The organism is Rhodococcus ruber NBRC 15591 (genome assembly GCF_001894945.1).
In the GTDB taxonomy this organism is placed as follows: Bacteria; Actinomycetota; Actinomycetes; order Mycobacteriales; family Mycobacteriaceae; genus Rhodococcus; species Rhodococcus ruber.
The window spans coordinates 399,593-514,935 of record NZ_BCXE01000001.1 but is presented as its reverse complement, the minus strand read 5'-3'; the positions used below and the strand labels follow the sequence as shown (position 1 = coordinate 514,935).

Annotated in this window: 104 protein-coding genes and 2 pseudogenes (2 of these 106 running past the window's edge); 50 read left to right on the top strand and 56 right to left on the bottom strand. The window is 66.7% G+C overall.

The features are described 5' to 3' along the window. Positions 1-155: the beginning of a hypothetical protein gene (locus tag RR3_RS02285; protein ID WP_228287167.1), read on the bottom strand. 697 nt of this gene lie to the left of the window's left edge; the window shows 155 of its 852 coding nt (coding positions 1-155); it begins with the start codon at positions 153-155; the stop codon falls past the left edge of the window. A gap of 373 nt (positions 156-528) precedes the next feature. On the opposite strand from RR3_RS02285, the gene RR3_RS02280 reads away from it, so the two are divergent. Next, positions 529-825: a chorismate mutase gene (locus tag RR3_RS02280; protein ID WP_010595792.1), complete on the top strand. Its 297-nt coding sequence runs from the start codon at positions 529-531 to the stop codon at positions 823-825. Between the two features lie 74 nt (positions 826-899). Here RR3_RS02280 and RR3_RS02275 read toward each other — a convergent pair whose 3' ends face one another. The 3 genes from RR3_RS02275 to RR3_RS02265 all read right to left on the bottom strand — a co-directional run bounded on the left by RR3_RS02275 (position 900) and on the right by RR3_RS02265 (position 4,050). Beyond that, positions 900-1,358, bottom strand: a complete 459-nt coding sequence (locus RR3_RS02275) for a hypothetical protein (RefSeq protein ID WP_234420181.1) — start codon at positions 1,356-1,358, stop codon at positions 900-902. A 97-nt stretch (positions 1,359-1,455) separates the two neighbouring features. After that, positions 1,456-2,880: an aldehyde dehydrogenase family protein gene (locus tag RR3_RS02270; RefSeq protein ID WP_064066417.1), complete on the bottom strand. Its 1,425-nt coding sequence runs from the start codon at positions 2,878-2,880 to the stop codon at positions 1,456-1,458. A gap of 96 nt (positions 2,881-2,976) precedes the next feature. Continuing rightward, positions 2,977-4,050 carry an alpha/beta hydrolase gene (locus tag RR3_RS02265; protein ID WP_010595789.1) on the bottom strand — a complete coding sequence of 358 codons (1,074 nt, stop codon included), beginning with the start codon at positions 4,048-4,050 and terminating at the stop codon, positions 2,977-2,979. A 149-nt stretch (positions 4,051-4,199) separates the two neighbouring features. Between RR3_RS02265 and RR3_RS02260 the strand changes: the two genes are divergently transcribed. Beyond that, a complete protein-coding gene (locus RR3_RS02260; protein ID WP_072786316.1) occupies positions 4,200-6,287 on the top strand; it encodes an elongation factor G-like protein EF-G2 in 2,088 nt (695 codons plus the stop codon). 13 nt (positions 6,288-6,300) lie between these two features. On the opposite strand, the gene RR3_RS02255 is transcribed toward RR3_RS02260, so the two are convergent. The 3 genes from RR3_RS02255 to ppk2 all read right to left on the bottom strand — a co-directional run bounded on the left by RR3_RS02255 (position 6,301) and on the right by ppk2 (position 8,277). Further along, on the bottom strand, positions 6,301-6,990 hold the full coding sequence (locus RR3_RS02255; protein ID WP_064066508.1) for an alpha/beta fold hydrolase: 690 nt from the start codon (positions 6,988-6,990) through the stop codon (positions 6,301-6,303). Positions 6,991-7,023: 33 nt separating this feature from the next. Beyond that, the gene (locus tag RR3_RS24800; RefSeq protein WP_017680406.1) at positions 7,024-7,194 is read right to left on the bottom strand and encodes a hypothetical protein; all 171 of its coding nucleotides are present in this window, start codon (positions 7,192-7,194) and stop codon (positions 7,024-7,026) included. Between the two features lie 135 nt (positions 7,195-7,329). Further along, positions 7,330-8,277 (bottom strand): polyphosphate kinase 2, encoded by a 948-nt coding sequence (ppk2, locus tag RR3_RS02250; protein WP_010595786.1) that lies wholly within the window; start codon positions 8,275-8,277, stop codon positions 7,330-7,332. A 190-nt stretch (positions 8,278-8,467) separates the two neighbouring features. Between ppk2 and RR3_RS02245 the strand changes: the two genes are divergently transcribed. The 4 genes from RR3_RS02245 (at position 8,468) to RR3_RS02235 (ending at position 11,086) form a co-directional block, all read left to right on the top strand. Further along, positions 8,468-8,920 carry a DUF5994 family protein gene (locus RR3_RS02245; RefSeq protein WP_064066507.1) on the top strand — a complete coding sequence of 151 codons (453 nt, stop codon included), beginning with the start codon at positions 8,468-8,470 and terminating at the stop codon, positions 8,918-8,920. Beyond that, entirely contained in the window at positions 8,910-9,095 is a 186-nt protein-coding gene (locus RR3_RS24605; protein ID WP_124258589.1) for a hypothetical protein, read from the top strand. The genes RR3_RS02245 and RR3_RS24605 overlap by 11 nt, the downstream gene beginning before the upstream one ends. 105 nt (positions 9,096-9,200) lie before the next feature. Then, complete coding sequence (locus RR3_RS02240; RefSeq protein WP_017680408.1) at positions 9,201-10,349, top strand: serine hydrolase domain-containing protein; 1,149 nt, start codon at positions 9,201-9,203, stop codon at positions 10,347-10,349. A 56-nt stretch (positions 10,350-10,405) separates the two neighbouring features. Next, on the top strand, positions 10,406-11,086 hold the full coding sequence (locus RR3_RS02235; protein ID WP_040275827.1) for a DedA family protein: 681 nt from the start codon (positions 10,406-10,408) through the stop codon (positions 11,084-11,086). Positions 11,087-11,174: 88 nt separating this feature from the next. On the opposite strand, the gene RR3_RS02230 is transcribed toward RR3_RS02235, so the two are convergent. The 5 genes from RR3_RS02230 to RR3_RS25305 form a co-directional block, all read right to left on the bottom strand. Further along, complete coding sequence (locus RR3_RS02230) at positions 11,175-12,389, bottom strand: GNAT family N-acetyltransferase (protein WP_010595782.1); 1,215 nt, start codon at positions 12,387-12,389, stop codon at positions 11,175-11,177. A 66-nt stretch (positions 12,390-12,455) separates the two neighbouring features. Further along, a complete protein-coding gene (locus tag RR3_RS02225) occupies positions 12,456-12,740 on the bottom strand; it encodes a hypothetical protein (protein ID WP_048772943.1) in 285 nt (94 codons plus the stop codon). Continuing rightward, complete coding sequence (locus RR3_RS02220) at positions 12,740-13,051, bottom strand: hypothetical protein (RefSeq protein ID WP_048772945.1); 312 nt, start codon at positions 13,049-13,051, stop codon at positions 12,740-12,742. The genes RR3_RS02225 and RR3_RS02220 overlap by 1 nt, the downstream gene beginning before the upstream one ends. Beyond that, positions 13,048-14,427 carry a hypothetical protein gene (locus RR3_RS02215; RefSeq protein WP_234420180.1) on the bottom strand — a complete coding sequence of 460 codons (1,380 nt, stop codon included), beginning with the start codon at positions 14,425-14,427 and terminating at the stop codon, positions 13,048-13,050. Before RR3_RS02215 ends, RR3_RS02220 begins: the two co-directional genes overlap by 4 nt. Then, on the bottom strand, positions 14,424-14,720 hold the full coding sequence (locus RR3_RS25305) for a type VII secretion target (protein ID WP_072786313.1): 297 nt from the start codon (positions 14,718-14,720) through the stop codon (positions 14,424-14,426). The genes RR3_RS02215 and RR3_RS25305 overlap by 4 nt, the downstream gene beginning before the upstream one ends. A gap of 242 nt (positions 14,721-14,962) precedes the next feature. Between RR3_RS25305 and RR3_RS02205 the strand changes: the two genes are divergently transcribed. The 3 genes from RR3_RS02205 to RR3_RS02195 all read left to right on the top strand — a co-directional run bounded on the left by RR3_RS02205 (position 14,963) and on the right by RR3_RS02195 (position 16,468). Continuing rightward, positions 14,963-15,295, top strand: coding sequence for a hypothetical protein (locus RR3_RS02205; RefSeq protein WP_064066738.1), 333 nt, complete (start codon positions 14,963-14,965; stop codon positions 15,293-15,295). Continuing rightward, entirely contained in the window at positions 15,292-15,915 is a 624-nt protein-coding gene (locus RR3_RS02200) for a DUF3558 domain-containing protein (protein ID WP_064066739.1), read from the top strand. The genes RR3_RS02205 and RR3_RS02200 overlap by 4 nt, the downstream gene beginning before the upstream one ends. A 97-nt stretch (positions 15,916-16,012) precedes the next feature. Further along, the gene (locus RR3_RS02195; RefSeq protein ID WP_064066740.1) at positions 16,013-16,468 is read left to right on the top strand and encodes a hypothetical protein; all 456 of its coding nucleotides are present in this window, start codon (positions 16,013-16,015) and stop codon (positions 16,466-16,468) included. A 31-nt stretch (positions 16,469-16,499) separates the two neighbouring features. Here the strand turns inward: RR3_RS02195 and RR3_RS02190 are convergent, their stop codons facing one another. The 13 genes and pseudogenes from RR3_RS02190 to RR3_RS02130 form a co-directional block, all read right to left on the bottom strand. Beyond that, positions 16,500-16,679, bottom strand: coding sequence for a hypothetical protein (locus RR3_RS02190; protein ID WP_017680417.1), 180 nt, complete (start codon positions 16,677-16,679; stop codon positions 16,500-16,502). A gap of 218 nt (positions 16,680-16,897) precedes the next feature. Further along, complete coding sequence (locus RR3_RS02185; protein WP_064066741.1) at positions 16,898-18,109, bottom strand: bifunctional 3,4-dihydroxy-2-butanone-4-phosphate synthase/GTP cyclohydrolase II; 1,212 nt, start codon at positions 18,107-18,109, stop codon at positions 16,898-16,900. A 5-nt stretch (positions 18,110-18,114) separates the two neighbouring features. Then, on the bottom strand, positions 18,115-18,594 hold the full coding sequence (locus RR3_RS02180) for a flavin reductase family protein (RefSeq protein WP_064066742.1): 480 nt from the start codon (positions 18,592-18,594) through the stop codon (positions 18,115-18,117). Continuing rightward, on the bottom strand, positions 18,591-19,094 hold the full coding sequence (locus RR3_RS02175; protein WP_059175331.1) for an NADPH-dependent FMN reductase: 504 nt from the start codon (positions 19,092-19,094) through the stop codon (positions 18,591-18,593). Before RR3_RS02175 ends, RR3_RS02180 begins: the two co-directional genes overlap by 4 nt. 24 nt (positions 19,095-19,118) lie before the next feature. Next, entirely contained in the window at positions 19,119-20,150 is a 1,032-nt protein-coding gene (locus RR3_RS02170) for an ABC transporter permease (protein WP_064066743.1), read from the bottom strand. Further along, positions 20,150-21,688 (bottom strand): sugar ABC transporter ATP-binding protein, encoded by a 1,539-nt coding sequence (locus RR3_RS02165; protein ID WP_064066744.1) that lies wholly within the window; start codon positions 21,686-21,688, stop codon positions 20,150-20,152. The genes RR3_RS02170 and RR3_RS02165 overlap by 1 nt, the downstream gene beginning before the upstream one ends. Further along, positions 21,675-22,853, bottom strand: coding sequence for a sugar ABC transporter substrate-binding protein (locus RR3_RS02160; protein WP_064066745.1), 1,179 nt, complete (start codon positions 22,851-22,853; stop codon positions 21,675-21,677). The genes RR3_RS02165 and RR3_RS02160 overlap by 14 nt, the downstream gene beginning before the upstream one ends. 209 nt (positions 22,854-23,062) lie before the next feature. Then, a complete protein-coding gene (locus RR3_RS02155; RefSeq protein WP_064066746.1) occupies positions 23,063-23,701 on the bottom strand; it encodes an isochorismatase family protein in 639 nt (212 codons plus the stop codon). Then, a complete protein-coding gene (locus tag RR3_RS02150; protein ID WP_064066747.1) occupies positions 23,698-25,185 on the bottom strand; it encodes an MFS transporter in 1,488 nt (495 codons plus the stop codon). Before RR3_RS02150 ends, RR3_RS02155 begins: the two co-directional genes overlap by 4 nt. Then, positions 25,178-26,830 carry an amidase gene (locus RR3_RS02145; protein ID WP_072786311.1) on the bottom strand — a complete coding sequence of 551 codons (1,653 nt, stop codon included), beginning with the start codon at positions 26,828-26,830 and terminating at the stop codon, positions 25,178-25,180. The genes RR3_RS02150 and RR3_RS02145 overlap by 8 nt, the downstream gene beginning before the upstream one ends. Next, the gene (locus RR3_RS02140; RefSeq protein WP_072786309.1) at positions 26,827-27,795 is read right to left on the bottom strand and encodes a carbon-nitrogen hydrolase family protein; all 969 of its coding nucleotides are present in this window, start codon (positions 27,793-27,795) and stop codon (positions 26,827-26,829) included. Before RR3_RS02140 ends, RR3_RS02145 begins: the two co-directional genes overlap by 4 nt. A gap of 73 nt (positions 27,796-27,868) precedes the next feature. Then, entirely contained in the window at positions 27,869-28,954 is a 1,086-nt protein-coding gene (gene rutA / locus RR3_RS02135; RefSeq protein ID WP_064066783.1) for a pyrimidine utilization protein A, read from the bottom strand. A gap of 127 nt (positions 28,955-29,081) precedes the next feature. Next, a pseudogene (locus RR3_RS02130) lies at positions 29,082-30,134 on the bottom strand (LacI family DNA-binding transcriptional regulator). Positions 30,135-30,979: 845 nt separating this feature from the next. Between RR3_RS02130 and RR3_RS02125 the strand changes: the two are divergent. From RR3_RS02125 to RR3_RS24600, 5 genes are read left to right on the top strand one after another with little or no spacing between them, the layout of a single operon-like run. After that, positions 30,980-33,037, top strand: coding sequence for a sigma factor-like helix-turn-helix DNA-binding protein (locus RR3_RS02125; protein WP_072786308.1), 2,058 nt, complete (start codon positions 30,980-30,982; stop codon positions 33,035-33,037). Further along, the gene (locus tag RR3_RS02120) at positions 33,034-35,172 is read left to right on the top strand and encodes a DEAD/DEAH box helicase family protein (protein WP_064065949.1); all 2,139 of its coding nucleotides are present in this window, start codon (positions 33,034-33,036) and stop codon (positions 35,170-35,172) included. The genes RR3_RS02125 and RR3_RS02120 overlap by 4 nt, the downstream gene beginning before the upstream one ends. Positions 35,173-35,195: 23 nt before the next feature. Then, complete coding sequence (locus RR3_RS24795) at positions 35,196-35,360, top strand: hypothetical protein (RefSeq protein WP_156525154.1); 165 nt, start codon at positions 35,196-35,198, stop codon at positions 35,358-35,360. Then, positions 35,357-37,414 carry an AAA family ATPase gene (locus RR3_RS02115; RefSeq protein ID WP_064065950.1) on the top strand — a complete coding sequence of 686 codons (2,058 nt, stop codon included), beginning with the start codon at positions 35,357-35,359 and terminating at the stop codon, positions 37,412-37,414. The genes RR3_RS24795 and RR3_RS02115 overlap by 4 nt, the downstream gene beginning before the upstream one ends. Beyond that, entirely contained in the window at positions 37,411-37,878 is a 468-nt protein-coding gene (locus RR3_RS24600) for a DNA phosphorothioation-associated 4-like protein (protein WP_139278872.1), read from the top strand. Before RR3_RS02115 ends, RR3_RS24600 begins: the two co-directional genes overlap by 4 nt. Before the next feature lie 573 nt (positions 37,879-38,451). Here the strand turns inward: RR3_RS24600 and RR3_RS24595 are convergent. Next, positions 38,452-39,642 carry a hypothetical protein gene (locus RR3_RS24595; protein WP_139278871.1) on the bottom strand — a complete coding sequence of 397 codons (1,191 nt, stop codon included), beginning with the start codon at positions 39,640-39,642 and terminating at the stop codon, positions 38,452-38,454. A 96-nt stretch (positions 39,643-39,738) separates the two neighbouring features. Between RR3_RS24595 and RR3_RS02105 the strand changes: the two genes are divergently transcribed. The 5 genes from RR3_RS02105 to RR3_RS25300 all read left to right on the top strand — a co-directional run bounded on the left by RR3_RS02105 (position 39,739) and on the right by RR3_RS25300 (position 44,337). Continuing rightward, positions 39,739-40,380, top strand: a complete 642-nt coding sequence (locus tag RR3_RS02105) for a 3'-5' exonuclease family protein (RefSeq protein WP_159105349.1) — start codon at positions 39,739-39,741, stop codon at positions 40,378-40,380. 279 nt (positions 40,381-40,659) lie between these two features. Then, positions 40,660-40,842, top strand: a complete 183-nt coding sequence (locus RR3_RS24590; protein ID WP_139278870.1) for a hypothetical protein — start codon at positions 40,660-40,662, stop codon at positions 40,840-40,842. Between the two features lie 109 nt (positions 40,843-40,951). Then, complete coding sequence (locus RR3_RS02100) at positions 40,952-41,182, top strand: transposase family protein (RefSeq protein WP_072786302.1); 231 nt, start codon at positions 40,952-40,954, stop codon at positions 41,180-41,182. Positions 41,183-41,649: 467 nt separating this feature from the next. Then, on the top strand, positions 41,650-43,356 hold the full coding sequence (locus RR3_RS24585; protein WP_064065952.1) for a ParB N-terminal domain-containing protein: 1,707 nt from the start codon (positions 41,650-41,652) through the stop codon (positions 43,354-43,356). Between the two features lie 21 nt (positions 43,357-43,377). Beyond that, positions 43,378-44,337 (top strand): HNH endonuclease signature motif containing protein, encoded by a 960-nt coding sequence (locus RR3_RS25300; RefSeq protein ID WP_082900285.1) that lies wholly within the window; start codon positions 43,378-43,380, stop codon positions 44,335-44,337. 36 nt (positions 44,338-44,373) lie between these two features. Here RR3_RS25300 and RR3_RS02085 read toward each other — a convergent pair whose 3' ends face one another. From RR3_RS02085 to dndB, 5 genes are read right to left on the bottom strand one after another with little or no spacing between them, the layout of a single operon-like run. After that, positions 44,374-45,840 (bottom strand): DNA phosphorothioation-associated putative methyltransferase, encoded by a 1,467-nt coding sequence (locus RR3_RS02085; RefSeq protein ID WP_064065953.1) that lies wholly within the window; start codon positions 45,838-45,840, stop codon positions 44,374-44,376. Between the two features lie 3 nt (positions 45,841-45,843). After that, complete coding sequence (dndE, locus tag RR3_RS02080; RefSeq protein ID WP_064065954.1) at positions 45,844-46,224, bottom strand: DNA sulfur modification protein DndE; 381 nt, start codon at positions 46,222-46,224, stop codon at positions 45,844-45,846. Between the two features lie 5 nt (positions 46,225-46,229). Beyond that, positions 46,230-48,203 carry a DNA sulfur modification protein DndD gene (gene dndD / locus RR3_RS02075; RefSeq protein ID WP_064065955.1) on the bottom strand — a complete coding sequence of 658 codons (1,974 nt, stop codon included), beginning with the start codon at positions 48,201-48,203 and terminating at the stop codon, positions 46,230-46,232. Then, positions 48,200-49,729, bottom strand: coding sequence for a DNA phosphorothioation system sulfurtransferase DndC (dndC, locus tag RR3_RS02070; RefSeq protein WP_064065956.1), 1,530 nt, complete (start codon positions 49,727-49,729; stop codon positions 48,200-48,202). Before dndC ends, dndD begins: the two co-directional genes overlap by 4 nt. Next, on the bottom strand, positions 49,726-50,853 hold the full coding sequence (dndB, locus tag RR3_RS02065; protein WP_072786298.1) for a DNA sulfur modification protein DndB: 1,128 nt from the start codon (positions 50,851-50,853) through the stop codon (positions 49,726-49,728). The genes dndC and dndB overlap by 4 nt, the downstream gene beginning before the upstream one ends. 161 nt (positions 50,854-51,014) lie before the next feature. Between dndB and dndA the strand changes: the two genes are divergently transcribed. Further along, positions 51,015-52,163 (top strand): cysteine desulfurase DndA, encoded by a 1,149-nt coding sequence (gene dndA / locus RR3_RS02060; protein WP_064065957.1) that lies wholly within the window; start codon positions 51,015-51,017, stop codon positions 52,161-52,163. Positions 52,164-52,375: 212 nt separating this feature from the next. Here dndA and RR3_RS02055 read toward each other — a convergent pair whose 3' ends face one another. The 4 genes from RR3_RS02055 to RR3_RS02040 all read right to left on the bottom strand — a co-directional run bounded on the left by RR3_RS02055 (position 52,376) and on the right by RR3_RS02040 (position 61,720). Then, positions 52,376-53,302 (bottom strand): HNH endonuclease, encoded by a 927-nt coding sequence (locus tag RR3_RS02055; RefSeq protein ID WP_234420178.1) that lies wholly within the window; start codon positions 53,300-53,302, stop codon positions 52,376-52,378. A gap of 86 nt (positions 53,303-53,388) precedes the next feature. Continuing rightward, positions 53,389-54,600, bottom strand: coding sequence for a hypothetical protein (locus RR3_RS02050; protein ID WP_064065959.1), 1,212 nt, complete (start codon positions 54,598-54,600; stop codon positions 53,389-53,391). After that, positions 54,600-56,363: a DEAD/DEAH box helicase gene (locus RR3_RS02045; RefSeq protein ID WP_072786296.1), complete on the bottom strand. Its 1,764-nt coding sequence runs from the start codon at positions 56,361-56,363 to the stop codon at positions 54,600-54,602. The genes RR3_RS02050 and RR3_RS02045 overlap by 1 nt, the downstream gene beginning before the upstream one ends. Continuing rightward, positions 56,360-61,720 (bottom strand): PDDEXK-like endonuclease domain-containing protein, encoded by a 5,361-nt coding sequence (locus RR3_RS02040; protein ID WP_082900287.1) that lies wholly within the window; start codon positions 61,718-61,720, stop codon positions 56,360-56,362. The genes RR3_RS02045 and RR3_RS02040 overlap by 4 nt, the downstream gene beginning before the upstream one ends. A 615-nt stretch (positions 61,721-62,335) precedes the next feature. On the opposite strand from RR3_RS02040, the gene RR3_RS02035 reads away from it, so the two are divergent. The 4 genes and pseudogenes from RR3_RS02035 to RR3_RS25075 all read left to right on the top strand — a co-directional run bounded on the left by RR3_RS02035 (position 62,336) and on the right by RR3_RS25075 (position 65,438). Then, entirely contained in the window at positions 62,336-62,914 is a 579-nt protein-coding gene (locus RR3_RS02035) for a TerD family protein (RefSeq protein WP_050034960.1), read from the top strand. Between the two features lie 87 nt (positions 62,915-63,001). Continuing rightward, entirely contained in the window at positions 63,002-64,126 is a 1,125-nt protein-coding gene (locus RR3_RS02030; RefSeq protein WP_064065961.1) for a DUF475 domain-containing protein, read from the top strand. Positions 64,127-64,211: 85 nt separating this feature from the next. After that, positions 64,212-64,679: pseudogene (locus RR3_RS25080) on the top strand (TerD family protein); the annotation flags it as partial. 123 nt (positions 64,680-64,802) lie between these two features. After that, complete coding sequence (locus tag RR3_RS25075; RefSeq protein ID WP_064065962.1) at positions 64,803-65,438, top strand: TerD family protein; 636 nt, start codon at positions 64,803-64,805, stop codon at positions 65,436-65,438. A gap of 150 nt (positions 65,439-65,588) precedes the next feature. Here the strand turns inward: RR3_RS25075 and RR3_RS02020 are convergent, their stop codons facing one another. The 6 genes from RR3_RS02020 to RR3_RS01995 all read right to left on the bottom strand — a co-directional run bounded on the left by RR3_RS02020 (position 65,589) and on the right by RR3_RS01995 (position 71,597). Then, a complete protein-coding gene (locus RR3_RS02020; RefSeq protein ID WP_064065963.1) occupies positions 65,589-67,061 on the bottom strand; it encodes a hypothetical protein in 1,473 nt (490 codons plus the stop codon). Between the two features lie 45 nt (positions 67,062-67,106). After that, positions 67,107-67,703, bottom strand: a complete 597-nt coding sequence (locus RR3_RS02015) for a hypothetical protein (RefSeq protein WP_064065964.1) — start codon at positions 67,701-67,703, stop codon at positions 67,107-67,109. 12 nt (positions 67,704-67,715) lie between these two features. Further along, on the bottom strand, positions 67,716-69,248 hold the full coding sequence (locus RR3_RS02010; protein ID WP_064065965.1) for a DUF4407 domain-containing protein: 1,533 nt from the start codon (positions 69,246-69,248) through the stop codon (positions 67,716-67,718). Between the two features lie 81 nt (positions 69,249-69,329). Then, positions 69,330-69,989 carry a hypothetical protein gene (locus RR3_RS02005; RefSeq protein WP_139278869.1) on the bottom strand — a complete coding sequence of 220 codons (660 nt, stop codon included), beginning with the start codon at positions 69,987-69,989 and terminating at the stop codon, positions 69,330-69,332. Beyond that, the gene (locus RR3_RS02000) at positions 69,949-70,884 is read right to left on the bottom strand and encodes a protein phosphatase 2C domain-containing protein (RefSeq protein WP_139278868.1); all 936 of its coding nucleotides are present in this window, start codon (positions 70,882-70,884) and stop codon (positions 69,949-69,951) included. Before RR3_RS02000 ends, RR3_RS02005 begins: the two co-directional genes overlap by 41 nt. After that, on the bottom strand, positions 70,881-71,597 hold the full coding sequence (locus RR3_RS01995) for a vWA domain-containing protein (protein ID WP_234420199.1): 717 nt from the start codon (positions 71,595-71,597) through the stop codon (positions 70,881-70,883). The genes RR3_RS02000 and RR3_RS01995 overlap by 4 nt, the downstream gene beginning before the upstream one ends. A gap of 206 nt (positions 71,598-71,803) precedes the next feature. On the opposite strand from RR3_RS01995, the gene RR3_RS25070 reads away from it, so the two are divergent. From RR3_RS25070 to RR3_RS01980, 5 genes are all read left to right on the top strand, one after another. Then, positions 71,804-72,184, top strand: a complete 381-nt coding sequence (locus RR3_RS25070; RefSeq protein WP_234420177.1) for an alpha/beta-hydrolase N-terminal domain-containing protein — start codon at positions 71,804-71,806, stop codon at positions 72,182-72,184. After that, positions 72,121-72,438: a hypothetical protein gene (locus RR3_RS25065; protein WP_169833334.1), complete on the top strand. Its 318-nt coding sequence runs from the start codon at positions 72,121-72,123 to the stop codon at positions 72,436-72,438. Before RR3_RS25070 ends, RR3_RS25065 begins: the two co-directional genes overlap by 64 nt. A gap of 47 nt (positions 72,439-72,485) precedes the next feature. Continuing rightward, positions 72,486-73,391, top strand: a complete 906-nt coding sequence (locus tag RR3_RS01990; protein WP_064065997.1) for an SDR family oxidoreductase — start codon at positions 72,486-72,488, stop codon at positions 73,389-73,391. A gap of 221 nt (positions 73,392-73,612) precedes the next feature. Then, positions 73,613-74,416: a hypothetical protein gene (locus RR3_RS01985; protein WP_064065969.1), complete on the top strand. Its 804-nt coding sequence runs from the start codon at positions 73,613-73,615 to the stop codon at positions 74,414-74,416. A gap of 340 nt (positions 74,417-74,756) precedes the next feature. Further along, positions 74,757-76,274 (top strand): plasmid pRiA4b ORF-3 family protein, encoded by a 1,518-nt coding sequence (locus RR3_RS01980; RefSeq protein WP_248846404.1) that lies wholly within the window; start codon positions 74,757-74,759, stop codon positions 76,272-76,274. 410 nt (positions 76,275-76,684) lie between these two features. Here the strand turns inward: RR3_RS01980 and RR3_RS01975 are convergent, their stop codons facing one another. Then, complete coding sequence (locus tag RR3_RS01975) at positions 76,685-77,296, bottom strand: CBS domain-containing protein (RefSeq protein ID WP_064065970.1); 612 nt, start codon at positions 77,294-77,296, stop codon at positions 76,685-76,687. A 136-nt stretch (positions 77,297-77,432) separates the two neighbouring features. Next, entirely contained in the window at positions 77,433-77,732 is a 300-nt protein-coding gene (locus RR3_RS01970) for a helix-turn-helix transcriptional regulator (protein WP_026137682.1), read from the bottom strand. 240 nt (positions 77,733-77,972) lie between these two features. Between RR3_RS01970 and RR3_RS01965 the strand changes: the two genes are divergently transcribed. The 11 genes from RR3_RS01965 to RR3_RS01915 all read left to right on the top strand — a co-directional run bounded on the left by RR3_RS01965 (position 77,973) and on the right by RR3_RS01915 (position 91,645). Continuing rightward, entirely contained in the window at positions 77,973-78,305 is a 333-nt protein-coding gene (locus tag RR3_RS01965) for a hypothetical protein (protein ID WP_064065972.1), read from the top strand. Then, positions 78,302-78,934, top strand: a complete 633-nt coding sequence (locus tag RR3_RS01960) for a DUF3558 domain-containing protein (protein WP_064065973.1) — start codon at positions 78,302-78,304, stop codon at positions 78,932-78,934. The genes RR3_RS01965 and RR3_RS01960 overlap by 4 nt, the downstream gene beginning before the upstream one ends. A 95-nt stretch (positions 78,935-79,029) precedes the next feature. Beyond that, a complete protein-coding gene (locus tag RR3_RS01955) occupies positions 79,030-80,541 on the top strand; it encodes a DUF3375 domain-containing protein (protein ID WP_174557537.1) in 1,512 nt (503 codons plus the stop codon). After that, the gene (locus RR3_RS01950) at positions 80,538-81,143 is read left to right on the top strand and encodes a DUF4194 domain-containing protein (RefSeq protein ID WP_040275769.1); all 606 of its coding nucleotides are present in this window, start codon (positions 80,538-80,540) and stop codon (positions 81,141-81,143) included. Before RR3_RS01955 ends, RR3_RS01950 begins: the two co-directional genes overlap by 4 nt. Beyond that, entirely contained in the window at positions 81,140-84,439 is a 3,300-nt protein-coding gene (locus RR3_RS01945) for an ATP-binding protein (RefSeq protein ID WP_064065974.1), read from the top strand. The genes RR3_RS01950 and RR3_RS01945 overlap by 4 nt, the downstream gene beginning before the upstream one ends. Beyond that, positions 84,436-85,572 (top strand): Wadjet anti-phage system protein JetD domain-containing protein, encoded by a 1,137-nt coding sequence (locus RR3_RS01940; RefSeq protein ID WP_064065975.1) that lies wholly within the window; start codon positions 84,436-84,438, stop codon positions 85,570-85,572. Before RR3_RS01945 ends, RR3_RS01940 begins: the two co-directional genes overlap by 4 nt. Before the next feature lie 65 nt (positions 85,573-85,637). Continuing rightward, positions 85,638-85,985, top strand: a complete 348-nt coding sequence (locus RR3_RS01935; RefSeq protein ID WP_064065976.1) for a hypothetical protein — start codon at positions 85,638-85,640, stop codon at positions 85,983-85,985. Beyond that, entirely contained in the window at positions 85,982-88,255 is a 2,274-nt protein-coding gene (locus RR3_RS01930) for a TPR repeat domain-containing protein (RefSeq protein WP_064065977.1), read from the top strand. The genes RR3_RS01935 and RR3_RS01930 overlap by 4 nt, the downstream gene beginning before the upstream one ends. Further along, on the top strand, positions 88,248-89,030 hold the full coding sequence (locus tag RR3_RS01925; protein WP_040275759.1) for a hypothetical protein: 783 nt from the start codon (positions 88,248-88,250) through the stop codon (positions 89,028-89,030). Before RR3_RS01930 ends, RR3_RS01925 begins: the two co-directional genes overlap by 8 nt. 184 nt (positions 89,031-89,214) lie before the next feature. Beyond that, positions 89,215-89,868 (top strand): hypothetical protein, encoded by a 654-nt coding sequence (locus tag RR3_RS01920; RefSeq protein WP_234420175.1) that lies wholly within the window; start codon positions 89,215-89,217, stop codon positions 89,866-89,868. A 286-nt stretch (positions 89,869-90,154) separates the two neighbouring features. Continuing rightward, a complete protein-coding gene (locus RR3_RS01915) occupies positions 90,155-91,645 on the top strand; it encodes a stealth family protein (RefSeq protein ID WP_064065979.1) in 1,491 nt (496 codons plus the stop codon). Between the two features lie 71 nt (positions 91,646-91,716). On the opposite strand, the gene RR3_RS01910 is transcribed toward RR3_RS01915, so the two are convergent. Further along, positions 91,717-92,661, bottom strand: coding sequence for a DUF1214 domain-containing protein (locus tag RR3_RS01910; RefSeq protein ID WP_017680458.1), 945 nt, complete (start codon positions 92,659-92,661; stop codon positions 91,717-91,719). 117 nt (positions 92,662-92,778) lie between these two features. Beyond that, complete coding sequence (locus RR3_RS01905) at positions 92,779-93,561, bottom strand: IclR family transcriptional regulator (protein ID WP_064065980.1); 783 nt, start codon at positions 93,559-93,561, stop codon at positions 92,779-92,781. A 170-nt stretch (positions 93,562-93,731) separates the two neighbouring features. Between RR3_RS01905 and RR3_RS01900 the strand changes: the two genes are divergently transcribed. Genes RR3_RS01900 through dmpG form a run of 3 tightly spaced genes read left to right on the top strand, consistent with a single transcriptional unit; the run spans position 93,732 to position 96,549 of the window. After that, entirely contained in the window at positions 93,732-94,553 is an 822-nt protein-coding gene (locus RR3_RS01900) for a 2-keto-4-pentenoate hydratase (RefSeq protein WP_064065981.1), read from the top strand. Next, positions 94,550-95,527 (top strand): acetaldehyde dehydrogenase (acetylating), encoded by a 978-nt coding sequence (locus RR3_RS01895; protein ID WP_026137688.1) that lies wholly within the window; start codon positions 94,550-94,552, stop codon positions 95,525-95,527. The genes RR3_RS01900 and RR3_RS01895 overlap by 4 nt, the downstream gene beginning before the upstream one ends. After that, entirely contained in the window at positions 95,524-96,549 is a 1,026-nt protein-coding gene (gene dmpG / locus RR3_RS01890; protein WP_010592299.1) for a 4-hydroxy-2-oxovalerate aldolase, read from the top strand. Before RR3_RS01895 ends, dmpG begins: the two co-directional genes overlap by 4 nt. A gap of 76 nt (positions 96,550-96,625) precedes the next feature. On the opposite strand, the gene hcaB is transcribed toward dmpG, so the two are convergent. From hcaB to RR3_RS01855, 7 genes are all read right to left on the bottom strand, one after another. Further along, positions 96,626-97,423, bottom strand: a complete 798-nt coding sequence (hcaB, locus tag RR3_RS01885; RefSeq protein WP_040275749.1) for a 3-(cis-5,6-dihydroxycyclohexa-1,3-dien-1-yl)propanoate dehydrogenase — start codon at positions 97,421-97,423, stop codon at positions 96,626-96,628. Next, a complete protein-coding gene (locus tag RR3_RS01880) occupies positions 97,410-97,784 on the bottom strand; it encodes a bifunctional 3-phenylpropionate/cinnamic acid dioxygenase ferredoxin subunit (protein ID WP_010592301.1) in 375 nt (124 codons plus the stop codon). The genes hcaB and RR3_RS01880 overlap by 14 nt, the downstream gene beginning before the upstream one ends. Before the next feature lie 11 nt (positions 97,785-97,795). Beyond that, positions 97,796-98,356, bottom strand: a complete 561-nt coding sequence (locus RR3_RS01875; RefSeq protein WP_010592302.1) for an aromatic-ring-hydroxylating dioxygenase subunit beta — start codon at positions 98,354-98,356, stop codon at positions 97,796-97,798. Beyond that, positions 98,353-99,684 carry an aromatic ring-hydroxylating oxygenase subunit alpha gene (locus RR3_RS01870; protein ID WP_010592303.1) on the bottom strand — a complete coding sequence of 444 codons (1,332 nt, stop codon included), beginning with the start codon at positions 99,682-99,684 and terminating at the stop codon, positions 98,353-98,355. Before RR3_RS01870 ends, RR3_RS01875 begins: the two co-directional genes overlap by 4 nt. Beyond that, positions 99,677-100,579: a VOC family protein gene (locus RR3_RS01865; RefSeq protein ID WP_234420174.1), complete on the bottom strand. Its 903-nt coding sequence runs from the start codon at positions 100,577-100,579 to the stop codon at positions 99,677-99,679. Before RR3_RS01865 ends, RR3_RS01870 begins: the two co-directional genes overlap by 8 nt. 22 nt (positions 100,580-100,601) lie before the next feature. Beyond that, complete coding sequence (locus tag RR3_RS01860; protein WP_064065982.1) at positions 100,602-101,459, bottom strand: alpha/beta fold hydrolase; 858 nt, start codon at positions 101,457-101,459, stop codon at positions 100,602-100,604. A 115-nt stretch (positions 101,460-101,574) separates the two neighbouring features. After that, positions 101,575-102,831: an NAD(P)/FAD-dependent oxidoreductase gene (locus RR3_RS01855; protein ID WP_064065983.1), complete on the bottom strand. Its 1,257-nt coding sequence runs from the start codon at positions 102,829-102,831 to the stop codon at positions 101,575-101,577. A gap of 220 nt (positions 102,832-103,051) precedes the next feature. On the opposite strand from RR3_RS01855, the gene RR3_RS01850 reads away from it, so the two are divergent. Beyond that, entirely contained in the window at positions 103,052-104,695 is a 1,644-nt protein-coding gene (locus RR3_RS01850; RefSeq protein ID WP_064065984.1) for a helix-turn-helix domain-containing protein, read from the top strand. A 29-nt stretch (positions 104,696-104,724) separates the two neighbouring features. Here RR3_RS01850 and RR3_RS01845 read toward each other — a convergent pair whose 3' ends face one another. Both RR3_RS01845 and RR3_RS01840 read right to left on the bottom strand, forming a co-directional pair. Next, positions 104,725-105,348 (bottom strand): TetR/AcrR family transcriptional regulator, encoded by a 624-nt coding sequence (locus RR3_RS01845; RefSeq protein ID WP_064065985.1) that lies wholly within the window; start codon positions 105,346-105,348, stop codon positions 104,725-104,727. 26 nt (positions 105,349-105,374) lie between these two features. After that, positions 105,375-106,172, bottom strand: coding sequence for an IclR family transcriptional regulator (locus RR3_RS01840; RefSeq protein WP_225223460.1), 798 nt, complete (start codon positions 106,170-106,172; stop codon positions 105,375-105,377). A gap of 201 nt (positions 106,173-106,373) precedes the next feature. Here RR3_RS01840 and RR3_RS01835 point away from each other — a divergent pair, with 201 nt between their 5' ends. The 6 genes from RR3_RS01835 to RR3_RS01810 are packed head-to-tail and all read left to right on the top strand — an operon-like array spanning position 106,374 to position 113,543. After that, the gene (locus tag RR3_RS01835; protein ID WP_234420173.1) at positions 106,374-107,621 is read left to right on the top strand and encodes an FAD-dependent monooxygenase; all 1,248 of its coding nucleotides are present in this window, start codon (positions 106,374-106,376) and stop codon (positions 107,619-107,621) included. A 25-nt stretch (positions 107,622-107,646) separates the two neighbouring features. Beyond that, the gene (locus RR3_RS01830; protein ID WP_064065987.1) at positions 107,647-109,230 is read left to right on the top strand and encodes a class I adenylate-forming enzyme family protein; all 1,584 of its coding nucleotides are present in this window, start codon (positions 107,647-107,649) and stop codon (positions 109,228-109,230) included. Further along, positions 109,227-109,679: a MaoC family dehydratase gene (locus tag RR3_RS01825; protein WP_010592312.1), complete on the top strand. Its 453-nt coding sequence runs from the start codon at positions 109,227-109,229 to the stop codon at positions 109,677-109,679. Before RR3_RS01830 ends, RR3_RS01825 begins: the two co-directional genes overlap by 4 nt. A 34-nt stretch (positions 109,680-109,713) precedes the next feature. Then, complete coding sequence (locus RR3_RS01820) at positions 109,714-111,513, top strand: FAD-dependent oxidoreductase (RefSeq protein WP_064065988.1); 1,800 nt, start codon at positions 109,714-109,716, stop codon at positions 111,511-111,513. Positions 111,514-111,516: 3 nt separating this feature from the next. Then, a complete protein-coding gene (locus RR3_RS01815; RefSeq protein WP_064065989.1) occupies positions 111,517-112,605 on the top strand; it encodes a maleylacetate reductase in 1,089 nt (362 codons plus the stop codon). Continuing rightward, on the top strand, positions 112,602-113,543 hold the full coding sequence (locus RR3_RS01810) for a hydroxyquinol 1,2-dioxygenase (RefSeq protein WP_371851022.1): 942 nt from the start codon (positions 112,602-112,604) through the stop codon (positions 113,541-113,543). Before RR3_RS01815 ends, RR3_RS01810 begins: the two co-directional genes overlap by 4 nt. A gap of 26 nt (positions 113,544-113,569) precedes the next feature. Here the strand turns inward: RR3_RS01810 and RR3_RS01805 are convergent, their stop codons facing one another. After that, positions 113,570-114,490, bottom strand: coding sequence for a phosphodiesterase (locus RR3_RS01805; protein ID WP_064065990.1), 921 nt, complete (start codon positions 114,488-114,490; stop codon positions 113,570-113,572). A 132-nt stretch (positions 114,491-114,622) separates the two neighbouring features. Beyond that, positions 114,623-115,343, bottom strand: partial view of a hypothetical protein gene (locus RR3_RS01800; RefSeq protein ID WP_010592317.1) — the 3' portion only. It continues 71 nt past the right edge of the window; 721 of the gene's 792 nt are visible here — the last part of the coding sequence; its start codon lies off the right edge, out of view; its stop codon occupies positions 114,623-114,625.

Here is a 115,343-nt window from a genome sequence, read left to right as displayed (position 1 = left end):
TGACCGGCATCCCAAGCCCGCCAGAGGGAGACGAGGATCACGACACCCGCCAGGACTATCGCGGCGGCGACCCGGGTATTGACCTTGGGAGGCGGCCACTCCTCCGGGCGGATCATTCGCGCGGAGGCGGACTCGTCTTCATCGGTGCCGTGCACGAAACACCCGTCCCACTGCGTTCCCCTTCCGGAAGCGCCGGGGACCCCGCCGCCCCGACCGGTTGCCGGTAGGTGGGGAACGCTACCGCAGGGCTCACCGATCGTGGCGCACGACACGCACCGCGACCGCGGTCGCCCGCCGAAGGGACCTTCGACCCTACGCCCGGGGGCCGGATCCGGGCCCGCACGCGGCGATGTGACCATTGCCACATACGCCCCAGGGCGGACATAAAGCCCAGTTCAAGAGGTGTTCATCTCGTGGCCGTCGATCCCGGGCGGCGGGACACGAAAATCTTGTCTACGGATGAGTAACACTGGCGCCGACGGGAACGACACAATCATCGACGATCCAGACGAGACCGGAGGAATCTGCATGACTGTCCAGCTTGATTCGCCTGGCTTCGAGTCCGCCCGCGAGGTGGTTTCGACCCAGGAAGACCTCGGTCGACTGTTCGACGAGATCGGGGAGCTCGACGCGCAGATTCTCGAGGCGATCGAGCGCCGCAGCGAGCTGTCGCGCCGGGCGGGCATCGCTGCGAAGGAGTCCGGGACTGCTCGGCAGGCCCAGAACCTCGAGATGCGGGTCCTCGACCGATTCGCCGAACTCGGCGCCGACGGCAAGACCCTGGCGATGACGCTGCTCCGCCTCGGACGCACCCGCCTGTCCTAGACCTGACGACTTCCGCGGCCCCCGCACCGATCGGTGCGGGGGCCGCGTCGTCGGCACTGCCGGAACACGAACGTTCAGTGCCTCGCGTGCAGCAGACCCTCCCGCACCGAAGCGGGCCGAGATGCCTCGAGCTCGAACTCGGCGAGCGCGCGGCCCGCGACGGCGGCGATGCCCGACGGCGGCAGCTCCTCGAATTCGCCGAGCACGAGGGCGATCTGCTCGATCGGCGGCAACGTCGAGAACAGCACGGCGTCGTCACCGCAGCCCTCCGCACGCCGGGGTGCCCGGCCCTCCGCGTGCAACAGGTACACGAACCACGACACGGCGTACGCGCACAGTTCGGGACCGATCGGGCCGCGCCAGGTCGCGACCGCCCGTGCCAGCGCCCGGTCCAGGATCGGAGCCGCCCGCTCGGAGCCGACGGACAGCAGCCGAGCGCACGCGGCGAGGTCCGGGAGCCGGCCTTCGAGCACCTCGCGCAGACCACGACCACTCGGGTCGCCCGTGGACCCGCCACTGGGCTCTGGCGGCATGATGTACATCGTCCGCTCCCTCCGTGCATTCCGGCCCGGGGAAACCGATGCCGTCTCCCCGTCTATCGTTCGGCGGGGCCCGAACGTGACGGACCTCTCACCGCAGCAGTGCCTTGACCTCCAGGAATTCTTCGAGGCCGAAGACGCCTGCCTCGCGGCCGACACCGGAGTGCTTGTAGCCGCCGAACGGTGCGTCCGTGTTGAAGGCGCCGCCGTTGATGTAGACCTGCCCGGTGCGCAGCTGCCGAGCGACTCGCTCGGCCCGGGCGCGGTCGGCGGACCAGACGCCGCCGGAGAGCCCGTAGTCGCTGTCGTTGGCGATGCGCACGGCGTCGTCCTCGTCGCGGTATCCGATGATCGACAGCACCGGCCCGAAGATCTCCTCGCGCGCGATCGTCATGTCCTCGGTTACGTTCGCGAACACGGTCGGTCCGACGAAGTAGCCGGTGCCGAGGCCGGTTTCGCGGCCGTCGAGGACCAGCTCGGCGCCCTCCTCGATGCCCTTGTCGATGTAGGACCGCACCCGCTTGAACTGGTTGGCGTTGACCAGCGGGCCGAGGCGGGTGCCGGCCGCGGCGGGATCGCCGACGGTGTAGGCGCGCGCGACCTGTTCGGCGAGGGCCGCCACCTCGTTCATCCGCTCGGCGGGGACGAGCATGCGGGTCAGGGCCGAGCAGGTCTGCCCGGAGTTCAGGAAGCACTGGGCGACGCCGTCGGTGACGGCGCGGGTCAGGTCGGCGTCGTCGAGGATGACGTTGGCAGACTTGCCGCCGAGTTCGAGCGCGACCTTCTTCACCGTCTCCGCGGCGACGACGGCGACGCGCTTGCCCGCGCGGGTGGAGCCGGTGAACGACACCATGTCCACGTCGGGATGCGCGGCGATGGCCTCCCCCACGACGGGACCGTATCCGCTGACGAGGTTGAACACGCCGGGCGGCAGCCCGGCCTCGTCGCAGAGGTCGACGAGCGCGTAGGTGATCAGGGGCGCCACCTCGGTCGGCTTGAGCACGACGGTGCAGCCGCCCGCGAGGGCCGCGAAGACCTTCAGGACCACCTGGTGCAGTGGGTAGTTCCACGGGGTGATGGCACCGACGACGCCGATGGGTTCCCGGACGATGAGGGCGTTGCCCACCTCCCCGGCGTCGAAGTCGTAGGTCGCGGCGAGTTCGGCGTAGCGGGTGATGTTCTTCAGCGGCATGCCGATCTGGACCGGCTTGGCCAGCGCCACCGGCATGCCCATGTCGCGCGAGACCAGTTCGGCGAGCTCGTCGATGCGCTCGGCCATGAGGGCCGCGACCTTGCCGAGGTGGGCGCCCCGTTCGGCGCCGCTGAGCGCCGACCACGCCGGGAACGCCGCACGCGCGGCGCGGACGGCCCGGTCGACGTCCTGCGCGGTGCCTTCGGCGACGACGGCGATAACGTCCTCGGTGGCCGGGGCGATCACGTCGATCCGGCCGGTGCCGTCGGAGTCCACCCATTCGCCGCCGATGTAGATCTTCGTGCGATCGAGCACGTTGTTCATGTGTCGGTCCTTCTCCCCTGAGTGATGTGCTTCACAGGCAGCGTACGACGCGGGTCCGACGCGCAGCGGGAAGCCGGTCCGGCCCGCCGCGGCGGGTCAGGGCCGGGTCTCGAGGGCGCGCTGGAGCGTCGGCCACGCCTTGGGCAGCTGGTCGCGCCAGTAGCCCCACGCGTGCACCCCGACGGGTTCGTAGGTGACGGTGACGGGGATCTTCAGGGCCCCGAGGCGCTCCTCGAGCCGCTGGGTGCACATCCGCGAGCCGGCCTCGAGGATGCCGCCGAGGACGAGGGTGCGTGCGAGGTCCGGGGTGTCGGGTGTCTCGTGGGGTCCCGGCACGCCGGTCGCGGCGGACAGGTACAGCTCCTTGCCGGCGAGGTTCTCGGCGTGCGCGACGGTGTCGTGCTCGGCCCACTCCCGGCTGCCGGGCGGCCCCCACATGTTCACGGCGTCGCCGCCCTGCGACGAGGTGCTGGTCTGCACGACGGCGCTGCCGAGCAGGTCGACGGTCGAGTAGCAGCCGCTGAACGCGGCGACGCCCCGGTACAGCTCGGGGTGGCGGTGGGCGAGCATCATCGCCGCCTGCCCACCCATCGAGTTCCCGGCGATCGCGTTGACCCCGTTGCTGTTCAGCCGCGCGGCGAGCAGCGGCGGCAGTTCCTGGGTGAGGAAGGTCTCCCACTTGTTGAGCCCGAGCTTGGGGTCGGACTGCAGCCAGTCGCTGTAGAGGCTGCCGCGCCCACCGTTGGGCATGACGACGTTGACGTTCTTGTCGGCGAAGAAGGCGGGCGCGCCGCCGATGTTCATCCAGCCGCTCGTGTGGTTGCGGGCGCTGACCCCGTCGAGCAGGAACAGGGTGGGGCGCGGGACGGAGTTGTCGGCGGGGAGCAGGACCTCGACGCCCACGTCGCGGCGCAGGGCGGGGCTCGCGACCGTCAGCCGCACCGCGCGTTCGGCGATCGGGGTCTCCCCCACGATGGCCGCGGTCTCGATGTCGCGCAGCTCGGGCAGCGGGCCGGGATCCTCCTGGAAGGCGGCCGGCACCGAGGAGCCGGAGTTCGACCCGGTGCCGGGTGCCGCGACGGCGGCTCCCGCACCCAGCACGGTCACGGCGGCGAGGGCCGTACCGGTCGTGAGCAGGCGGACGAGTGCCGGACGCCGGGCAACCACCACGAGGACCTCCCTAAACCTCAAGTTCAGGTTGAGAGTAGCCGACGCGCGGGCTTCGTGGTGCCTTTCCGGATCGTCGGCGTGCCCGAAAGACGCCACGGCGACGGAGGCGCCTCCTACACTTTTGGCACAGGCCACGGGAGGAGTCGCCGATGCCCGACCGCTCTGCCGCACGCACCGAACGGGCGCCCGCCGTCGAGCGCCCCGCACAGCTCCGCAACGTCGTCCTCGTCGGCTGCAGCGGGGTCGGCAAGACCACCCTCGCCGAATCCCTCGCGCTGGCCGCCGGCGCCGTGGGCCGGGCCGGCCGGACCGCCGACGGCACCACCGTCTCCGACTACGAGGCGATCGAACAGCAGCACCGTCGCTCGGTGCAGCTGGCCGTGCTACCGCTCGCGTGGAACGGGGTGAAGATCAACATCATCGACACCCCCGGGCACCCGGACTTCGACGCCGAGGTCCGCGCGGGTCTGCACGCCGCCGACGCGGCCGTATTCGTGGTCTCCGCAACCGATCCCATCTCCGCCGCCACCCGCACCCTGTGGCGCGAGTGCGCCGAGACCGCGATCCCCCGCGCCATCGTCGTCTCCAAGCTCGACGTCGCCCGCACCGGCTTCGACGACATGCTCACCGCGTGCCACGACGCGTTCGACCTCGGCCCGGACACCCTGCGTCCGGTCTACGTGCCGGTCTTCGACGGCGGCCGTCCCTGCGGCTCGATCGATCTGCTCACCGGCCGCGGCTACGGCAATCCCGCCGCCGTGCCGGACACCGGCGCCGCACGCGAGAGCCTCGTCGAGGCGATCTCCGGCCAGGACGACACCCTCATGGAGCGCTACCTCGCGGGCGAAGCCCTCGACACCGAATCCCTCGACGAGGGGCTGCGGCACGAGATCGTCGACTGCGCACTGCATCCCGCGCTCGCCACCACCGACTACGGGGTGGGCGCCGCCGAGCTCCTCGACCTCGTCGCGATGGCCTTCCCCGACCCCACCCACCGTCGCCCGCCCGCCCCCGCCGCCGACCCCGAGGCACCGCTGGCGGCGCAGGTGATCCGCGTGGCCGGGGACGCCTACGTCGGACGCATCAGCCTCGTGCGGGTGTATTCCGGAACCCTGCGGCCCGACACGACGATCCGGCTGGCCGGAGCCGCCGGCGACGACACCACCGAACGCGTCGCGACCCTCACCAGCCCGTTCGGCCGGCAACAGCGCCCGGTGCCCGAGGCCGTCGCCGGCGACCTGGTCTGCATCGCCAAGCTGCTCACCGCCCAGCCCGGCGACACCCTCTCCGACACGGGGGCGTCGACCCTCCTGGACCGCTGGCCGCTACCCGAGCCGCTGCTGCCGGTGGCCGTCGAGGCCCACACCCGCAGCGACGACGACAAGCTCTCCCAGGCCCTCGCCCGGCTGACCGCCGAGGATCCGGCCCTGCGCCTCGAACAGAACCCCGACACCCACCAGCTGGTGCTGTGGTGCACGGGCGAGGCCCACGCCGAGGTCGTCCTCGACCGGCTCCGCACCCGCCACGGCGTCCACGTCGACGCCGTCCCCTACCGGGTGGCGCTGCGCGAGACGTTCGCAACCCCGGCCAAGGGCCACGGCCGGCTCGTCAAACAGTCCGGCGGCCACGGCCAGTACGCGGTGTGCGACGTCGAGGTCGAACCGTTGCCCCTGGGCGGCGGCATCGAATTCGCCGAACGCGTCGTCGGCGGCGCCGTGCCCAGGCAGTTCTTCCCGTCCGTGGAGAAGGGCGTGCGGGCGCAGGCCACCAAGGGGGTGGCCACCGGGAACCCGCTCATCGACGTCCGCGTCACCCTCGTCGACGGCAAGGCGCACTCGGTGGACTCCTCCGACGCCGCGTTCCAGACCGCGGCCGGGCTGGCGTTGCGGGACGCCGCCACGCACACCGAGGTCACGCTGCTCGAACCCGTCTCCGCGGTGCGGGTGATCCTGCCCGAGGAGTACCTCGGCGCCGTCCTCGGTGACCTGTCCGCCCGGCGTGGCCGGGTCCTGGGCACCGAGAGCGCCGAGCCGGGCCGCACTCTGCTGCGCGCGGAGGTCCCCGAACTCGAACTCGCCCGCTACCCGGTGGATCTGCGGTCGCTCACGCAGGGCACCGCGGAGTTCTCCCGAATGCACCTGCGCTACGAGCCCATGCCGGCCGCGGCGGCGGCACAGTTCACCGGCGGGCAGCGCGAGTCCACGTCGAACGGCAAGTCCCGCAACGGAAACCGGTAGCCTCCCGGGCAGATCATTCCCGCAGCAGCAGCGACGCCAGTTCGGCCGGGCGGGCGAGGGCCGGCAGGTGGCCGGTGTCGATCACTTCCGGCTCCACCCCCACGCGTTCGTGCGCGAGCCGCTCGATCAGCGGCAGCGGGAACAGCCGGTCGTGCCGGCCCGCGATCACCCGCACCGGCACGTCCGGCCACCGCTGCGCCCGCCACGCCGGCTCGAACGCCGACTCCGCCATGTCCGGCTGCTCGTGCGCGAATGCCTCGTCGACGACGTCGTCCGGCACGTCGTGGAAGAACAACGCGCGCGGATCCAGCGGCGCGTCCGGGTCACGTCCGTCGGCGACGTCCTGCGCGCGCTTCGCCTCGGCCTGCCCCACCGCCGACCACCACTGTCCCGGCGACTCGCCCGGCGCCGGGATCATCGGCGCCACCAGGACCAGCGCGTGGACCGGCATCCGCTCGGCGACGATCGCCGCGGTGAACGCGGACATCGACTGCGCCACCAGGGTCGGTGGGCGCGCGAGGTCACGGCAGGCCGCCACCACGACGTCCGCGTACGCGTACTGGTCGGCGCCGGGGTCGGTGTACGGGAGGTCGACCGGCACGACCTCGTGCCCGCGCAGCAACGGCGCCACCCGGTGCCAGTACCACGAGTCCGACCCCGCCCCCGGCAACAGGACGAAGCTGCGGGTCGTGGCACCGGGCATCGTCGGCGGCCGATCCGTCACGAGAGGGGCCGGTCAGTCCGGCGCCTCGTCGCCGGTCTCGATCGGACGCTGCTCCTCGCGGTCCGAAACGCTGCCCTCGACGCCCTCCTCCTCGCGTTCGCTCTCGACCCGTTTCTCCATGTCGTCCACCAGGTTCTCCAGGTCCTCCCCGGTGACCGGGGCGGGACGGTCGGTGGCCTCCACGGGCTCTTCTCGGTCATCGCGCTGTTCCGGACTTCCCACGGTGTGACGTCCTTTCGATGTCGGCCGACCTCGGTCGGTGCAGCCCTCCCGCATTACCCGGTCGCCCGCGCCCCGAAACCGCGCACCGGGCGCACATCACACCGTCGGGAAGGTCTCCGAGGGGCGCTCCCCCTCGTCGTAGACCGTCTCGGGTGAGCCGATGATCTGGGCATCCGGGGTGCCGACCACGCGCGGATTCTTGCCGGTGTAGTCGAAGCGATGCAGCACCCACTTCATCGCCTCGATCCGCGAACGCTTCTTGTCGTTCGCCTTGACGATGGTCCACGGGGCGTGCGGGGTGTCGGTGTAGAACAGCATCGCCTCCTTCGCCTCCGTGTACGCGTCCCACTTGTCGAGGCTCGCGAGGTCCGTCGGCGAGAGCTTCCACTGCTTGACGGGGTCCGTGCTGCGCGCGACGAACCGCGCGTGCTGCTCCTCGCGGCCCACCGAGAACCAGAACTTGACCAGGTGGATCCCGGACTGCACCAGCATCCGCTCGAATTCCGGTGCGGAGCGCGTGAATTCGCGGTACTCGTTGGGGGTGCAGTAGCCCATCACCCGTTCGACACCGGCCCGGTTGTACCAGGACCGGTCCATCAGCACGATCTCCCCGCCCGCCGGCAGGTGCTCGACGTAGCGCTGGAAATACCACTGCGTGCGTTCCCGCTCGGTCGGCTTCTCGAGCGCCATCACCCGCGCACCGCGGGGATTGAGATGTTCGGTGAACCGCTTGATCGCCCCGCCCTTGCCGGCCGCGTCGCGCCCTTCGAAGATGACGACGATCTTCTCGTTGTGCTCCTTGACCCAGGCCTGCAGCTTGAGCAGTTCGATCTGCAGCTTGCGTTTGCGGGCCTCGTACTGCCGCCGCGTCATCTTCGTGTCGTACGGATAGCCGTTCCGCCACGGTTCGTCGACGTCGGCGATCCGATTCTTGCGGCCGGACTTCCGCAGCAGCTCGCCGATCTCGTCGATCTCCGGGGTGACGTCGATCTGACCGTCCGACGCGAGTTCGAACGGTTCGCCCTTCTCGTTCAACTCGTCCACTCCGTGAGATTACCGCCGCCACCGGCCCGTCGCGGTCCGAACGCCGGTGCGACCCGCGGCGCATTCGCCCGTTTCCACCCCACCCTGTAGGCTTCGAGTCATCGATGGGCATTTCGCATCGGGCTTCCCGCCCGGTGGGCCCCGATTGGAACATCTTCCGGCTGATTCGCGGCCGACCAAGGAGCGTCCCGTGACGCACACACCGCGGCCCGGACAGCGCGGCACCGACCGGGGTGTGCCGGCGCAGCCGGGAACGCAACCGTTCCCCGAACCCACCCGCACCCCGCGGCTGCTGCTGCGACCTGCCGGGGCGCCTACGTCGTCCGTCGACGGCGCCTGGTTCCCCTGGACCCAGAACATCACCTCGGAGCTGCACGACCTGGTCTCGGCGCTCGCCCCGAGGCTCGGGCCCGTCGTGCGGATCGCGTTCGAATGGAATGCGGTCAGCTCCGCCCAGCGGCGCATCGACGACGTCGACGGCATCGAGATCACCGGTCCGATCCCCGGCCAGGCGTCGACTCTGATGTATCTGTTCGGCGAACACGGCACCCGGCTCGCGCTGACGATCGTCGCGCCCCACACCGACCCCGACCGCGCCTACGAGATCATGCGGACCGTCGCCGGTGTGCCCGATGAACACTGACCCGCTTCCCCCGACGATTACCACCACAGAACAGGACACCATGCAGCACCACGAGTACCCGATCTTCCTTCAGCCCGGCACCCCCGCCGACGCGGACACTCCCACCGAGGCCGAGACGGATCCCCGCCGGCACGGACCGCACGACTACTCCGGGCTCTTCTCGGCTCCGAACTGACCGGCATATCCCCGCTGCGGGGGGAACATGATCGAATCCGGCGCAGGACCCCGGCGCAGACGTCACACTGAAATCCGGAGAAATCCCCCGAACTCTGGAGACGCCATGCGCCGGCTGTCGATCCTTGCGATGACCACCTTCGTTCTGGCGGCCGCCGCCTGCGGCTCCGACAGCGGCACCGAGGACTCCGCGACGACGACCACCCGCGCGCCCGACTCGGCCCAGGCCGAGCAGTTCCAGGCCGCGCTCGACGACGTGCGCGACGACTTCAAGTTCCCCGGCGTCGTCGCGCGGGTGATCACGGCCGACTACGAGTGGACCGGCAGCTCCGGGACCGCCGGCCGGGACTCGACCGAGCCCCCGACCGCCTCCGACCACACGCGCATCGGCAGCATCACCAAGACGTTCACCGTCACCGCGATCCTCCAGCTGATGCAGGACGGCAAGCTCTCCCTCGACGATCCCATCGGCAAGTACGTGCCGGGTCTGCCCAACGGCGACACCGCCACCCTGCGCCAGCTCGCCGACATGACCAGCGGCATCCCCAGCTACACCTTCGACGAGAACTTCCAGAACCAGCTGTTCGGCGACCCCACCAAGCCCTGGACTCCCGAGCAGCTGCTCGACATCGTGCGTGGTGACCCGCCGAACTTCGCGCCCGGGGAGAAGTGGGAGTACTCGAACTCGAACCTCATCGCCCTCGGCCTGGTCGTCGAGCAGGTCAGCGGGCAGAGCCTGGGCGACTACATCACTGAGCGGATCACCGAGCCCATCGGCATGAGCGAGACGTCGTTCCCCGACGGCACCGACATCCCCTCCCCCCATCTCGACGGCGTCACCGAACAGGGACAGCCGGAGGGGCAGACCACCGACGCCACCAACTGGGATCCGTCGTGGGCGTGGGCGGCCGGGGCGATGATCTCCACCCTCGACGACCTGCAGATCTGGGCGAAGGCCATCGGCACCGGCGAGGGACTCTACGACCAGCAGACCCAGGACGTGCGGATGTCGTCGTTCCTGTACGGGCTGCCGCCGAACACCGCGACCGCGGCGTACGGGCTCGGGCTCGGCGACGCCGACGGCTGGCTCAGCCACACCGGCGAACTGCCCGGCTTCAACACCTACTTCGGCTACAACCAGGACACCCGCGACATCATCCTCGTCGCGGTCAACAGCGACATCCCGAACGCCCAGAACCAGAACCCGGCACCCACCGTGGTGCAGAAACTGCAGGCCGCGCTCGCCGGATCCTGACCGCACGACGGCCGTGGCGGCCCTCACGTCGGCCGGATCCGGCGTGATCGGTCGTTATGGTGGATCAGGTGACTGCCGCACTCCTCGCCGCCATACCCGCCGACGCCGGCGCCCCCACCGACGGCCTCGCCGGCTGGGCGCTGTCCCTCATGGACCGGCTCGGCGGCGTCGGAGCGGGGATCGCGATCGCGCTGGAGAACTTCTTCCCGCCGCTGCCCAGCGAGGTCATCCTGCCGCTCGCCGGGTTCGCCGCGAGCCTCGGCAGCTTCACTCTCTTCGGCGCCCTGTTCTGGACCACCCTCGGCTCGCTCGTCGGCGCCCTCGGTCTCTACGCGGCCGGACGCGGCATCGGCCCCGACCGGATCCGGCGGATCGTCGACCGGCTTCCCCTCGTCGACGTCGCAGACCTCGACCGCACCACCGCCTGGTTCGAACGACACGGCGGCAAGGCCGTGTTCTTCGGCCGCATGGTCCCGCTCTTCCGCAGCCTGATCTCCATCCCCGCGGGCGTCACCCGCATGCCCGCGTGGCGATTCGTCCTCTTCACGACCGCGGGCAGCCTCATCTGGAACAGCATCTTCGTCTTCGCCGGCTACGGCCTGGGCGCGAACTGGTCCCGCGTCGAGCCGTACGCGTCGGTGTTCCAGAACATCGTGATCGGTGGCGTCGTGCTCGTCGCCGGGTACGCCGTGGTCAAGCGGGTGCGCAAGCGCCGCGCGCAGACCGACGCGAACTAGCCGACCTTGCACCCGTTCCGGTCGGCTTGCACCCGTTCCGGCGCGACGAAACGGGTGCGAGCAAGCAGAAACGGGCGCAAGCTCGGGTTCAGAACATGACGCCCGCGAACGGCGCCGAGGCCGTCGCGAACAACTGCTCGACCACCGGCAGCGCGTCCGCGTCGTGCACCTGCACGAGCCCGGCGACCTCGAGCTGATGCCAGCGGGTCCCGCCGAGCAGCGTCGCGGCGAGCGCGGACGCGTCCACCTCCAGCTGCGCCGGCTCGTCCACGCGGTCCGCGCCCGACGCCGAGATCCGGTAGGTGCCGGAGTTCTCCGGCAGCCGGTCGTCGACCACCGCCAACCGCACCTCACCGGGGCCGGCGAACGTCCGCTCCCGCAACGCGGCGGGCACGTCCACGATCCGCAGCCACGTCTCGTCGCCGGCGCGGCGCAGCTGCACCGCGCGCGAGTCCGTCAGCAACCACGGCAACGGGTCGTCCTGCGGCATCGCGACGAACACGAACGTGTCGACCAGATCCAAGTTGAGCAGGAACCGCAGCAGACCGAGGTAGGCCGTGCGGGTCGGCGCGAAGAAGTCCTCGACGACGACCGTGCGCTCCCGGCTGCCGAACCAGGTGTCGGTGCCGATCGGGCGGTAGCGGGCGAAGCCCGTCTCCGCTCCCGGCTCGCCGTGCACCGCGACGTACCGGGGTTCGCGGTCCCCGACGATCCGGTGCTCCTGCGACCGCCACCAAGGCGGGATGCGGTCGATGCTCCCGGGCCGCGACGACGGATTGTCGTCGGCGATGCGCGAGAGCAGGTCCCACGCGTCGTGCGGGTCGACGAGCCGCACCGGCCCGCCCTCCCCCACCGACGGGCGCAACGCCGCCCGCCGCACGTCCAGTTCGACGGTGTGCGTCGTGGTCGCGATGCCGTACCCGAAACGGCCGTAGATCGTCGCCTCGGAGGCCCGCAGCGACGTCACCACCTCACCCCGCTCCTGGGCGTCACTCAGCTGGTGCCGCATCAACGCCGACAGCACGCCCCGACGCGTGTGCGTGGGCAGCACCCCGACGTGCGTGACGGCGGCATGCGGGACGCGGCGCCCGCCCGGCAGGATCATCCCGCTCGACGCCGACTCCACGGTGCCCACCAACTGCCCGTCGACGAACGCGCCGAGCGTGCGGCCCTGCTCACGCTGGGTCAGGATCTGCCCCGGCTGGAGCGGGTTCGGGGCGGGCATCCCGATCATCGCGGTACGGAACAGTTTCGCCGCCGACAGCAGCTCTGATTCGGTCTCGAGGACCCGGATCTCCGGCATTACCGCAGCATACGGGGATCGCGGCGACGGGACCGCCCGGACGTGCCCTCCGCCCTGGGCTGTCGTTCATCGAAGTGCCGCCGCCACCCCACCGAACAACAGAACACCGACCAGCAGCGACGGGACCGCGACGCTGGAGATGGCCAACCCTGTGCCGAATCGACGGACCGGCCCGCGGAACGCCGTCAGCACTCCACCACCGACGAGGGGACCGAGGTACGGCCACGCTGCGTCGCTGCCGGCAATGCCGAGAGGGACCGACGCCACGCACACCAGTCCGCACAGCGCCCCGGCGAAGCTCTCCGGGCCGAACCAGTCGATGCGATCGGTCCACCGCGACTCACGGCTCATCACGACAACGACCACACGACACAGAGAACTACCGCGGCCCCACCGACTCCGAGCGCAATGCCGCGGCGACGTTCGACGCGTGAGCGCGCCAGCACAGCAGCGATGGCAGCCATGACCGCGGCGACGACAACGAGAATCCACCCTTCCGGCGGGTTCGCCCGATAGTCGATCGTGCCGATCGCGGCAACGATCCCGAGGAACAACGACGCTCCGCCGCCTGCGGCGAGCGGCAGGGACCACGTGGCGGCCTCCCAGAAGCCGATCCGATCGAGCCGTTGCGAGATTCCCGACGGAAGGACCGGCCGAATCATCGGACGACCACCACGCGAAGCGGATCCTCCGTACCACCGAGCCTCGTGGGCTGGTGCGGATCCGCATCCGGACGTGTCCCCGCCTCGTAAGGCGGCAACTGAGCGTACGCAGACCTGAAACGCTCGAACGCTTCCGTTCCGACCCCGATCGAATGATGGAACGGAAGGTTGATGAGCGGTCCGTATTCGCTGCCGCTGTCGGCAGGGTCGATCGTGACAGTTTCCGTACCGCCCATGGGCGTATCCCGATAGACCTCGAGCGCCGGGTAGTCCGTGATCACACCGTCGACAGCAATTCCTTCCGGCCGCGGCGATATCACGATGTCACCGTTGACCGTATGCGTTGGTGTCGACACATCCGGAGCGAGAGGGTTTCTCGCGTGGTACTGGATCCGAACGGCACCGTCGGCCGCCTGCTGGACGTCTACGGTCGGCACACCGACCCGTACGTCACCGTCGACCGACACCGAAGGATTCTGACGGGCGATCACCATGCCGTTCTCGTAGTCGACGTAGATCGCGACTCGTGTGTCCTCGACGTCGAATCGGGGATCCTCGGACCGATGGTCACCCAGATCCTGCGGCAGGTTCACCACCGTTTCGGACGGGATGTAGAGCCCGATCCGCACTACGCCCTGACCCGGCACGGGTTCGATCCGACCCGCGACGACCTCCGGCCCGACGCCCGCGTACTTCTCGGCGAAGCTGTTCGCCACAAGGATGTACGCCGTCGCCCAGTCCACCGGGTCGAGCGGGAGCCGACCTGTAAGTCGTTCGAATGCATCGGCGGCATCCGCCCGCCGCTCGTCGCCGGAGTCTGCCCCCGGGGCAGGCGCGGGTCCTGCGAGCACCACGTCCGCCGGAAACCGAACCTCGTCCGATTGCATCGCGGAGAGCGACTCGAGCGCTCTCCGCATCGCCGTTGCAACCCGCGCGTCTTCGTCGCCCAGTACGGTCAACGCGCGGACAATTTCCGTCTCGTGTCGGCTCGCGACCTCTTTCGAGGCTCCGGCCACACCCACCGACGAGACACGCCCATCGTTCGCAACCCGAAACCCCTCACGTTCCGCCGACGCGATGACATGCAGTACGTACGATCGCGCGGCCTCGATGCTCGAGGCTCCGCGGTGAGCAACATCGACACAACGTTCGAGCGCTCCTGCCGCGCGATTCGCCGCATCCACGAATCGCTGCATCCTGGCGCGTTCTTGATCGCCGGCTGCTCCTCGCCAAAACCGGTGCGAGTCGTCGAAGTCGCGCTCCACGTCGCGCTTACGCCGGTCGATCTCGTCACAAAGTTCCTCCCATGCAGCTGCGATCACGACCAGCGAAGCGGTGTCCCAGCGTTGGGCCTGCTCTCTCGTCGCCGGACTCACACTCTGCCCCGCAGGTCGCGCAATGCGTCGGCCGACGCACGATCCACCTCCGAATACGAGTTCGCAGCAGCATCAGCCCTCATCGCCACGTCGCGCAGACGAGCGGCCAACTGGGACGTCGATGCGACCACGGCTGCCCACACCTCTTCACATGCCACCGCGGTGCACGATCCGGAAAGCAGCTCCCCGACCTCCGACCTGTCGGTGCATTTCTCCAGTGCGGCACCGGCGGCGGCAGCCCTTGCTGCAAGCAACCGGAGTTCTTCCGGCACGACGAAAACGCTCTCCCCCATGCAGTTGCCCCCTGTGTCCCCAACCTGCCCGATGCACCTTACACAGAAAGACCGCCCCTACTTGCGACTGTCGGATGACCCGATGCCGAAAACCTGACGGCTTCCGCGGCAACGCTCACCGAGTCGGCAGACTCCCGGTCGTCCCGCCCATCAGTCGCCAGTGCCTCGCGTTCGAGCGGTGGCGTTCCCATGCCGTCGGCGCGCTACAGTACCCGGGCCGATGGACATCATGGGGGGATTTCATGGCCGAAGGACTTCGTCTGGATCCGCAGACGATCGACGAGATCGTCGCGATCTGCGACACCATGCTCCGAACGCTGAAAGACGCGGCTGAGAAGGCTGGCAACCTGACCGATGCGCCCAGCTTCGGTGGCTTCGCATCGGCCGAGGCTCTCCGCGCCGGATTCGTGCGCAAGGCCCAGGGCACACCCGAATCGCTCTACGAACGGCTCGAACAGTTCTATGTAGTGCTCAAAGGCATGCGGGATCTGTTCGCCGCCGGTGGCGAGGGTTTTCCTGCCGCCGAGTACGACTGGGTGCAGCGTCTGCACGGCGCGAGTTCGGACGAGCAGTGACCAGCCGCCGCACCGCCGGGGCCCTGCTCGCTGTCGGGGTGCTCGCCGGCTGCGCGGTGCCTTCACACTCCGCCATCACTACGGGCGAGCCGCCGACCCCAGCGACCACCACGACGCGCGTGCCCCGACTGGTCGACGAATCCGACCGACCCCTCGTCGCCTTCGACCCCTGCCTCGACATTCCCGACGACGTGCTCACCGCCGCCGGCTACGACCCGAGAACCAAGGACAATGCGGACTTCGCCGCCACGCATTTCACGATGCTCGGCTGCTCCTACGACGGCATCGTGCACATCCCCGGAGTCCTGGCCAACTATGGTCTGTCCGTACTATCCGCCAACTTCGACTTCGAGGAGGAACGGCAGAAGGCCGCCAGCAACGGTGATGACATTCTGCTCACGGAACTCGCCGGCCGGAGAGCACTGTTGAAGACCAATACGTCCCTGCCGTACCGATGCGGATTGAGCGTCGAAACGTCATATGGGGTGCTCATATTCGGCCGAATCCACTTCCGCGACAGCAACGCTCCCCTGCCGGAATCACAGTGGTGCGTCGGCCTGGAGGACACCGTCGGTCGGATCGTCGCGGTTCTCGACGACTTCGAATCGACATCGCGCTGAACGACATCCGCAGGATTTCCGCAGAGAGCACCGCTTTTGTGTCGGCGTCCCGCGCTACGGTTGATCACACTGGAGGAAACCACAGAGGAGGCGGCCAGTGAACGACAGCACGGACGTCCCGGAGATCAACACCTGGGACGGAATGATCGACTGGCTCGTCGAATCGTTCACCGACAAGCCGACGGGTCTCGTCATCGACCTGGGACCGAGCGGCTACGTCGCTCCGCTCGACGAGGACGAGGACGAGGACGAGGACCTGGTGGTGTGCGCGCAGGTACACATGCTGGCAGACGGTGTGCTGATGGTGCGCCGCTCCCGGACCGTCCTCGGCCGGCTGCGGTTGGACACTCACGCTGTGGACGGGCTCGAACTCGACCGGTGGTTCTTCGACGGCCACTTCGACGACTGCACCGACGGCTACCTCTTCACCCGCGACGTCACCTTGGCTGCCGACGCATGTGTTTCGTGGTTCCGCGACAGCCCGGACGCGCCCCCGCTCGACGAACTGGGATGCGAGTACGAGTTCCCCGACACGCTTCCGATCGGCACGTAGCCCCCGGCGTGATCCCCGCGGCTCGTTCCGGTCAGCCGTGCCGCTGTCCGAGCAGACGCTCGAGGCCCGTCTGCCCGATGATCGAGATCCTCTGCCCGAGCCGCAGGCGCTCCCGCACCGCGTACAGCTTGCGTCCCTCGGACTCGTTCAGTCCGTTGCGGACGTCCCCTCGCACGAGCAGCGTGGTCGAGTCGCCGACGGCATCCTGCACGTGTCCGCCGGCGCGCCGGACGAGCTCCGCGGCCTCGTTCCGGGTCCATCTCTGGAGCTTGCCGGATCGAAGACACCGTCGCGCGTATCGTCGCCGCACTAGGCGAGTTCGAGTCACGCAGCCGCTGAGTGACATTCACAGCCGCTCCACCGTCAGTCATACGCTCCCACAATTGAACGTGCGGATGACTGCGCGACGCGCGGATACCGTTCTGCGCCTCAGCCTTCCGCAGCGGGCAGCAGATGCCCCATCCGCCGTCGTTTGGCCTCGAGGTACCGCACGTTCGCCGGGGCCCTGCCCACGTGCAGCGGTATCCGCCCCGACACGACGATGCCGTTGTCCTCGAGGCCGGCGATCTTGGCCGGGTTGTTGGTGAGCAGCCGCACCGAACTCACGCCGAGGTCGTGCAGGATCGCGGCGGCGCCGCCGTATTCGCGGCCGTCGGCGGGTTCGTCGAGTTCGAGGTTGGCCTGCACGGTGTCCAGGCCGCCGTCCTGCAGCCGGTAGGCGGCGAGCTTCTTGAGCAGGCCGATGCCGCGGCCCTCGTGCCCGCGCAGATACACCAGGATCCCGCCCTCGTGGGCGAGACGCTCGAGGGCGGCGTCGAGCTGGGGACCGCACTCGCAGCGCTGGGAGGCGAACGACTCCCCGGTCAGGCATTCCGAATGCACCCGCACCAGCGCACCGTCGCCCGGCTCGCCGGCGAGCAACACCATGTGCTCGGCTCCGGTGAGCCGATCCTGGTAGCCGACGGCGCGGAAGGTCCCGAACCGGGTCGGCATCACGGTCTCGTCGGCGCGGACGATCCGTCCCGTCGGCGCGACGGGTGCGGGCAGCGCGTGCGCGGCACGGTAGTTGATCAGCTCCGCGACGGTGAGGACGGGCAGGTCGTGCCGGGCGCCGAGGTCCTCGATGCCGGGCAGGCGCATCATGGATCCGTCGTCGGCGACGAGCTCGGCGATCACCCCGACCTGCGGCAGGCCGGCGAGCGCGCACAGGTCGACGGCGGCCTCGGTGTGGCCGGGGCGTTCGAGCACCCCGCCGGGCCGGGCGCGCAGCGGCAGGATGTGCCCGGGCCGGATCAGGTCGCGGGCGGTGGCGGTGGGGTCGGCGAGCACCCGCAGCGTGGTGGCGCGGTCGGCGGCGCTGATGCCGGTGCTCACCCCGCGCGCCGCGTCGACTGTGATCGTGTACGCGGTCTGCTTCGGGTCCTGGTTGTCGGTCACCATCGCCGGCAGCTCCAGGGCGTCGGCGCGGGCGCCGGTCATCGGCGCGCACAGCAGGCCCGAGGTGTGCCGCACGGTCCACGCGATCCACTCCGGACTCGCGTGGTGGGCGGCGAGGATCACGTCGCCCTCGTTCTCGCGGTCGGCGTCGTCGGCGACGAGGACGGGCCGCCCCGCGCGCAGTGCGTCGAGCGCCGCCTCCATCCGGCTCACGACGCCACCAGCCTGCGGAAGGCGCTGCGGTGGAACACGATCGGCTCGGTGCCGGAGTCGTCGAAGTGCAGTTCGTGGACCCGCAACACTACGATGGCGTGGTCGCCCGCGGGGACCTGCTGTTCGATCGACACGTCCATCCGGACGCTACAGCCGGCGACGAACAGCGCTCCACCGTCCCGGGTTTCGGTGTCGAGGCCGGCGAACCGGTCTCCCTCCTTGGCCGCGAGCCCCCGGGCGGCACCGTCGGAGTTCAGGACGCTGATACCCAGTCGCGGCCGTGCCGCGAGCCTCGGCCAGGTGGTGGAGGTGTTCTGCACGCAGAACGCCACCAGCGGCGGATCCAACGACACCGGCACGAACGTGCTCGCGGCCATGCCGAGGCGTTCGGAGCCGGTGTCGGCGCAGATCGCGACGACCCCGGACGGGACGTGGGCGAAAGCGCGGCGCAGCGCGGCGCCGTCAAAGGTGGTCATCGTGCCTCCGTCCGGAGAGTGGAACGCAGGACCGGCGCCCAGCGCTCGGCGTAGTCCGCGATCCGCGTGTCGGTGGTGTAGGTGGAGTCGAGCAGGTACAGCCCCGCCGCCGGGGTGGTGGCGCCGAGTTCGACGAGCACCGGCTTGAGCAGCAGGTCGGGGGCCATGGCGTGGGCCGGACCGGCGCCGAGCATGAGCGGCACGGCGGTGACGTCGCGCAGGCCGTCGCCGGTGGCGAACTGGTCGAGGAAGAGCTTGAGGATGCCGGTGTAGGTGGCCTTGAAGGTGGGGCTGGCGAAGACCACGAGATCGGACGAGGCAACGGTGTCCACCGCCGCCTTGACGGCATCGTCGCCCCAGCCGAGCAGGCCGGGCCCGAGGGTGATCACGTCGACGACGTGGTCGGGGGCGGAGCCGGTGAGTTCGGTGGCCAGGAGGGTGGCGGCGTCGAGGGTGCGGGAGCCGGGCTTGGGGTTGCCGGCGACGACGGTGGTCTTCATGACGGGTGTCCTTCGGTCGGGCGCTCAGCGCGCGGATCGGGAGGCGGTGCGGCGACGGACCGCACCGGAGAGGGCGACGGCGACGACGAGGGCGCCGCCGTAGAACAGTTGCTGGACGAAGCTGGCGACGCCGAGCATCTGCAGGCCGACGACCCCGGCGACGAGGAAGTACACCGCGACGAGGGTGCCGAAGGCGTTGAAGCGGCCGGGCACGATCGCGGTGGCGCCGAGGAACGCGGCGGCGAACGCCGGGAGCATGAACGACTGGCCGGACGACGGGTCGGCGCCGCCGAGCATGCCGGCGTAGACGATGCCGGCCAGGGCCGCGACGAGCGCGGAGGTGACGAGTGCGCCGCCGCGGATGCGGTCGACGTGCAGGCCGCTCAGCCGCGCGACCTGCGGTCCGCGCCCGACGAACAGCAGCCGCCGACCGATCGGGGTGTACTGGAAGATCACCGCGGTGAGCACGACGAGGGCGAGGGCGTAGTAGAACTGCAGCGACACCCCGAATAGGCGGGTGCCGATGGTCGCGTCGACGAGTCCGGCGTCGATGCCGGTGACCGAGGTGGAGTCGGAGATCCACTGCACCACGCCGAGGACGACGGTGCCGCTGCCGAGCGTCGCGATGAACGAGTCGATGTGCAGCCGCACGACGAGCACGGCGTTGACGACGCCGACGACCAGCGCGACGAGCACGGCGACGGCGATGGCCGGCAGCAGCGACCAGCCTTGCTGGACGTTGAGCACCGCGATGGTCATCGCGGCGAGGGACATGGTGGACACGGCCGAGAGGTCGAACTCGCCGGCGGTGAGCGGCACGATCAGCCCGAGGGCGAGGATCAGCAGCACGGCCTGCGAGCCGAGGATGTTCTGCAGGTTGTTCGCGGTCGGGTAGATCTCGGGGCGCAGCGCGCTGAACACGAGCACGACGGCGACGAGGGCCAGCACGAGCGCGTACTTCTCGACCAGCGGGCCGAGCGCGACGCGCGGACGGGTCGAATCTGCTACAGGGGCGGGTCTTTTCGTGGTGGTGGTCTTGTCGAGGGTGACGGACATCAGGCTTTCACTTCCTGTCGGGTCAGGCCGAGGACGCTGTCCGAGATGTGGTGCTTGGAAAGTCGGTCGCCGGTGAGTTCGGCGACGACGTGGCCGCGGGAGAAGACGAGGACGCGGTCGCACAGCACCGACAGCTGCTCGTAGTCGGAGCTGGCGACGACGATGCCCGCTCCCCCGCGCGCGGTCTCGCGGAGCATTTCGAAGATGCGGGCGCGGGCACCGATGTCCACGCCCTGGGTGGGTTCGGCGAGCAGCACCAGCGCCGGGTCGGTCTGGAGCCACTTGCCGAGCAGCGCCTTCTGCTGGTTGCCACCGGAGAGGGAACCGTAGACGGCCTGCGGGTCGCGGGGCCGCACGTCGCAGCGGTCGGCGAGGGACGCGGCGACGGCCCTGAGCGCGCCCGGTTTCACCCAGCCCGCGCCGAGGATCGGCAGCGTGACGTTCTCGGCGACGGTCAGCTCCGGCGCGCTGCCCTCCACCTTGCGGTCCGGCGGCACGTACACGACCTTGCGGGCGAGCGCGTCGATCGGGGTGATCGTCTGCAGCGCAACGATGTCGTGGCCGATCGTCAACCGTCCCCCGCGGGCCGGGCGGGCCCCGTACAGGGCGGGCAGCACGTCGTCGTAGCCGGAGCCGGCGATGCCGGTGAGCCCGACGATCTCGCCGGGGCGCACGTCGAAGCCGATCCCGTCGACGGTCGCGGTCTCGAGTTCCTCGATCCGGGCGAGCGGCGCCGCGTCGTCGAAGTCGCGGACGGGCCCGGCGACGCGGGGGTCGGCGGAGTCGAGGCTGCGGCCGACGATGAGGTCGATGAGCCTGGGGGCGGTGAGGTCGCGGGTGCGGTGGGTGCCCTGGGAGACGCCGTCGCGCAGGACGGTGACGCGGTCGGTGTGGTCGAGCACCTCGTCGAGGTCGTGGGAGACGAACAGGACCGCAGCCTTCTTGTCGGCGACGATCTCGCGGACGACGGTGAACAGCAGGTCGGTGCCCTCGCGGGGCAGGAAGACGGTCGGCTCGTCGAGGACGAGGAGGGTGCGGCGGTCGCCGAGTTCCTCCACGGCCCGCAGGATCGCGACGAGCGCGCGGTCGGTCTCGTCGAGGCTCGACACCGCGGCGTCCGGGTCGACGTCGAGGCCGAAGTGGTCGAACAGGGCTCGGGCGGTGGACTTCTCGCGCCGCCAGGAGATCCACGGCCTCGAGCCGGCGACGACGGGCCCGACGCGCAGGTTTTCCACCACCGACAGGTCGGGCACGAGCGCGAGGTCCTGGTGGACGAAGCTGATGCCGAGTTCGCGGAACCCGCCGGCCGGGACGGGCAGGGCCACGTCGCGGCCGCGGACTTGCAGGGCGGCGCCGGGGTCGGGGGCGTGGAACCCGGCGAGGACCTTGATGAGGGTGGACTTGCCGGAGCCGTTCTCGCCGAGCAGGCCGTGCACCTCGCCGGCGTGGATCGTCAGGCCGACGTCCTTCAGGACGGTGTGGCTGCCGAAGGTCTTGGACAGACCGACGATGTTGACGATGGGGTCAGGGCTGCTCACTGGACCCCCACAGGGCCTCGTAACCGGTGACGTAGGCGGTGCCGTAGCCCTTGTCGGGCTGCGGCGGGGTGCCGGTCTCGTCGATGTTGTCGGCGGTGATGAGCTTGAGCGGGGTCTGCTGCGCGCCGTTCGGGACGGGGTCGTAGCCGAGGAGCAGGCGGCCGGCCTGGTCCATGGTGGCCCAGGCGAGCCACGGGATGGATTCGCCGACGTTCATGGTGACGATGCCGTCGTCCTGCTGGATCTTCAGCACGGCGGGGGTGCCGTTGACGGAGGAGATCTCGACCTGGCCGGTCTTGCCGGCGGCCTTGATGCCGGACTGGGCGTAGAGCGACATCGAGTCGTAGATGGGCAGGACGAAGTCGATGGTGGGGTCGGCGGAGAGGGCGGACTGCACCTCGGACTGGATCTTGGTGGCCCACTCGGCGACGGGCACGTTGACGATCTTGTATTCGCACCGGGGGCAGTACTGCGCGATCTCGTCCTCCATCGCCGCGACCTCGGCCTTGGCGGGCGGGACCTCGTTGGAAGTGATGATCAGAGCGTTGCCCTCGCCGTCGGTCCGATCGATCATCCAGTCGACGGTGAGGCGGTTGGCCTCGGCGAGCGGGGCGTCGGTGGTGGCGTCGACGAGGCCCTCGAGGCCGGTGGGCAGCGGTTCGCCGCGCAGGATGGTGTGGGTGAGCAGGACGGGAATGTTTGCCGCATCCGCCTTTTCGAGTGCCGGTTTGATGAGGGAGGCGTCGATGCCCTGCGAGAGGACGATCAGGTCGACCCTCTGGTTGACGGCCTGTTCGACGCCGGTGGCCCACTGGGCGGGCTGACCCCGGTTGGTGTATTCGATCCAGGTGGCGCCGTAGCGTTCGGCGACCTTCTTCGATTCCTCGTCGACGGCGACGTTGTAGGGGTTCTCGCTGTTGGTGGGGATCGCGAAGATCGTCTTGCCGGCGATGTTCCGCATCGGGAAGGGCTCGGCCTCGAGCGTGAACTCCGGGTCGGCCGCGTACTTGGCGAGCTGGGCGCGGGCGTACTCGATGCCGGCGGCGACGTCGGCGTCGGAGACGTCGCCGCCGCCGGAGCCGGAACTGCTGCATGCGGCGAGACCGAGGGCGGCCGTGAGGGTGAGCGCGGCGATCGCGGCGCGGCCGGGAAGGGTGGTGCGCATGAATTCTCCTGGAGGGGAAGCGGAGGTTCGACGAGAGGCGGGATTCGACGAGAGGCGGGGGCGCGTCGTTGCGGGGCCGGCCGATACGGTCGATGACTTCGAATGTATCGGGTGCCGTGTTGCGGCCGGCAACACCGTTGGTTCGTTCGTGTTAACTGCCGTGCGGCTTCGCCGCCCGTGCGCGTTTCTGGTAGCCAGAACTACCGGAATCACGCACGGGCGAGGTAGGACTGGGCGCGGGTCAGCGGCCAGACCTCGGCCATCTTCTGCTGCATGTCGAACAGGTTCGAGTGGTGGATGGCCGGATCCCGGTCGCCCACGGCGTCTTCCACGACGATGGGAATGTAGCCGTGCTGCATCGCGTCCAGCGTCGTCGCGCGCACGCAGCCGCTCGTGGACAGGCCCGCGATGAGGACGGTGTCCACCCCGAGCGACGTCAGGTACGAGTTCAGCGACGTGCCGAAGAACGCGCTCGCGTATTTCTTGGTCACGAGCAGCTCGGCGCACGTCGGCTCGAGGCCGTCGATGAGCTCCCCGTACGGGCTGCCCTCGCAGAACGCGACGAGCGTGCCCGACTTCTTGAAGAACACCCCGGCGTCGGCACCGTCGGCGCGCAGCCGCACCTCGGTGATCACGACGGGGATGCCGGCGGCGCGGGCGTCGGCGAGCAGCGTGCGCATCGCCGCGACGTTCTCCTCCACCCCGGCGTAGAGCGGGCAGTCCGGGTCGATGTAGGCGCGGGCCGGGTCGACGACGATCAGGGCCGGGCGGGTGCCGGGCTGAAGCTCCTGCCCGAAGCCGGCGCGGGCGTAGTCGGCCGCCTGGGTGGTGCGGTCGGCGAGGGTCATGCGATGTCCTTCAGGGTCGTGACGGGTTCGAGGGGACGCACGGCGGCGGGCACGGTGACCTGCCGCCGCGGGAAGGCCAGGCACACCGCGACGCCCGCGGCGGCGACGACGGTGAGCGCGAGACCCACCGCGCGGACGTTGTCGACGAACCGCGCGAGTTCGGCGCTGCCGAGCGAGCCGAGGGTGCCGCCGTACGCGGCCTGCCGCGCGGTGGCGCTGAGCCCGACGGTCGCGACGGCCAGCGCCAGCGCGGTGCTGAGCAGGTAGCCGACGTTCTGCAGCGTCGAGCGCAGCCCGTTGGCGATCCCGCGACGTTCCGCGGGCGCGGTGAGCATCAGCGCGCTGGTGCTCGGGGTCATGAACAGGCCGGTGCCGCAGCCGAGGACGAACAGGAACGGCGCCGTCGCCCCCAGCGAGCCGCCGTCGGGCGAGAGCATCAGGGTGACGCCGAGCAGCCCGACGGCGTTGAGCGCCATGCCCGTTGCGGTCAGCGTGCGCGGGGTGAAGCGCAGCATGAGCGAGCCCGCGGCGGCGGCCGCGACGACGGTGCCCACCGCGACGGGCATCACCAGCAGCCCGGCCGCGACGGCCGAGATCCCGCCCACCGCCTGCCCGTACAGCGACACGAGCAGCGTCACCGCGTAGGTGGCGACGGCGTTGACGAGCACCGCGACGAGGACGAGCGCGATACCGCGGTTGCGGAACAGCGTCAGGTCCACCAGCGGATGGGCGCGACGGATCTGTACCCCCGCGAACACCGCGCCGAGCACCAGGCTCGCCGCGCCGCACACCCACGGCAACCCCGGCGACGACGTCACCCCCGGCGTCAGCGCCAGCACGACGGCGGTCAACAGCGCCGTCGACAGCACGGCGCCGGCCAGGTCGAACGGCTCACGCTCGACGCGCCGGCGGGTGCCGCGCGGGATCACCAGCAGCGACGACGCGATCGCGAGCACTCCCACCGGCAGCACGACGACGAACAGCCCGCGCCAGCCGAACGCGGCCGTTGCGGCACCGCCGATCACCGGCCCGACGACCTGCGCGACGGCCGCGACGGTCGCGTTCCAGCCGAGGGCACGGCCCAGGCTGTGCGGCGGGAACGTGTCGGTGAGCAGCGCCGTGTTGTTGGTGACGACGGCCGCCGCCCCGACGCCCTGCAGCACCCGCGCCGCGATCAGCCATCCGGCGGTCGGCGCGAGCATGCACAGGCCGGTCGCGATCGTGAACACCGCCAGCCCCGCCAGATACAGCGGGCGCCGGCCGACGATGTCGGCGAGCCGGCCGAACACGAGGATCAGCGCGGTGGTGACGAGCATGTAGCCCAGCAGGATCCACGTCGACTGCGCCGCCGAGGCACCCAGCTCGCGGGTGACGGTGGGCAGCGCGACGGTGAGGCCGCTGATGCTGAGGAAGACCGCGACCACGCCGATGCTGGTGGCCGCGAACACCCGCCACGGATGGTGCCGTGCGGCAACGCTATCCATCGGTGCGACGATCGTGGATGTCGGTGACGGCCTGCAGTGCCTGCGCCAGGCGCAGGCACGTGTCGTCGGCCCACGGCCGGCCCACGATCTGCACGCCGACGGGCAGCCCGCCGACGAAACCGGCCGGGGCCATCACCGCGGGCAGGCCGAGGTAGTCGAACAGGCCGGTGTTGCGGCCGACGATCGACTGCATCGGGTGGCGCACGCCGTCGATCTCGACGGTGACGTCGGACAGCCGCGCGGCCGTCGCCCCGATGCCCGGCGTGACGAACGCGTCGATCCCGGCGACGTCGAACGCCTGCACCGTCGCACGCTGGGCGCCGGCACGGCGCCGCAGCGAACGCAGGTAGTCCACCGCCGACGGCACCAGCCCGCGCGCGATGCGCACCTGGGTGCCGATGTCGTACTGCGCGAACCGCCCCAGGGCGCCCTCCTGGTTGGCGGCGAGCTCGCAGGTGAGCACGATGGTGACGTCGTCGTGGAGGCGGTGGGCGTCGGGGATGTCGACGGGCACCACCTCGGCGCCCAGGCCCCGCAGCGCGGCGACGGCCGCCTCCCACGCGGCCAGCACGCCCGCGTCGCACAGCTTGGTGAACCACGTGGTGGGGACGCCGAGCCGCACCCCGGCCAGCGACGGCGCGCCGGGGGTACCGGGGTCGGCGAGACCGGCCTGCACCTGCCGCGCCACCGCGTCGGGGGCCGCGGCGGGGTCGAGGCCGTCGGGTCCGGCGAGGACGTCGAGGACGACGCGCAGGTCGGCAGCGGAGCGAGCCATCGGCCCGATGTGGTCGAGGGTCCACGACAGCGACGCGACACCGGTGCGCGGGACGAGCCCGTAGGTGGGCTTGATGCCGGTGAGGTTGCACAGGGCGCTGGGCACGCGGATCGAGCCGCCGGTGTCGGTGCCGAGGGCGAGCGGGACGAGGCGCGCGGCGAGGGCGCCGGCCGAGCCGGTGGACGAGCCGCCGGTCCAGCGGCTGCGGTCCCACGGGTTGGTGACGGCGCCGTAGCGGGCGTTGTGCGGGGCGCCGCACGCGAATTCGGTGGTCGCGGTGATCAGGACGGGGATGGCCCCGGCGGCGCGCAGCCGGGCGACGGCCGTCGCGTCGGTGCCGGCGATGCGGTCGCCGGTGGTGTGCGAGCCCGCGGTGACGGGCGCGCCGGCAACGTCGACGATGCCCTTGACGCCGAAGAAGACGCCCTCGAGCGGCCGCACGGTGCCGTCACGCCAGCGACGATCGGAGTCGGCGGCGGCCTCGTCGGCACCGTCGACGACGGCGAGGATTGCCCCACCGACGAGCGCCGGGTCGGCCCAGCGGGCGCGCAGCGCGGCAAGCACCGCGGTGGGCGTGGTGGTGCCGGCGGCGTAGGCGGCGAGCAGATCGAGCACGCCGAGGTCGTGCAGCGCCGTGCCGGTGCGCGGGGTGTATTCCGGGGCGGGGAGGGGCGGGACCGGGACGTGGCTCGCGGCGAGCAGCGCGACGGAGTGGGCAGGCTCGGCGGCCGGCGCGTGGGCGGCGGGCGGCAGCGGCGTGAGGCGGGAGGCGTCGAGCAGCGGCGTCATGTCGGCGCGGGCCTGCGGCAGCAGGTCGTCGACGGTGGTGGCCGCGGCGGCGGTGAGGTCGGGATAGTCGGTGGTGGTCACCCGCTCACCTCCAACGGCAGGGCACTCGGCCGGGGTAGCGGCGCGGGCCGGACGGTGCCGGCGGTGAGGTCGGCGAGCAGGCGCAGCACGTCTGGGCGACGGTCGCGGGCCAGCGGGAAGGCCGCGCGCACGGCCGGGACGGCGTCGAGGTCGAGGGTGAAGCGTAGCGTCTCCCCCGCGCGGTGCGCGGGGGCCTGCGCGACGATCTCGCCGTTCGGGGCGATGACGCACGAGAGGCCGAAGTAGTCGACGGTCACGCCGTTAAGGGTTTCCGGCCCGGCCCGGTTGGCGGCGACGATCCACATCTGCGATTCGAGGGCGCGGGTCTGCAGCTCGGCGAGGAACAGGTCTTCGCGGGTGCCGAGGGACGAGACGATCGCGAGCATGACCTCGGCTCCCAATGCGCGGGCGACGGCCCAGTATTCGGGGAAGGTGCGGTCGTAGCAGATCACGCAGCCGAAGCGGGTGCCGAACAGGTCGGCGGTGGCCGGGGCCTGGCCGGGCGCGAAGTGGTACTTCTCGTCGATGTCGACGTCGCCGACCTTGCTCGCGGGCAGCGACAGCTTGCGGTAGGCGGGCACTGCGCCGCCGTCGGGGGTGCGCCAGGTGACGACCTCACCCGCGGGGTCAACAAGCACGACGGAGTTGTGGGTGACGTCGTGCGCGGTGCGCTCGTACATGCCGAAGGCGATGGCGCAGCCGAGTTCGCGGGCGAGGTCGCCGAACAGCGTGGTGGCCTCGCCGGGGACGGTCTGCGCCCAGGGGGTGCGGTCGACGTCGTGGCTGGTGCAGAAGTAGGGGGTGGTGATCAGTTCGGGCAGCACCACCAGGTCGGGGACGGCGCCGGTCGCGTCGGGTGCGGCGGCGGTGCGGACGAGGGCGGCGAGCCGGGCCAGGTTGCCGAGGAGGTCCTCGGTGAGTTCGCCGGCCTGGACGATCGCGACGTCGAGGGTGCGCGGATGCAAGAGGGAACCTCCGGGTGTGGGGTGGCGGGTGGGGGCGCGGATCGGGGCACGCGCCCCCACCCGCCGCTCGGGGTCAGGCGGCTTCGGCCTGAACGGTGGTGCGGCTCTTCATCAACGGCTGGATGCGGGTGCCGAAGTTCTCGATGCCCTCGACGAAGTCGTCGAAGGTGAGCATGATGCCCTTGATGCCCTCGATCTCGGCGACCTCGTCGAGCATCTTCGCGACGGTCTCGTACGAGCCGACGAGGGTGCCCATGTTGAAGTTCACCGCGCCCTCGGGCAGGGAGATGGTCTTGGCGGTCGAGACGTCGTCGGCGGTGGCGTCGGCGGCGGACTGGTCGGTCATGTAGCCGAGGGCGGCGAGGTCGGCGTTGTCGTGGTAGTCCTGCCACTTCTCCTGTGCCGCTTCGTCGGTCTCGTCGGCGATGATCATGAACAGCGTCAGGGCGCCGACGTCGCGGCCCGTCTTGTTCGCCGCCTCGACGAGGGTGGCGGTGGCGTCGGAGATCGCGGTGGGCGTGTTGATGCCCGTGCCCATGATGAAGTTGTAATCGGCCATCTCGGAGGCGAACTTCATGCCGCTCTTGGACTGTCCGGCCGCGACGATCGGCACGGCGCCGCCGGTGGGGCTCGGCGAGAGGACGCACTCGTCCATCGTGTAGTGCTCGCCCTTGAAGTTGCTGACGCCGTCGGCCCACAACTGCCGCATGACGGTCACGTACTCGGTGGCCTGCTGGTAGCGGTAGCCGAAGTACTCCTCGCCCGGCCACAGGCCCATCTGCGTGTATTCGTTCGGCGCCCAACCGGTCACGATGTTGACGCCGAAGCGGCCGGGGGCGATCGAGTCGATGGTCGACGCCATGCGGGCGACCATGGCCGGCGGGAGGGTGAGGATGGGGGTGGAGGCGAACAGCTTGATCTTCTCGGTGACGGCGGCGAGGCCGGCCATGAGGGTGAACGACTCGAGGTTGTGGTCCCAGAACTCGGTCTCGCCGCCGAAGCCCTTGAGCTTGATCATCGACAGGGCGAAGTCGAGGCCGTGCTTCTCGGCCTTCTGCACGATCGTCTTGTTGAGTTCGAACGATGGCATGTACTGCGGGGCGCTCTTGGAGATGAGCCAGCCGTTGTTGCCGATGGGGATGAAGACGCCGATTTCCATGTCGCTCCTGAAGCTGCGGGGATTCGATGAAGCGGTGGGGCAACACTGCCCTGCTCGCTATGACTTCGAATGTATGCAGGAGTTATTGCCGGATCGGAGCCCGTGGGTGACGGACTTGTTGCCCCGGTTAACGATCTTTGACGGACTGCGCACGTCCCAGGTGGCCGACGGGGGCCGCACTCCCCCGCTGCACCCATTCCACGGCGAAGTTCCGGTGCACCGGCGCGCCCGCCGCGCCGTCGATCCGCGCGAGCAGCAGTTCGGCGGCGGCCGAGGCCATGTCCTCGAGGGGCTGGCGCACCGTCGTCAGGTCGAACATCGACCAGCCCGACGCGTCGAGGTCGTTGTAGCCGACGATCGACACGTCGTCGGGCACGAGCAGGCCCAGGCGCTTGGTGGCGTCGAGGGTGCCGAAGGCCATGTAGTCCGTCGCGCAGAATACGGCCGTCGGCCGGTCCGGCCGGCTCAGCAGTTCCATGCCGCCCTCGAAACCGGTCCTCGCGTCCACCGCGCCGCGGTGGACGAGCGTCCCGTCCAGCGAGACGCCGTGCCTTTCGAGCCCCTCCCGGAAGCCGGTCTCACGCAGCTTCACGCTCGGGTTCTCCAACGGGCCCGAGATCAGCCCGATGCGCCGGTGCCCCATCTCGATCAGGTGGTCGGCGACGAGCCGGCCCCCGCCGACGTTGTCCGAGGTCACCCGGTCCACCCGGCCGGCCTAGCTGCCGTCGACGTCGCGGTTGAGGATCACCAGCGGGATCTTCCAGTCGATCATCTCCGACACGATCGGCGAGTCCAGCCGCGCCGAGATGAACACGACCCCGTCCACCAGCCCGCCGCGCAGTGCCAGGATGTCCTTCTCCAACGACCCCTCGGTCCGGTCGCTCATCAGCAGCACCCGGTAGTCGTGCTGCGCGAACCGGTCCTGCAGCGTATTCACGAGCGTCGGATACGACGGGTTCCGCAGGTCACCGCTGACCACCGCGATCGACGATGATCGCCGCGTGATCAGGCTCCGGGCCGTGATGTGCGGGACGTAGCCCATCTCCTTCGCCAGGGCCTGGATGCGCTCGCGGGTCTCCTCGATGACGCGCGGGTCGCCGCGCAGGGCGCGGGACACCGTCGACTGCGACACGCCCGCGGCGCGTGCGACGTCGTAGCTGGTGACCGACTTGTTGCCCACAAGCGGATTCTAGGTATACGGCAGCCGCCACTGACGGGTCACCGGTGTTCGCCAGCGCGGCAGGCGACGCTCCGCAGGTCGTTCGCCTCGCGGTAGATGGAACTCGAACGTCCTGCCTTCCACCGACCTGGTCTACCCGACCGGTCTTGCCGTGAGCCCCAGCAATGCCGTTACGATGTCTTATCTCGAAGACGGCAGCGACACATCGACGAGCCATGTCGTACACCACTCAGCCGGTGCCCGAATTGGCGAGTAGCCACAGCAGCTGGTAGCTGAATACGCCCTCCCGCCCCCATCAACACCGATCCCCCTCCGGCCCGAGCACACCCTCCGCGACGAGCGAGGGGCAACCGTAGAATTTCGCGTTTCCCGCCGTTGAGCAGTGCAGATCTACCAACTGCAACGAAGGAGGCCACGAACACGAAAGGGTGCGCAACCTTGCTCTGCGTGGCAGGCGAAGCTCTGGCGCCCCCGCCAGCTCGAAAACACCCCGTCATTTCGGCCGATTACCCAAGCACCCTGCGAATCTACGACTCGGTTCGCGCTGCATCCGTAACGAAACAGACGGTCGAAGGAATAAGTCTATTGACCAGAGGTTCGCTACCCCGCCTGCTCGCGAGCATCGGTCGTCGTGTTCCGATGGAGAGGTACCGGTTGTGGCCAGGGGTGAGGAGAACAGTGTGTCGGGGTCGGTAGGTAACCCGGATACAGCAACGTGGTTAGACGTCTTTCCTTGGCTCGTGTCGACGGCTGATCCTTCTTTAGGACCGTGGTGGAACCAGCCTGCCTCCGGACCGGACGTGTCCAAGCGTCATCGACATCTTGAGGCAGTTGCGGAAATCGCCATGTCTCAGCTCTCGCGCTGGACAATCGCACAGTTGTTTCCGACGGCTGGCACCGGTGTGTCCCTGGACACTTTGGGTCTGCCGCCACGAGGGTTGAACATGTTCACCAGGCGGGGGTATCGCACAGTCGAAGACATCGCTGGTCTGTCGGTCGAGGAGATTCTCGACTGGAGAAACTTCGGCGCTGCCACCGTTTCCACAGTCCTCGAAATCCTCGCCGACCAAGCCATTGCGGACGCCATGGCGCCCGAGCCCGGCACCGAGGACGAGAACGTACTTCGCGTATCGGCCACCGAAAGCAATGCACAGGACTCCAGGGAACCTGTCGTCGAGGCGTCGACCATCGACGATCTCCGAGTCGTCGCACAGTGGCTGGCCCTCGTAGGGCTTCCCGACAGCCCATTGCTTACACAAACCCTCCCAATCGGCACACCTCAGAGTGTTGTGCGCGCAAGAAAGCGGCTGGAGGTTCTGACAAGTAGCGGCGTTCTGGGCGCAGAGGGGGCACCGGACGCAGCAAGCATCTTGGATCGGTCGATCCGGAGGCTCGATGACCGAGCCGTCGGCATTCTTCGCGATCGGATGTTCGCCGACTCACCACTCACCCTCGATGCGATCGGGTCGAAGCTCAGAGTGACACGCGAGAGAGTTCGACAGGTCGAATCCAAGGCGCGCAGTGCACTCCTTGCCGAATTGGGCGACGCCGACGGAGGTCCACTGGCGTCGTTGGTCGAGGCCGCACAACGCACGATTCACGATGTGCTTCCCCTCGCGGCATTCCTCGAGGAGATTCCCTCGTTGAAGAACACCGTCGACACTGTCCAGCAACCCGCCTGGCGAGTACTCGACCGGCTCGATGATTCATATGAAATCGAGGACGGCTGGTGCGCCTCCCCGACGGTCGAGGCCGCCAGGACTGCAACCGCTACGCAGATCGAGGAATTCGTCGACAGCTATGGAGTAGCCCCCTTGGCCTCGCTCGACTTCATCGACATAGAGCCGGAGGAACGCAAACGCGCGATCACCGCCGAATGGCTCGCTTACTGCGGCTACCTGATCGATGGTGGCCATGTGTTCACGCGGATACAGTCAGTACAGGACTACGCGGCATCGATCTTGTCGGTTGCCGGCTCCCCTCTCTCATCTGACGACATCGTCGCTAGGTTTGCTGTGGAGCGTAGTGTTCGGTCACTGCGAAACGCCCTGGCAAAGGACGATCGATTCACACGAGTCGACCGCGACCGATGGGGACTCAGCGAATGGGGCCTGGACACATATTCGGATATCCGCTCACTGATCAGAGAAGAGCTGGCCAACAGTGGCGGACGTGTGGCCCTCGATCCCTTGGTAGAGAAAATCACCAGCAATTACTCGGTTTCCCCCAGCAGTGTTGTCGCGTACGCCTCTTCCGCCCCCTTCGGGACGGACGACGGAATGGTGCAGTTGGCATCCAGCCCTCGTGAGGTACGAAAAACGCCCTATCAAACCCGCCGAATGTTCCGCCGTCCGAAAGGATGGTCGATTCGCGTGAAGGTCACCAAAGACCATCTCCGCGGAAGCGGCTCGGTAGCTCCCACCGCGGTTGCGGCAATCCTCGATTTACAGCCGGGACAGACCCTGCAGCTCGATTCGCCGCTCGGGCCACAGATGGTGGCCTGGACAGGGATTCAACCGAGCTTCGGCACAATCCGCCGTTTCTTGCTGGACCGCGATATCGCTGCGGGGGCTGACGTATTCCTGATCATCAACGATGATCGGACCTTCGCCGTCGAGGAAGCGCGCGAACCGATAGGCGAACCTCTCACGGATGCGCTTGCGCTCATCGGCGCCGCGCCACAATCTACTCCTTCCGACAGCTATAAAACCCTTTGCGCTGCAATCGGTATTCCGGAGTCTTCCGGAATTGCCTCCCTCATAGGCACATATCGTGAGCGTGGTGACACAGATATATCGGAACTCTTGCTTACGTCACGCGATACGCTCAAGACTGCGGAGACCGAACCACCTCACCTCGACGTCGGATCCGCCGATGTCGACGACATCCTGGATCTGCTGTGACCCACGAAGCCAGCCGTGGGCTTCGCTCCCTTGGACTCGAGGACCGCTACCGAAGTGACCGTGAAGACGTCGTTGCTCGCTTCTACGTGCAGGCATTCAGTGCGGCAACAACCTACAGTCGCGCCGTAGGCTATTTCACGTCGACGAGCCTGGCACTCTACGCGCGCGGGATAGAGCGATTCGTCGCACGTGGCGGTTCGATGCGGCTCATCGCCTCGCCGCATCTTGACGAAGGCGATATCGCGGATATTTCGCACGGCTATTCGGTCCGAGACGTCGTCGCTCGCGCAACGATCCGTGAACTCGAAGGGATCGAGAACGACCGAGTTCTGGACGGACTGGGGCAAGTCGGCCGGCTGATCGCCGACGGCCATCTCGACGTCAAACTCGCCTTCGTTGTCCGAGACGACCGAATCGGCATCTACCACGAGAAGATCGGCGTGTTCCGTGACGAGTACGGTGATCTCGTCGCATTTACCGGGAGTAGCAACGAGACGTTGGGTGGTCTCGTGGCAAACTTCGAGTCCGTTGAGGTGTACCGCGGTTGGACCCAGAGCGATGGTGCCCGCGCGCTTCGGCTCGAATCAGATTTCGATGACCTTTGGGAAGACCGGACGCCATTTCTCAGCGTCGAGCCGTTTCCCGATGTCGCTCGGGATCGGCTCATTCAAATCGGACGTGAACGTCCGAGTGCCATCCTCCCGGAACGCGACGACGTCCTCGAAGAACGTCCGAAGGTGGTCGCGGATCCGAGACGATTGGCTCCCCCGACCGCATTGACTCCTCGGGAGTATCAACGTTCTGCCGTCGAGGCGTGGCTGCGCAACCGCGGTCGTGGCATTCTCGCCATGGCCACCGGTACAGGAAAAACGAAGACCGCTCTCTTCGCTGCGACTGCTGTCGGAAACGTACTGCGTGAACGGGAGCAGCCGCTGGTCTTGCTCATCCTTGCACCGTTGCAACACCTCGTCGATCAGTGGGTCACCGATGTCGAAGCTTTCGGCGTTACACCCGTCCCCGTCTATGAGTCCAGCAACAGGTGGGTTCCACGCGTCGAGGACCAGATCGGCCAGGCTCGGCTCGGACAGCGACCGATTGTTGTCTTGATCGCGACCAACGCATCGTTCTCCGGGCCGAAGTTCCAGGAGATTTTGGGCCGGCTGCCGCTTCCACTGATGGTGATCGCTGACGAGGCGCACAACCTCGGTTCCACTCGGTACAGTGCCGCACTCCCCGCCAATGCCACTTTCCGACTCGGACTGTCTGCGACACCCGAGCGATGGCACGACGAGATTGGCACCAAAGCGCTGTTCGATTACTTCGGTCCCGTCGTGTACGAGTTGGACCTCGGCGAAGCCATCACCATGGGTGCGCTGTGCCGGTACACCTACCATCCGCGCCTGGTCGAACTCGACGACCAGGAGACAGAGCTCTACACCGAACTAACAGCAAAGATTGCGCGGTGCATCGCTGCGGGTGACAGTCCGGATGACGCCGATCCGAACTCGCCGCTCGGATATCTACTCCGTGAACGCGCGGGCGTGACCGGCCACGCAGCCGGCAAGCTTGCAGCTCTTCGCACCGATTTGGCAGCTCACCGCCATTCCTGGTTTCAGCTCATCTACTGTGCAGAAGGACGACGGCCGACGCCGCAGGGCGACGAGCGCGGCCCGAATCAATTGGTGGACGTAATGAAGATGGTGGGGCACGAACTCGGAATTTCCGCCCACCAGTACATTTCTCAAACCTCGCGTGCCGAGCGGAAAGTTCTACTGCGTCGTTTCGGTTCCGGCGACGACCTCCAAGCGCTCGTCGCAATGCGATGTCTGGACGAAGGCGTCGACATACCCGATGCCCAGGTCGGCTATCTCTTGGCCAGCAGCAGCAATCCACGACAATTCGTCCAGCGGCGTGGCCGATTGCTTCGTCGTGCTGACGGTAAGGACCACGCTGAGATCTTCGACTATCTTGCCGTGCCGAAGCCTGGGGCACCGATCAACTTCGAGGTCGAGCGAGCGCTACTTATTCGGGAGATTGAACGCGCAAACGAGTTCGGGAAGCTCTCCGAGAACTATAGGGAGACGCTTGATACCTTACGCCCGCTCCGCGACCACTATCACTTGATGGACCTCTAGAAGCCACGCTGGAAGGAACGATGATGACCGAACGCACCCGCACCGAGAAGGATGTGATCGGTGCGCTCTCCGACGAAGAGAGAGCTCTGCTCAAACGAGTTCTCGAGATCGAGCGCGCCAAGCTGCACCTGAGTGCCTATGACGGAACCGAGGACATCCTCGATGCAGTGAAGGGAATTATTCCGTGAAGCTCCAGTCGATCACGCTCGAGAACTTCCGTCAGTTTGCAGGGTATCAGAGTTTCGGTCTCGAATCAGACAACACCCGGCCGGTGACGCTGATATTTGGCGCCAACGGATCCGGCAAGACTACCCTTCTAAATGCGTTCACGTGGGCCCTCTACGGGGGATTGTCAGACGACGTAGAGCAGCAAGAGCGCCTCGTAACCGACGCAATCTGGCGCTCGACCTCTATTGGCGAGTCCGTCGTCGTGTCCGTCGAAGTCAAGTTCTCTCATGAAGATAAGAGTTACCGGCTCCTCCGTTCAGCGACGCTGAGGAAGGAGTCCGACCACCAGCAGCGTGCTGTCCCCGTTGTGCAGCTTTGGGCAACAACGCCCGATGGGGCATCCGAGGAAATCAAAGCGCCTCAAGAGATGATCTACACAATCCTGCCGCGTGGCGTCAGCCGGTTCTTCTTCTTCAATGGCGAACGCATCGAGAACCTCGTCAAGAAAGATGCGTACGCGGAAGTTCAGAAAGACATCAAAGTCCTTCTCGATCTCGAGCAGGTCGAGCGCGCGCTCACCCATCTCCCGAAGGTTGATCGCAAGCTTTCTGCCGACCTACGTAAGAACGGCGGTGAGCGAGCGGGACAGATTCAGGAGGAGATCGACAAGCTCAATGATCAGCAGGACGAAGCACACGAGCGGCGAATCGTCCTTGAAAGCGAAGTCGCCTCGCTGAACGCCGAACGTGAACGGGTGCTCGAGCTGCTTCGCGAGAATGCGGACGCCGCACCGATCCAACAACGACGCGATCAGGTAGAACAGGAGCTCGTCGACGCGCGGCGTGCATACGAAATCGCGGTGACCGAACGCGCGACTCTAATTGCAACTCGCGGATTCCTGGCATTTACGGATGCACTCGCTTGGGACACCAAGGAGATGGCCGAAGACCTGTATCGGCGCGGTGCGCTCCCCGCGCCTCTCAAGCGTGAGTTTGTGGACGACCTCCTAGAGAAGAAGGTATGCATTTGCGGAGCCGAGCTCACTGAGGGCTCCGACTCGTGGAGGCATGTCCAGAGCTGGCGGCAACAAGCCGGTCTTCAAGCTGTCGAAACTGCGTGGCAGAAGCTCTCCGGCAATATCGATGAACTGGAATCGACCCGAAAATCGCTGCGTAGTGACTTGTCGGGCATCGCGAAGCGCATCGGCGACGAACACGACCGGGTGGATCGTCTGATTGCCGAAAAGTCCGAACTCGACGGCAAGCTGCGTGACAGTAGGCGCGAGGATGTTCAGGGACTCGAGAGCAAGCACATGGAACTCCTGGACATGATTCGCGCGAAAGAGCAACAGATCGGATCGGCCAAGAGCGAGATCGATAGGCTCGCCAAAGACATCGAGGCCAAAACCCGTGAACGGTCGAAGGCCGAAGTCACGGACGAACTCGCACTGAAAGCGCGTGCCCGACTCGATCTCGTTCAGTCGGTGAAGAAGGCGCTCACCGAGATTCTCGAGATCCGCGCTAGAGATATGCGGAATCGACTCGACAAGGAGCTCAAGGCGGTCTTTGCGACCATCACACACCAAAGTCATGTGCCGACGCTGACCGAAAAGTTCGAGCTGACACTTCACAAGACGGTCAATGGAGTCGAACTTCCCGTGCCGAAGTCGACTGGTGAGAATCAGATCCTCAGTCTCAGTTTCGTTGCCGCCGTCTCGAAATTGGCCCGCGAGATCCGGACCGAACGTCGTGCCGAAGAGCAGACGAGTATCGACGCCGGCACTTACCCCATCGTGATGGACGCTGCATTCGGTTCACTGGATGAGGACTACCAGGAAGCTGTCGCGCGCGCACTCGCCAAGATGGCACCTCAGCTTGTGGTCCTGGTTAGTAAGAGCCAGGGTATGGGCACGGTGATCACCGAACTGATGCCGTACGTCAGCAATCTAGGGGTACTTGAGACTCATACAACGGCTCAAGGTGATGTCGCCGACGACATTGAGATAAACGGCACGACGTACCCCTACATCCGCGCTTCCGACACTGATCGCACTGAATTGAAGGTGATCCTGTGACCACACCCGCCGACGTTCGAGCCCGCCGTCCCCAGCAACACGAACGCCTCATGCTCGAACTGCAACAGGAAGGCAAGTTTCCGGCCTTCCGAGACATCTTGCTATTCGCGGCTGCGGTTGGATTTACTCAGGGTCGACGAGTGTCATTCACCGCTGTCGCTGGTGACCCAATTCGTTACGACACACTTGTGGGTCCGTCCTTTGCCGACACACTCGTCAGTATGATAGCCGCGAACGAGGTCGGAAACGACCCTGAAGTTATGGATGACGCGCGCCTCCAGGAACGCGTCACAATATTTGAGGAATATGCAAACGGTGGACTTGAGTATATTCAGGAACTAGTGAACACGAGGAAGCAACCTCCTGCACTAATCGTATCCGAACTCGTGACCTGCGCGCTCACCGATAACAGCGCGCCGGCAGATGTGGCCGTTGAAGATCTGTTAGGCGGAGTCACTTGGTGAATAACAGACCTCTCGATCGATAGATTGACCCGAAGCCCACTGCTCGAACTGCAGCAATCGGACAATGATCGGTCAGGCGGATGTCGGCCCTGACCAATTCATAATCTGATTGCTGCGGTTTCGGCCAACGGTAGTTCGAAGGCTACGGAGTCCTCGACTACATGAATACCGGCGGCCTCATTGGCCACAGGCACCCTGGATAAGCAGCTCGTCGACGCTGCGCTCGACGGTCTGAAGGCACGAATGTGATCGAGTATCTCACCAACGACCAGGCAGGTGTTTCGCTCCCAAGCTAGCAGCGGGTCGGCCATAAATACAACGACCGCGCCGGCAAGCACAACACTGTGACGCCCGTCGAACTCGACCTTCCCTACAATTTGTCGACGTTTAACCGCCGAACATTGCTTGAGCTACGAGCGCACGATCGGAGTCGAGCTGGGCGAGCAGGGCCATTTCACCCCCTACTCGCCTGCTCTCGGTGACGCAGGCGCCGAACGCGCGATGTGCCGTGCATTGGAAGGCGTCTCTAATGCCGGTTTGGTGGTGAACGCTGGACCGGCCGGCCGCGCGCTGTTATCCGTCTTGAGAAAGTACCCAGGATCCGTCATCCGGTTCTTCGACGAGTCCCACGATCGCTCTCCTGTTTAGTTCAAGCCAGGTGGACTGATCCCGGAAAGATCTGAGCAGTTGAACCTCATGTTTTCGGACCGTAAGTATCAAAGTAGCGATTCCAGCAAATGCGCCCCAGAACAGTACCGTCCAAGGAGAACGGTCCTGCAGAACTGCAAGGCTTGCCGCGCCGCCTAACGCTGGGGCCACGAGAGCGAAGTCGATCAACATTCGTTGCGCTGGGTAGAATTGCGGACGTTCAGAGTCTTTGCATTTAAGAACGCGTAACACCGGGGTACGGATAGTCGATTTAGCGATCGTATTTGTGTTGAAATTCCCTGACGGGGGCCCCATTTCGAAGAATGCCCACAGAATCATACTGATAGCACAAAGCAGTAGACCCAGGGCGCTTAGCCCCCAGGAGGGCTGAGCTACAAGGAACCAACCGATCAGTTGAGCGGCAGAGATGACCAGGGCGCCGAGCATCGTTCCCTTGACGGCATCCCCGAGCTCTTTCCAATACGGTGTTGCGCCGTGCCGCGCTATTGAAGCCTTCGCATGATTCCGTTCAGCCAGAACACCAGCGATTAGTACGAAGAATAGACACACCGATACCGAGGGCATGTATGACCAGTTTATGGTAAAAGGGGCAGGGTTTCCGTGTGAAATTGCGAATCCGACAGCTGGTCCAAACGCAAGGGCAAGCATCATTAAAAAGCGGACATCGAAGTAGAGCTTGAACATACTCCCGAAAAAATAGACTCGGCGATGAAGTTCAGCAGGTAGGTGTGTGTCGGTGAGCAAGAAATAGATCGACCGATCGCGATCAATGAGCAATTGTTTCTGACTACCTGAAGCCGATCGTAGGATCCGTTGCAACGTAGCGGCTGGCATCTCGTAACCGTTCTTCGGATCGCCCTCTGCATGGAGGCGCGTGCGAACCGGTAAGTCCGTCACGTAGATTAGGAACCCGAAGGCCAGAGCGACAAAGACGAATGAGAAGCCGGTCAACGCGTCGATGAGGGGCGCTGCCGGCCCCCCTGCGTACATGACGCCCGAGCCGGTCGCCAGCCTCAGTATGAGATTGAGGACGACCGCTGCGACGGCCCCGGGCAGAAAGATCCGCAATGTCTCGTAGAGACCAAAGCCTGTCATACGTCTCCTACTCCTTAGTGCAATCGACCGGCGCAGTTGCGTGGATCGGAGGCGATGGTATGCCAGTTCGTCAGAGGCTCGGTGTTCACTAGAGCCATGAAGAAGATCGATCCCCTGGCCAGTACTGTTGTAGTACGGGACGGCGACCTGTCGTCGTCCTTTCTTGCTGCTGCTCGCCAATGCGGGCGAGTAACCATCGATACCGAGACGACTGGGCTTAGCCCTAAGATCGACGGTCTGTGTACGGTGCAGCTTCACGTCCCTGGCGTAGGCACCGAGATCGTCAGGGTCGATCCGACGCTACAGCCGACGCGCCTACTGCAGGTGTTGGCTGCTGAGGAGATCGTGAAGGGGTTTCACCATGCAGTCTTCGATCTGGGGTTTCTGCGGCATACCTTTCAGTCGAAGGCAAGGTCTGTCGTGTGCTCTAAGGTGGCTGCGAAGATCCTGTGGCCACACGACAAGGACCGTCAGTCTCTGGCGGGACTGGCCCACTTACTGCTGGGCGTCGTTCTGGACAAGACTCCTCGCTTATCCGACTGGTCTCAACCTGAGTTAACCAAGACTCAAGTCCACTACGCGGCTGTGGATGTGGAAATTCTCCCTCCCATCCTGGATGAGCTGGACAGGCTTCTGTCTGAGCGTCAGTTACGTGAGCTAGCTGTAGCCTGTTGGCACCATATTCCAGCTCACGTCGAGCTCTTAGAACACAACTTGGGCGACGTGTTCACCTACTGAGCGAGCGACAAACCAAGCCACTAGAGGCCGCTTGCGAGGCACCTAACGTGGGGCGGGCGTCGATCGCTGCGTGGTGTCTAGAGGCCTTATGTCGTCAGCCGACAGTACCCCAGCGGCCCGGCAAAGTCGTTGACGAACGGTTGTGACCTGTAGTTTCAGTGAGCGCTGGCGCGGTGACGGGGTGGTCGAGAGCGGGCACGGTCGCTGCTGTGATGATTCAAGCTCCTACACAATCGTCACCGACAGGAACGAACCGTGCCCGCTGCTCCATCTTCACCCATGTACGTCGCTGTGTCCGACAGCAGGTCCGATCTCGCTGCCTCCGAACTGCCCGGCCTCGGACTTCTCGACGTGCTCGCCGCGGTGTCCGATCTCAGCCGTCGCCGTGGTATCCGTCATCTGATGGCGCTCATTGAAAATGGATCTGGCGCACTTTCCGTGAAGGCGACAGCACGCCGCTGATCAGCAGGAATCTGCGGTAGACCAAGATCATCTCGGTGTGACCTCGCGCCCCTGACAGCTCTCCTACCGCACCTGAACGACATCGTCATCGACGCCATTCGCCTGATCGATGCCACGATCGGCGATCACGGCCCATCCACGAGGCAACGAGGGACAGTGTCCGAAGTGCGGCACCGCCTCGAGTCGGGTGCACTCACGGTATCGACGCCGGCCCGCCGACGCGACCATCGGGGCGCATCGGGTCGCCCTCGATCTCATGGTCCGCAGGTTCTTCTGCGACGACGACATTTGTAGTGCATCTCATGGTCCGCAGGTTCTTCTGCGACGACGACATTTGTAGTGCAACAACATTCGCTGAGCAGGTGCCCGGACCGACACAGCCCTGGGCACGGCGAACTCAGGGCGATTCATTGGGACCGCGCCATCGGCGAAGGGCACGAGGACCGAATCGGCATCGCCGCTGTCGAACGGTCGGAGGACCAGTCCACTCGATATGCGCAGCTTCTCGGGCCAAACCACGACCCAACAACGCTCGGGTCCACGCTCGGTCTTTGGCCACCACGGTCAGGAACGTCCCTGGGTTGGTGACCCGCTCATACGCTCCTCACCAGATCTCGGCCTAGTTCTCCACAGACGACAACCGCTTCCTCCTGAGCTCGACTGAGGTCAGCGTCTCCAAGCAGGCCAGTTTTCCAGTGCCGTCTGATTCAGTCTTCACCCGCCGCCGACATCGCCGACCTGAAAGCCAACCTGGCTAGCTAGGCAGGATCGTCAAGTCCGCGTCGAGTCCAAGTTAGGATCGCACCCATGGCTCAAACCGCGTATCGTTACCCCGCCTACCTGATGAATCAGACATCGGACAGTAAGGCACTTGTACTATTCGGTGCTCCAGCGACGGAAATCGAGAAGTGGGTCGGGGTACCGCAACGCGGGCGTTTAGGCGACGGCGAGACGGTCGGATTCCAGCGCGAAGCAAGTAAGCCACGCCTCCGGGAACTCGCTGAATTCTTCCACGAAGTCAATAATGTAGTGCAAAATCCCCTCCTCTGCGCACTTCAAGAGGAAGCTTCAGTCAGATTCACCCCAATGAGCAATGACTCCTGTTTCGGCGAAATTGAGATCGAGACAGGAAGCCTTCACGAATTCAACCTCCTCGAGCTAATTGATCGACTGATCGACAAGCTTGAAACACGGGTGCCTCCCCTGAAAGATCACCCCATCGATACTGCCAGATTGGAAAAAGCGATCCGAGCAGCATCTGAGATCCATACATTCACCGACCCTTCCGACGACTCCAGCGCAGGGGACGACAATGACGGATCGAGCTCTTCGGAATTGGATGAACCCCAGAACGAGGCGTCCGAGGATCCCACTGCCGTCCTACTCCTAGAAGAAACTCAACTCGTGGATTTCTACCAAGAACTGAGGATTCGCCGAAATATCCTGGCACGTCTAAATCCCACAGAGATCCCCGAATCACTTCTTGGGTTTTCCAAAGACGCAATGCTCAGTTATCTGGAACCGGTGGTGCTGGTCGATGGTCAACATCGTCTCGGAGGAGCTGTAAAGGCAGCTCACGACGCCGCAAACTCGCCAGAGGGGCGGGCAGCAGTCAGAGAAATGATCGAAATGGGTACGGAACCGGACGATGCTGTAGTAGCGATCACGTCTAAGTATTCACGGAAGCTGCCGGTCTCGTTACTGATGGATCCGTCTCCCAGCGAGCACGTGTTCCAGTTTGTCGTTGTGAACCAAAAGGCGACTCCGATCGGGAAAGCTCTTCTTGGTACAATTGTGTCGACGTCCCTCTCAAGAGACGAACTTGAGCCAGTCGCTCAACGTCTTCGGAACTCCGGGATTCGGCTTGAGGACTCTCAGGCAATTGCATACCTAACCCGCGCCGAAGAAAGCCCATTCCACAATCTGGTTCAGACCGGAGTCTCAGATTCTGCTGGACTCCTACAATGGAACGTCCTTAAAGGGCTGACTACCATATTCCGAGAACTCAAAGGCGGAACACTGTTCCACCAGAAGAATGATTACGCTGCACGTTGGCGCCGACGGATGCTCCCCAACTCTAAGTACATTCCAGACTACATCGAGGAGGGCAAAGAACTCGAATATTGGTCCACTACCGACGGCCCGTGGAGAGAGGTCTTTATCCGATTCTTCACTCTTGTGCGAGACGAGTTCGGCAGCAACGATCCTGGAACTCCCAACTATTGGGGGAACACGGCTGGGAATCTATTCAATAGGGTCAGCTTGACGATTCTTGCTGCGGATTTTTTTCAGTTCCTTGATGACAAGGACCGCACCCTGAATACTGCAGCAGATGTAAATAGCGCGTTCGAATCCTGGCTCGAGGGCGTCGATCGACAGTACTTCGCACGACCCTGGAAGATGGATGGACTTAAGAAAGATCAGAAGGCAGTGCGTATCAAGTGGGCCCAAACCTGGTTCGAGTATAGGAAAGATCCCGAACGACTTCCCCGGGTAGAGAACTATCATCCTTAGTCCGCTCCGGGGATCAGCCTTATGGTAAGTGCACACGATTTACGGAACTACCTCTTAACCTTCCAAGAGTCAAACAATGCCAGTTGGCATACTGATCCCCTGAGGGCGATTTCTGGACATAATATACCCCGAGACTTTCTTGGACCTCAAGCCTGGTTGTTAGAGGCTGATATAAAAACAGCATGGACGAATTGGTACATCGACAGCTTGATTAATGTAGCTGCATACACGCACGACGAGAACAAGGGATACGCTCACCTATACTACGAGATCCGGTCCGCGCTGATTGCTCGTTATGCAAGTATTCCATCGGACGAATTAAGAGACGTAGCCACTCAACTCACCGAAATCAGCTGGGGAATAATCGAGCAACGGAGACGGAAAGGTCGCAATGCTATAGCGTTAGACTTGAAGGAGAAGTTATGGTTTTCGGCGGAACCTAACCCGCGCTGCTACCTATGCGGGTTCCTATTCGGGGATACCGCCCGTGATAAATTTCTTAGCCGGGAAACCGGCGGAACCCTGAAAGAGATTGAACCCCCACTACTCGTCGACTTCACACGGCCTAGGAGCACCAGCCGAGATCAATTAATTGAGATCGACCACGTTTCGTCTGTTGCGAGAGGAGGTTCGAGCGACGAGTCAAATCTTAAACTTGCCTGCGGCTGGTGCAATAAGACCAAAGGAGCACGATCGAGTATCTACGATGTAGGCACCGGATCACTGCCTCCAATATTGATCAACGGGCTCGGCTGGGTAAATCCTCCCGCCCCCTTTTGGGTGTTGAGATTGGTCGCGCTTCGCGGCCGTTGTGAATATCCTGGAGGATGTCGGGCGCGACTGGAAAATTCCGAGCTCGTAATAGCTCCACGATATACTGAGGGATCACTCAACCCCGCAAATTGCGCTGTCTACTGCGACGAGCATGACCCATGGAGACTAGTGCGAATGATTGGACTTATTCCACAACGTAATCGTTAAGAATTTTCAGCGAGAGCTAGCTACGCCGAGGCCCTTTCACCCCAGATCGCAACAGGATCGGCACAGCCGGTGTCCCCGCACTATTCGCCCTGACTCCTTAAGCACTGAATCCCAACCGCGCTTCGTTCCAATCCGGGAAGGATCTTTATAAAGACCTGCACGAATTTCAGAACGAGTCAACTTCCGATAGATCGCCCGCCTCGGGTCGTCATGAGACAGAAACTCCTCCTTACGATGCAAAATCGGGGGGTTATTCGAACGAGAATAGTCCCGCCAAACAACGCTGAGCTGCGGCAGGTTGACAGTGACAGCCGATTCGAGAAGCGGATGCGCATCCCTATCGAAGTTCGGATATGAAAGAAATGACACCTGCGGTTCCGACACCGAAAGTTTGACCATGTTGGCATTTTGGACAGTCCCAGCAAGAATCCGTGCGCAACCCTCGTATAACTGCAAGATCGGCGCCAGCTCAGCCAGTGCAGAACGATGGACATACAACGCGGACGGAGTTTGCTTACCAAGTCTGGAGCTTCGTGCCGACATCAGCACCATCGTTTGGTTTCCGACCGCCGCGAGGAGTCGGTCGCCCTGGTTCGTGAGGTCTCGGTAGGTGCCGAAATGGGTTCTGATATCACGCTGGAGAGTAGCCCCTAGCTGCGAGAACCGTGGTTTACGTCCGAAGCGCGACATTGCGGCGTACACCAGTAGTTCGGACCGACGTTGAATCCTTACCTGTTCCCAATGGGAGTCGTTCGTCACCTGGTAGATCAGATTGACCGCTCTTCCCAGTGTGCCGCTCGCATCCAGAACGGACGCTTCTGCTTCAGCACTCAACTCACTACGCTTGGGTGGCCTCGCGTGCGCAGTCAGAAAATCGAATAAGGGTGCAAGGTTCTCGCGGTTGCGCTCGTACTCCTCATGAGGATCGATAATGATGCGTGGTCGGTACTCGTAGACGCGATTCGCAAGGAAGTCCTGCTGGGTGGCTTCGTCCCGAAACACGTAGAAGACGCCTGGTGCGGCGGCGAGGGGCTTCGTTCCAAGGACTGACTCGATCCATGCAGCGAGTTCGGATTGGTCGTAGAACTTCTGGAACGTCCCCACACGGGTGAGGATCCCGTCCCCTACGCGACGACCAACCAGCTCACGCGCTTCCCAGGTCAAGCGAGCGGAGACCACGAGAACATTTTGTGTCAGGTTCCAAGCGGATCTCAGCACCTGAGCACGCTCGCCCGGATCCTCGATCACGTTGACGACATATCCGAGGTTGACTACGTCCGATGAGACCATCCCGACGTCGGGACGGTGTGCGGGATCCCACCCAGACACTGAGAAGCCGAGTCCTTGAAGGTGATGGATATCGCCGCCTCGGCCGCACCCATAGTCGAAGACTGTCGCCTCGCGCTTGATGATGCCATCGGCCAGGGCGAGCCCCATCGGTCGTGACAACGCCGATCGGACCATAGCTGTCTTGTGACGGGCGGTAGGTCCGATCGTTGTCATGCGCTACTCCGCGAGTGCCAGCTCCACGAGCCCTTCGATGTCGGAGGAACGTGTGTCCCCGATCAAGTATCCAATGCCTCGATGAAGATGGAGGCGGAATTGAGTAACAAGGGTCTCATCATCAAGACCCAGCCCGTCGTTGTGGCATCTGACCCTCAGAGCTGCCCACAGAACATCACCGTGAGCGCCGGCAAACACTTTCCACGTCATCTCGACGTTGCTATCGGTGACGATTCTGGCAGCCGGCGGCACCGAACGTTCTGCCAGGGAACGACAGAGCGCCCAGCGGCACAGGACATTCCACTGGCCGATCCCCGTGCGTCGCTTCAACGTCACCAATTGATCTCGCGCCGTCTTCGAGAGACGTACATGCTCGACAGTCACTACGTTTACTCCCAGAAATATCCGGATCGAACCGACGTGGATGCACTCTCGTGGTCGTAGTCGAGGCAGTACGACCGTCCGACATGCTTCTTGATTCGGCGGAACGCCTGCTCGTCGATCTCCGTATCGGTCGACAGCAGGACGACCTGATGACTCGCGAAAGGGAAGTACCTCTCGATGAGGTGCTCTCTATGTTCCCCGTCAAGTCGACCCAAAGGCGTATCGACAACGACGGGCAGTGGCTGCCCTGATGCTCGCGCAAGGCCCCACAGAAGTGACACCGCAAGCAGTTGTCGTTCGCCTGCGGACAGCTGGTTCGCTGGAAGCGGCTTGCCACCCGGACTGGTGAGTTCCACGGTGTACGTCTCGGGATCGATCTGGACCGAGGTCACCAGTTTGTTCTTACGCAGCAGCCGATGGAGTGCCTCCAGGACGTACTCGCCGATACGTCCGAGGTAGCGCTTCTTCGCTGCGACCTGCAACGCTTCGAGAGTCGTGCGGACCTTGTCCACATGCTCAACGATTCGTGTGTCGTCCTCAAGCGCCAGGTTGGCCTGTGCGTACTTCTCTAGGATTCGTTCGTAGTCTGCGTCGACCTTCGCCCGTTCGGTCCGTCGTACTGCGAGCTCCTCGTCCAATGTCGTGACTTTGGTTTCAGCACGGACGTAACGGTCCGAGGCTTCATCGAGTACTCGCCGCACCTCTTCGAGCGACTCAGGATCAGGCATGGCGACGAGTACGCGCTCGATCTGGTCGAGTTCGTCACCAATACCCCTTCGACGCTGAACCAGTTCACCGATTCGGCGACGACTCGAGGGAAGCGCAGTTTCGCGCAAAACCCGGATGGAGTCCGGTCGCCCAAGGCCAGTGATGTCTTTGACATCGACATTCTGGCTACGCTCTGCACGGTCTTGCTGCATGAAGGCGGCGATCGCAGTGAGCACATTGTCTCCAGCGCCGCTGTCGCGAAGCACAGTAAGCACCGAGTCGTCGCGCTTTGCGAGTACATCTGCCATGGCACGCCGATTCCACAAAGTCGACTCGTCTGTTGCATGCGACTCGACCTCGTGAAGGAGATCGGTCACGAGAAGCAGAGGAGCGGCGTCGGACGCCTCGGCACGCAAGTCGTCATCGACCTGCGTGAGCGCTGCACGAAGGCCATCAGCGGCCTTTTCCGTCTGTGCTCGTGTCTCTGCGACTTCACCGCCCCGCGCCTGGTAATCCGATCTGGCTTCGGATCGCTCCTTGTCAGCGCGTTCGAGCTCGACGCGTGCCCGCGCCAAAGCTTCGACGGTCCCCTCTTCGAGTTGGCGGGCTCGGGTCACGAGTTCGCGCTTCGCCTCGACCTCGGACCTCAGAGACTCGGGAATCTGGTTCGTTCGGTGCCGACGGCGCAACACCGACAGATCCGTGGCAAGTCTGTCGACAAGATCGAGTCCGAGAAGAGCCGAGAGCGCCGAGGCCAGGACCTCGCGCGACTTCTCCAAGTCTGCGAGTGCCTCGATCTGCTCTCCATCGAAGAAGAACAGGCCGGCGATTCCGCGAGGGAGGAACGTCTCGACGTGCTCGCTCCATGTGGAAGTCAAGGCACGGTCGAGTCGACCGTCGACTTCCACATCGAGGCTCTCGCGACCTGGAGCTTTCGCGCCGCCCCACCGACGACTGATCCGATATACGTGCTCTTTCCCTTGCTGGAAGGCGCGGAACTCCAACTCGACTGCCGAGATCGACTTCGCAGGTGCTCCGCGATGCGTCAATCCGACGAGGTAGTTCTCGTACCCGCCCGCGCGGCGTCCGTTCGGCTGCGCGAGCGCGCCGTACAGCGCAAGGTGAATCGCCTCCAGCACCGTGGTCTTGCCGGCACCGTTCAAGCCACCCACGAGAACAACCGGCTTCGTCTTCGATTTCGGAGTCAGAGTGATTGTGTGGCGGCCCGAGAACGTGCCGACGTTCTGAAGAACCAGTTCGTCGAGGATCATCGCTCGCCCCCTGCGCGAGCAGGCTGCACATAGCCATCAGCGATGTCGAGCTCGTCAGGACCGTCCGTAACTCGCAATCGGTCTACCGCACTTGCTCGGTCTGTTGCGCGCTGCAGTGCATCCCCTTCGTTTTCGTAGAAGCCCTTACGCAGCGCCTTCGTCAAAGAATCGAACAGTCCTGCACGGCGTGCTTGGGAGCGATGCCGCTGCTCGACATCGAGCAACTCGCGAACGAGCTCGAAATGAACGCGATCGTCGCCAACCACTTCCCGGAGGATTTCGACCGTATCCGGGCCGAGTGGCAAGTGCTCATCAAGTGGCCGCCCTGGATACTCCGCACCTGTGGTTTCGCGATAGATGATGGGCAGGCTGTCTTCGAACTCGTGCTTGTCCACCACCCAGATCCGGCGGATTTCTTCCAATTCGTCCAGGGTGATGAGTTCGAGGTCCTGTACGTACGACGGTCCGTTCTCTCGGATCCAAGTCTGGGCTTCGAGCAGTTTCCGCACCCACCGCTCACGCGACTCTTGTGTGTACGGGCCGGGGATGTTCCGGCCGTTGAAAAGCTGCACCGATCCGTTCATCCGACGGAAGTCTCGCAGGTGACGATCATCCTGAACATCGAGTTCGTCGCGCAGCTCGAGGAGCGGCAACATCCACTCCTTCTCCTCGTCGTTCTGGATCATCGCCGACATCGACTTGTCCTTCTCGACGAGCGTGCACGTCCAGCATCCGAACCGACTGTCGCCGCAGCTGGGCGTTGAGGAGTCGACGACAAGGGGGCACTCACCGTCGGATGAGGCCCCCTGGTACATAGTGAGGAGCTCCTTGTTCGAGTAACCCCACGGGTTTTTCGTCTGCATCAGGAAGGTCCAGACGTCGTCGTTGGACCAATCCTCGACCGGCGAGTAGACGAGGCAGTTGGGAAGAGAGCCGTTCGGGCTCAACATGTCGCGAGCACGCTGACTTTCCAGCTCGGTCATCCTATGGGATCGTCCCGAGCTCTCCGCCTTCCGCGTACCGAGCACGAGGATCGCCTCACCGTGGGACTTCACCATATTGATGATGAAGTTGTTGGAAGGCTTGATCTTCAAACGTTCGGTGCACCACCGGAACTTTGGCCGCGGTGCGGGATAGCCGCGACCGGCAAGATTCACCCAGAACGTGTCGGACACCGCCGGCGTGAGCCGATGAGGCTCAATGGGCAGTCCCTGCTCCTGCGCAGCGTCTGCCATCGTGTTCAGCGAATGAGTGACCCATGCAGCAACCACAGGGTTCTCGACAAGGGTGTCCGTGCTGATCACGTGCACGAGCTTGGTGCGCTTCGCCGGCTCCAGCTGTGCAAGCGACATCCACACCAACTGCAGGACCGCAGTCGAGTCCTTACCTCCCGAGTAACCGACGACCCACGGGATGGAATCCTCCAGGTAGAGCTTCTGGGTCTGCTCGATCAGAGCCTCGATGGTGCCGGACAGTCCGAGCTCATCGAATGCCGACCGTGGACGGATCGGCAGGTTGCGGGTCATCTTGAGTCACCTCGTCGAAAGTTGTTCTCGGCTTTTTGCTCATCGTCCGGTAGCGGAAGATTCAAACGTGTTCTCAACAATGCAGTGGTCAGCAGAACGTTGCCGGTGCTCTTCGAGACACGCCCGCCAGATAGGGCTCGGCCTTCCCAAAGCTCTGAATTCGACCGGTGCCAATCGATCTCACGCAAGGGGCGAAGGGCACGATCCCACGACCGTTTGTCCCGGCTGCGCTCGAGGAGCGCGTTTCCCACCTTGCCCAAGGCATGAAGAACGATTCCGTGGCTGTGGATGAAGTCCCGACGAATCTCCCCAGCCGTGACTTCGCGGGCACGAACCTGGACCCATTCCGGAAACTGCTTTGCCACCACCGACCAGTAATTCCCAACCAGCTCGGCACGCTTCTCGAGCGAGTCCTCCTCGATACCCTCCAGCAATGCGCGATTCGCGTTGTACATTGCCGACAACGTGAACAGCTTCCGAGACCGCGCTGCCAGATTGCTCGTCTCGGTCTCGGTGAGGTCTCGATAGAAGTCCGAACTAAAAACCGCCATTCTCGTGACCGCCGACAGATCGTCGCGATGGTCGTAGAGCACGCTGATGGACCGGGCTGGACGAATTGCGTACCGGTTGAGGTCGGCGAACATCTGTTGGCATCGTTCCAGACCGACGTCGATAAAGAGAACGATCGAAATCGTCTCGTCGCCGACATCGGGGTTCATCGTGAGCGCTTCTTCGATCGCTGCACGGCGGTGTTGTCCGTCGTTGATGACGAAACGGGCGTCCATCGGTATACGGAGCGTGCCGATGCGGTCACTCGGACCGACACCGTCGGTGATCGGATCGAACTCCACGTCCGCGCTCACGGATGCGGTCAGGGCCGAGAACACGTAGCTGTCCGGATTCTCGACGATATAGCGCGCCATTTCGGGTACGCGTGAGCGGTTGAGCGTACGTTGCGCACGCTGCTCAGGTAGCAGCTCCTCGTCATCGAAGGAGAACAAACGAGGGATCATGCGAAGCGGAAACATGGTCGAGTAGTACTCTCGACCAGCTTGAACCCCGCGAATCGCCGGGAACACGTACTCGAACTCTCCACGACGTGGAGTACCGCTACGTCCGTTCACCGCACACCTGTCCGATCGCTCCCAGTTGTACGGAACCGTACCTCGTCTTGTACGGAAATGCACATCCGAACACACCCCCCGAACCATCCGAACAGTACGTGCCTCTACGCGTACAGTGAGGAACGATAGCTGCGCCGTCCGACACGAGAGAATCCAGACGTATGCCCAGTTCAGGACCTATTTATCTCGACTGCAACGCGACCACGCCGGTCGATCCCGCAGTGCTGGACGAGGTGATCCACTTCATGCGCGACGAGTACGGCAACGCGGGCAGCCGTACCCATACGTACGGCCAGCGCGCCAAGGAGCGCGTCAATCGCGCACGGGAAGAGGTTGCAGCCGGCGCCGACGCCAAGCCGGAGGAGGTCATCTTCACCAGCGGTGCAACGGAGAGCAACAACCTCGCGATTCTCGGGCTCGAAGAGCACGGCCGCAAGACCGGCAAGATGCATATCGTCACGACTGCCATTGAACACAAGGCTGTCCTCGAGCCGATCGAGCGCCTCGTACAACGCGGCTTCGAAGCCACCGTCCTGAAACCCGGACACGACGGCCGAGTCTCCGCCGACTCAATCATCGAAGCGGTACGTCCAGATACCGTCTTGGTCTCGGCAATGGCTGCGAACAACGAGACCGGCGCCGTCCAGCCGGCCGACGATATTGCTCGATCCCTGGGCGACCACGATACGTACTTCCACGTGGATGCAGCTCAGGCCTTCGGCAAGGTGGACAATATCGTGTCGAACAAGCGCATCGACATGATCAGCATCTCCGGCCACAAGCTGTACGCGCCTAAAGGAATCGGCGCGCTCATCGTCCGCCGCCGGGGATACCGGCGTGTCCCGCTCACACCGCTGATGGTCGGCGGAGGGCAGGAACGGGGACTCCGCCCCGGCACCCTTCCTGTTCCGCTCATCGCCGGACTGGGAACAGCGGTCTCGTCGGCGATGAAGAATCAAGCAGCCAGAGCGGCTCGCGTGGCCGAACTGCGGTCCGGCTTGGTTGAAGCCCTTGCACCCCTCAACGTGCGTATCAACGGATCCCTCGACAACACGCTCGCGAGCACCCTCAACTTCTCAGTTCCAGGTGTGGACGGGGAGGCAGCGATTCTCGCCTTGAAAGACGTGGTGGCCGTATCCAATGGCTCGGCATGCACGTCGCAGAGCTACGAGCCCAGCCATGTCCTGAAAGCGATGGATCTCGACGACGACACCATCCACGGCGCTATCCGGGTGTCATGGTCTCACCTCACCGAAGATCCTCAATGGAAGGTCCTTGCTGACCGCCTCTCAGAACTTCGTGTTCCGTAGGGTAAGTCGGTCTTTGAAAGCTCTTGCGATCAACAGGCAAGACGCGCCCGATCGCATACAAGGCGCATTTACAACGAGGTAGCCATCGCTCATTCCGGTTCCTGTGACAGGAACCGGAATGAGTGCTCCCACGAGTAGCGATAGCGAAGCCGTAGCAGACGCGGTGGGATTCCACCGTCGCCCACGGGAGTGAGCGGATCGTATGAACCTGACTACCCAGCGGAGAGGAAACGTTCGTAACTGAGTGCCAGGAGTTCTCGATCGGGACGCTCATTGCGAGCCGGCGGAACCACCATGAGCTTCTGCCCGTGCCGCTCCTTGAGGCCGTGCTCGAGCATCGGACCGTCGATCTCGTCCAGAAGGTCCTTCCGAATCTCCACGACCAAGTCCGGTGTAATGCCAAGGATGTTCACGTCGTACGCGGCATGATGGATCTTGCACAGCGCAAGACCATTGGTCACCGAAGCGATGCCGGCCTCGTGCGAATCAGGTACGATATGCGCAGCGTCCAGCAGTTCACCGTGGCCGAGAGCACAGACCGCGCATCGCGTTTCATACGCACGCATCACAGTTGCACGAAAGACGGGCTGATGGAGCCGACGCTTGGTCTCGGCCACGACGTAACGCCGAAGCTGTTCCTCCGCTTGAGAGTCGGGGCGGTGGAGATCGCGAGCGACTTCCGTGGCGATGACAAATTGGTGTTCGTCAGGTTCCTCCCCGACGATGAACACCGGATAGATGGGCTGGAACAAACTCGGTCCCACACCGTAGAACCAGATCAGCGGGACGCCCTCGTTCATGGCCGCGCGCAATCCACGGTTGTCCATGTTGTTCGGGTCGGTCGTCGACCACTTGTAGCGCAGAAGCCCGTCCGAACCGACCTGATCCTCGTACGGACGCTTCGCGCCGGGCGCGCGGTACGTCGTACTGATGGACAGAGCGGACGAGAGCTCTTTGGGCTTCCGGATCCCGCGTGTCGGATCCATGAGCCGGAACATCTTTCCATCGACCGTGAAGTCGAGGAGGTCCTGGCGACTGATCGGATCGAGTCCGTCATTCGTGCGGATGGTCAACCATGCCATTGCCTCGCGGCGGAGACGAGAATCGAAATCGTCGCTGCTCCACGAACCGTCACTCACAGATCCTCCTGATCACCCCATCTGAGACGCGCGCCCCGAAACTTCCGGATGCGTTGGTGGAACAGTCCTTATTGAACCATTAGCCATTAAAACGACTTGCTCACGGACTCGCGCAACGACTGCATGGAAGTGTCGTCGACTTTCCATAGCTCCCAGCCGTCGAACGGACCTTCGTCACCCAACCTGAACGCCGTCACGACTGCTTTCGCAGCAGCGTTGGGGTCTGGATACGTCGCGCCCAGCAGAGCGCGGACCGGCGCCACCGTCACGTCCATCTTCTCGGTGTCGGGATCGAACAACGCCTTCACTCGGTGACCGTCACAATCGAGGTAGACACGAATCCTCTTACCACTGAGCGCACTGATGCGGCGCGCAGGTCGAACCTTGACCGACTCCGCTTCGCCGATGCGGGGCATGCGTACCGGAGCGTCCGCGGACACGACCGGGCTCGATGCAGGCGGTTCGCTCTGCTGAGATGCTCGATCGGGACCCTCGGTGCTTCCCCACTTGTTCCACACTCTGGTTCGTGGACGAGATGCACGCTCCGACGCAACGCGCGGCGAAGCTGCCCCGGCCGGCTTGGGTGTCGACCGGGCACGCGAGGACTCGCCGACAGGCGCCGGGTCGGGCAGCGCCTCCGACATCACCGCTTCCCACAACGTGCCGAGACGCTGGGCGCCCAGATGCTGCAGCGGCGTTCCTTTCACCGCGTCCTGCAACGCCTTGATCCCCGAGTTCGCCGGCAGACGACGAGTCAGGTCGTGTAGAGCCCGGATCTGTTCCAGCCGCACGTCGGAATGCACGTCATCGGTGCCGCCGGCAGCCACCCAGAGCGACCCGACCGAGTTCCAGATGACTCCCTCGTGGGATTGCAGGACGTCCGGAGTAACACCGAGCGCCTCGGTCAGTTCTGCTTGGCTGGCGATACCGTCGAACCCGTCGAGCGCGGCACGAAGCTGGTCGCCGATGCTCATCGGCTCAGCGACTACTTCGGGATTCCCGCCCAGCAGCAGGTTGAGTGCCGAGAACCGGTCGTTGCTCGCCACGGAGAATCGAACAACATCGTGTCGTGCGGCAGAATCTCCCGCAGTCGTTGCCGAGATGCAGATTCTCAACGAACCGAAGTTGGTATCGGTCGCAGACCTGAACTCGGTGCCAGTCACGTCTGTGCGCATCGCGCGTAGTGGTTGCGCTGACACCTCTGCGATCAGATCACTGTAGATTCCCTCGCGCACAATCCAGACGTAGTCGTCCTCGAGGACGACCTGGCCGTCGAACCCTTCGAACCACTGCGCCATTACGCGGTCTCCATCCGCACCATCACATCCGAGAGCAGGTCACCTGCGATGCTGTCTCCCAGGTACTCGATGGCCGTTCTCTCGATTCGACTGATCTGGCTCGACGACACACCCAGCCGTGCCCCGATCTCCGCTTGTCGCTTCGGTGATTCACCACCGAGGCCGTTCCGCATGACGAGCACCGATACTTGCCGGGGTTCGAGGATCGACAAGCACGCCAATACGGTGTCGAAATCGTCCACACTCCCCCGCTCGCCCACTGCCAGCAGGACGCGACCGATCTCAGCGTGTTCGCTGCCCGAGACGAAGTCTTCTTCTGGCGCGTCATCGTCGATCAGTCGCTGCGCGATGGCGACGACCTCTTCGGTTGCAGCCGAGTCGGCGCTCGGCTCCGGCCGGCTCTGAGGCTCGACGAACGGCATCAGGTCGTCCGCCGTATGCGGGGCGGTCCGCCTCCATTTTCGAAGTAACGCGGGTGCTTCGTCGGGACCGACAGTCACGACTTCGGATGCGATGCCCGTCAGTTGTTCGAGAAACGTGCCGTGAGCGCCGTTGCGGGGATCCTCGGAACTGTTCTCCGCGAACATCACCAGGAACGAGGCCGGTCGACCGTCGGATTTCGGACGGATGACCCGGCCCATACGCTGAATCATCTGCCGGCGACTCTTACTGCTTGCCAGAATGATTCCGACGTCTGCTTCGGGCACGTCGACGCCTTCGTCGAGAACCTTCGGGGCGACGAGCGTGGTCACCGTGCCGTTCTTGAACTCGGTGAGAAGTCGCGCTCGGTCCGCGCGTTTCAGGTCGCTCGTGAACGGCGCGGCGAGCACGCCTTCTTCCAGAAGCACCTCGGCGGCGGTACGCGACGAGTCCTTCGTCTCCGAGAAGGTGAGTGCCTGCCCGGTCTCCTTGAGCACAGCACCGAGACCTCTGAGGGCCTCCAGCTTCCCGCGACACTCGGCGAGTAGCGATCGGCGCTTCGAGAACGCATAGAGATACTTGCGGGCGGCCCACGTCGAACCTTCGGCGCTCTCCCCTCCGCTGAGCAACTGAACGTCGCGCATGAACTCACCGAACGGCTCACCCACACATCCGAACTTCTCGATGAGATCGCCACGGAGCTTGCGTGCCAGCTCGTCGTACTCTTGATACTCGGCTGCCTCGAACTCGTCGAACGGAACCGCAACGAGCATGACGCGCACGGGTGCGAGGATGCCGTCGGTGTGGCCACGCTCGTAGTCGCAGCCGTTGATGACCGTGCCGAAGTAGGGCAGCAAGTGCCGCTCGACCCCGTCATCGGACCGCTCGAAGGTGGCCGTGAGACCGATCCGTTCCGTGAAGTCGTCGGTGAGAAGTCGCGAGAACGTCAGCGCTCCGTACCGGTGCACTTCATCCGCGACCAGCAGCGTCGGTCCGACTGGACGCGGTGCCGACCTACTGATCGCCGACTGCACAGTGCTGACGAGAATGCGCTTGCCGTCGAAACTGTCCGTGTACCCACCGCCACGTCGACCGACGGGGATATCGGGGAGAACGCGCCGAATGGATCGATGCCATTGGTCCAAAAGTTCGATCCCGGGCACCACGATCAGGACATTCAGACCACGCGCAACTGCATCGGCAGCCGCCGCGATCCCGAGCGTCGTCTTTCCCGTGCCCGTGACGGCTTCGACAACGGCACTTCGGTCGGCCGCCACCCACGCGTCGAACGCTTCACGTTGCCAGGCACGTAGAGGCGGCCCGGCGAGGGTAACCGTCGTCATCGTCCCGCCTTGGTCCACGTAGCTCCTGCAGCGTCAGAGTTCTGGAGCAACCGACCCTCTGCTTCCAGACGTTTCAGGACCCCGAGAAGGCATTCGTCGTCGAGCCGCGTCAGCTTCCGTGCCCGTTCCAGCGACAGCGCAGCGAACCCGGCGGCCGCGACCAGCACCTCGGCGACAGAGTCGAGGTGTGCCGGCGGTAGATCCGCAACACTGGCTGCGTCCTGCACGGCGGACCGTACCGGAGGCTCGACCTCGATCGGAGGCGATACCTCGTCTGCCAATCCGTATACGCGCGGGCCCCGTTCGGGCATCCACTTCGCTCGACCCTGGGCAATCAACTCACCCATGACCGCTTCGATCCGGTCTCTCGGTTCGTTCAACCGGTACTCGAGGTCTGCCAGCGAAACCGGACCGACCGAGAGGCGTTCGACGATGCGCGACCCGAGGCTCGGAGTAAGCAGCTCGACAACCTCCGCAGGCAACACTTCCCATCCACCCACGAATGCCGGTGTGGCAGAGGGTTCCGGAACAGCTGCCCCCGAATCGGAGGGTGGCACGACCTCGACATCGTGTGACGACTCGACGTCCTCCACTTGGGAGACATCGCCGAGGAGGTGATAGTGGGTCAGTTTCCCGAATTCGTTGACTTCCTCGACGCGCTCATCACGCTGAAGGCGATCCACTTCCGCCTGGACGCTTCGCCAATCCTCCTCGAGACGCTGCGCGAGCGTGCGTACAGGAAGGGGTTCGCGCTCCAGTTGTTCGAGGATTGCGTCTCGAAGGGTGCGCGCCGGTCCAATCTCGACGGCCGGCTCGTCTGCCGGTACCGATATCTCGGAGGTTGGCACGAATGTCGGCGTCTTGGCTTCCTCCACCGCCCGACGTTCGACCTCTCCCGTGGAGACGGGCGGGTCTGCGAGTTCCTCTACGCGTTCGGCTTCCGGAGCCGGAGCAGGCTCGACGACGGTAGACACCGGCTGGATGACCGGCTGATCCGCCACATCCACTACGTCGTCGACCGGCGAGTCGTCCTCCACGAGCTCTACCGGAGTCCAGGTCTCCTGCACGGCAGTGACGACTTCGTTCACTCCGACGACGTGCGGCCGGATGCCGCGCCCGTCGAGCTCCTCCCACAGGCCTCTCATCGATCCCACCGGATCGAGGTAGTACTCCGATTCGCGGATGCGCCAGAATTGCCAGCCGCAACGCTGCAGCTCTCGTTCGCGTTCGAGGTCGGCACGTTGCTGTTCGGGACTCGTGTGCCAATGGTCGCCGTCGCACTCGACAGCGAGCTTCCCTGCCGCACCGGTGACCACGAGATCGATCCGTCGGCCGTTCGCCTCCACCTGCGGATTCACGTGGTAGCCGCGGGCCACGATGTCAAGGAATACGCGCTGCTCGAAGAGGCTGTCGAATGCGTGGTGCCGATCGTCGCGGGTCACGCCCTCGGGCATCGGCTCTGCCGGCGCGGGTGACGTCGACTGCATGTAGGTGAGCAACGAATGCCGCAGATCGGTCGAGCGCAGAGATTCGACGGTGCGCGAGTGAAACAGCCACATCTGATCCTGTGCCCGGGACGCAGCAACATTGAACCGTCGCTGGTATTCGGTCTTCGTCATCGCCATGATGTTCTGTTCGGGCGCGACCACCATCGACAGGAGCACCACGTGTCGTTCGTCGCCCTGGAAGTCGGGCGGCGTTCCCACGCGCAGTCGTCGCTCTTCCCACTGCTCCGGGGTCAACCGGTCGAGCAGTTCGTTCGTGATGACGTCGACCTGCGCTTGTCCCTGGAGGACGACGACACCGAAGGTCTTGCCGTCGTACGCCTCGTCCGACAGACATTGCTTGATCGTGTCGGCGATAGCGCGTGCTTCGACCCTGTTGGAGAGTGTCGCGTTCCGGCCGGTGACCACCCCACCCTCGACATAGGTGGTCCGCAGCGGCGGCAGACGATCGGCACCGAACTGACGCACCGGCACCAACGGCGCATCTGAGTAGAACTGCCCACTGGACCAGTTGATGATCTCCGGCATGCACCGGAAGTGCTCGCGCAGCCGGATGACGCTGCCGAACCTGGAGCGGAGCAACGAGAAGACGCTGGATCGCGGTGTAAAGCTGTCGCGCAGGTACTTCGGGATGTCGGGCAGATAGGAGTCGAGCCGGGTGAAGACCCCTTCGAGTGCACCCGACGACACATCACTGGGCGCACACTGCTTGTCGTCGCCCACCACGATCACCCGAGGAGCAAGCCACAGCAGGAACAAGCTGCTGATGTCGGCCTGACTCGCCTCGTCGACGATGACGACGTCGAACGAGTTCTGCTCGGCGGGAATGGACGCCAGTACCTGCTGCAGTGGCATCACCCACGCCGGAACCGCCTGCTGCGCCACCTGCATCGCTTCGCGCGCACCTGCACGGAAGCGTTCAGCATACTTCCCGGTTCCCTTCCCGATGCTGGCCACATGATCGCGGTAGGTCTGCAACGCTTGAACCTGCGCAGCTGTCGTCCGCTCGAGACACGCACTCCACGCGCGTTCCGCGGCCAACTGTGCGGTGAACTGAGCGATGTCCTTCTCGATCGCGTCGAGTTCGTGCTGAAGATGCTGATCGTCGACGGCGTGAGAGTGCTGCTGCACCCAGTCGTACGCCCGACGCCACGCCCATGCCTGATCGATGTAGTTCAGGCGAATCGACCACTCCGCCGACGAGGGATTCTCGGCGATCGCTTGTGCCAGCGCGGGCGCGGCATCGGTCAGCCGAGTCTGCAGCGATTCGAGGTGGAGTTCTTGCTGGTACTCGCGGACCGCGGCTTCCCAGGAATCGATCGCTGTGCGGATCCTGCCGAACTCAGCGGATTCGAGGGCCCGGACGAGCACGTGTCCTTCCGGCGGGATCCCATGGGTCATTCTGGCCCGGACACGAGCGCCGATATCCGTAAGCCAGGAGCGATTCGCCTCCGCGTAGCCTGCTGCAGCGATCGCTTGCGCCGCAGTCGCTACGGACCGGGCCTGATCCAGGCTCGCGATACGCGGCGCCCCGGGGCTCGTATTCTGCAGCGCAAGCTCTACTTCTCTGGTGCGCGTTGCGAGAACTTCCACTAGATCGCGCGACCGGGCGGCCCGCGCTGCCGCACCGATCATCTGACTGCGAGATCCCGTGGTGTCGATCTCGACGCCGAGATCCCGAAGGATGAGAGCGACTGATTGGATGGCATCGAGCGCACGAAGATGCTTCGCCACCGCACGGGCCAGTGGCGCAGTTGTGGCTTCGACACCGTCGACGGTGGCCAACCTGCCCAGTGCCTCGACCGTGGTCTGCTCGTTGCTCCGACGGAAACGGCCGAGTCCGCTTCGCCACGTCTCGCCACCCTCGAGCACCTTGGCGAGCGCCTCGTAGGCATGCAGCGCATTTCGTCCGACCACCGGAGTGTCGACGACAGTCGCCGTACCGAGGAAGACGTCTGCGTTGTAGGCGACGGTCACCAGTTCGCGGATGTGCGCGGTCTTGTCCCACAGGTAGTCGATCCGGCCGGACAGTACTGTGTCGGCGAGGTTCCGGAATGCAGGTTCGAGCCCATCGACATCGATCAGTGCCCGCTGCAGGTGATCGCACTGCTCACGGATCCGTTCGAGGACCTCTGGAGCAGCACCTTCCAGCATCCGAAGCAGTCCCGACGCAGGGACACCCCCCGAACCCGGCCCGTTGCGAACAGCTTCGCAGGCGAGTTCGAGATCGGACAGACTCGGCAACTCCAGGTCGGGGAAATGCTGCCGGCGACGTTCCGCTCGACCGGGCCGAGACCCTTCCGACAGGACGAGCAGCGTCTGGAACTCCTCCGAAGAGAGCGGTGGAGTATCCGTCGCGAGGGAGCCGCGTAGCCAGTCGTGGTTGGCGCTCTGCGCCGTGACCTTACGCACGATCTCTGCCGGCGTCCCTGCATATCCGGGTGCAACATCGGCATGTGCCAGCGTCTCGGACGCACGGGCCTGGCGGATGCGCTCCGTCAGCATTGCTCGGCGACTCAGTGCAGTATCGCGCCGCTGCGCTATCTCGTCGATACGGGCCGCGGTCCGGCGAGGGTCGAACCGTGCCTTGCGGGTTGCGATCTCACTGACGCTGCGGTTCAGCTCGGCCGAACCACCTCGCCCCGCGTCCGTGACCGAAACACACAGTTCCTGCAATTCCGAGGGCAGCTTGTCGCGGAGGACCCGAAGTGCCTGGGCCTTCTCGCTGGTGACCAGGACGCGCTGACCACGGGCCAGCAACGCCGACACCAGGTTGGCGATCGTATGGGTCTTTCCTGTTCCCGGCGGGCCTTCCACGACGACACCGCTGTCGCCGGCAAGTCGATCGATGATGTCGCGTTGCTCCTGGTTGGCAGGAAGCGGGAACAGCGGATCGTCGGCGAGCAGTGAGGACGATGTACCGGCTCTGTCCAACCACGCGACCCGGTCGGCAGGTTCGATCGCCTCGACGAGCTGTGCCAGCCCGAGGGGAACCGCCGTTGTCTCGGCGGCCGCCGCTGCCGTCATACGGTCGTAGTACTCGATCAGTGCATACGCACCGCGCTTGCGCAGAACCAACGAGGGCGACGGCGTGAGCAGGCGGTCCGGCGAGGCAGCTTCGTCGGGTCGGTCGACGACCTCGACACGGGTGGCCAGGGCTCGGTCGGACCAGTCCTTGAGGAAGATCCGTGCGGCAGGGTCCACAGGTGAGCTCACTCGCGCAGCCAGCGATTCGTGCAGACTTCGGGTACCTGACGAATCGAAGACGTCGAGTCCGGTCAACAACTGTGTGTCCTCGAGCGCAGGACCGGATTCGGGATCCAGTCGGACCAGGAGGTCGCCCGATGCCGAGTCGCGTTCCACCAGCGTCGACTGCGTGATCAGATGCGTTCGTACCTGCTCACCCGCAATGTCCGCCGAGAGCTGGAGCAACCCTGAAGCGACCACCAGCTCCAGAGACTCCGGTTGCGCCTCGAGATCGAGCATTGCGCGCTGCAGGAACGCGTAGAGATGGCCGGCGGGCCGCCGCTCCCGATCGACTTCGGCCCAGGCACGCCACTTCGTCAGCCATGCGTCCAACTCCCGCGTTTCGGGAGCACCGGGATCGAGCGTGGGTTCGGTGGTCGAATCCGCGATCGAACCGCGGATCCACGCAGCGACTGCAGCGGGTGGTCGGGGCGGGTCCTCCAGGTGGACACGACGTGCTCGGAGCACGACGTCGCCGGCAGACGCATCGGTACTGAGGGCTACGTCCAAGTTGCCTTCGTCGAGCGCCATCACGGCGCGGTGTTTGTCGACGACCCGGACGGGAGCGCTGCGCGCCTTCACAAGCTCGGACAAGAAGGCCAGCAAGCGTTGGACACGATCCTTCAGCTCAGGATCGTTCTCCCTCGAATCCACAACCACCCCACTGCGCCATGAGTTACTCCGTACGAGAACGGAGGGAACGCCGACGAACATAGACAACGGCTACGACAACAACGGTCGCTGTGCCCTTCCGATACTCCTGCGCATCTACCTCCCCCGATCGATCCGACTCCCTCGCCGAATACATCTGCCTTCGGCACCGAGATTGTTACATCCGCTCAGCAACCCGGTGCATGCCCGTCCCGGTACTACAGGTAACAGAAACCGGTCGGTCGAGATCGCGCCAATCCGCTCTTCCGGACATTTAGTTGCACCTGCTATGTTGTCGCCCAACAGTCTGTCGGGGGCTGGAGTAGGTGGCGCGGCACCGTACTGCCGTTTGCGTCGCAAGCCCAGAAGTTGCACCCGCAGAAGGAGTTCAGCCACACGAGAGGGACGAATAGCACTCGCACCGGCACCGAGGATCTCCTCGGTGTGTGCTCGCTCCAGATTCGGCGGAACTCCCGCGGCAATTAGATCAACTTCCCGTGGTCGGACAGCATCCGAAATGCAATCCGCCCCGTTGAAATCACGCCTACGCATAAATTCGAAAGGACCCACATGAGCGTCTCTCTTGCCAAGGGCGGCAACGTCTCCCTGTCCAAGGCGACCGACAACCTCACGACCATAACCGTCGGTCTCGGTTGGGACGAGCGCACCACTACGGGCGCGGCCTACGACCTCGACGCGTCGGCCCTGATCACCGGTCCCAACTACAAGGTCCTTTCGGACAAGCACTTCGTCTTCTACGGCAATCTCTCGTCGCCTGACGGCTTGGTGGAGCACACCGGCGACAACCTGACCGGCGACGGAGACGGCGATGACGAGTCGATCCACGTCGACCTCGCTGCGCTCCCGCCCACGGTTACGAACATCTTCTTCGCCGTGTCGATCTACGACGCGGACGTTCGCGGCCAGTCCTTCGGTCACGTTCGCAACGCCTACATCCGCATCGTCGACCGCGTCACGGGCGTCGAGCTGGCCCGTTACGACCTGACCGAAGATGCCTCCACCGAGACCGCGATGATCTTCGGCGAGGTCTACCGCCACAACGCGGAGTGGAAGTTCCGCGCCGTCGGCCAGGGTTACGCGTCCGGTCTGCGCGGCATCGCCCTCGACTACGGCGTCAACGTCGCCTGATTCTTCGGTTCCGTCCGCGTGAACCGTCGGGATGCTCGAAACGAGAGCATCCCGACGTGTGCGCACCCATAGAGAAAGGCCACGTCCGTGGTTATGCGCATATTCGGCGCATCTTTCGCCGTCACTGTTGTCGCCCTGGTCGTCGCCTTCCTCTACGGCGGTCCTCAGGCCCTGCTGCTCGCAGCCATCCTCGGCGTACTCGAGGTTTCACTCTCGTTCGACAACGCGGTCATCAACGCGACCGTGCTGCGGAGGATGAGCGAGTTCTGGCAGAAGATCTTCCTCACGATCGGCATCCTGATCGCCGTCTTCGGCATGCGCCTCGTGTTCCCGCTCATCATCGTCTGGGCAGCTTCCGGCCTCGGCCCGGTCGCGGCATTGGACCTGGCGCTCAATCCGCCGGCCGATGGTGCAGCCTACTTCCCCGACGGTCGCGCAAGCTACGAGACCCTCATCACCGACGCGCACCCGCAGATCGCCTCGTTCGGTGGCATGTTCCTCCTGATGCTCTTCTTGGGCTTCATCTTCGAAGAGAAGGAGATCACATGGCTGTCCTGGCTCGAACGTCCGCTGGAGCGGATCGGCAAGCTCGACCAGCTCTCGGTGGTTGTCGCGTCGGGGCTTCTCGTCCTCACCGCGGTGTTCCTCGCACCCGAAGGTAAGTCGTCGACGGTGATGATCGCCGGCACGCTCGGCATGATCACCTACATCCTCGTCAACGGTCTCGGCGAGCTGTTCAACGTCGATGACGAGGGCGAAGAATCGTCCGGTGGCCCCACCGACCTCGCGAAGGCAACCGGTAAGGCCGGCTTCTTCCTGTTCCTCTACCTCGAGGTGCTGGATGCGTCGTTCTCCTTCGACGGCGTGATCGGCGCATTCGCTGTCACGTCCGACCCGATCATCATCGCTCTCGGCCTCGGCTTCATCGGCGCGATGTTCGTGCGGTCGATCACCGTCTACCTGGTCCGGAAGGGCACGCTCGCCGAGTACGTCTACCTCGAGCACGGGGCTCACTGGGCGATCGGTGCTCTAGCGCTGATCCTGCTGTACTCGATCGGCCACCATGTCAGCGAGATCGTCACCGGCCTGACCGGCGTGTTCCTGATCCTCGCGGCCCTCGCCACCAGCATCATCCGGAACAAGAACAACCCCGATGACGAGGCTGACGCGGACGAAGATCCGCAGCGCGAGTCGGTAACCGTCAACGCCTGAGCAGTTCGACGTGTGGGCAGCCGGGAATGCCGGCTGCCCACACGCATCTCCGCCGAAAGGAGTCGGCCGTAGGGCCGGACACGCCATGCCTGCACTTCCCCCCGGAGCGAACACAGTTATCCACGACGGCACCGCGACATTGTCCGTGTCCGGCGCACGCCAGGGCACAGTCGACCTGATGGCCTTCCAGTTGACGGTGGACCAGCGTGTACGGAACGACGACGATTTCATCTTCTTCAACCAACCCAAGTCTCCCGAAGGCGCTGTCCGGCTGATAGGTGCGGATCGAATCTCGTTGGACCTGACGCTCATCCCCGCACACATCCACACCCTGTCCATCGCGGTAGCCCTGGACGAGAGCGTGAGCGGAAGCCTGGCAACAGTCCCCGGTCTCGGCGTCACCCTCGAACAACCGACCGGCCTGGTTGTTCAGGCACCCGCAAGCGGATTGAGTTCCGAACGGGCCGCGATTCTGATGGAGGTCTATCGTCGTAACGGGACATGGAAGGTGCGCAACGTCTCGCAGGGATGGAACACCGGACTTTCGGCGCTCGCCACGAATTACGGTGTGGACGTCACCCAGCCGGCACCACCGGCGCCGACGCCGACTCCTCCCCCAGCACCGTCACCCGAACCCACAACCGAGCGTCGCGGCGTTCCCCCGTCCCGGCCACCCGTGACGACCCCGGCAGCGCCGCCGGTCACTCTCTCCAAGATCACTCTCGACAAGAACACTCCCTCGGTAAGCCTTGTGAAGGCCGGCGAAGAGCAGGGTCTCATGCGAGTGAACCTGAACTGGAGCACCAGGGGCTCCGGTACGGGGTTCTTCGGTCGCCTTGCCGGGGGCAGCGGCATCGATCTCGATCTCGGCTGCCTGTACGAGATGGCCGACGGAAGCAAGGGCGTCATCCAAGCCCTCGGAGGAGCGTTCGGATCACGGTACGACTATCCGTTCATCGAGCTCGACGGCGACGACCGGACGGGCTCCGTGGCCGGTGGCGAAAACCTGTACATCGACCTGTCGAACCCGTGGGTCTTCAAGCGCATCCTCATCTTCGCGTACATCTATGAGGGCGTACCGAACTGGGCTGCCGCGGACGGTGTGGTCACGCTCTACCGAACCTCTGGTTCCGAGATCGAGGTCCGTCTCGATTCCGGCGACAATCGTGCGCCCATGTGCGCGATTGCGTTGCTGGAAAGCAAGAACGGCGAGATTGACGTCAAGCGCGAAGTCCGCTACATCAAGGGCGACCAGTCCCATCTCGACAAGGCGTACAAGTGGGGAATGCGTTGGACGGCGGGTAGTAAGTAGCAGCTTCTGACACCAGACGGTCGGCAGTTCGCCTGGAAGTGCGACGCTGCCCTGCCTACGGCAGGGCAATACGGCAAGTCGTCCGTCCCGTGGGGCCGACCGTCCGTACTCGTTCCCGCTGTAGCCGAACCCGTTCGGCTACAGCGGGACTTACCGAGGCGTCCAGAGGAAGCGAATGATGTCCAGGGTCGAGGACCTACGCACCGGTTCGCCTCCAACTTCTCGCTCCGCCATGTTCAGCGCATCCGTCAGCGCACCTGACAGACCGCCTGCTGAGAGCAGCATCGACCCGAGATCGGGCACTTGGAGTGACGCATCGCCCACCACCTCCGGAATTTGCGGAGGGGATACCTGGCGCAACAGGTCGTCGACCCACTCGACATCCCGCTCGGGTTCGAGCAGTCGACTCAAAGGCTCGATGTCCATCCCCGTCACAACTCGACTGGCATCCTGCAGTGCAGGCACATTCACGAAGTTGATACGGGGTGGCGTGAAGACGTGCACTACATCGCTGAGCATCTCCGTCGAACCGTTCGAGTTCGTCGCGACGAGTCTGAACTGTCCGGAACTCTGGAGAGTCACCTGGAGCGAATCGGGAGCACTGACCCCCAGGTCGTGTACCGTGCCCCATGGCGTGTGCAGGACGAGTGCTTCGTGGCCCTGGACCTGCCATCGAACGGTGACCGACTGGCCGGCGAGTCCGTGGCCGGGCTCCACTCGCAAACCGGCGACCTTCGGAAACTCGATGAGTGCGGTGTAGCGACCGTAGAAGTACCGGTACCAATCTTCGGCCGAAGGTCGGCGCTCTCGATCGCTGCCCAGTGCCGCAGCGAACATTTGCACACCAGCGGAGTCGATCTTGCCCTGCACCGCGGTCAGCTTCGGATCGATGCGCATAGACGCGCCGAGCACGTTGTACAGCAATACGGCAAGCTTGAACCGATCCGTCTCGACGTCCTGCTCGCGCGTTGCATTCGCTCCCCTTGCCTCGGGCGGACGCATCCCGGGGGAAGTCGCCTGCGCCAGCGGCGGAGATTTCGACTCGACCCGGACGGGATCCGTGTCGATCAGCATGATGGGACTGTCACGCGACTCGCTGTACAGCACGTTCGTCAGGCTGAGGTCCCCGTAGACCATCCCGTTCCGGTGGAGAAGGTGGAAGGCGCGAGCGAGCCACGCGCAGTATCGAAGCCGAGTCCGGACATCGCCGGCCTCGACGACGAGGGATGCTCCGGACTTCCTGGCATGCACCGGGTTCGCCAGCCAGTCGATGCTTCGCATGACCGACGTCGTTCGTTCGATCTGCGAGATCGAGGCTTCCATGAAGTCCTGCGGGACCATGCGCATCAAGAAGCCGACGACGTCACGACCCTTCGTCACGACCTCGCGTGGCCACGTCGTGAACCGGTCGAGGACTTCGCGGTCCTCCTGCGGCATCGACGCTCTGTGTGCGATGAGCACACGCAAGTTCTGGATCTCGGCATGCCCCGGGGTCTTGAACTCCTTGAATGCGCATGTCGGTTCCGAGAAGAGGGAATTGGGGGTATCGACCTCGTAGACCGTGCCGAATCCTCCCGAACCGAGTTCCCGGTGAACCGTCAGGTTCGCTCTGTCGATCGGCACGAATCACCCCTCCTCCGGATCCTCGTACCGAGGGACTCACTGGATTCACCCGGCCGCATTGCCCATTCCCTCGGTTATCGGACTTACGCGGTTGTCGATCCATCGGGTCACGTCGGGTTGATCCGCGGTCGCGACCTCATCCAAGAACCGGCTACATACGAGAGTGAGCCGGCCGGACGCGTCCGCGGGATCCGCAACGGTCCGCAGGGGTTTGTGCTCTCGGTGTACTCGAAAGTAGACCTCGTTCGCGTCCGCTCCGACAAGCCAGAGGAGAACCGGCCACGGAGACCGTCGGATCCTCTCCTGCTCTATCGCTCCGGCCGCCGCAACCATCAAGGTCATCCCCGCATGCGACTCGCTCGAGCCGATCGGACCGCTGCGCGGAATCGTTCCCCGCAAGATCGCCTCAGGACCAGAGCCGACCTCCAATGGCTGGAAGGAACTGTCGAACACAAGTTTCCCGCCTCGCAGGACTACGAGACGGAAGACGCCGTCGAGATGCGGTTGGGACAGCATGCGGTCGGACAATGCGGTCAACGCCGGAACGACAACGGAGGGGTTCCAGTTGTCACCTGGTAGATCGAGGACGAGATCGTTACGCAGCAGCGGATCGACATCGATGTCGAAGGACAGGTCGGACACGTGCTACGCCTTTCAGATCCTGCTCGGGTCGGGTAACGGATCCATCAATGTCCTGGTTGCGGTGCCGCCTCGAGGTGCGGGCCGTCCGTACTCGCCGTTCCCGGACCCACTCTTGTCGAGGGAGATCGACGCGGCAGTCGGCCGCGGGGGCATACCCGCCGGCGGCATACCCACGGTTCCGGTCCCACCGAGTGTCGCGGCCCAACTGTTCAGCCGCTCCGACGCGGTTGCCTTCGCGTGGTCGGTCCAACGCTCCAGCGCAGCATCGATCACGTCGACCTGGTGGGCGACCACGGCATCGTTGATTTTCAAGACCGCTGCTTGTTGCTTGTCGATACGGTCTTTCTCTGCCTCCATTTGGGCATCCGTGCGCAGCTTTTCCCGGTCACGTCTGGCGTCGATGTCGGCTGTCGCAGCCGCCACCTCGACGTCCTCTGTCTTGGTCAGAACGTCGTCGTAGGCGGTCGGCCTGCCCAAGTTGGTGAGCACCTTGAAGATTACAGGGAGCAGTTCGAGACACATGAACAGCGCGGCCACTGCATAGCGTGCCGCAGCCGCCGTGCCGTCTCCTGCCGAGAGGTCGTTCAATGCCTTGAGACGAGCGATGATGCCCTGGTTCGCTTGCTCCAACTGATAGCTGGTGTCCTGAGCCGACGAGATCTGCTCACGAAGCTGGGCGACCGTCTGCTCGACGATAGGAAGCTCGACCTGAGCATCTGCGATGCGCCGTTCGCTTTCCTCCAGAAGAGTCCCCTCGAGTTCAGCCGCCAGTCGCGCCTTCTCTCCTTCCTTGGCCTCGACCTCACGGAGTGTCGCGTCCCAGCGCGCCTTGGCTTCGTTCGCGAGACGCTTCTTCTCCACACACATCGCGGCGCAGCCGGCGATGCCGGTTCCACCGCTGCCTTCTTCTTCAGCGATGGCCAGGGCTTGGAGTCGGTCGTACTCGGCCTTCTGCTCGGCCGCCCGCTCGTTCAGTGCGTCGATCTCGGTCTGCACGGCTTGAACCTTCGGGTTGGCCGCTGGGTCCGCAGTGGGACCGGCATTGATCAAGGCACGAAGATCCGCCAGCTCTGTTTCTGCGGCCGTAAGATCTGCCGAGGCGGTGGAGTTGTTCAGGTCGGATCGAAGTTGTTCCTGCGCCGCGAGGATGTTCCGGTTCAGCTGGGCCTCGATCTCGGATTCGAAGACCTTCAGCATCAGCGGAGTCGAAATGACGACGCCGATGATGACGGCCAGCACCACGCGGGGCACGGCCAACATCAACAGCTTCTTCAGGCTTCGTTCCTGAGAAAGCCCGAGAACAAGCATCCGGTCGAGATTGAGAATCGCGAGGCCCCACACCAGTCCGGCGACGAGAGCGAGGAACCATCCCTCTGTGACACCGGTGATGTAAAGGGCGTACGCAGCCGAGATCGCCGCAAAGAACGCGGTTGTCAGCAGGACAGCACCCATCGCCGCTTGCTTGGGAATCTGTCCCGGCAGCTGCCGCAAGACATCGATTCGCGCGCCGGCAAGTCGGGCGAGGAACTGGGAGAAAGGACTCATTCGATTTCCGTTCAGAACAACGAGATTGCTTCTCGAACCTTCAGGTACGAGTGGTCGGCCGTGGGCACGGTGCGCTTCAACTCATCGCCGAGCTCTGACGTGCCATAGCAATGCCGAGGGGAATCCGACGACCAACAACGATATGCAGGCCATCATGGCGATAGCCGACGACATCTGCCAGAGACGTAGATAACCGATAGCCGAGTAACACGGCCACGCAACAGAATCGGTGGTGAAGCGGTGGACCGTCTCGCAAGGACTGTACGAAGGCGAACTCGGCGCCGCGCCGTAGATCGCCTTCGGGATGGCTGTGGCCATCTTGCTCGTGTCGGCTTCCACTGCTGCGATGGTCGGTGCCGCCATTGCTCTCAGGTCGTTTGCGAAGAACACCTGCGTCAGCGGGATCGACATCGCTACTGCCAGTATCCAGACCAGCAGAACGTACCCGCGGCGCTCACCTCGGAATCGTTCGACGTCACACTTCATCACTGCAACGGCCGACTGGACCTCTCGATGGAAGGTCCGAAACAGGTAGGCGCCCCAGAGCAATCCGATCACTGCCAGGGGTCGCCAGAGAATTCCCGCGACCGCACCCATCGCCAGAACCGGAATGCATGCCACCACGACAACGCATGCCTTTTCCGAGTCGAAGAAGGCGCCTCTCGTGATATCCCGCAATCGTGAGCTGAGGCCGGTCTTCCTAGCGTGTGGGAGCCCAGAGTGCGACACCGGTCCGGTCATCGAGAAGTCTCCTCCTTCCGAAGGACACCTGAGCTGCGAAGTTCAATGCGGTGGGAGGTTTCATCCACGACCGTTTGAGAGTCCGGGCAACTTCCCCGTCTCCCGCCCCGAACGCATCGCCGACTCCATCCGTGCATGCGAGGAGCAGCTGGCCCTCGAGCAGGGTGAACTGCCCCGGGCGCACAGATGTCCGGTCGCGCAACGGCAGAGCCGACGTCCGGTTGGTCGCGATGTCCTCGGCAGCGGCCTTGCCTCCGAGGACGGGAATCCACGCCGTCTCGTCGTCTGTGGATACGTCCGTCAGCCACAACGAGCTGTCTCCGATACCCGCGTAGCGCACCGTCCATGAGCCCGAAGCCGACACCCGGTCCACCACGACGAGGATCGCGGTCGTTGCCATGACTTCACGGACCCCGGCCACTGACGAATCCGACACCCCGAGGTTCTCCGCGGCAACTGTGACCGCCTCGGATGCGGCCTGGAACGTCTCGGTCCACCCGTCGTCGTCGCTCGACGTTGCGGCATCGATTGCGCGATCGACCAGACAGTTCGCGGCTGCCTCCGCGGCGATGTGGGACTGCGGTGCGCTACCGACGCCGTCACATACGGCGACAGCAAATCGATCCGTCTCCGGCGAATACCGCACCGCGTACGCGTCCTGACGGGGCGATCCGTCGCTTCGGTGCATGAGTCCGCGTACCGACGCCGCTCTGAGTGACCACCCGAAACAGTCGAACGCGTCGCACATCGAGTCCGGTGGCATCGCCGTGCGAAACGGCATCCCACCTCCGAGTTCGGTGTATGCCCGTCCCGGGTCACCGACTGTGTACGGCTCGGGGTGCTCGACGTCGAGAGTTCCTTGCTGTTCCAAGTCCCCTCGCAGCACCTCGCTCACACCATGTCCCAGGCGGGAGCCTGCTGGAGAACGTGCTCTGTTCCCGCCTTCTCCAAGCTCACGCGCGGCATTCCGTCTGCCGCCGACTGCGTCGAACTCACGACCGATTGAACGACGATCTTGGCGATCGCAGCCATGGCTTCGGCGCGCCCCAATCCCTGGCGGGCGATGAAGTAGTAACTCTCCCCCCGCTTCTTCGGGAACGTGATCTCCTTCAGGATCTCGCCGTTCGCATCGCCGAACCCGAAGGGAATGATGTTCGGAAACGGTTTGGCGGTCGTGAGCTCCTGGAACGCCCGCCGCCATTCACCGTCGCTGTCGGACGGGTGACCGTCCGTCACGAAGAACACCATGGGCCGATAGACGGCGCCGCCGGACTCGGTCTTCAACACCGGGAGATCCCGCTGAATCTGTTCCTTCAGAGTCCGGAAGGCTGCGGCATAGGAGGTCAGACCTTCCACATGCAGGACGTCGCCGTTTCCGATCAGCGTGTCCTGGGCAAGATCCATCAACGGAATGACCACGCGTGCGTGGTCACTGAAACTGATCAGGGAGACACGGGCGATGTCGGCCAGGATCGGGCTCTTCAGCATCTCGTTCTTCAAGTCACGGAGTGCTTGGTTGAGAGCAACCATCTCGTCCACCATCGAGCCCGATACGTCGAACACCAGGTAGAACGGCGCTAATGCAGCCTGTTCGACCTGCACGTTCATGTTCGACACCACTTGCCTCCTTGTTCCAGGTACTCGTCCGTCCGAGACGGACACACAGACGTATCGACCGACGGGCCGTTAGAGTTACGAACAAACATCGTCGGAATCATTAGTATGCGCCACTAGCTCGATACCGTCCTTGGGTGGCCCTGCTCGTCTCACGGCGGGTCGCTAAGCGGGTTAGGGATGCCCAGTGAGCACGGAACTTGGTCAGGCCGGACACCACCGGTCGAAGACAGGCCCAGCCGGCGCCACCTCTCCGTCTTCGGCCTCGTCGTCGCCCTGTTCTTCTTCGCGTCGAGCCTGAGCCATCCCTCATCCCCCACGAGTGGTACTTCCTAGGCCCGATCAGTGGCCTGACCGGGATCGTCGGCTGCGGCGTCGGCGTGCTTGTTCCCTTAACTGCCCGTCGCTGGATCGCTTCGCGGCTCACGTGGTGGCGGCAACGCCACACCGTCCGGCGGACCGCCGAGGTGTGGTTGAGCAGCCTCAGGTTCCCTAGCGATCGGGCAACCTCTCGTCGATGCCGCCTTCGCCTTCGCCATCGCCTTCGCCATCGCCGTCGTCGTCGTCGTGGGAGAGCCTGAGCCGTCAGGACCGCACGTTCGTGGTCGACGGGATGAACGCCGAGCAGTTGACCGAGCTGAACTGCACACCCGCACTCGACCGCATACGGGCGTATGTGGGGCTCGAGGCCGACGACACCACCGACGGACAAGTACAGCTGATCGTCGACGAACTCGACCGCACGAAAGTCTGGGACGGGAGATCTTCGTGGTCTGAAGAACCACCGGATCCGGATCCGGCCGGATCAACCCGACCTCCGCCTCGATCGAAATGATTCATAATGGCAACTCGGCCATCGCCGCGATTGAATACTCGTTCCTCATGAGCCACTTGAAGGAGATCGCCCTGGTCGCCGGCGCCACCCGCGGCGCCGGCCGCGGCACTGCAATCGCTCTCGGCGAGGCTGGCGCGACGGTGTACTGCACCGGCCGCACCACCCGCGAGCACCGCTCGGAGTACGACCGGCCGGAGACCATCGAGGAGACCGCCGAGCTGGTGACGGCCGCGGGCGGGGTCGGCATTCCCGTCGCCGTCGACCACCTCGATCCCGAGCAGGTGCGGCGGCTCGTGCAGCGCATCGACGACGAGCACGGCCGGCTCGACGTCCTCGTCAACGACATCTGGGGTGGCGAGAAGCTGATCGAGTGGGAAACCCCGCTGTGGGAACACGACCTCGCGGGTGGGCTGCGGATGGTGCATCTCTCGGTCGACACGCATCTGATCACCAGCCACTTCGCGCTGCCGCTGCTGATCCGGAACCCGGGCGGGCTTGTCGTCGAGATGACCGACGGCACAGCCGAGTACAACGCGAAGAACTTTCGGCTCTCGGTGTTCTACGACCTGGTCAAGTCCTCGATGCTTCGGCTTGCGTTCTCGCAGGCGAAGGAGCTCGCGCCGCACGGGTGCACTGCCGTCGCGCTGACGCCCGGGTGGATGCGGTCGGAGATGATGCTCGAGCACTTCGGGGTCACGGAGGAGAACTGGCGCGAGGCCACCGAGGAGCACTTCGTCGCGATCTCCGAGTCGCCGCGGTTCGTCGGGCGGGCGGTCGCGGCACTGGCCGCGGATCCGGACGTGCATCGCCGCAACGGCGGCTCGTTCTCGTCGGGCGGGTTGGCGCGAGAGTACGGCTTCACTGACGTCGACGGGTCGCAGCCCGACTGCTGGCGGTACATGGTGGAGGTCCAAGATCGCGGCCTGCCGGCGGATGCGACCGGGTATCGGTGAGCGCGACACGCCGGGACTACGATTGCCGCTCGCCCACAACGTATTCCACACCATCAAAACGAATCGATTGACGCCCCCGCGACGCGGTGCCACCATGTGTCATCCCCCGCGCCCGCGAGGGTCACAACTGAAGAAGGCCCGCCAGGAGCGGCAACTCCCGACGGGCCGGATGTCCGACTGTTAAGGAGTCGAACGTGGGTAACAATACCCTCGTCGGAGGCGTGCGCCGCGCGCCGCGCCCGACGAGCAACTACACCGTCGTCCGCAACGAGACGATCAACAACAAGGACCTCTCCTTCCGCGCCCGGGCGGTCTTGATCTGGCTGCTTTCGAAGCCGGCCGACTGGCGCATCCGCTCCGACGCGATCGCCGCGGAATCACCGACCGAAGGCCGCGACGCCATCCGGTCCGCGATGCGGGAACTGGCTGCGCACGGTCACCTCGTCACCGAGCGTCGCCAGAACGAGCACGGCCAGTGGATCACCGTCCAGACCGTCTACGAGGTACCGGTCCGCCCCCAGCCGGGGCCTGGAAATCCGAACCCCGGCGAACCGGACACCGGAGAACCCGGCGCTGAACAAAGAACTGAAGACCAAGAGACTGAAACAAACCCCGCACCGGCCGCCGAGCCGACGGCACCCCCTGCGCGGCAACGAGGGGTGAGCAGCATTCCGCAGAAGAAGCAGATCGCCGACTTGGCGACCGCATGCCGCGCCGCCGGCCTGACCGCGACGTTCGACTATCTGCCCGCCGCCGCGCGCTCCCAGATCGTCACACTGATCGACTCCCACGGAATCCCACCCCTGGTCACGGCGGCACGATCGACGCATCGACCGAACAACCCGACGCGCTTCGCCCACGCATGGATCCCGCTGTGGCAATCGCTGCCGCTGCCCCGCTCTCCCCTGCCGCCCCGATGCGGCCGGTGCGACGAGTACGGCTGGCTGCCCGACGACCCGCACGGCCGCGCCGTGCGGTGCCCGTGCCGTCGCGTCGACGCACCCGACCACCCGCTCGCCGCGTGAGCACCCGTCGGCGGCGAGCCGGTAGCATCTGCGGGAACTGTTCCGTGACCACCGAGGTCGGAGGCCCATGTCCCGCAAGCGCTCAGGGTCGAGTCGCGGCTCCTCTCCTCATAAACCGCTGCCCGACAATGTCGTATCGTTGGCCGCGCGCCGTCGCCCGGCGGACACACCGAGCGAGCAGTACGGCGCACTGGCACCGGAGTTCGCCGCATGGCTGATGGAGAACGCTAGGTGCTCGGCGAATCAGGCGGAGGAGTTCGTTGTCAGCGTCGCGCACGCGATCGACGCGCTCTCGCGTGCGGATTCCGGGTTTGCGACCACGGCATGGCGGAGCCGCGACGTGGACCACCTTCTCGAGCGGGTGCTGACGAGTGAACTGGTCGAGGACGACGACGAGACGCGGGCGCATATCGCCGGAGACGCCGCCGTGTTCTTGCAGTTCCTCTCGGCGACAAACCGGTGGACCGGCCAGGACGAAGACCTCGGGTACGCCCTGTCCACGCTCACGTCGTACATCGAATCGAGGCTCGCGTCTCTTCCACCCACCGAGGTCGACGAACCACCAGTCGAGCCCGAGGTCGAACGTGCCGCCTTGACGGTCGTACCGGTCGTCGCACGGCTCGACGCCCTGCTCGGCTGGATCGGTGAGCGCCGGCCCGTGACCGCGACCGGAGCGCTGAAGCGTGCCCTGGTCATGGAGGCCTTCGACGCTGTCGGCGGCAAGCGCGAAGATCTGGCACCGCGCAAGGTCCAGTCGATGTGGGACCTTCCCGTGCTGGAACAGACCTGGGTCGTTGCAGCCATGGTGGACTTGATCTCGATCGGAAAGACCGTCGTCAAGCCCGGTCCTGCCGCGCCGATGTGGCGGGAGCCGGACCGGAATCCGGGCGAGTACCTCGCCCTGTGCCGGGACGCGGTGACGCATTCCCTCATCGTCGCCCTCGGCCGGCGCGGCGAGGGGCGCCTCGAGGCGTTCCATTCCGCCCTCGACGCGGCGACCGCCGCCGTCCTGTCCGCCGGTCTCGGTGAGCACCCGCTGCCGTCCGACCCCGAGGAGCGCCTGCACGCGCTGTCCGTGCTGTTCCCCGGCATGCCGGTCGGACCGAGTTTCCTCGGCAGCATGCTCGTCGACCGCCTCGAGGAATTCGTCGCCGACGGCATCCTCGACGACGCGGACGGCTACCGCGTGCCGACACCGCTCCGTCCTGCCGTGCGGGCCGCCGTGCGTATTCTGCTCGGCGACACGGCACCCGTCGCCCTTCATCCGCCCGCGCGGTGCACCCTGCGAATCTCGTTGCGCGACAGCGAGCCCCCGGTATGGCGACGGGTGGTGGTCGACAACTCCCTAAGCCTGCTGCATCTGCACTTCGTCATCCAGAGCTGCTTCGCCTGGGAGGACTACCACCTGCACCAGTTCACCAAGGGCGAGCCGTTCACCCGTGGTCGCGTGTACGTGCCCGACGATCAGGTCGACGACGAGCTCGCGAACGGATTCAGCGACGTCGTCGACGAGGGCACGGTGACCATCGGGACGGCGCTGCCCGAAGCTGGAGCGACCCTGACCTACCTGTACGACTACGGCGACGGGTGGACGCACGACATCGTCGTCGAGTCCGTCGCCGACTTCGACGCCGAGGCGCCGCGCGCTGCCTGCGTCGACGGGCACGGCCTGGCGCCGGCCGAGGACTCCGGCGGGACGTGGGGCTGGACGGACATGCTCGCCGCAGCCGACGACCCGGCCCACGAGCGACACGACGAGGTGCGGCAGTGGCTGGGACTGCGGCCGGGCGAGCGTGTCGACTCGGAGTGGTTCGACGCGGACGAGGTCAACGGTCAGTTGCGCTCATTGTTCGGATAGCTACAGGGCGCGGCTATCGCGACTGTGGAACCTGACCAACGGGATTGCATCCGGACTCGCATTCGACCCGTGCGAATCTGCCGCCAGTGACGGCGTCGAGTTGCGAAGAGGGCCGAACTCTTTGCGTCGGGTACCGGCAGTGATTGCAGTGCATCCCGCATCTCGCCTCGGCGTTCGATGCGACGCTCGGACGGTGCAGCAACGAGGCAGGGCCGTCGAGCCCGCCGTTATCCGCCGATCCGGCGCTGGGCGGAGCACACCCACGCGGCCCGTCCCGGCCGTCACGACCGAGATCCGTCACCCTCGGTGCCGGTGCGGTTCACCGTCGGATTCCGTGGAACACGTCGAGGGACGAATGCGCTGCGACAGCGACGGCGGACGCCACGCCGAGACCGGAAACCCGTTGCGGATCAGGCATCGTCGAAGTTCCAGCTCGCGGCAGGGCGTGGGTCGTCGTCCGTCTGTCGGGGTGCGGCGGTGGTGGCGCTGCGGGTGCCCGGTACGGTGCGGGCCAGAGCGATCGCGATGCGACGTTCGGATTCGTCGGCGAACAAGCCCCGGATGGTGACGCGGCCGCCCGACACCTCGGCGCGCCAGCGTCGGGCGCCGGTGTAGTCGTCGAGGCGGCGCTGGACGCTGACTCCGATGGCCTCGTCCGGCTTGAGCGACAGCCGCAGCAGGTCCCCGCGGGAAACGATCCCCACCACGTGTCCGTCGTCCTCGACGACCGGGATGCTGCGCAGCCCCCGACTCAGCAGCAACCGGCTCGCGTCGGCCAGATCCTGGTACGCCGCGACCGCCACGGCGGGGGCAGTCATCACTTCGGCCACCGTCCGTGTGTCCTCGGACATCGTGCCGCGCAGCACATCACCGCTTGTGAGGATCCCGACGAGGCGGTCCCGGTCGTCGAGGACCGGCAGGGCGGCGTACCCCTGCTCGGCCAACAGGACGGCAGCCTCGGTCACGGGCACTCCCTGGTGGACTGTGGCGACCGGTCGGTGCATCACGTCGCGTACTCGCATGGGACACCTCGTTCCCGGGTGCATGACCCGGATCGACGAAACTATATAGGAAAAGTAAAGCACGAAATTTAAATCATGTATAGAGCCTCCTCCGTAGTTTGCAGCGCAGCCTGGCCCACCAAGTCCGGAGGCGCAGTCAGCGCAGCGCCGCCAGAAGTTCTCCGACGGTGTGGTGGGACTCGAGCGGATGGCGCAGTCGGCCTTGCGGATTCACGGAATAGGTATTGCGCCGGCCGACGCGGGTCTTGGTTACGTAGCCCTCCTCGACCAGATCGGCGAGGATCATCTGCACCGCCCGTTCGGTGATGTCGACCCGGCGGGCGAGTTCGCGCACCGTCGACTCCGTGCCCTCGGTCAGACACAGCAGCACGTGGGTGTGATTGGTCAGAAAGGTCCAGTGCCGACGCGGTGGGCCGTCGGACGCGCTCGAAGTCATGCCCTCACCATAGGTCCGATGCAATTCACGTATTGACGTTCAGGATAGAAGGTTCGGAGTGGTGAGGCGACGCTGTCGTCGTCTTCACTTCGATCACCACGCACGTCGGTTCGGGCAGTCGGTCGCCAGTGCCGCGTCGAGTTCATCAGCCCGGTGCCTCGGCCACGGCTTGCGAGCGTGCCACCTCGTCTGGCAGCCGGTGGGGTACAGTGCCCGGGCCAACTGATACCGGGGGGATTCATGGCCGAGGGACTTCGTTTGGATCCGCAGACGATCGAGGAGATCGTCGCCATCTGCGACACCATGCTCGAGACGCTGAGAGAGGCCGCGCAACAAGCAAAGAAGCTTACCGCCGCACCAAGTTTCGGGGGCTTCAGATCAGCTGAAGACCTTCGTGCCGGCTTCATTCGCAAAGCGCACGGTACGCCCGACTCACTATACGAACGGCTCGAACAGTTTGCGGCGGTACTCGAGGGCATGCGCGACACATTCTCTGCTGGGGGCGAGGGATTCCTCCATGCTGAGAACCGCCGGACCGCCGAACTGCGCGCTCTGGGCCAGGACGAGCTGTGACCTCACGCCGCCCGATAGGTGCGACGGCGGGTGTTCTGGTGCTCACTGCGGCACTCGTGGGCTGCACCGCCCCCACTCACACCGCAGTCTCCATCGGCGAAACCCCGTCGCACTCGACCACCACAACTCGAGTGCCGCGTCTGACGGACGAGTCCGACCGACCTCTCGTCGACTTCGATCCGTGCCTCGATATCCCCGACCACGTGCTTGCTGCCGCCGGATATGACCCGAGCTCCGAGACCAACGCCGACTTCGCTGCTACCCACTACACGATGCTCGGATGTTCCTACGACGGAGCTCTCCGAATTCCCGGACTCGACACCTATAAGTTGACGGTAATGTCGGCCAACTTCGACTGGGCGGTGGAACTGCAGAAATCCGCCGACAACGGGGACGACGTCACTCCCATTGACATTGCCGGTCGGCGTGCGCTCCTGAAGACCAATCAGTCGTTTCCAGAGAGTTGCGACATAAGCATCGAAACGACGTACGGTGTCCTCCTCTTCCTCCTCGTGGTCTTCGGTTCCGAAGTCGAGTACCTGTCCAAATCGCAATGGTGTACCGGACTCGAAGACACCGCCGAGCGCATCGTCGCCGTCCTCGACGACTTCGAGTCACACACCCGCTGACTCGGTACCCATCTGGCTTCGCCCTGGAAGCCGACCTCGAACCCGCCCGAGTTCGCCGGACCACGCCCGCGACGCTGTCTCCCCCGTGTGTCAGCATGGTCGAACCCGATCTCGGAGGGAGCGTCGTGTCCACCGCCGACCTGCACCGCCTGACGCGTCTGCGCCAGGAGCACCCGGCGTGGGCGCTGCTGCGGTCGGACAATGCGGCCGCGGTGCTGGCGTTGCTGGGCCGGCACTTCGACCGCGGCACGCGACGGTTGCCGGCCCCGGAGCTGTTCGCCCGCCTCGATGCGGACCTGCAGGAACTGCGCGACGAGGGCTTCGAGCTGCCGCGCACCGGTCAGGCCTACTGTGCGGACTGGGTGCGCGCGGGCTTCCTGCTGCGCCGCGCGAGCGCCGACGCCCGGGAGGAGACCCTCGAGCCGACGGAGGCGACGTTCGCCGCGCTCACGTTCGTCGCGGGCCTGACGACCGCTACCAGCTCGGTCACCGAGTCGCGGCTGACCACCCTGTCGAGCCAGCTCCAGGCGCTGGCGCGGGACTCGGATCCACGCAGCGAGAGCCGCCTGGCGGCGTTGCGGGCCGAGCGCGACGAGCTGGACCGGCAGATCGCCGCCGTCGAATCCGGTGACTTCCCCGTGCTGGACGGGAACCGCGCGGTGGAACGGTCCGCGGAGATCCTGGCGCTGGCCGGGGAGATACCGGGCGACTTCGCGCGGGTGCGCGCCGAGTTGGAGTCGCTCAACCGGGAGCTGCGGGCCCGGATCCTCGACGACGAGGGCGACCGCGGCGACACCCTCGGCGAGGTGTTCCGCGGGGTCGATCTGATCGGCAGCTCCGACGCCGGCCGCAGCTTCGCCGGCTTCTACGACATGATCATCGACCCGGAGCGGTCGTCGCAGCTCGACGACTGGATCGAGGCGGTGCTGCAACGCCCCTTCGCGCAGCAGCTCACCACCGAGCAACGCGGCCGGTTCCGCACCCTGCTCACCGAGATGGAGGACGCGGGCGGCGAGGTGCACGCGACGATGACGTCGCTGTCGCGTTCGCTGCGCCACTTCGTGCAGTCCCGCCACTACGAGGAGCACCGGCGTCTGCAGCGGCTGTTGCGCTCGGCCCAACAGCAGGCCCTGCAGGTGGCGCAGCGCCGCAAACCATACGACCTGCTGGACCTCGAGCTGGTGCGGGTCGGCATGAGCATCGATTCGGTGGCGGCGCTGCGGCTGCACAACCCGGCCGACGACCTGGTGGCCGAGCCGGTGGTGACGCAGCCGGTCGGCGAGGTGGATCTCGCGGAGCTGCGCCGCATCGTCCGCGAATCGGAGATCGACATGGACGAGCTGGCCGGCAACGTCGCCGCCACGCTGCGTTCCCGCGGCAGCGCCACGATCGGCGACGTGTTGCGCGATCATCCCGCCACGCAGGGTCTGGCCAGCGCGGTGGGTCTGCTGGTGCTTGCCGCGGAGCACGGTCACCGCGTCGACGGCACCGAGGAGATCGCGTGGACGTCCCCGTCGGGCGCGACCCGCGTCGCGACGGTGCGCCGGCATCTGTTCGACCCGACCGACACGGAGTTCACCGCCCGCATCACCAAGGACGCGTCATGACCGAATCGACCACCCGCACGGGGCTGTATCCGGGCGACACCGGCGAACTCGACCTCGACACCCGCCGCGCGCTGGTGCAGCTGCTCAAAGGACCGCTCGTCACCGCCGACAAGCACCCGGAGGTGTGGCGGACGGTGATCCGTGACGAGCGGGTGCTGCGGTCCCGGCTCGCGGACGTGTTTCTCGATCTCGTCGTCGACGAGGACGATCAGCTCGCGTTCACCCGCCCCGCCGACACGGGCGACCACAAGGCTCCGACGGTGCTGCGCACCGAGCGGCTCACGTTCATGGACACCGTGATGCTGCTGGCGTTGCGGCACCGGCTGCTGCGCGCCCAGCCGGGCGAGCGGGTGATCGTCGACTTCGACGAGGTGGCCGGGCAGCTGGAGATGTACCGCGCGGCGACGAGCACCGATCCGGCCGGCTTCCGCAAACGGGTCAACGCGTCGTGGGAGAAGTTGAAGAAGTACACGCTGCTGGCATCGACGTCCACGGAGGGCCGGATGGAGGTCTCGCCGGTGTTGCGGCAGTTGTTCGACGCCGATCAGGTCGCCGCCGTCGAGGCCGAGTTCCGGCGCATCGTCGAGGAGGACGCGCCGTGAGCGCCGCACCCGTCCACCCCGGCCAGTTCCGGCTCGCGCGGGTGCAGGTGGTCAACTGGGGCACTTTGCACGGGCATCACGACATTCCCGTGGCCCGCAAGGGTTTTCTCATCACCGGGGCGTCCGGCTCGGGCAAGTCGACGCTCATCGACGCGATCTCGACGGTGCTCATGCCGGGCGGCAGCGTGCGGTTCAACGCGGCCGCGCAGGAGTCGGCGGCCGGGTCGGGCCGCAACTTCGTCAGCTACATCCGTGGGGCGTGGCGGCGCGAGGCCGACGCCGACACCGACGCGCTCACCGCCTCGTATCTGCGCACCGGCGCCACGTGGAGCGCGGTCGCACTGACGTACAACGCCGCCGACGGCGCGGCCCCGGTGGCCCTGGTCAAGCTCATGCACCTGCGCCGGGGCGCCAACGCCAACAACGAGATCTCGCACCTGCACCTGATTCTCGACACCGACCTGGAGCTGACCGACCTCGAACCGTTCGTCGCGCGGGGCATCGACACCCGGGGCATCCGCAAGCGCTGGCCGGATGCGGTCGTGAACCCCAGCTACGCGCCGTTCGCCCGCGCGTTCCGGTCCAAGCTCGGCATCTCGTCGGAGGCCGCGCAGCGGCTGCTGCACCGCACGCTGTCCGCGAAGAGCCTGAACAGCCTCGACCAGCTGCTGCGCGACTACATGCTCGACGAGCCGCCGACGTTCGCGATGGCCGAGCGGGCCACGACCCAGTTCCGCGAGCTGCGCGAGGCGCATCGCGTCGTCGTCGACGCCCGTCGTCAGGTCGAGACGCTCGAGCCGCTCGTCGCGCTGGCCGACGCCCGTCGCACCGGTCTGCAGGCCCAGCGCGACCTGCAGGACGAGACCGATCACCTCGACGCGGTGCACGCCCGGATGACGGTGGACCTGCTCAGCGACAGGCTCGACGAGACGCGGGCGCAGACCGGTCTGCTGCAGGCCGCCGCGGACAAGACCGCCGACGAGGCCGACCGCGCCGGCGAACGCACCCTCGATCTGCGGGTGCGCGCCGAGAGCGCCGGCGACGGCCGGCTCGCAACCCTCCGCGTGCACAAGGAGACCGCCGAAACCGCACTCGAACGAATCACCCAGCAGCGCAGACGGTTCGACGTCGCTCTCGCCCACTGGGAGGCGGAGCCGCCGGGCACCGCGGACGACTTCGCGCATCTGCAGGCCCAGCTCGAACGGGAACTGCGCGAGCTCGACGCCACCGCCGACACGCGCAGGGCCGAACTGTACGAGGTGGCCGGTGCGCTCGCCGAACGCCGGAAGACGATCCGCGCGCTGATCGCCGACCGGGAGGTCCTGGCCCGGCGCCGCTCCAACCTCGATCCCGACCTGCTGCGCGCCCGGGAACTGGTGTGCTCGGCGGCCGGCCTCGGCGAGGACGCCCTGCACTTCGCGGGCGAGCTGATCGCGGTGCGCGCCGAGCACGCCGAGTGGACGGGTCCGATCGAGCGGGTCCTGGGCGGATTCGGGCGCACCCTGCTGGTGCCCGACGAGCTGTATCCGCGGGTGGCCGCCGCCGTCGACGCACACCACCTCGGTGCCCGCCTCGTGTACCGGCGGGTCCGCACCGGCGTCGGCGTGCCGGACGCACCCACCACCGCCGACGGCTCGCTCGTCCGCAAACTCGAGGTGCGCCCCGGCCCGCTCGCCGCGTGGCTGCAGCACCACCTGGCGGACCGCTTCGACTACGCGTGCGTCGACACCGCCGACGACCTGCGCCGCGTCCCGCGGGGCGTGACCCGGGCCGGGCAGGTCAAGCACGGCGGTGACCGGCACGAGAAGGACGACCGGCGGCGCATCGACGACCGCAGCCGCTGGGTCCTCGGCTTCGACAACGAGACCAAGCTCGCCGACCTGCGCCGGCGCATCGGCGACGCCGAGACCGACGTCGACGCGCTGCAACGGCGGCAGGAGGCGCTCGAGCGCGCCGAGTCCGCGATCCAGCAGCGACGGCAGGCCGCCGCGGTGATCCGCGAGTCCGTGTGGGCCGACGTCGATGTCGCGGCGGCGGGCAGCGCGGTGGACGCGATCGAGGAGCGGCTGCGCGAGTGGATGCAGGGCAACACCGAATACGCCACGCTCACCGCGGATCTGGCCCGCGCCGAGAGCGAGGAACGCGCCGCCCGGCAGGCGCACACCGCGGCGCTGGCCAAGCTCGAGCAGCACCGGGACGAGCTGACCCGGGTGCAGGCGCGACTCGACGACGCGCAGGCCCACGCCGGCACGGCGGTGCCCGACCTGATCGCAGCGCGCATCCGGGCCCGGTTCGCCGCGGCGGTCCGCCGCGTCACCGTCGACAACATCGACCGGGCCCTGAGCACGGTGGGTCGCGCGATCAACGAGGAGATGCGGTCCGCGCAGCGCGACACCGCGGACGCCGAGCGCCGCATCACCGCCATCCTCACCGGCTATCTCGCCGAGTGGGAGGCGCGGCGCGCCGAGATGCGCTCCGAGGCCGAGTACGTCGACGACGCCCTCGCGGTGCTCGCCCGGCTGCGCAGCGACGGCCTGCCCGCCTACGAGGACGAGTTCTTCCGGCTGCTGCGCGAGCAGTCGCACCGCAACATCGGGGAGCTGGCGCGCGCGATCCGCAAGGCGCCGGGCGAGATCCGCTCGCGCATCGAGCCGGTGAACGAATCGCTGCGGCGCTCGCCGTTCGACACCGACCGGGTCCTGCGCATCGACGTCAAGGACCGGCGCTCCCCCGCCGCGTCGGAGTTCCTGGCGGAGCTGCTGCAGATCACGAGCGGCGCGTGGAAGGAGGAGGACCGGGCCGCGGCGGAGCGGCGGTTCGAACAGATGGCGGCAGTGCTCGAACGGCTCGACTCCGGCGAGCCCGCCGACCTGCGGTGGAAGCGCCTCGTGCTCGACACCCGCCTGCACGTCGGATTCATCGGGGTGGAGGTCGACCCGGAGGGCCACGACGCCAACTATCACGACTCGAGCTCCGGCCTGTCGGGTGGGCAGGCGCAGAAGCTGGTGTTCTTCTGCCTGGCGGCGGCGCTGCGCTATCAGCTGGCCGCCGCCGGCGAGGAGTTGCCGCGCTACGGCACCGTGATCCTCGACGAGGCATTCGACCGCGCCGACCCCGCGTACACGCGGCGGGCACTGGACGTGTTCACCCAGTTCGGGTTCCACATGGTGCTCGCCACCCCGCTCAAGCTGCTGCAGACCCTCGACGACTACATCGACGGCGTGGCGGCGGTGAGCATCCGCGACAAGCGCTACTCGCAGATCGCCCTGTTGCCGATCCGCGACGCCGGCACGTGAGCGCACTGTGCGTGCCGCCGTCCGAGGTCGCCGGTAAGGCCCAGGCCGCCTACCGCAGCCGCCGCACCCGATGGATCACCGATCCCGCTGCGGCCGAGTCGGATTCGCTGTCGATCGCGCTGCATCCGCCGTCCGAGCGGCGGGTCGCGCAGGATCCCGACTCCGTCGTAGCGTGGGTGCGGGCCTGGCACGGCTACCTGGGCGCCGGCCGGGTCGAGTGGGAGACGCGGCGCTGGCCGAGCTTCGGCACGCAGGAAGTGCCGGTGCGCCTGCTGCTTTCGGGCGCGACCGAGATTGCCGCCGCGGCCGCACGAGCGCCCGAGTGGCGCACCCTCACCGAACGGCGGGCGCGCCTGCTCGACGGACTCGGCCCCGGGACCGCGACGCTCGCGACCGCGATCGCCGCGACGCATGCCCGCTGGCTCGAGCTGGAGGAGCCGGACTTCGCGCGGCTCGTCGCGGCCGTGCGCTGGCTGGCCGAGCATCCGTCGTCGGGGCTGTTCATCCGCCAGCTGCCGGTGCCCGGCGTCGACACCAAATGGGTGTCGCGGCACCGCGGTCTGGTCGAGACGCTGCTCGAGGGTGTGCGCGGCGACCGTGACCTGGGGGTGCGGTCGCTGCCGCGGATGTGCGAGGTGGCCGTGTGCGACCGGACGCTGCTGGCGGCGGCGCCCCGGATCTTCGCGACGTCGCTCGACGAGCTGGCGGCACTGCCGGTGACGCCGGCCCGCACCCTGATCCTGGAGAACAAGGAGGGCCTGCATGCGCTGCCGGACCTGCCGGCGACGGTGGCGGTGCACGGCGGGGGCTACGCGGTGCACGAGCTGGCGGACGTGCCGTGGCTCGCCGCCTCCGACGTCGTGTACTGGGGTGACCTGGACACGCACGGTTTCGCGATCCTCGACCGGCTCCGCGGCCACCTCCCGCACGTGCGCAGCCTGCTCATGGACCGCGACACCGTCGAGCGGTGGCGCGACCTCGCCGTGCCCGAGGCGTCCCCCACCCCGCACGTGCCCGCGCACCTGACCGGGCCGGAACGCGACGCCCTCGACGCGGTGCGCACGGAAGGGCTTCGGCTCGAGCAGGAGCGGATCCCGTGGCCGTACGTCGTCGCGCATCTCGCGGCACTGTAGCCACGGGCGTCGAGCCTGTCGCACGCCGGTGTTAGAGTCCCCGCGTCGATTCGTAGGGGGGACGAATGGTGGGGGAACTGCGCGCCGATGTGGCGCGTCTCGAGGAGTTGAGCGGACGACTGCACGGCCTGGCCGCGGAGGCGTCGCGGCTGCGCGTGGGTCCGGCGGCGGGACCGTATGCGCCGGCCCTGGACGCGCTCATGCCGTCGGTACTGGAGGCGGCTCGCCTCTCGCAGGAAATCGTCGACAGTGCCCTGATTCCCGCGCTCGCGGAGCGTCTCGGCGAGACCGGTGACGTCATGCGCGCCACCGCGCGCGAGTACCGCGACCAGGACGACGCGGCGGCGACGCGACTGGTGTCGGCCTATCTCTCGGCCACCGGCGACTGGCGCGTCGACGAGGATCCGGCATGACCCTGACCAAGGGGCAGGTTCGCGAATGGAATCCGAGACAACTCGACGACATCGGTCGCGCGTGGCGCGACACCGGAGGCCGGATCGAGGAGCTGTTCGATCGATACGTCGCCGCCGTCACCGACGTCGGCGGCACGTACTGGGAGGGACGCACCGCGGAGGCCGCGCAGGAACGCGCCGCGGCCGACAGACGGACCGTCGTGGCCCTGGTCGATCGGCTCGACACGCTCGCCCGCCGGCTCGAACAGGGATTCCACGAGGTCGACGCGCCACTCCAGCGCGCCCGGGCGACGATCCTCGACGCCGAGGCCCAAGGGTTCGTCGTCGGCGAGGACCTGACGGTGCGCGATCCGGCGCCGGACCCGGACCGGGAAGCGGCCCGAGCCGGCCTGCAGGCGTACCTGGCCGAGGCGGTGTCGACCGTCGAGAACGCCGACCGGGCGCTGCAGCAGGAACTGAGCGCCGCGCGGGCTCTGCTGCGAGCCGACTTCACCTCGGTGGCTGCGCTCGGCACGGACCAGGGGCACGCGGACGGCGCGCGGCTGGTCGACGGATCGGTGACGCCGGAGGCGCTGCGGCGCCTACTGGAAGCCGGCGAGCTGACACCGGAACAAGTCGACGCCCTGCGCGCGGGCGCAGCGGCGACCATCCCGTCGTCGCACATGGAGTACCTGGTGGCCCTCAGCCGGTCCCTGGACGGCAGGACGCCCCGGGAGATCGCCGACATCCTGGCCGGACTGCCGGCCGGGGCTCGCAGCGCGCTGGCCAACGCGCTGCAGATCGTCTCCACCGAGAACGTCGTTGTCGCCGTCACCGACGGTGACATCGCCCCGCGTGGCGGGGCGGACCTGCTACCGGACGGGATCCGGGCGGCACTCGACCGCGACGACCTGGTCGTTCACGGCTTCCGGACGATCGGCGGCACGACCTACACGAGCACCGAACTGAACGGCGTCGCCGACAACCAGGCCCTCGCCCGGATCGTCGCCGAGGGCGATGCGGTGTACCGGTCCGGCAGCACGCTCGACCGGGACCTCCTGGACGCCGGTCGCCGATATCTCGACGCCCAGGTCGCGTTCGCGCAGGACCCCAACCGCAGTTTCGAGTTCTTCACCGTCGACGGACGCGGCACGGGCGACGGTGCGTTGACGGCCGGAATCCTCACCGCGGTGGCGGACGACCGCATCGCGGTCGAACAGGTGGTCACCGACCCTGAGCACGGCACCGATTTCGTGCGGAACGTACTGGTGCACGACTGGCCGGACGACGGTGCGGCGGTGTCGTCGCTGTTCCGCGCCGACGAGAAGGACGGGGTGGTCGACGATCCTCACAACGCCGCCGACGTCGCCGCAGCGACTCGCCACGGCGCGATCATGGCCGCCGTCGCGGGCGCGATGAGTTCCGGAGAGGCGTGGAAGATGTTGTCCGCCATCCCGGAAACCGACGGGCAGTCGGTGGGTCAGCTGAACCCTGATCTGCTGCGGACGGTTTCGCACGGCCTGAGCCCCTACATTCCCGACCTGGCGGGATCCCCGCAGGCGGATCGGCCCGGATTCGACGTCGGCGACTGGGCGGATCCGAAGGACAACAGCAGCTATCGCGGCTCGGCGAACGTCTTCGCCGCGATGAACACCGATCCCGAGGCCGGCACGCATTTCACCGGCAGCGCATTCGCGTCCGTTGTGGCGGCCGAGACTCGGTACGCCCAGGACCCGTACACCTCGGGCACGACGGCGGAGCTCTCGACGGCCGGTCGCATCCTGGGGCTGACCGACCGGGGGCTGATGCTGTCGACCCAGGACGATTTCCATGACGAGACCGAGCGGCAGCAGGCGATCTACGACCGCAAGTCCGCCGCCTACGACGCAGTCCTCGCCCTCGGCGCGTTCGGCCTGGAGAAGTTCCCCGGCGGGGAGTACATCGCGACGCTCTACGAAGCAGGTGGTGATCCGTTGAAGGAGTTGTACATCGGCCCGGAGCCCGGCACGGAGGAGTCGGCCGAGCTCACGGGTCCGAACCTGGTGCGGCAGTACTACAACGTGCTTGCGGCCGCGCCGGAGGTGCCGGTGCCGATCCGTGCCCACCATCGGAACCTGTTCGACGAGGCGGGTCGGCTCGAGCCGTACGACGAAATCGTCGGTTCGGAATCGGACAAGGAGGTGCGACATGCCATGTTGCGTGAGGCGTTCAACGAGTACGGAAACCCGACCGACGGGCACGAGACGGCCATGCAGGAGGCCTACGACACGGTGGTGCGCACGAATGGCTGAGACACGGCTGTCGGCCCTGGGATGCGTCGCATTGCTCGCCTTCACCGCCGGGTGCGGGGACCGCGCGCCGGAGGATCCACGTCCGGTTCCCGTTCCCGAGCCGCCGGTCGCGTACACGCACGTGTGGTCCGCGGACCCCGACATCGACCTGTCCAGCCGCGGCGCCGAGCTGGTCCGCGCCGCAGTCGAAGCCGGACTTCGCACGTTCAACTACGGTACGAAGTTCACATTCCCCGGATACCTCGACGCCATCGGGGCACCGTACGATTTCGACCACGCCGAGGTCTGGGATCATCTGGTACGCCCCGGTCCCGTCGATCCACCACAGTGGCGAGCCACGTACTTCATGCATCTCACGGCACTGTCGGCGACGGCCACGGAAGTCACTGGAGCCGTGTGCGAGTACGGCGTCGGCACAGAACCGGGGGAAGAGTACTCGGTCTATCCCCTGAGAATGGTCCGGGCGGTGACCTTGCGCAACACTGCCGAGACACCCGGCGCGGCCAGTATCCCCGACACCGACCCGGAAGGACACGATCCCCGCGCCGCCATCGCCCCCGACTGGAACGTCTTCGGCACCTGGAAGATCGTCCAGCTCCGCACCGGGGGACCGAACTGGGTCATACCGGACACGTGTACGGCGTGGTGGCACGAACGCTTCCCCACCTTCGAACTCCACGACGGTCTGCTCTCGCCACCCCCAGGCTTCCAACCACCCACCATGCCCGTCGCCCAGCAATACCCCGAATGGATCGGACCGGCGAATGCCGGTTGAACCCATAACGCGGCACCGCCGCACCGCCAGCGAACAGCGAAGGGCCCCGATGAACGCACCGCGTCGGCGGCGCGTCATTGCCGTCGTCACCACTGCCCTACTCGCAGTCACCGGCTGCGGCACCGACAGCCCAACCGGTCCACGTCCGATTCCCGTTCCCGAGCCGCCGGTCGCGTACACACACGTGTGGTCCGCAGACCCCGACATCGACCTGTCCAGCCGCAGCGCCGAACTGGTCCGCGCCGCAGTCGAATCCGGACTTCGCACGTTCAACTACGGTACGAAGTTCACATTCCCCGGATACTTCGACGCCATCGGCGCACCGTACGATTTCGACCACGCCGAGGTCTGGGATCATCTGGTACGCCCCAGTCGCCACGATCTACCGCCGTGGCGAGCCACGTACTTTCACCATCTCACGATGTTGTCTGCCGGCAACTCGGAGATCACGGCAGCAGTATGCGAATACCGAGTCAAAACCGAACCCGGACTCAACCTCTCCTTCGATCCCATGAGGTGGGTGTGGGCCGTGACCCTGCGCAACACCGCCGAGACACCCGGCGCGGCCGGTATCCCCGACACCGACCCGGAAGGACACGATCCCCGCGCCGCCATCGCCCCCGACTGGAACGTCTTCGGCACCTGGAAGATCGTCCAGCTCCGCACCGGGGGACCGAACTGGGTCATACCGGACACGTGTACGGCGTGGTGGCACGAACGCTTCCCCACCTTCGAACTCCGCGACGGCCTGCTCTCGCCACCCCCAGGCTTCGAACCACCCACCATGCCCGTCGCCCAGCAGTACCCCGAATGGATCGGACCGGCGAGTGCCGGCTGAGTCGCCACGAACGCCGCAGTCCCGAAACTGGACCCCGCACAGGCCACCGATTCCGGAGACGCTCCCCACCTCCGCCTTCACGATGTGCCTGAAGTGGCAATAGTGAACTAGAATCGAACTTCTCGTTCCCGGGTTCTCGCCCGGGAAATTCCCTTCACAGGAAAGGAGCACTCCGACGCACTCGCCGGCCCCCCACACCGTTCATCTCGTCTCCCTGCCCCACAGCGTCGGAGATGCTCCCCCGCTCGCCTCGGAGCGGCCCCGGCTGCACGGCCACCCGCACATCGTGTGGTTCCGGGACCGCTACGCGATCCCCATCTCGACGACCACGCCGCGCCAGGCGATGCTCGAGGATCTGCAGTTCGTGCGCCGGGTCCTCGACGACGCCGGCATCGACTATCTGCTGGTCCGCGGCGACGGCACGCGCCCGGTCCTGGCGGTGGACTGGGCCGACCGCAAGGAGCTGCGTGCCGCGCTGGTCGGCGCCTGCACCGACGAGCCGTTCTACTCCAAGACCGTGGGTGCGAAACGGCACCGTCCCGTGCTCGTCGCGGACGGCCGGCTCTCGCACAGTTCCAAGGCCCGGATCTTCCGCCTGTTCCGGCCGCGGGTGGAACTCACCAGCGGCCTGCGGTACGGGGCGTCGAACGGGGTGCAGATCGAGTTGTGGTCGCACACCGACGACGAGATCCTCCTGCCGAGGGAGAACGCGCTGACCCGGCGCAGCGTGTTGCGCGACGAGGTCACGCGCGGCACCGTGGAGCGCTACGGACAGACGTGGCCGACCATCGAGGGGATGTTCGCGGCGCACCCGTCGGACGTCCCGTTCGAGATCGACCTGGTGTTCTCGTGGGTGGACGGCTCGTCGAAGGAGTGGCAGGCCGAGCGCGCCAAACGCCTGCAGAACTACGTGGTGGGCGAGGGCGACGACTCCCCCGCCCGCTTCCGGCAGATCAACGAGCTCAAGTACGCGCTGCGCTCCGTGCACATGTATGCGCCGTGGATCCGGCGGATCTTCGTCGCGACCGACTCCGACCGGCCGGACTGGCTGGCCGACGACGGGCAGGTCACGTTCGTGCGCAGCGAGGAGTTCTTCGCCGACCGGTCGGTGCTGCCCACCCACAATTCACAGGCCGTCGAGTGCCAGCTGCACCACATCCCGGGTCTGTCCGAGCACTTCCTGTACTCGAACGACGACATGTTCTTCGGTCGCCCGGTGGACCCGCAGATGTTCTTCTCCGGCGGCGGGGTCACGAAGTTCATCGAGGCGGACACCCGCATCGGATTGGGCCGGAACCACAAGAAGCGCAGCGGTTTCGAGAACGCGGCCCGCGTCAATCGCCGGCTGCTCGAGGAGCGGTTCGGGGTGACGATCACCCGGCACCTCGAACACACGCCGGTGCCGCTGCGCAAGAGCATCATGGCGGAGATGGAGCGAGAGTTCGCGGACGAGTTCGCCGCCACGGCGGCGAGCACGTTCCGGGCCGCGGAGAACATCTCGGTGACGAACTCCTTCTACCACTACTACGCGCTGATGACCGGCCGGGCGGTGCAGCAGACCGCGGCGCGGGTGAAGTACGTCGACACGACGGTGAAGTCGGGGCTGCGGGAACTGGACACGTTGCTGGCGAAGCGGACGACGGACCTGTTCTGCCTCAACGACGGCAGCACACCGGAGGTCGACCTCGAGCTGCGCACCGCGAAGGTCACCCAATTCCTGGAGCGGTACTACCCGATCCCGGCGCCGTGGGAGACGGACTACCCGGGACGGTCGTGACCCGCACCGCGTAGCCCCTCGATCCGGCCGCCCCGCTTTCCGCGGGGCGGCCGGGTGGAACGCGAATCCGGTCACCGCCCGTTCGACAGGGTGGGAAATGTCCAGCTTCCGTCGAGGACTTCCGGGCGCGGGCGGTACAGGCGCACGAGATAGTTCCACCCCTCCGTGACGGGAAGGTAATTGGCACGGTCCGCATCGCCGCCGCCCCCGAAACGGACGGTGATCGAGCCGTCCGCATTCGGCACGCCCGTGATGTTGTTGACGCTGTAGGCATTCTGTGCGTTCGGCTCGAAGAAGCCCTGCGCGTTGTAGACCGAGACGGACCAGAACCCGTCGACGGGCACATCGCGGACGGTCAGCTCGTACTCGCCGACCGGCAGTCCCGGATCGACGCCGATGTAGGCGGCCTCCGTGGTCGGCAGGCCACCCCAGCCGGCGGCGGTGCCGATCAGGTGCCGGACCGGGTCGATCTCACCTCGGGCGCCGAACATCCGGTCGAAACCCGTCAGTCCTCGCGCCAGCGCCAGCAGCGCCTCCCGCGTCGCGTCGAAGCTCGGCCGGTCGTAGTCGGGCGCCGTGAACGGTGTCGACGACCCGGCGTCGAGACGGAACCGGTCCTGGAGCGAGGCCACGGCCTGCACGTCGTCCGGATCGGACGGATCGACGAGAATCCGCACCGCGACGGCGACGTACGGGGTCGGGAACTCGTCGGCGGTGAGCCTGTGCTCTCCCGGGTCGTGCAGGATCCGATCGACGTGGTGGTCCTGGTCGACCACCATCACGGACAGGTACCGTCGACCGCCGTCGGGGATGGTGAGGGTCGCGCCCTCCGAGGTGTCGACGATCGCGAGGCTGTAGAGGGTGTCGCGGTTCATCCGGATCACCGTCTGCTGCTCGACCGAGGCGGGCTCCCGGTTGTGCCGGAGCACATTGATGCCCCCGGCGTCCCGCTGAAGATCGAGAAACATCCGATCCGTCTCCGCGCGAACGAAATTGTCCACATTCACCGATGTCATGCGCGGCAGCCTAGACGACGCACGCTCCACGCGCTGTCCGATTCGTCCGCCTCCGCGACGGACCGGAATTCCCCAGCGGGGACTGCCGGGCCGGCCGCCGGGCACATGCGGCCCGTCTCATTCCGGCTCCGCCATCCGCGCGCGGCGCGCGAGGGTGGCGGCGACCCCGGCTGCGGCCGCGCGCACCGACGTGGTGTGCCGCTCGGGATGGAACCGAGCCACAGGACCGGTGACACTGAGAGCCGCGATCGGCCGGTCGTCCGTGTCGAGCACCGGCGCGGCGACGCAGGTGATGCCCATCGCGGATTCCTCGCGTTCGTACGCGACCCCCTCGTCGAGGACGCGTTCGAGCTGTGCGCGCAGCAGTCCGGGCCCGGACAGCGTCTTCGGGGTGCGCCGTTCGAGTGGCTCGGCGAGCACCCTGTCGATGATCTCCGGATCGGAGTGCGCGAGGAGCGCCTTTCCGATGGCCGTGCAGTGCAGCGGCATTCGGCCGCCGAGACGGGACGGGGAGCGGGCCTGCCGGTGTCCGCCGATCTTGGCGATGTAGACGACCTCGGTGCCCTCGAGGATGCCGAGGTGGACCGTCTCGTGCGTCCGCTCGTACAGGTCCTCCAGGAACGGGGTGGCGACCTCGATCAGGCTGCGCTCGGTGGACGCCCGCATGCCGAGTTCGAACAGTTGCCCGCTCAGCCGGTAGCCGGCCCGGGTGCGGTCGAGGAGGCGCACCTTGACGAGGTCGGAGAGCAGCCGGTGCAGGGTGCCCTTGGGGATGCCGGTGCGTCGGCCGAGTTCCGCGAGGCTGAGCCCGTGGTCGTCGACGGTGAACGCATACAGCACGGTGACGACCTTGCCGAGCACGGTGTTCGGGTCGACCTGCGCGTCGCCGGGAGCGCCCACCGCATTCCCCTTTCGTCCGGTGACCTGGCAGTTCGGGTCACCCGCCACTGTACGTTCCACTGAGTCGAACACCATGCTGGCCGGGCGCCGGGTCGCCCGGTGACAGTGGACAGGTCCATTCCCTTCGACCTTCCGGGACCGCCATGACCCCCTCCCCAGGAACCGACCGCATGCCGGCTCCGCCCTCCGCCGCGACGGACGATCCGGCTGTCGATGCGGCGTTCGTCCGACTCGACCACGCGGTACAGACCCGCACGCCCTGCCCGCCGGTGCGTGACCTCATCGGCAGCACCGACATCGAGCGTGCCTACGCGGTGCAGACGAAGCTGAACGCCGCACGCGCGGATGCCGGGGCTCGGGTGGTCGGTCGCAAGATCGGGCTCACGTCACCGGCGGTCCAGCGGCAACTCGGCGTGGACCGGCCCGACTTCGGCGTCCTGTTCGACGACATGCAGTACACCGAGGACGAACCCGTGCCCTTCCGGCGCCTGCTGCAACCGAAGGTCGAGGCGGAGATCGCCTTCGTGCTCGGGCAGGACCTCACCGACGGCCCGCTCGACGACCGGCGTATCCGCGACAGCGTCGACTACGCCGTCGCCGCCCTCGAGATCGTCGACAGCCGGATCGCAGGGTGGGACATCACTTTCGGGGACACGGTCGCCGACAACGCCTCGTCCGGGCTGTTCGTCCTCGGCACCCGGCGCCGCCGGCTCGACGAGTTCGAACCGATCGACACCGAGATGCAGATGCGTGTCGACGGCGCGGCGGTGTCCACCGGGAACGGCGCGGCCTGCCTGGGCGACCCGCTGCGGGCCCTGGCGTGGCTCGCCGACACCGCCCGCCGGTTCGGCGAACCGCTCCGCGCCGGGCAGATCGTCCTGTCCGGGGCCCTCGGGCCGATGGCGCCCGTCCACCCCGGCTCCACCGTCACCGCGGACATCACCGGACTCGGTTCGGTGACCGCGACCTTCACCCAGGAGGACAACGCATGAGCACCCGCAGAACACAGGTGGCCGTCATCGGCTCCGGCAACATCGGCACCGACCTGATGATCAAGGTGATCCGGAACTCGACCAACCTCGAGATGGGCGCCATGGTCGGCATCGACCCCGACTCGGACGGCCTGGCCCGCGCCCGCCGGCTGGGTGTCCCCACCACCGCCGACGGCGTGGCGGGCCTGATCGGCCTGCCGAACTTCGACGAGATCGGCTTCGTGTTCGACGCGACGTCGGCGCAGGCGCACCGGGCCAACGCCCGGGCGCTCGAACCCTACGGCAAGCGGCTGATCGACCTCACCCCCGCAGCGATCGGTCCCTTCGTCGTTCCGGCCGTCAACCTCGACGCCCACCGGAACGCCCCGAACGTCAACATGGTCACCTGCGGTGGTCAGGCAACCATTCCCGTCGTGGCGGCGGTCTCGCGCGTCACGCCCGTCGCCTACGCCGAGATCGTCGCGTCCATCGCGTCGAAGTCCGCCGGACCCGGCACCCGCGCGAACATCGACGAGTTCACCGAGACGACGGCGCACGCGATCGAGTCGGTCGGCGGGGCGGCCCGGGGCAAGGCGGTGATCGTCCTGAACCCGGCCGAGCCGCCGCTGATCATGCGGGACACCGTGTTCTGCCTGATCTCCGAGCCGAGCGCGGTCGTGCACGACGCCGTCCGGGAGTCGATCGAGCGGATGGTCGCCGACGTCGCCGCCTACGTGCCGGGTTACCGGCTCAAGCAGCAGGTGCAGATCACCCCGGTCCCGCAGGGGCAACCGGTGCATACCCTGCTCGCCGACGGCGCCCCGGCCACCCCCACCCACCAGGTGTCGGTGTTCCTCGAGGTCGAGGGTGCCGCCCATTACCTGCCCGCGTACGCGGGCAATCTCGACATCATGACCTCGGCGGCCCTGCGGTTCGCGGAGGCCGCCGCCGAGACGGACACCGCCCGCGCGGCAGAACTGGAGGCCACCCGATGACGACCGAACTGTTCATCCAGGACGTCACGCTGCGGGACGGGATGCACGCCGTTCGGCACCGCATCACCCCGGAGGACGTGGGCCGCATCGTGGCCGCGCTGGACGCGGCCGGTGTCGACGCCATCGAGGTCGCCCACGGCGACGGCCTGGCCGGCGGCAGCCTCAACTACGGACCGGGCAGCCACACCGACTGGGAGTGGATCGAGGCCGCGGCCGCGAACGTGTCCCGGGCGCGCCTGACCACCCTGCTGCTGCCCGGGATCGGCACGATCCGCGAGCTCGAGCACGCCTACCGGCTCGGGGTCCGCTCGGTGCGCGTGGCCACGCACTGCACCGAGGCGGACGTCTCGGCCCAGCACATCGCCACGGCCCGCGAGCTGGGCATGGACGTCTCCGGGTTCCTCATGATGAGCCACATGGCACCGCCCGCGGAGCTGGCGCGGCAGGCGAAGTTGATGGAGTCGTACGGCGCGCACTGCGTCTACGTCACCGACTCCGGCGGTCGGCTGACCATGGACGGGGTACGCGAACGCGTGCGTGCCTACCGGGACGTGCTCGATCCGGGCACCGAGCTCGGGATCCACGCCCACGAGAATCTGTCGTTGTCGGTGGCGAACTCCGTGGTCGCCGTCGAGGAAGGGGTCACCCGCGTCGACGCCTCCCTGGCCGGGCACGGCGCCGGCGCCGGCAACTGCCCGCTCGAGGCGTTCGTCGCCGTCGCCGACCTGCAGGGCTGGACGCACGGCAGCGACCTGTTCGCGCTGCAGGACGCGGCCGACGACCTGGTCCGGCCGCTTCAGGACCGGCCGGTGCGGGTGGACCGGGAGACCCTCACCCTCGGCTACGCCGGCGTGTACTCCTCGTTCCTCCGGCACGCGGAGGCCGCGTCCGAGCGCTACGGCATCGACGTGCGCACCCTCCTGCTCGAGGTCGGCCGGCGCGCGCTCGTCGGCGGGCAGGAGGACATGATCGTCGACATCGCCCTCGACCTGCTGGGGGAACGTGCCGGCAGCCCGGCGTGACCCGGGGTCCGCACACGCGCCGGGGCGGGTCTGTCGCGAACGACGGACCCGCCCCGGTTCCCTGCGCCGGCGCCCGTCAGACGGCGCCGGTCCGCTTGGGTGTTCCCCAGCTGCTGACATCCACGACCGTTCCCGTCACGGTCGCGGAGTCGTCACGGCACGCGAGGTAGAGGTAGGCACCGACGTAGTCGTCGGGTTCCACCTCGATCTGCAGCGCGCCGTTGTCGCGCACCATCTGCCGGATCGGAATGGCATCGGCCACGGAGCGGTCGGCGAGTCCCATCGCGCCGGGCCCGCGCAGGTCGGTGGCCATGCCGCCGGGGGCGACCGCGTTGACGCGGACCTCCGGGGCGAGTTCGTACGCGAGCTGTCGCACGAGTCCCACACCGGCGTGCTTGGACGAGACGTACAGGGGGCCACCGCCGCCCGGGAAGAACGCCGCGTTGGACAGGGTGAAGATCATGCTGCCGCGGGAGGACTTCAGGTGCGGCGCTGCGGCCTTCGCGCCGAGCAGATAGCCCTTCACGTTGACGGAGAACAGTTCGTCGAATCCGGTACCGAGTTCGTCCGGCGACGCGTCGAGCAGCGACCGGCCGAAGTCCCAGACCCCGGCGTTGCCGACGAAGGTGTCGAGGGCACCGAACTCGCGCACGGCGAGATCGGCCGCCTCCTGGTTGTCGGCGAACGAGGTGACGTCGCCCGCCAGGGTGCGCACGCCGGTGCCGAACGCCTCGCGCAGCGCGCTGAGCTTCGGCTCCGACCGGTCGAGCACGGTCACGCGAGCGCCGTCCTCGACGAACCGTCTGACCAGGGCGTGGCCGAGCCCGGATCCGCCGCCGGTCACGAGAACCGACCTTCCGTCAAGCCGTCCCACTGCGGGCTCCTTCCTTCAGTTCGTACGCGCCGGGAAGACCGACGTGGATCTCGCCGCCCTCGATCCGGACCGGGTGTGTGCGGACCGCGGTCGTCGCGGGCGGACTCAGGGGCCGGCCGGTTCGGAGACAGAACTTCGCCAGGTGGAGCGGGCACTCCACGACGCAGTCCTCGATCCATCCGTCGGCGAGGGAGTAGGTCTCGTGCGTACAGGTGTCGTCGACGCAGAAGTACTCCCCGTTCGACCTGAACACCGACACCGGCGGACGCGAGTCGAGCCGCACCGCGTCGTCGTCGTCGAGGTCGCCGACCGCGCAGACCCGAACCCACCGCGTGTTCTCACTGGATGTTTCAGCCGTCATCGTCGGATACCTCACAGGAAGATGCTGATGCTGGGGGCGAGGATCGTGGTCTGCTCGAGGACGATCCGGCGCTCGCGGATCTTGAAGGGCAGGGCGCCGCCGTGGTGGCGCAGCACATCGAAGCGCTCACCGACGAACCAGTCCTCGTGCCGCTCGAGGCGGCTGCGGTAGACGCTGAAGTTGCACACCACGTCGAGATCGCCGTCCTCGCGGTGCGCGACGCGGACATTGGTCAGCAACCGCCGGGTGCGCGAGGGGGGCTCCTCCGACCAGGACAGGCCCGAGGTGAGCCGCCGGACCCGGCCCCGCAGGAAGTGGAAGTCGTCGTCGATGAACGCCCCCTCGTCCGGGCCGGAGATCTCGGCGTCGCGTTCGCGGAACGTGCGGGTCATGCGGGTGGGCGCCCAGTAGTGCACGTCCTCCCCGAAGAAGTCGAGCCAGTCGTGGTAGCGGTGGTTGTCGAGGTGTTCCGCCTCGGCGTACAGGAACTGCTCGACCGCGTGCTGCAGATGCACGTCGGCGCGCCGGACGGACGCGGGCGACCCCTCGGTGCTGCGGGTGTCGGTGGTCATCGGTTCTCTCCTGCGTGTTCGGAGCGCGTCGCCTCGTCGGCCCGGCGGAGGATCTCGTCCCACGGCAGGCCGTCGACGAGATCCAGCCACCGCTGGTAGAACCCCCGGGCGGCGGTTTCGCTGTAGACGTCGTTGGACAGACCCGGAAGGCCGTGACTGTCTCGTTCCTCGAATCCCATCCCCATCTGGACGTTCAACTCCGTGCTGCGCGACTTCCACCCGCGCAGCACCTGCTGAACCTCGGTCCAGTTCTCGCCGTCGTCGGTCTCGAAGACCCCGGCCGGGCTGAAGGAGCGCTGGGTGCCGCGCCGCATGCCCGCCTTCGCCTCCGGCGAGGCGTCCTTCGGCACGAAGGTCCATGCCCACACCTCGATCTGGCCGGGCCCGCGCGGATGCCACACCCGCATCGTGTTCACGGGCCCGAGCCAGGAGAAGTTCGGGAAGATCAGATTGTGTCCCCAGACCTTGACGGCGCGGTCGGCGCCGATCCGGCGGAAGACTTCGTCGCGGTTGGCTGTCTGCCACGCGCTGTACTCGGGACCTGCGTGCAGGTCGGGGCCGAATTCGGGGAGCCAGAAGCTGCCCGATCCGTGGCCGTTGCCGGCGAACTGCCGGCCCGGCGCGTCGGGCGGCGGATTGAGCAGGCCGTGGAAGGCCGGATCCTCGTGCAGGGCCAGCATCGCCGACGAATGCGAGATCGCCGCGTGATACATGTCGCTGGCGAACTGCTCCGCCGGCAGCTTCCAGTTGCAGTCGATGACCCACTTCGCGGCGCCCTTGACGAACTCGACACCGTTGTCCCATCGATCGATGGTCGCGTCGAAGTAGTAGGCCATCTCGCCCAGATACTCGGCGAAGTCGGGCACGTCCTCCGACCAGGTGCCGAAGTGGAAGCCCCGGTAGCTCGCGATGCGGGGGACCTTCGTGGCGCCCCAGGAGGACTTGTCGATCCGGTCACGGTATCCGCGTTGCTGCTGCGGCACGTTGATCAGGTTGCCCTCGAGGTCGTACGACCAGCCGTGGTAGGTGCAGGTGAACGCGCGGCTGGTGCCTTCGTCCGAGCGGCAGATCCGCATTCCTCGATGCCGGCACTGATTGAGGAACGCCTTCACCGAGCCGTCTCGCTGGCGCACGACCAGAACCGGATCCTCCCCCATGTAGGTCTGGACGAACGACCCGGGTTTCGGCAACTGACTGTCGTGCGCGAGGAAGAGCCAGGTGCGGCCGAACACCCGCTCGAGCTCCAGTTCGTAGATGTCCGGGTCGGTGTAGACGGTGGGGTTGAGCCGGCCGCCGGCGGGGTCGACCAGTGCATGGATGTCATTCATCGTCGGCTCCCACCGCGACGGCGCTGGGGACGTCGGCGAGAACCTGGTGGCCCCACGTGCTGGCCGACCGGTAGTGGCCGACGGTCCACGAGTCGTCGTCCACGAGTCTGCCGTTCCACCCGTACTCGATGGCGAATCCGGACGGTGTGGCTAGGTAGAACGAGGTCATCGCGTCGTTGGTGTGTTCCCCCAGGGCACGCACGACCTGTCCGGGCGTCTCCATCGCCAGGTCGAGCGCACGCCCGACGGAGTCGAGGCGGCTGAGCTCGAGCATCAGATGGCCGATCCCCGGCCCGGGGCCCGGAATGGTGGCGAGGGCCACGGTGTGATGACGCGGATTGCAGTGCAGGAAGACCGCGTTCGTGGGTCCGAAGGCGATGGTGTCGCTGGGGCGGAAGCCCAGCATCGACTGGTAGAACTCGGCGGATCCCTGCGCGTCGGACGCGAAGAGGAACACGTGCCCGAGGCCGAGATCGCCGGTCACGAAGTCGATTCCTCGCGGCGACACGAACGGCGTGTGGTCGTGCGGATGGCCGAACACGACTTCGATCGAGTTGCCGTCGGGATCCGCGAAGGCGATGAGCCGCTGCACGTTCCGCGCGCGTGCCAGATCGGCGTCCTCGGAGACGGGGACCGAGTTCTCGTCCAGTCGGCGCACGAGCGCGTCGAGGTCCGCACTGGTCCGTGTCTCGAACCCGAGGGCGAGCAGGGCGTCCTCGCCGGCGGGACCGTCCTCGACCGTCAGTCGGTACTCGCGCTCGTCGAACCGGAAGCGGGCCTCGGTGGGGTCGTCGGACGGGGCGAGCTGGGCTCCGACGATGCGCGTGCCGAACTCCCTCCACTCGTCGACGGGGCCGCGCACCCGCAGGTATGCAAGAGCATTCACAGTGCTCACGGGACTTCCTTTCCTTGACATCTCAGATTCGGCCGCGCAGGAACAGCGTGCTGAGCTGGACGAATCGGTCGGCCTGTTCGATCTGCGCCCAGTGACCGCAGTGCGGCACAATGTGCAGGCGTGCGTTGGGGATTCGCCGGGCGAGCCATTCGCTGCTCTCAGCGGGAACCACGGAGTCCTCGCGGCCGTGGACGAGCAGGACGTCGTTGTCGATCCGCCGCAACGACGTCTCCGGGACCCGCAGGCCGGGCAGACCGGGTCCGGGCCCGGGAAGCCCGAAGGTGAGGAGGTGGGATCGGCGCACGTCCGGCCGCAGCGCCGTCTCGAGCCGATCCCGGGCGATCGCGTCGATCTCGGCGCCGAACAGGTCCGGGTCGTAGACCATGTACGAGATCAGCTGCTTCATGCTCTCGAGCGTGGGGTCGTTGTAGAACTCGATGAGCTTGAGCAGTTCCCCGGTCGGAGCGGTGTTCCCGCCGCCGCCGGCGCCCATGCCGACAACCTTCCCGATCCGCTCCGGCGCGGCGGTCAGCATGTTCAGGGCGACGACCCCGCCCAGGGAGTTCCCCACGAGGTGCACCCGGTCCAGACCGAGGGCGTCGAGCAGTGCCAGGTTGCTCAGCACGAGCTGCCGGACACGTCCGCTCGGGGGGAGCTCGGCGGGGTGGCTCGAGTCGCCCCAGCCCACCTGGTCGATCACGAGGCAGTCGTAGTCGTCCGCGAATGCCGGAACGGTCGCGGCGTAGTTCGACAGGCCGGTCGCGCCGGGTCCCGATCCGTGCAGGAACAGGATCGCCTCCCCGGTGCGCGGGCCGGCCCGGTTGAGGCGGATGCGGAAGCCGCCGGCCTCCACGTCGGAGGTCTCCATCGTCGTCGTCATCGTCGTCCTCTCTGCGTGCGGTGGGGCACAGGCTTCGACGCGGTCCGGGGTGCGCGGCAGCCGCGCCCCGGCCCGGCCGGATGTGGATGGGAAGAATGGTCCGGTCTGTCGCGGATCACCCGGCGACATCGGCGGCGCGCGGGGCGCCCGAACGACCGAGTTGCCGGGCCACCCGGCGCAGATCGGTACCCGCGGACCGCAGAACCTCGTCCGGGACCGCACTTCTGTTCTCCGCCAGGATTTTTGCCGACCGCACGTCGCGCGGCTCGTCCAGGGCGGCTGCGGCGGCGACACGTCCGTCGCGCACCCAGAAGGCCACGAATCCCGGTTCGGTGGTGGACTCCCGGACGACCACCCGGTCGCCGGGCCGGCCGCGCCCGTACATCTGCAGGGTGTGCGCGTACTGGTGGGACCAGAAGTAGGGGATCTCACGATTGACGGTGGCCGTGCCGGCCATCGAGGCCCCGACGGCCGCACCGTGCCGGCGGGCCACGTCCCAGTGCTCGATGCGCCCCCGGCGGCCCAGGTGGGGATTGACGTGCGCCGCGACGTCTCCGGCCGCCCAGATCCAGTCGCTGCTGCGGCCCAGGTCGTCGACCGTGATGCCGTCGGCGCAGGCTGTGCCCGCCTGCCTCGCCAGCGCGTCGTTGGGGACGACACCGCATCCGACGACGACGGTTGCCGCGTCCAGCCGTTCCCCGGTCGACAGCCGCACCGCCTCCACGGCGGACGAGCCCACGAACGCGTCGACCGTCCGGCGCGTCAGGATGCGCACCCCCCGTTCCGTGTGGAGCCGGCAGATGCGTCGGGCGATGTCCGGGCCGACGGCCGCCAGGAGCGGAAGATCGCCGAGTTCGACGACGGTGACGTCGATTCCGCGGTCCGCCGCGGATGCGGCGACCTCGAGGCCGACGAAGCCGCCGCCCACGACGACGAGCGGTCCCCCCGCGCTCAGCCGGGCGGCCAGGGCCGCGGCGTCGTCCGCATCCCGCAGCGTGAGGATGTTCCCGAGATCGGCCCCGGGGACGTCCAGCCGTCGTGCCGACACACCGGTGGCAAGCAGCACCCGGTCCGCGGCCAGCGCGTCCCCGTCGGCTGTGTCGATCTGCCGGTCCGCCGGGCGCAACCGGCGCACCCCGACACCGAGGCGCAACTCGATGTCCAGACGCCGGTACTCCGTCTCGGCCACGATTTCCCGCAGCCTGCGGTCGGCGAGGTACTCCTTCGACAGCGCCGGGCGTTCGTAGGGGGTGTGGGGGTCGGCGTCGACGACGGTGATTCGGCCGGCGAAGCCGTTGTCTCTCATCGCCGATGCCGCGGCCAGGCCGGCAGCGCCGGCTCCGACGACGACGTGGTGCTCGATACGGGTCAAAGTGCCATCTCCTTCACGGAGCGGTTGGGATGTGCCCCACTCCGCAGGCATGTTGTACGGGTCACAGTAGGTCCGGGCGGGCACCGCCGTCCATCGACTGTTCCGTGCGCCGGAACTCCTTTCGCGACGACGGCGTGAAGTGTTACGTGGCTTCGTTTTTCCGAGCCCTGGACGCACGGATCCGCCGGAGCGTGGCCGTGGCCGGGCGTATGCTCACCGCATGCCTGTCGAACGATCCGGGCGCGCTCAGTACACCGACATCCTGACGGCTCTTCGCGACATCGTCGCGGCCGACAGCGCCGACGCCGTGGTGCGCGCCGCACTCACCTCGGCCCGCGCCACCGCGCGAGCCGACGCGGCGTTCTGGATGGACGCCCACGCGGACGGTCTCCGCATGGTGGCCGGGTCCGGTCTGAGTCAGCCCGAAGCCCATGCGCTGAGCCACATACCGCCCGACCGGGGGCTCGGGGGCGAGGTGCTGCGCAGCGGCGGGCCGGTGTCGACACCCGACTACGGCGCGGATCCCCGGGCGATCCCCCGGATGCGGCAGCTGCTGGAACGGGAGGGACTGGTCTCGGCGGCGGCGGTGCCCGTCAGCGGCGCCGGACACATCGACTCCGTGCTGTATGTGGTCTCGCGCGCACGCCGGCCGTTCGAGTCGGCGGAGCTGCGCGCGCTGGCCGGACTCGCCTCGATGGCCGGGGAACTGCGCGGGCGGGCCGCGGAACGAGCGCGGGTCGCGCAGTCCCTGCGGACGCTCGAGGACGACCGCGAGCGGACCCGCGCCGAGCGCGAGCTGTTCCTGGCCGCAGCCGAATCGATGCTCACCGGCGCCGGCGTCGACCACTGTCTCGAACTCGCCGGCGACACGCTGGGCGGGTCGCTGCACCTCGACGGGCCGAACGCCGGCCCCGCACAGCCGCCCGTCGACGGGCGCCGCACGACGGTGTGCGTGCGGCAGTTCCGCGTCCCCGGGACGGGCGACGCGACGCTGACCCTGCGGGGGGCCGCGGCCACCGGGGACGACTCGGTGCGCGTGCTGGCGGCTCTGGTCGGGATGGACCTGGCGCGGCACCGTGCCGCCCTCGAAACCGAGATCCGCCTGACCGATCACCTGGTCCGCAGTCTGCTGGACGGGTCGAAGGACGAGCTGCGCCGACTGTGGCATCGGGCGCTGCTGGTCGGGCTCGACCTCGGCGTCCCGCGCGCGGTCGTCGCCGTGGGAGGTGACCGGCCCGTGGATCGGGCACTGCTCGACACCCTGAGCCGACGGGTGCGCTCTCGGGTCCCCGACGCGCAGCTGACCACGTTCGAGGGCGACGCGTTCGTGCTGTGGCCGCTGCGCGGCCACGCGGAATCGTCCTCCCTCGCAACGCACCTCGCGACGATCGTCGAGGAGTGCCGCCCCCACGCGCTCGGCGCCGGCATCGGGCCGGTCTGCCGCCGGGCCGAGGACTATCCGGCGGCCGTGCGAGAGGCGCGTTTCGCGCTGCGCGTGGGCGTCCACGGACTGCACGAACGCACCGTCGTCACCGTCGAGTCGCTCGGAATGTACCGTCTCTTCGCGCACGTCGGCGGGGTCGACGCCCTGGCGGCCGCGGCGGAGGAAACGTTGGCTCCCGTGCTCCGCGCGGACAGTCGCGACGGCTCCGATCTGCTGCACACACTGCAGACGTATCTGGAGAAGGACCGGCGCGCGACGGAAACGGCCCGGGCACTGCACGTGCACGTGAACACGTTGCGCTACCGCATCGAACGTGTCGGCAAGCTGCTCGGCGTCGATCTCGACGACCCGGATGCGCGCTTCTTCCTGCTGCTCGCGCTGCGGTTGAGCACCGTCGTGGGACGCCGGGACGGCCACTGACGCGGGCCGCGCGACCGTGCCCCCCAACCTTACTGGCGGGCGCCGCGGTCGGTGCCCTGGACGACGATGTCGGCGCGCAGCATCCGGTAGAGGGCGCCGATCTTGCGTTCGAGGTACGCGGCGTCCCCCCCGGATTCGATGACGGCACCTCGCACGAAGGTCACGCTGGTCAGCGCGAGTTCGACCGCGAGCGCGCGCGGGTCCACCACTCCGCTCTCCCGCGCGAACGGTTCGACGACCGCCACCAGCTGGTCGCGGGCGTAGTCGGTGGCCGTGGCCACCACGGCGGCGAGCTCCGGGTCGGCCGCCCCGTGCCAGACGATGTCCGCCTCGAGCTGGAAGTACGAGATGTGCTCGGCGATGGTCGCCGCCGCGGCCGACCAGTACGCCCGCATCGTCTCCTCGGAGGAACCGGAAATATCCACCGCCCTGGGCAGATTAGCGAAGAACCTGCGACTGCCCCGCTCGATCACCGCGGCGAGCAGGCCGGACTTGCTCTTGAAGTGATGGTAGATCGACCCGACGGGCAGCCCCGATGCCCGCCGGATGTCCGCGATGGACGTCCGGTGGTAACCCCGAGCGGCCATCAACTGCTCCGCGACGTTCATCAGGTACTCGCGACTGCTCTGCGACGTCGCCTCCGCGCTGGACATGGATCCGGTCCCCTCCCTCGACTCGTCTATGCGGATGCGTAGCGCGCCCCGAGCGACCGGCCGATCGCGGCCGACGCCTCCCGCAGCGGCGAGACGAGTTGCTCGCCGCTGCCGTACCCGCTCGGGAACGCCACCGAGATCGCCGCGATCGCCTCGCCGCCCACCAGAACGGGAACCGCTATGCACGCCAAGCCTTTCGCCGCCTCCTCACGGTCGATCGCGTGCCCGCGGAGGCGGACGCCCTCGAGGCAGGCGTGCAGGTCGTCCGGACGCACGATCGTCGCGGGCGTTCGCGGGACGAGGGGGTGCGATCGCGACCCGTCGGGGTCCACCGGCGTGTGAGCGAGCAGCGCCTTGCCGACCGCCGTGGCATGAGCCGGCAACCTGCCGCCCACCGAGGCGGGGGTCGGGGTTGCACCGCCGGTCGTCTTCGCCAGATAGACCACGTCGTGTCCGCGCAGCACGGCAAGATTCACGGTCTGCCTGGTGGCCCGGTGGATTCGTTCGAGGAACGGCAGCGCGGCATCGCGCAGTTCGACCTCGGCGGAGCAGATCCCCACCGAGAACAGCCGCAGCCCCACCTGATAGCGGTCGTCGATGCGCTCGACGGCGCCCACCTCCTGCAGCATGGCCAGGAGGCGGTGCGTCGTGGACTTGGGCAACCCACTTCCGCGCGCAAGTTCGCTCAACGTCATCGACCGCCGGGACTGGGTGAACACGCCCAGGATCTCGAAGGCCCGGCCGAGCAACGATGCGGACGTCGCACGATCGTCCGGCGCCGAGACTGTGCGGCACCTCAGTCCGGGGCGGGGATCTTCTGCCATAGAAACGCCTCCAAGCTGGCTAGAACGATCGTTCCAACGAGGCTAGCGACCGGCCGGCACCCTGTCAACGGAGCACATCCGCCCGCCTCCTGCGCCGCCTCGCCGGGCCCACCGCCTCGGGTCGATCCGCACAACACCCGGCCCGATCACTGGGCGAATCGTCCATTGAGCACCGATCCGGGTCCGGCAACAGTCGAAGCCATGACCTCCGAATCCCCCGCTCCCCCGGACCCGACCTCGGCGTCACGATGTCATGTCGTGGTCGTCGGCGCCGGCCCCGTCGGACTCGTGGCCGCCCTCGCCGCGCACTCGCACGGCCTCCGGGCGACCGTCCTCGAGGCCGAGGGCAGCGACCGCCTCCGCGCCGGAAGCCGCGCGACCTACCTCTACCGCGAGACGCTGGACCAGCTCGACACCTTCTCCCCCGGCCTGGGCGCGCGGCTCGCCCGCGAGGGCGTGACCTGGCCGCGCATCCGTTCGACGTACCACGGCCGCACCGTGTACGAACGGACCTTCCCGCGCGCACCCCACGGCGCGTTCGGCTCGAGCATCTCGCAGCGACTGCAGGAGCGGGCGATGCTCGAGCACGTCGAGGCGGCCGGGATTCCGATCCGGTGGAACACCCGGGTCGGCAGCGTGTCGTCCACCGCGGACGGGGTCGCGGTCCACCTCGTCGACGGCAGCACAATCGACGCGGACTACGTCGTCGCCGCCGACGGCGCGCACTCCGCGGTGCGCACGTCACTGGGAATCGAGATGGAAGGCCCCCGTTCCGACGCGTCCTTCGTCATCGTGGACGTCGACGAGGTGGCCGACGACCCGCTGCCCCTCGTGCGGGAGTTCCACTACCGGCACCCGGCCGTCGAGGGACGCAACGTCCTCGTCCTGCCCTTCCGGGGTGGGTGGCGTCTCGACCTGCAGGCGCGCCGAGACGACGGCGTCGAGGCCCTCCAGTCGGCCGACGGCACCGCCGCCTGGGTCGCGGCCGTCCTCGGCGAACGCTACCGCGATCGCATCGCGTGGGTCTCGAGCTATCGATTCCATCGCGCGGTCGCCGCGCGATTCACGGACCCGCACAACCGTGTGTTCCTCGCGGGCGAAGCGGCGCACCTGTTCGCACCGTTCGGCGGCGGACGCGGGTTGAACTCCGGAGTGCGCGACGCGCAAGCCGCGATCGAGGCGTTCGCCGCCGCAGCGCGCGACGGCGGGGACGCCGCCGCTCGGGAACAGGTCGGTGCGGCGGGCGAGACACGCCGCCGCGCAGGGCATTTCAACGCCGACGCGGCCGGTGGCGCGCTCGCCCAGATGGAGGCGAACACCGTGCTCGACCGGGCCGCGCAATGGGGTGCGGCGTTCGCCGCGCGCTGGTGGAGCCGGCCGGGTATGTGGCTGGACAGCCGGGTGACATCCGGTTCCGCCGAACGCTTCTCACCGTCCACCCGCTTCTGACCACCACCGCACGCCGAGGACCATCATGATCGATCAACCGCATCCCGACCCCGGCACACCGAGCACCAGCCTCTGGGACGTGTTCGCCGGTCGCGCCGCCGCCCACCCCGATCGCGAGGCCGTCGTGCACGGTCCGTTCCGCTGCACCTACGGCGAACTGCGCGAACAGGCCGAACGCACCGCCGCCGGTCTCGAGGCGCTGGGGGTGCGCGCCGGCGACCGGGTCGGCATGCTCTCGTACCCGCGCCCCGAAGTCGTCGCCGTCTATCTCGCGTGCGCCCGCCTGGGCGCGATCTTCCTCGGGATCGGAACCCGGGTGAACGACAAGGAACTGGACTACATCCTCACGGACGCCACACCCTCCATCCTCGTCACCGTGGACCGATTCGAAGGCACGCAGTTCGGTGCCCTCGTCGATCGGGCCGCGGAACGCCACGACATTCGTGCCGTCGTCCATCTCGGTGACGAGCCGGGCGGGCCCTTGCCCTTCGAGGTGGCTCCCGCACGATCCGTCGTGCGGCCCGTCGATCCCGACGCCCCGCTGTCGATCGTCTACACGTCCGGGACGACGGGGGACCCGAAGGGCGCTGTCGTGACCCATCGCGGCATCCTCACCTTCTCCGCGCTCCTGCGCCACACCCCCGTCGAGGCGCCACGAATCCTGTCGCTCATGCCGATCGACCACATCGGCGGTCAGGGCAACGAGATCGTGTCCGCGATTCTGTCCGGCGGCACCCTCGTCCAGCTGCCGCGCTTCGACGCCGGCGCCGCGCTCACCGCGATCGAGCAGGAGAAGGTCACCCTCTGGCAGGGAGTCATCCAGACCATGCTCAACAGGCTCATGGCACACGATCGGTTCGAGACCGCGGACCTCGGCTCGCTCGAGCGGTTGTGGTGGGTCGGACCGTTGCCGGTGAGCCTGGCCGAACGCCTCGCCGCCCGCATCCCCGTCGTCGGCGCCTCCTACGGCATGACGGAGATCGGGTGCATCACCATGACCGATCGGGACATCACTCCTGCGGATGCGACCCGCACCGTCGGCAAGCCGCTCGACGACGTCGACATCCGGATCGAACCGATCCCGGGGCACCACACCGGCGAACCCGGCGAGATCCTCGTACGCCGAAACCCGTTGATGCAAGGGTATTGGCGCAAGCCCGAGAAGACCGCCGAGGCGATCACGCCGACGGGCTGGCTGCGCACCGGCGATCTCGGGTACTTCGACGACTCGGGAAACCTTGTCCTGGCCGGACGTTCGAAACTGCTCATCCGCTCCGGCGGCTACAACATCTCGCCGATGGAGATCGAGCAGATCGTCGAGAATCACCCCGGCATCCAGCTCGCCGCCGTGGCCGCCGTGCCGGATCCCGACCTCGGCGAGGCCGCCCACATGCTTGCGATCCCGGCGCCCGGGCACGCCCCGACCGAGGACGACGTGAAGAAGTTCCTTCGCGAGCGTCTCAGCTCCTACAAGATCCCCAAGAGCGTGCGGTTCTGCGACCGGATCCCGCTGCTCGCCAACTCCAAGCTCGACCGCCGGGGCGTGCAACAGATGCTCGACCCGAGAGCCGATACGCCCGCCCCCGTCCAGTCCCAGGAGGAACGATGATCGTCTTCGACAGCACCGCCGACCTCACCGACCACGTCGGCACGCACCTGGGCTCCAGTCCGTGGGTGACGATGGACCACCAGCACATCCGCGGATTCGGTGAAGCCACCCACGACTTCAACTGGATCCACTTCGACGCCGAGCGCGCCGCGGCCTCCCCGTTCGGCTCGATCATCGCGCACGGGTACCACACGTTGGCGCTGATCGGCGGGCTCATCCAGCAGACCATCGATACCTCCTTCTGCTCCGTCGGACTCAACTACGGCCTCGACCGAGTTCGCTTCCCCGCCGCGGTTCCGGTCGACTCGCGGGTGCGGCTGGACCTGCACCTGACCGACACCGTGCCCTTCGACGGTGGTGTCGATGCCGTCTACCGGTGCGTCATCGAGATCGAGGACGGCGACAAGCCCGCCTGCGTCGCCGAGGTGATCTTCCGCTACTACGACTGACACCCACCTTCCGCCCCCTGCCTTCGGAGTACCCATGCCTGTCTTCCACGACGGTCTCGACGAGACCGTTCCTCCCCCCGGCCCGGTCGTCCAAACCGACGTCGTCGTCGTCGGATCCGGCCCCGCCGGGGCGTCGGCCGCGCTGTTCCTGTCCACCCTCGGCATCGACAACATCATGATCACCAAGTACCGGTGGACCGCCAACACGCCGCGCGCCCACATCACCAATCAGCGGACAATGGAGATCTTCCGTGACGTGGGCATCGAACAGCAGGTCCTTGCGGAAGCGTCCCCCCACGACATCATGGGCGACACCGTGTTCTGCACCGCCCTGGCCGGTGAGGAACTCGGGCGGATCCTGTCGTGGGGAACCCACCCCGCCCGCGAGGCCGACTACGTGCTCGCTTCGCCGTCCCTCAACTGCGACATCCCGCAGACGCACCTCGAGCCGATCCTCGTGAAGAACGCCACGGTCCGCGGTACGCAGACGCGGTTCTCGACGGAATACCTCTCGCATTCCGAGGACGCCGACGGGGTCACCGTCCGGGTTCTCGATCGGCTCGACGGCCGCGAGTTCGACATCCGCGCCAGGTATCTGATCGGGGCGGACGGCGCCCGCTCCACGATCGCAAACGCCCTCCGGCTGCCGTTCGAGGGCCGGATGGACATTGCCGGTTCGATGAACATCACGTTCCGCGCCGACCTCACCGACCTCGTCGCGCACCGCCCCTCGGTGCTGTACTGGGTGGTGCAGCCCGGCTCGGATGTCGGCGGCATCGGCGCCGGACTCGTCCGCATGGTGCGCCCCTGGAACGAGTGGCTCGCCGTGTGGGGTTACGACATCGAACTGCCGGCACCGGAGATGAACGACGATCGCGCCCGGGAGATCGTCCGCACCATGATCGGTCGCGACGACATCGACGTCGAGATCACGGGCTACTCGCTGTGGGGCAACAACGAGATGTACGCCACGCACATGCAGACCCGCCGGGTCTTCATCGCCGGCGACGCCGCCCACCGGCACCCGCCGAGCAACGGCCTCGGCTCCAACACGTCCATCCAGGACTCCTACAACCTCGCCTGGAAGATCGCCGCCGTGCTGGAAGGACGCGCCGGCCGGGGACTGCTCGAGACCTACTCGGTCGAACGTGTCCCTGTCGCCGAGCAGATCGTCAAGCGGGCCAACAAGTCCAGTCGTGAATTCGTGGGAATCTTCGAAGCCCTCGGCACGACGCGGGCGACGACGGTCGAACACATGCAGGCCGAACTCGCCGAACTCCGGGCCGACACACCCGAGGGCGCCGCCAAGAGGCAGGCGCTCGCGGCGGCGATGGAACTGAAGAACTACGAGTTCAACGCCCTCGGCGTGGAACTCGGGCAGAACTACGCCGGCTCCCCCGCGGTGGTCGAGGACGGGAGCGCCCCGCCCGTCCCCACCCGGGATCCGGAACTGCACTACGAGCCGCACACGTATCCCGGCGTGCGCCTGCCGCATTGCTGGGTGGGTGATTCGACGAGCAGGATGTCGACGCACGATCTGGCGCAGTACACGCAGTTCACGCTCTTCACCGGCAAGACCGGCCGGGCGTGGGCCGGCGCGGCCGCGAAGGTCTCGGAGGAGCTCGGCGTCGACGTGGTCCCGATCGTGATCGGAGCCGGCGAGCCGGTGCAGGACCTGTACTTCGACTGGGGCAGGCTGCGGGAGGTGGCGGAGGACGGGGCGGTCCTGGTCCGGCCGGACACCCACATCGGCTGGCGCGCACACCGCATGTCGGACGACCCGGTGACCGCACTGCGCGACGCCATGCTCCGCATCCTGCACCGGCAGGCGTGACCGATGGGACTGTCGTTCACCCACGAAACCCGTCCGCAGCGCGTGGTGTTCGAAGCCGGAGGCGCACGCCGTCACCTCGCGGCCGAGATCGACCGGCTCGGCGCCGCGCGGGTCATGCTCGTGGCATCGGCGGCGGAAGGCGCCCTCGCCGACCGCGTCGTCGGGGACCTGCCGGTCGTTCGGCACTGGTCGGAGGTCCACCCGCACGTCCCCGTCGAGGTGGCGCGACGAGCACGGCGGGCCGCCGTCGACGCCGAGGCCGACGCCCTCGTCTGTGTCGGCGGAGGATCGGCGGTCGGCCTGGCCAAGGCCGTCGCGATGACCACCGCCCTGCCGATCGTGGCCGTGCCGACGACCTACGCCGGCTCGGAAGCGACCGACGTGTGGGGGCTGACCGACAACGGCGTGAAGACCACCGGCGCCGACGGCGCGGTCCTGCCCACCTCGGTCGTCTACGACTCCGAACTGACCGTCGGCCTGCCGGTCGACCTGAGCGTCGCCAGCGGCCTGAACGCGCTCGCTCACTGCGTCGACTCGCTGTGGGCCCCGCGCGCCGATCCGATCAACGCCGCGCTCTGCCTCGAAGGCGCCCGCGCTCTCGCCACCGGCCTGCCGGAGGTGGTCGCGGACCCGGACGGAATCGACGGCCGCGACCGCTGCCTGTACGGCGCGTACCTCGCCGCCGTGGGGTTCGCGTCGGCCGGCGCGGGCATGCACCACAAGATCTGCCACGTCCTCGGTGGCGCATACGGTCTGCCGCATGCGCAGACACACGCCGTCGTGCTGCCTCACGTGCTGGCCCTCAACGCCGCGTCGCTCGGCACGCTCGGCCGGCGCCTCGCCGTCGCGCTGGGGTCCCCGACCCCGACGGATCCCGGTGCGGCCCCCGCTGCGCTCGACGAACTACGGCGGCGCCTGGACGCCCCGACGTCCCTCGCCGAGCTGGGGATGCGCGAGGCGGACCTGCCCGACGCGGTGCAGCGCTGCCTTGCCGCCGTTCCCGACACCGATCCCATGCCCGTCACGCCGCAGAACCTGACCGAGCTGCTCTACGCGGCGTGGTCGGGTCGGCAGACCCGGAGGACTCCGTGACCATCCCATCCGATCACCACCCGCTCCAGCCGCCCGCCCGTTCGGTCGACCCGGCGCCCTCCGTATCGCCCGAACAGGCACGACGCGAGCAGGATCTCGTCGACCGGGTCGTCGCGTCGTTCGACGACACCGAGTCGCCGCGCCTGCGTCAGCTCATGCAGGCACTCGTCCGGCATCTGCACGCGTACGTGCGCGAGGTTCGGCTCACCGAACAGGAATGGAGTACCGCGGTCGCCTTCCTCACCGAATGCGGACACGTCACCGACGACAAGCGCCAGGAGTTCGTCCTCCTGTCGGACGTCCTCGGGGTCTCGATGCAGACCATCGCCGTCGGCAACGAGACCATCGGCGACGCCACCGCGGCGACCGTGTTCGGGCCGTTCTTCGTCGACGGGTCACCGCGCATCGAGTCCGGCGGCGACCTGACGTTCGGCGCGAAGGGCCAACCGTGCCGAGTGCAGGGCACCGTCCGCGACCTCACCGGCCGGCCTGTGCCGGGGGCGCGCATCGAGGTGTGGGAGGCCGACGAGGACGGACTGTACGACGTGCAGTACCGCGACGACCGCGTCGCGGCGCGCGCTCACCTGTTCACCGGCGACGACGGCCGGTACAGCTTCTGGGGGCTGACCCCCACCCCTTACCCGATTCCACACGACGGACCGGTCGGGCGGCTGCTCGAAGCCGCCGGACGCTCACCGATACGCGCGTCCCACCTGCACTTCATGGTGTCCGCGCCGGGGCTTCGAACGCTCGTCACTCACATCTTCGTCGACGGCTGCGACTACCTCGACCGCGACAGCGTGTTCGGTGTCGAGGACTCGCTCGTCAAGGACTTCGTCCGGCACTCGGCTCAGGAGCCACCGCCGGACGGACACGATGTCGCGGGGCGCAGCTGGGCGAGCGTCGACTTCGACATCGTGCTCGCGCCCACCGAGTAGGCGGGCCGCCCGGGTGCATCCGTCTGCTAGACGCGGACGGTGACGTCCGGGTTCTCGGGGATACGGATCCCGGCCTCGGCGAGACGCTGCGCGGCGTCCTCCGCGGTGGACGGCCGCCCGGCGGTCGCGTAGCTGCCGGTCGGCACCACCGAGTGCACGATGGTGTCCGGGTAGACGTGCACGAGGTTGAAGCCCTGGGCACCGTCGTGGCCGCGCTGGCACCCGGCCGGAACGTTGAGGTCCTGGGTGTAGCACGTCGAGGAGGCCACGGAAACGGGGATGTCGGCGAACGTCGCGGTCGTGGTGTAGTGCAGGTGCCCGGCGAGGATGGTGCGCACGTCGGTGTCGCGCAGCACCTCGGCGAGGCCGGCCTGGTCGCGCAGTTCGACGAGCACAGCCTGGTCGAACACGCTGGGCACCGGCGGGTGATGCATGGCGAGGATGGTGCCGAAGGGCGCCGACGTCTCGAGTTCCTGCGCCAGCCAGTTCAGTTGTTCCTGCGAGACCTCGCCGTGGTGGAAGCCGGGCACCGAGGTGTCGAGGGTGATGATGCGCAGGCCGTTGACGTGGTAGACGCGGTCGACGGGTCCGGTGGACGGCGCCTGATCGAGCAGCAGTTCCCGGAAGGTGGCACGGTCGTCGTGGTTGCCCATGGCCCACACGATCTGCGCGCCGAGCGCCTGCGCGACGGGTTCGACGAGACCGCGCAGCTTCGCATAGGCGTCCGGCTGGCCGCGATCGGCGAGGTCGCCGGTGAACACGAGCGCATCGGGCTGCACCCCGGAGGCGCGGATGTCGGCGAGGATCTGCTGCACCCGGGCGTCGGCGTCGACCGTTCCGTAGAGCAACTCGTCGCCGCCGACGAGGTGGGTGTCGGTGATGTGCAGCAGGGTGTGCGACGGCCTCGGGTATTCGGCTATTCGCTCGGCCCCACGAGGGCTGCCCATGATCTCTCGCTTCCGTTCGCCGACGTGCTCAGGGGCACACGTCGAGTATGACGATAGTCGAACGGATTCGGGTTGCCCTCGGACACCCCGGAGTCGACGCGACGGCGAACGGGACGCGAACCTCGGGTGGCGTCACGCCAGGTGCGTCCCCAACGGCGTCGATTCCGGCTGGTCGAGCCGCCAGAACGTGCCACCGTCGCAGGTCTCGGTGTCGCCGCTGAGGTAGCTCGCAACAGCGACGGCGGCGGTGGTCGGGTCGGGGAACCGCCGACCTTCCATGGGGCCGGCCGTGATCTCGAGGGTCCCGGTGGTGGGATCGAACCGTCCCTTGACGCGGTAGCCGTCCCGGTCGGCCACCACCGACAGCCGCGGATCCTCGACGACCTCGGGTTCGGCCGACCCGCGCGCCTCGCCGGCGCTCGCCTTCCGTGCGCGGTTGCGGGCGAGCCGCTCCTGTTCGGCCTCGGCCGCGTCGTCGTCGGTGTAGCGGGTGGTGTCCTTGGCGGGTGTCAGGCCGAGCAGATCCCAGCAGTCCTTGCCGTGGGCGACGCTGCTGAGGGGGATGGCGTGGCTTCCCGTGTGCGTCCGGCCGGGGCCGTCGGACATCCAGATGTCGACCTCGGCGGCGATGCCCGCCGCGACCTCGTCGGACGGCAGGACGAAGTACTCCGCCGGGTCGCTTCCCAGATCGACGAACACCCAGAACTGCGACCCGGTGTCGTCGGTGTCGGGCAGGGCGTCCTGCCGGCGGGCCTGCCAGTCCCCGTCGATCCTGGTGCGGACACGGACGATGCAGCTGCTCCCGTCGACGCCCCACACCTGGACCGGGTTGCGCGGCAGGTGCTCGAGCTTC

What these genes read in the sequence shown, in the direction of transcription:
- RR3_RS02280 (WP_010595792.1), top strand. Translation starts at nt 529, where the DNA reads ATGACTGTCCAGCTTGATTCGCCTGGCTTCGAGTCCGCCCGCGAGGTG.
- RR3_RS02275 (WP_234420181.1), bottom strand. Translation starts at nt 1,358, where the DNA reads ATGCCGCCAGAGCCCAGTGGCGGGTCCACGGGCGACCCGAGTGGTCGT.
- RR3_RS02270 (WP_064066417.1), bottom strand. Translation starts at nt 2,880, where the DNA reads ATGAACAACGTGCTCGATCGCACGAAGATCTACATCGGCGGCGAATGG.
- RR3_RS02260 (WP_072786316.1), top strand. Translation starts at nt 4,200, where the DNA reads ATGCCCGACCGCTCTGCCGCACGCACCGAACGGGCGCCCGCCGTCGAG.
- RR3_RS02255 (WP_064066508.1), bottom strand. Translation starts at nt 6,990, where the DNA reads ATGCCCGGTGCCACGACCCGCAGCTTCGTCCTGTTGCCGGGGGCGGGG.
- RR3_RS24605 (WP_124258589.1), top strand. Translation starts at nt 8,910, where the DNA reads ATGAACACTGACCCGCTTCCCCCGACGATTACCACCACAGAACAGGAC.
- RR3_RS02240 (WP_017680408.1), top strand. Translation starts at nt 9,201, where the DNA reads ATGCGCCGGCTGTCGATCCTTGCGATGACCACCTTCGTTCTGGCGGCC.
- RR3_RS02235 (WP_040275827.1), top strand. Translation starts at nt 10,406, where the DNA reads ATGGTGGATCAGGTGACTGCCGCACTCCTCGCCGCCATACCCGCCGAC.
- RR3_RS02230 (WP_010595782.1), bottom strand. Translation starts at nt 12,389, where the DNA reads ATGCCGGAGATCCGGGTCCTCGAGACCGAATCAGAGCTGCTGTCGGCG.
- RR3_RS02225 (WP_048772943.1), bottom strand. Translation starts at nt 12,740, where the DNA reads ATGAGCCGTGAGTCGCGGTGGACCGATCGCATCGACTGGTTCGGCCCG.
- RR3_RS02220 (WP_048772945.1), bottom strand. Translation starts at nt 13,051, where the DNA reads ATGATTCGGCCGGTCCTTCCGTCGGGAATCTCGCAACGGCTCGATCGG.
- RR3_RS25305 (WP_072786313.1), bottom strand. Translation starts at nt 14,720, where the DNA reads ATGGGGGAGAGCGTTTTCGTCGTGCCGGAAGAACTCCGGTTGCTTGCA.
- RR3_RS02205 (WP_064066738.1), top strand. Translation starts at nt 14,963, where the DNA reads ATGGCCGAAGGACTTCGTCTGGATCCGCAGACGATCGACGAGATCGTC.
- RR3_RS02185 (WP_064066741.1), bottom strand. Translation starts at nt 18,109, where the DNA reads ATGGAGGCGGCGCTCGACGCACTGCGCGCGGGGCGGCCCGTCCTCGTC.
- RR3_RS02180 (WP_064066742.1), bottom strand. Translation starts at nt 18,594, where the DNA reads ATGACCACCTTTGACGGCGCCGCGCTGCGCCGCGCTTTCGCCCACGTC.
- RR3_RS02175 (WP_059175331.1), bottom strand. Translation starts at nt 19,094, where the DNA reads ATGAAGACCACCGTCGTCGCCGGCAACCCCAAGCCCGGCTCCCGCACC.
- RR3_RS02170 (WP_064066743.1), bottom strand. Translation starts at nt 20,150, where the DNA reads ATGTCCGTCACCCTCGACAAGACCACCACCACGAAAAGACCCGCCCCT.
- RR3_RS02160 (WP_064066745.1), bottom strand. Translation starts at nt 22,853, where the DNA reads ATGCGCACCACCCTTCCCGGCCGCGCCGCGATCGCCGCGCTCACCCTC.
- RR3_RS02155 (WP_064066746.1), bottom strand. Translation starts at nt 23,701, where the DNA reads ATGACCCTCGCCGACCGCACCACCCAGGCGGCCGACTACGCCCGCGCC.
- RR3_RS02150 (WP_064066747.1), bottom strand. Translation starts at nt 25,185, where the DNA reads ATGGATAGCGTTGCCGCACGGCACCATCCGTGGCGGGTGTTCGCGGCC.
- rutA (WP_064066783.1), bottom strand. Translation starts at nt 28,954, where the DNA reads ATGGAAATCGGCGTCTTCATCCCCATCGGCAACAACGGCTGGCTCATC.
- RR3_RS02125 (WP_072786308.1), top strand. Translation starts at nt 30,980, where the DNA reads ATGTCTCAGCTCTCGCGCTGGACAATCGCACAGTTGTTTCCGACGGCT.
- RR3_RS24795 (WP_156525154.1), top strand. Translation starts at nt 35,196, where the DNA reads ATGACCGAACGCACCCGCACCGAGAAGGATGTGATCGGTGCGCTCTCC.
- RR3_RS24595 (WP_139278871.1), bottom strand. Translation starts at nt 39,642, where the DNA reads ATGACAGGCTTTGGTCTCTACGAGACATTGCGGATCTTTCTGCCCGGG.
- RR3_RS02105 (WP_159105349.1), top strand. Translation starts at nt 39,739, where the DNA reads ATGAAGAAGATCGATCCCCTGGCCAGTACTGTTGTAGTACGGGACGGC.
- RR3_RS24590 (WP_139278870.1), top strand. Translation starts at nt 40,660, where the DNA reads ATGTACGTCGCTGTGTCCGACAGCAGGTCCGATCTCGCTGCCTCCGAA.
- RR3_RS02100 (WP_072786302.1), top strand. Translation starts at nt 40,952, where the DNA reads ATGCCACGATCGGCGATCACGGCCCATCCACGAGGCAACGAGGGACAG.
- RR3_RS24585 (WP_064065952.1), top strand. Translation starts at nt 41,650, where the DNA reads ATGGCTCAAACCGCGTATCGTTACCCCGCCTACCTGATGAATCAGACA.
- RR3_RS25300 (WP_082900285.1), top strand. Translation starts at nt 43,378, where the DNA reads ATGGTAAGTGCACACGATTTACGGAACTACCTCTTAACCTTCCAAGAG.
- RR3_RS02085 (WP_064065953.1), bottom strand. Translation starts at nt 45,840, where the DNA reads ATGACAACGATCGGACCTACCGCCCGTCACAAGACAGCTATGGTCCGA.
- dndD (WP_064065955.1), bottom strand. Translation starts at nt 48,203, where the DNA reads ATGATCCTCGACGAACTGGTTCTTCAGAACGTCGGCACGTTCTCGGGC.
- dndC (WP_064065956.1), bottom strand. Translation starts at nt 49,729, where the DNA reads ATGACCCGCAACCTGCCGATCCGTCCACGGTCGGCATTCGATGAGCTC.
- dndA (WP_064065957.1), top strand. Translation starts at nt 51,015, where the DNA reads ATGCCCAGTTCAGGACCTATTTATCTCGACTGCAACGCGACCACGCCG.
- RR3_RS02050 (WP_064065959.1), bottom strand. Translation starts at nt 54,600, where the DNA reads ATGGCGCAGTGGTTCGAAGGGTTCGACGGCCAGGTCGTCCTCGAGGAC.
- RR3_RS02045 (WP_072786296.1), bottom strand. Translation starts at nt 56,363, where the DNA reads ATGACGACGGTTACCCTCGCCGGGCCGCCTCTACGTGCCTGGCAACGT.
- RR3_RS02035 (WP_050034960.1), top strand. Translation starts at nt 62,336, where the DNA reads ATGAGCGTCTCTCTTGCCAAGGGCGGCAACGTCTCCCTGTCCAAGGCG.
- RR3_RS02010 (WP_064065965.1), bottom strand. Translation starts at nt 69,248, where the DNA reads ATGAGTCCTTTCTCCCAGTTCCTCGCCCGACTTGCCGGCGCGCGAATC.
- RR3_RS02005 (WP_139278869.1), bottom strand. Translation starts at nt 69,989, where the DNA reads ATGACCGGACCGGTGTCGCACTCTGGGCTCCCACACGCTAGGAAGACC.
- RR3_RS01995 (WP_234420199.1), bottom strand. Translation starts at nt 71,597, where the DNA reads ATGAACGTGCAGGTCGAACAGGCTGCATTAGCGCCGTTCTACCTGGTG.
- RR3_RS25065 (WP_169833334.1), top strand. Translation starts at nt 72,121, where the DNA reads ATGCCGCCTTCGCCTTCGCCATCGCCTTCGCCATCGCCGTCGTCGTCG.
- RR3_RS01990 (WP_064065997.1), top strand. Translation starts at nt 72,486, where the DNA reads ATGAGCCACTTGAAGGAGATCGCCCTGGTCGCCGGCGCCACCCGCGGC.
- RR3_RS01975 (WP_064065970.1), bottom strand. Translation starts at nt 77,296, where the DNA reads ATGCGAGTACGCGACGTGATGCACCGACCGGTCGCCACAGTCCACCAG.
- RR3_RS01970 (WP_026137682.1), bottom strand. Translation starts at nt 77,732, where the DNA reads ATGACTTCGAGCGCGTCCGACGGCCCACCGCGTCGGCACTGGACCTTT.
- RR3_RS01965 (WP_064065972.1), top strand. Translation starts at nt 77,973, where the DNA reads ATGGCCGAGGGACTTCGTTTGGATCCGCAGACGATCGAGGAGATCGTC.
- RR3_RS01955 (WP_174557537.1), top strand. Translation starts at nt 79,030, where the DNA reads ATGGTCGAACCCGATCTCGGAGGGAGCGTCGTGTCCACCGCCGACCTG.
- RR3_RS01950 (WP_040275769.1), top strand. Translation starts at nt 80,538, where the DNA reads ATGACCGAATCGACCACCCGCACGGGGCTGTATCCGGGCGACACCGGC.
- RR3_RS01935 (WP_064065976.1), top strand. Translation starts at nt 85,638, where the DNA reads ATGGTGGGGGAACTGCGCGCCGATGTGGCGCGTCTCGAGGAGTTGAGC.
- RR3_RS01930 (WP_064065977.1), top strand. Translation starts at nt 85,982, where the DNA reads ATGACCCTGACCAAGGGGCAGGTTCGCGAATGGAATCCGAGACAACTC.
- RR3_RS01925 (WP_040275759.1), top strand. Translation starts at nt 88,248, where the DNA reads ATGGCTGAGACACGGCTGTCGGCCCTGGGATGCGTCGCATTGCTCGCC.
- RR3_RS01910 (WP_017680458.1), bottom strand. Translation starts at nt 92,661, where the DNA reads ATGACATCGGTGAATGTGGACAATTTCGTTCGCGCGGAGACGGATCGG.
- RR3_RS01900 (WP_064065981.1), top strand. Translation starts at nt 93,732, where the DNA reads ATGCCGGCTCCGCCCTCCGCCGCGACGGACGATCCGGCTGTCGATGCG.
- RR3_RS01895 (WP_026137688.1), top strand. Translation starts at nt 94,550, where the DNA reads ATGAGCACCCGCAGAACACAGGTGGCCGTCATCGGCTCCGGCAACATC.
- dmpG (WP_010592299.1), top strand. Translation starts at nt 95,524, where the DNA reads ATGACGACCGAACTGTTCATCCAGGACGTCACGCTGCGGGACGGGATG.
- RR3_RS01880 (WP_010592301.1), bottom strand. Translation starts at nt 97,784, where the DNA reads ATGACGGCTGAAACATCCAGTGAGAACACGCGGTGGGTTCGGGTCTGC.
- RR3_RS01875 (WP_010592302.1), bottom strand. Translation starts at nt 98,356, where the DNA reads ATGACCACCGACACCCGCAGCACCGAGGGGTCGCCCGCGTCCGTCCGG.
- RR3_RS01870 (WP_010592303.1), bottom strand. Translation starts at nt 99,684, where the DNA reads ATGAATGACATCCATGCACTGGTCGACCCCGCCGGCGGCCGGCTCAAC.
- RR3_RS01860 (WP_064065982.1), bottom strand. Translation starts at nt 101,459, where the DNA reads ATGACGACGACGATGGAGACCTCCGACGTGGAGGCCGGCGGCTTCCGC.
- RR3_RS01850 (WP_064065984.1), top strand. Translation starts at nt 103,052, where the DNA reads ATGCCTGTCGAACGATCCGGGCGCGCTCAGTACACCGACATCCTGACG.
- RR3_RS01845 (WP_064065985.1), bottom strand. Translation starts at nt 105,348, where the DNA reads ATGTCCAGCGCGGAGGCGACGTCGCAGAGCAGTCGCGAGTACCTGATG.
- RR3_RS01840 (WP_225223460.1), bottom strand. Translation starts at nt 106,172, where the DNA reads ATGGCAGAAGATCCCCGCCCCGGACTGAGGTGCCGCACAGTCTCGGCG.
- RR3_RS01835 (WP_234420173.1), top strand. Translation starts at nt 106,374, where the DNA reads ATGACCTCCGAATCCCCCGCTCCCCCGGACCCGACCTCGGCGTCACGA.
- RR3_RS01830 (WP_064065987.1), top strand. Translation starts at nt 107,647, where the DNA reads ATGATCGATCAACCGCATCCCGACCCCGGCACACCGAGCACCAGCCTC.
- RR3_RS01825 (WP_010592312.1), top strand. Translation starts at nt 109,227, where the DNA reads ATGATCGTCTTCGACAGCACCGCCGACCTCACCGACCACGTCGGCACG.
- RR3_RS01820 (WP_064065988.1), top strand. Translation starts at nt 109,714, where the DNA reads ATGCCTGTCTTCCACGACGGTCTCGACGAGACCGTTCCTCCCCCCGGC.
- RR3_RS01815 (WP_064065989.1), top strand. Translation starts at nt 111,517, where the DNA reads ATGGGACTGTCGTTCACCCACGAAACCCGTCCGCAGCGCGTGGTGTTC.
- RR3_RS01805 (WP_064065990.1), bottom strand. Translation starts at nt 114,490, where the DNA reads ATGGGCAGCCCTCGTGGGGCCGAGCGAATAGCCGAATACCCGAGGCCG.